Below are 115,343 nucleotides of genomic sequence, written 5' to 3'. Positions count from 1 at the left end.
AAATGATATCAACAATTCGTCTGTTTGTTTCTTCTGGCAAGCATTCATCCTTACATCTGTTTCCAGCTTCCATATGGAAGATTGGTATATGCAACCGTTTAGCACTAATAGCGCTTAAACAGCTGTTGGTATCTCCTGAGATCAATAATGCATAATTATGTATAAAATTAAAAATCTAAATTTTATTTTTTGTTAATAAACTTCCAAAAAATTTTTTAACATATTTTTTGTGATTATATGTTATCATACACTAAACATAGTTTCCTCTATCATTAATTAAATCCTCTCTATCTCCTTAATAAATTATAAATTAATATCTTAACTCTTAATATAAATGATAACTTAGTATATTTTTTAGAGAATTTATTAAAATCACTATTAAATACTCCTTCAAAGTATTCTTGCCTTTTATCTGGTATTATAACTGACTTAAATGACGATGGATTATATTTTGATGCTTCATTGATATCTACTTCTTGATATTTAATGTCTGAAATAATTTCATTAAATATTTCTTGTCCTTTTTTACTGTTAACAAAAACAAGGGATGTTCCCTTGTCATCATACATATCTGGACATATTTCTTTAATTCCCCAAAAATCAGCTAGTGTAATATCACTATTACGATGTAATGATTTACTTTGACAATCATAACATGATGGTCTTAAACAAAGGTCTTTTATAAACACTTTCATAAATTCATTATTACTAGACAACTGTGTAAATTTATTTTTTTGTTCAATAGTAAAACTATAACTATCCCACCCTGTACTTTTATCTCTAAACAATATTTTTGCATTTTTTTCTAAGTTAAATTGTTTCAAATAATGTTTCCAAACCTTAGGTGATGGTACTCCATGACATACAATATCCTGACAAATCAGATTATTATATTTTTTATTTAAAAAACATAATAATCCATCTATTTGACATGGTGTACCACTAAAATAAACTAATTTGCCTTGTTCAAGATATACTTTGATTTTTGAATATGTACTTCCTAATTTGCTTTGAACATATTTAGAGCCTTGTAATTTACTTAAATCCTGCTTATCAGTTACTTTTATATGTTCTACTTCAAAGTTTTGATTAAATGCAGCTCCATAGACAATTCCGCCATTATCAATAATATAAGATGCCAATAATGTAAATATTCCACCTGATGAACTTTCTTTTCTTATTTCTTCATCTAAATTATAACAGGCATATGCTTTAGGATTATTTTCAATACTCATATCATTTAAGATGGGACATCTTTTTTTACATATTCCACATTCAATACATTTTTCTTTATCGACTTGTGGATACCAAAAACCTTCTTCATCTACTTTCATTTTAATACAGTTTTTAGGACAGATATTCATACATGAATGACATCCTGAGCATTTTGATTTATCTTTTATTTCTATCATATTATCCCCTTTTTAAAATCTTTTTCAATGGTTCTATAATAAGATTTTTTTCATATGAATTCATACCAATAAAATACATAAAAAAAGCATAGCTAATAACATAAATAATCCCAATGATAATAAACTTAATAATCGAATTAACAAGTAATATTTTTGCAAAAAAGAATCCCAGTAAGGAACTTAAAATTACAGCCGGCATTAACATAAAAATATTTTTCCAAAAATATTTCATATCTAACTTAATTCGTACCTGGTAATACCAATTCATCAAAAATACATTACCAATGACCATTGTTATCATTGTGCCAAAAGCTGCTCCAATTTCACCGTAATTTTTTGATAGCGGTATACTTATGAGCACATTACCAATAGCTATTACAAAATATACAATCGACCTAAATTTATGCATATTTTTAGCTCTTTGAATTTCTATTCCTATATTTTGAATTAACGGTACTGTTACTGGAATAATTAATAATAAAGCCACAAAATATGCATTATTATAGTTATTACCAGCCCATATTTGAATGAAATATTTGCCTAAAATAAAAAAACCTCCTACTACTAAGGCTAAAATCATGAATTGAAATCTTCCTACCTTGGTAAAGATTTCTGTTAAAGCACTATTATTATTTTCATCTTCAGCAACTATTTTATTTACCCTAGGTATAAATACTGATGATATTGATGTTGAAAGATTCATATACATCGTATTGATTTGTCCTCCAATAGAATATACAGCAACAGCAGCAGTACCACCAAATATACCTAAAATAAACTTATCTACACTCCAATTTATTTGATCAACAATCATATTAATAAAAATAAAAAAGGAGAATACTCCAATTTCCTTTAATAAAACAAAATTCATTTTATTAAAATTAAATTCCATATTTATTTTCTTTGTACAATACCAATAATTAATAATAAATTTTGCAAATGTTAAAATAGTTGTCACAACCACTAAACTAACTGATTTATATCCCATTAATAGCAACGGTAAGGTTAAAAATGGATTTAAAATGGTTTGCAATAAAGAAATAACTCTTTGAAAAAAATAACATTCATGAGCAGTAACATAAGAATCAAATACACTTGATGGGAAAGATATAGCTAGATTAATTACCATCAATACCATTAATATTCGAGCTGTAGAAAGTTCAGCATCAGTTAAACTATTACCAAATATATTTTCAATATTACCAACTAGAATACCACCTGATAATAAAGCAATTATTCCAATAATAACAAATACGACCATAAACATACTATTCAATCCAGCAATTCCCTGTTTATCATTTTTTACTTTAAATCTAGAATAAAATCTGACATAAGCACTACCAAATCCAAAATTCAATAAACCCAAGTAACTTACAACTGAATATACTAATTGATATAAACCATATTCGCTTTGTCCTAATAAACGAAGCATTATAGGTGTATAAACAATAGCAATTATATTTTGAACTATCATAGTAACATATGAAAGTATTACTCCTACTTTTAATTGATTCTTCATATCAAATCTACACTCCTACATCAGATTACTTATAAATATTAGACATCTATTATTTTTAGTGCTAATTCTTTTCTTTATATAAGCATAAATAGTAATTATTATAATACAACTAACAGAAACAGTTATATAAAACATGACATGTATATTTACAAATATCTTATCTAAAAATAGAATACTACATATATATTTTGCAATAGGCAAAATAATTATTTGATGAAGACAATATATGATATTTGTATTCTGACCAATAAAAAGCAACGGAATATTTTTATAACAATTAAATTTACTAAATATTTTGATAATAAATATAGTAGCTGAAACACCCGAAATTAAAAACAAAATATTATTTCCAAACATGTTCCAATATATATCAATCGAAGATGTAAAAAACGTTAAATTTAAATTAATTGATACTACAAAAATTAAAAATAAAATCCATGAATTTAATTTACTAATTAATAAATTATCTTTTAAATAATTACCTAAACAAAAATAAAATAAATTTACAATTGATAAATCTAAATATAGCGGTAATGCTATCTTTGTATCATCTATAATCCACACTGTAATTAAAGATAATATTAGTGATAAAAATAATACTTTATAATCATCTTTTAGAATGCGATATAGTAATATCATTATTATTTGTATATTAAATAATCCAATTATAAACCATAAAAAGCCTGAATAATCAGTATATCTCAAACACATAAAAATACCAATAAAATTTTTTAGTATTAAAGATTTATCAACTGTATTTTGATATATAAGTATATAAAATAATAAAATATATATACTATACTTTAAATAAGGTATAATTAATGACTTAGTTCTATTTCTAAAAAATTCACTCAAATTAAATACATATTTTTCCTTATTAAATAACATACCACTTACAAAAAAAAATAATGGTAAATGAAACGAATAAATTATACTATGCAATTTTCCACTTACTCCACCAGAATGACCAAAAACTACTAAAAATATTGCAAAAGCTTTTACATAATCTAAATAAAAAATTCTTTTTTCAGACATTAAACCAAATTCCTCAATTCAAATACTCTCTTTTTATAACCTGGCATCATATTTTCTAAGTGTCTTTTTATCTTATTTTCATTTTTTAAAATATATATAAATTTATTTAATATGTCTTCCTCATTATCTAATGTTTGAACGGGACACACAAAATTATCTATTGTTCCGAAGATATCTTTTGCTAAACCATTTGCTTTTATTGAATAACCAACGACTAATGTCGGAACACAACTTGAATAGGCAGCAATTGTTGAATGTGTTCTTGCTCCTATAAAAAATCTACATCTAGATATATATCCTTTTAATTCTTCAGCTTTATGATCTCTGATCATAATAACTCTGTCATCATAATTAAAATATTTTTTAATTTCACTCAATATTTCTCTATCATCATTACCTTTTTCAACCACATGAGGAATTAGGGCAATTGACATAGTTGTTTCATCTAAAATATATGTTATAACTTTCTTATAATTTTCCATTATTAAATCTTTATTACTATATTTTCCAACTAATGGACTAAGATTTATTCCTACAGTGTCCCCCTCTTTAAAATTTTCAGGTAATTCTAGAAGTATTGAGTCTAGTTGAAATGCAACATCAGGTATTAATTTTATATTCTTTAATCCCTTATTTTTTAATGCATCATATGATAAAGATTCTCGTGTAACAACATATTTATATGATGCTAAATCTTCTATTGTTGATTCATTTAAATCTTTGGGTTCAATTGAACATCCCCATAATATTGTTTGATTGTTTTGTTTTCTAATTTCAGAATTAAGCTTTCCATATATTTGATTTGAAACAGGACCATAGCAATAATGATCACCACCAATAGATAAATAAATTGAGTCTGTACTTAAATTATTTAAAAGTGGTTTATACATTTCTTTATAATAGTGCCATTGATTATTTAATAATCGCATTTTAATTGCTAAATAATACCTCAGTATACTATTTTTATTTATAATTTTTACTTGTTTTTTTAAATTAACAATTTCATTTAATCCATATTTTTGATCACTTTCAATATTACTCGTCCATAAAACATCTATATTCCCTAATACTTTCGCAGTTCCTCTTACTATAGCCTCACACCCATGATTAACACTTCCACTGTGTCCATATAATTCTATCATTTATTATCCTCCACTAATTATTTACTAATAATTTTCAAATAGAAATCTTCTATATATTTGCTAGTTTGATTAATATCATAACCTCTTTTTACTAATTGAGAACTTATATCTTTTCTTACATAATTTTTATATTTATCTAATATAGTTCTAGCCCATACTTTTTCATCTTGATCTAATGATAAAAATTCCAAATTATTTGTTACCCTAGCCTCAGTAGGAACTTTGCTAGATGCAAAGCATAACAAGCCCGAAGCTTGAGCTTCAATCAGTACTATTCCCAGTCCCTCCCATCTTGAAGGGAATACAAATATATCCATTGCTTGCATATAATCTTCTACATTATTTTTTATTCCCGTAAAAATAACCTTATCTCCTAATTTTAATTTGTTAACTAATTCTTTAGAAATATTAAGTATACCACCTTCTCCACCAATTAAAATTAATTTTGAAGCAGGGTTAATTTTTTGTATTTCATCAAAAATAGTAATTAAAAATTCTTGATTTTTTTGATATGCGAATCTTCCTACATGCCCTATTAATAATTCATTATTATTAAATCCAAGTTCTTTTCTTACGGTCAATCGCCTACTTTTATTGTATCTAAATTTATCAATATCTATGGCATTATGAAAAATAATTGTATCTTTCATATGTTTTTCACCATGAATCCATTTTGCAGCTAGCTCAGAACAAGCGAATCTATAAATATCTTTATTTTCAAGCCATTTTCTATTACGTTTATGTAACAATTCAGCCTTAAAATTTCTTAAATCCATATCCATATGACTATGTAAAATAACCTTAACATTATATTTTAAAGCTATCTTAATAATATCAATATTAGAAACTGCTAAAGCATGAATATGAACAGCGGTATATTTTCCATTTTTCATCAATTCTTTTAGAGTTTTCTTATACAGAAAGAAATTTTTTCTACGAGTAGGTACTTTTATTATTTCCCCACCTAATGATATAATTTCATCATTAAAATATATTCCTTCATGATCAATAAAATCAAATTGAATTTTATTTCTATCAATTTTTCTATATAAAGACATTACAAAGACTTCTATTCCTCCCAAATTGCTTGTCAAACCATAATGAAGTATCCTAATAGGACTATTTTTTACATTATCTATCATAGTTACCTCTTTCTAAATAAAAATTTTCTAAAAAAAGTTTTGTATAACTAATATCATAATGACTTTTTTTAATCAGCTGTTCCATATTAGTATTTCTTTTGTAATTAATTGAATATTCTAAAATTTTATCTGCCCATTCTTTATTAGAAGAATTTAAAGAAATACTATGATAGTAGTTACTAAATTTTGCATCTATTGGAACTTTATCAGATCCAAAACACATTAAAGAATTAGCTTGTCCTTCTATAAAAATAATTCCTAACCCTTCAAATATAGAAGGCTGTACTAATGAATCCATAGCATTTATATAATTATAAACATCATCCACTACTCCAGTATAAATAACATAATCTTTTAGACCATATTCAATCAATTTAGTATTCATCTTATTATGCATGCTTCCTTCTCCAACAAGTAGTAATTTAGATGCCGGATGCTTTTTAACAATTTCTTTAAATATTTCAATCAAAAATAATGGATTTTTTTGTAACTCAAATCTTCCAATGAATCCAACAACAAAATCCTTTTCAATATCTAATTTCTTTCTCATTTCATTTCTTTTTTCTTCGTTAAATAAAAAAAACTTACTATTTATACCATTTTTAATTAAAACTCCATTTGAGTCCCATTTGCTTCCAAACATCCATTTTCCTGCATCATTTGAACAAGCAAAATAATCTGTACACAAATAATTCTTTCTCAATTTATTAAATTTTATCAAAAAACTTCTATATAAACTTTTATCCATATTGTTATTATGACTATGAGCTATTCGTACTTTTATACCCGCATTTTTAGCAGCTCTCAAAGGTTCTAAATATGTTAAAGAACTTAAATGATTATGGACTATTTTTATATCTCTGTTATCTTTACATATTTTTAATATTTCAAGATAATTATTCTTTATACCTTCGGTTCTAGGGGGAATATAATAAATATTTCCTCCTAATTTTTTTATTTCTTGATCATAATTTCCTACTTCATGTGTATTGACAATAAAATCAAACTGAATTTTAGACCGATCGATTTTCCTATATATCTCCATTAATAGTGTTTCTATACCACCTCTATGCATTTTTCCGACAACATGTAAGACTCTTATCATTATAAATCCTCCTATTAGATAAATTATGTTTTAATAAAATTAATAATTGACAATGTAATTTTTATACCTAATAATCTATATAAATAATAAACTAATTTATAGTTTATTCCTTTACAATGTTTAATTAATTCAAAATCAGATTTTATTTCTTGACACAATTTTTCTCTATCTTCTTTGTTAGCCTTTCTTGCAAATAATGAAATATAGATATATGTATTGGCAAATCGTATCATACTGATATTTTTAATTTGCGAATTTAAGCAATTGTCACTATAATTTTTATACCATTTTCTTAATACAAAAATATTACTATAAATATTTTTGTAATTATATTTTTTTGTCATAGCTGATTCATTATTTCTTCTATAAAAATAAAAGACTTTATCTAAAATAATAAATTCATTTATGTGTAACAAAATATTAAAGTAATTATCTGTATCTTCAGACCATGTCAATCCAGAAGTAAAATATAGATTATTTTCTACTATAAACTTTCTATTATAGACATTTGACCAAGCTGAGGCTGGTATTTCATGTCCCATATCCATCATATATTTTTGTAAATCATATAAATTTGACAAATTTAAAGGTACAGGATAATAGTATTCTTCTTTTGTATTAGCTTTACTGAAATAGTCTATTCTTCCACATCCAAAAGCAACATCTACATTTTTTTCTTTTAATTTATCATACAAGTAAGAAAGATACCCCAGTTTGAAAAAATCATCTCCATCTAAATGGAGTATATAATCACCTTTTGCAGCTTGAATACCTGAATTTCTTGCTGCTGGCAATCCTTCGTTTTTTTTGTTTATTACCACAATTCTATCATCTTGAATTTGATATTTTTTACATATTTCTAAAGAATTGTCCTTAGATCCATCATTAACTAATATTAATTCAAAATTAGAATAATCTTGTTCTAAAACACTAGTAATACATGTATCTAAATACTTTTCAACATTATATATTGGTACAATTACGCTAAATTTCATAAATCCTCCTATTTTTCAAATAGTTCTTTTAAAAAAACATATTAAAACTATAATTACGTATATATTCTATATTTGGTCCTAACGTATTTATAATAAACAAAAATAAAAATGAAAACATCACTAATAATTTTGTATTATTGTCTACTTTTTTTGTTTGAATAAATTTATTAGCTAGTGAAATAATTACAATTGGTAAAAAATATTCAGAAATTCTAAAATATAATACCGAAGAAAAACAGCCTAATATTACAAATATATAATAAAATGAATTATATAATTCTTGAGAAAACTATCAAACAAGATCTTAAAATTTTTATTTTTGTTATCTATAAAGTAAAAATTAATAATGAAAATAAATATTCCTAATAAAATATAAATCATACTCGCAGTATTTGCCCCATATTGTCCTATTTTGCCAAGTTGTGATATTGAAGTCAAATTCGCAATTGTAGAATCACTTGATGATGATAAAAATACTTTTTCAAGTATTGGTTTCAATAAATATATTCCTATAAGTGAGCATATAAAAAATAAAATATATTTATTTTGTATCATTTTTATTTTCTTATCAATAAATAATATGCTAAGATATATCGGTAATATAATAATTGCAGTTATATGAAATCCTATACTACAAAAATATAAAAATAATGCTTTAAAAACTTTATTTTCTTCTACTGCTAAAGCTGCTAAAAGTATTAATGATATAGCTATATATTGTCTAGTTATATTGCATATAGTATATATAGTCCCAACACTAATATAAAATAAAATACTAGCATACATATTTACTGATTTTTTTATTATGAATTTGAATATTCCATATAGCGATATGCCAACACTAATATAAAAATATGATTGGCTCCCAAATCCAAGTACAGAAATAATTTTCATCAAAATATTTTGCAAATATTCTTTATTTGAATTAAAAATAATTTCACTCCATGAGAGAGTGGCAATCACATCAAAATTTTTTCTATATTGCAAATTATCTCCAAAATTATAATTTCTACCACCTAAAATAAAAAATAATAATATAAAAAAAACAAATATTAATAATTTTTTATTTTTAATCATAGTTTTATTCATACATCCATAAAAGCAAGTAACAATAATAAAAATCAGTGTTAATAATAAAATCATTTTAGTCTCCTAAATTTCATAAAATAATAAACATATCCTAAAGGTATAGCTAATACTTTCATATAAATATATGAATCTTTGAAAATTACTTTGTAATTATCCATATAAATTGCCATTGCATCAAACAAAATTGCATGTTTGAACTTGTACATGAGTCTATTACTTGTCTCAATACTTATTCTTTTTAATAAAAGATAATTTCCTGGGCTACTCGTAATATGTTTTAATACATTTTTAGTATATCCATCTGATTGGTATTCTGTAATATAGAAAATTTTATTTCTAGGAACTAAATCATAGTCTTGCTCAAGTTTTCTGTATAAATAATCTTCACCAATAAATTTTTCATTATTAACTGTATCAAATTTATATTTTTTTAATATATCTGTTTTAAAAACTAATGCTGTATCTCCTTTAAAAGAATACTTTTCATATAATTCTGTTAATTTTTTTACATTCGTCATCATCCTTTTTGTTAATTGTGTTCCAATAGGATTTCCATCTAAATTACCACGCATAAAAATCCAACCTGCAACTTTCTCATCCTCATCATCAAGACACTTCTCAATGATTTCAGTCGCCTCTGGTAAAAGATAATCATCAGAATCTACACAAATAAATAAATCTGTATTTGCTTTTTCTACTCCGAGATTATGTGCAATCTGTTTTCCACTATTCTTTTGATAAAAATATTTTATATCTATCTTATCTTCTAATAAAAGTTCATCTATTAATTTTTTTGTACCATCTGTTGAACCATCATCTACTATTAACCACGTAAAATTATCCTTTTGTTTTTGGTTTAATAAACTACTATACAATTTTTTTAAGTTTTTTTTTCGATTATATGTTGGTGTAAAAATTGTAATTGTTTTCATTATTTTCTTCATTTCCGTCCACCTTCGTCGATTAAACACAAATATGTGATAAAAATTTTATTTATTGTCAATCTAAATAGATTTATTATAAAGATAAAAAATCTTTTTATCAAAAATAATATCCTCAATATTTGTATTTTCTTCGATTAATAACAAATTTTATTTTCACACTTATGTTCTCCTATTTAAATCACGATATAATTGATATATTCTATCAATAAAATATACAATATTATTAATTTCAATTGATTTTTTTATTGCACAATTTGATTTATATTTATAAAAATCTGTATTAGTTAATAATTTTTCGATTTCCTTAACATAATCACTTTTTTTTAAATAGCAGACTTTACCGCAATTATTATCAACAATATCTTTTAACCCACCTGCTCCACTACATACAACTGGAATTCCTAATGCTAAAGCTTCTACAGCTACTAATCCATATCCTTCCCATTTTGAAGGTAAACACATTACTTTAGATTTTTTCAAAATAGGATAAGGATTTTCAATAAAACCAAACATTTCTACATTATTAAGCAAATTATTATTTTTTAAATATTCTTTAAAAACATCATCCATATCGCCACTACCAACAATAGCTATTTTTACATTTGATTTTATATGAATTAAATCTTTAATAATATTAAGTAATAGTTTAGGATTTTTTTGTTCAGTAATTCTTCCAATAAAAATCATGTCATATATTTCTTTTTCTTCATATTCATCTGCTAGAACATTTATTTTAGCGATATCAATTGGATTACCTATACATTCTATTTTTTTATTAATATATTTACCAAAAACATATTCTTTCTCAATTGAATCAGATACTGTCAAAATTTTTTTACAAAATAATGTTGCTAAAAAAAATATATAAGAATAAACTCCTCTTTTTTTTATCCATGGTGAATTATTGTGAATATGTGAAATGATTTTAGCTTTAGAAAAACAAAGAGCAGATATTATTGTTGCTGTATAGTCATGTGCATGAATAATATCAGGCTTTATTTTTTTTATCGCTTTATGTAAATTTATAATAGATAATTTTTTTATTGGATAATATTCTATTCCTTCTTTTTCTAATTTATTTTTAATACTGCCTTCTAAAGATAAATATATATTTTTAATATCTTCTTTTTCTTTTAAGTTATTTATAATTGTTATTACAACATTTTCTGCTCCCGAATAACTACCTGTATTTAATACATGTAATACCGTTATTGGTTTTTTCATATATTCAATCCTTTCATAGTTTCTTTTACTACTTTCCTCTTATCAAATATTTTTTCTATATGCTTTCTGGAATTTAATGACATATTCACTTTCTTTTTATAATCTAACTCAATAAACTTTTTTATCTTTTTATACAAATCTTCTTTATCCATTGCATTACATAAATATCCATTATCTTTAATTGCTTCTTTACAGCCATGTATATTTGTCGTTATCAATGGTCTCCCCATTGATCCTGCTTCTAGTAGTGTGTTTGCCATGCCTTCATGATATGAAGGCATTATAAAACAATGACATTGTTTTATAAATGGCTTTACATCACTTTGATATCCATAATAATTGATAATGTTATTATTTACATATTCATCAATTATATTTTTATAATCGTCTTCCATTGGACCAACTATATCAAACTGTATATCTGAATATTCTTTCTTTATCTTTTTTGCTGCATAAAGCAGTTCATCGATTCCTTTTTCTTTCATGATCCTTCCGATAAATAAAAATCTGATATGTTTATTTTCATTTGGATATTCTGCATACTGATATTCTTCTGTATTTACTCCGGCACCGTTAAGAAGACATGTTTTATCTTTTTCTATAATCCTGTTTTCAATGAAAATATTTCTGTTTTCGATATTTTCAAAGAAAACAGTTTTTACTTTTTTTAGTGCTTTTTTGTACATAAAAATGATAATCTTTTTCAACAGATTATCATTTTGAAATGCAGTTCCTAATCCAGTGATATTTACTGCATATTTTACTTTCTTTATTCGAGCAGTAAAACCGCCATAGATATTTGGTTTGATCGTATAAGTTATGACTAAATCTGGTTCCACCTGATTGAATATCTTTCGATATTTATTCAGCAGCTTTAAATCAGTTACTGGATTGATTCCTCTCCTGTCTACTGGTGTATCAATAAAATGACATCCCATTTCAATTAAATGTTCTATCAGTTCTCCATAAGGCAGTGAAATATATACTTCATTAGTTTTCAACAATTTCTGTATCAGCTCTTTTCTAAACTTATACAGTCCTACACCATTATTAGCTAAAATTAAAATCTTTTTCATTTTTCCACCATCCTAACAGGACTTCCAACATATGTACCACAATTACTGATGTCACCAATAACTACTGATCCTGCACCAATTATACAGTTATCAGTAATACATACATTATTTATTACTGATGCTCCAGTTCCTATCCATGTATTTTCTCCTATCCTTACTGTACCTGCTATATGTACTCCCGGTGAAATATGTACAAAATCATTAATAACGCAATCATGATCTATAGATGAAGATGTATTGATGATACATCCTTTTCTAATTCTGGTATCAGCATTAATCACTGTATTAGCCATTATTACTGTTCCTTCTTCTATTAAAACAGTTTCGTCAACTGATGCACTAGGGTGAATTAGCACTGGCTGAATAATATTTTTATCCGACAGCATATCTGTTATTTTCTTACGAATTTTATTATTTCCTATAGCCACAAAAAAATCATAGTCATTTATAAATCTACAGATGTCATCACTTGTACCTATAACTCCATATTTCCCACAGCTTTTTTTACTTACATCATCATCTAAAAAAGCTATCTCTTTATAACCGTTTAATCTTGCAATACCTGCTACAACTTTACCATGTCCACTTGCCCCAATTATTAGAATCTTATCCTTCATTGATATTACCCCTAAACTCTTCCATCGTTACAGATGTTTCACTAGTTATGCCTTCTCTAAATAACACTGTTTTTACTGTCTTTAATATAATTTTTACATCCATAAAAAAAGAAATATGATTTACATAATATACATCTAAACCAAACTTCTCTTCCCAGCTGATTGTATTTCTACCATTTACCTGTGCATATCCTGTAAACCCTGGACGAACATCATGACGATGTTTCTGCTTTTCATTATATAAAGGTAAATATCTCACTAGTAATGGTCTAGGTCCTACTATTGACATATCACCTTTGATAATATTGATTAGTTCTGGTAATTCATCTAAACTTGTTGATCTAAGAAACTTTCCAAATTTTGTTAATCTCTTTTCATCTGGCAATAAATCTCCATTACTATCAGTTCCATTTGTCATTGTTCTAAATTTATACATCTTAAATATCTTTTCATTTTTTCCTGGCCTTTCCTGCTTAAAAATTACAGGTGAACCTAGTTTAATTCTTACTAGTACCGCTATAATTAGCATGACTGGTAAAAGTACTATAACAGCCATCAATGATAATATAAAATCCAGGAATCTTTTAAAAAATATTCTATACATTATTTCCACAATCCTTTTATGATGTTACAGATTCTATCTAAATCTTCATCACTCATCTTGGTATCACTTGGTAAACATACTCCATTAGTAAACAGTTTTTCTGATGTTTGATTATTATCTATATAATCATATTCTTTAAATACTGGTTGTAGGTGCATTGGTTTCCATACTGGTCTTGATTCGATATCATTTTCTTCTAGAGCTGCCATCATATCTAATGGTCTTATTTTACAGTTTTCATCTAACTGGATTGTTGACAGCCAGCAGTTTGAATATGATTCATACTTATCTCTTGGCATCATTGTTAATCCTTCAAGGTTCCCTATCTCTTTTTTATAGTATTCATAGATATATCTTTTCTTAGCTATCCTTTGATCCAGTACCTTAAGCTGTCCTCTACCAATTCCTGCAACTATGTTACTCATTCGATAGTTATATCCAATCTCTTTATGCTCATAATGTCTTGCCTGTTCTCTTGCCTGTGTTGCCCAGAACAGTACTTTCTTTGCTCTTTCACTGGCATCATCGGTATTTACAAGAAGCATCCCACCTCCTGATGATGTAATGATTTTATTTCCATTAAATGAGATGATTCCATAATCACCAAATGTTCCTGTATATTTACCTTCTACTGTTGTTCCTAATGATTCGGCTGCATCTTCAATCAAAGGTACATTATATTCACTGCATATTTCTTTAATTTCTTTAATATTTGATGCTAATCCATAAAGATGAACTACAATAACAGCTTTAGGCAGATTATCTTTATATTTTTCAAAAGCTTTTCTTAAAGCTGCAGACGACATATTCCATGATTCATCGCTGTCAATAAATACAGGTATCGCTTTTTCATAAGTAATTGGATTAGCAGAGGCGCTGAATGTTAAACTTTGACAAAATACAATATCGTCTTGTTTTATTCCTAATGATTTAATAGCCATATGAATAGCAGCCGTACCACATGATAATGCTACAGCAGCTTTAGCACCAAGCTTATTTTTCATTTCATTTTCGAATTCATTAACATTTTTACCAAGAGGAGCAATCCAGTTGGTATCAAATGCTTCTTTAATGTATTCTTTTTCATAACCTTCATCACTCATATGCGGTGATGCTAAAAAAATATGTGACATATTTGTCCCCTCCATAATAAAAAACTGCTTTATGCAGTTACATATTTTAATTTGCAAAAAAGAACATAGTCTCCCCTTACCCCAAGGAAGACGTATGTTCAAAATAATGGCTGGGGGCGGTAAACCATTCTCCCCAGCTTAATTTTTGCTTGTTATTTTTAATCCAGCTTTTATCTTTCTATTCATAAAAGATAAATTTAGGTATGCTACCTGGTTATATTTGTCAACTTTAATAATATTTTCTTCAAAGTATTTTAATGGACCTTGATAGACTTTTGCTTTTCCATCTTGTAAAAATGCTTGGGACATTTTTACAACATAAGACTCATCTAATAAATAATTAAACATTTCAATTTCTTCTTTTTTTAAAGCAGAAGTATCTAAATACACTAATTGTTTAATAAAACCGTCTTTTTCATTATCCAAATTCATTAAAAAAGTATTAAATTCAGTTTGATTCATTAATGTTTTGACAAAAATATAATTAGTAAACATAGGTTTTATATCGTAGTCTTTAGTAATCCTACGATAATATTGATATTGAGGTATAAATGCTTCGATATTATCTTTCTTATTTAAATTCTTAATAAGCTGATTAGCCCGATTTGATAAAACAAATAACACATACCAGTTCATGATTTACTAACAACTTCTAAAGGAACTGTTATTCTGTTGAAAAAATCACTCTTTAAAATTGCTAATCTTTTATGACGATCAATTTTAATAACTTTATTTTCTAAGTTTACTAATGGTCCTTTTTCAACAATAAGTTTAGAATTAACTATGTTTCCTACCGAATGCCTAATTATATTCTTATTATCAAGCAGTCTTTCCATTAAAATCTGTTCTTCTGTTTTTAAAACATAAACATCTTCCAATTCCAACAACCGAGCAAAACCATCAATTGATTTAAAAAATTCTTTAAATCTTTCATTAAATTCAAATTGATTCATTTCACTTTTAATAAAAACATAATCAGGATATAAATCTTTAATAATATAATCCTTCTTTCCTTTGATGTTATACCATCTTTCCATTTTAGGAATGAAAGCTTTTGTATTATTTTGCTGATTAAAAAAGCTAACTAACTTAGAACTTCGTTCAAGTTTTACATGGACTACATACCAGTACATCATTAACCTCATTTCTTTCTATTTCACAGAACTATCAATTCTGCGAAATTGTTGGAGCGGAAATCTTATTGATCTGATTCATTTTAAATTCTAATGACGAATGAACATACAATTGTAATGTAGTAGAAATATTAGAATGTCCCAGCATTTCACTTAATGACTTTAAATCTACTTCCTGCATCACACAGTGGGTTGCATAAGTGTGTCTTAAGGAATGAAAATTGATTTGAAAATCATAATCTTGACATAATCTTTGAAATTGATTTTGAATTGTTCGAGGATCGGGTATTTTTTCACTATTAGTTAGTAAATAATATGATTTATTAGATATTGTTAAATTATTACAATAGTTATAAAGATATTCTTTTAAAAAAGCTGGTATTGGTACAATTCTTTTAGAAGTATGGGTTTTAGGCTCTAAAATCATTAAAACAGTTTTAGATTCCATATTTTCCTTATTTTTAAGTCTTTCAACAGTTTTATTAACTGCGATAATTCCATTATTCAAATCTATATCCTGCCATGTTAAAGCACAGACTTCACCTATTCTAAGTCCCCCATATAAAGCAATTAAAATAGCTATCGATATAGGTTCATAATGAGTAAAGCAATATGTCTCTAATGATACTTTTTGATCTTCACTTAAAACTTTAAGGTTTCCTTTAGTCCGATTTAATTTAATAAAACTAAAATTAATCGTTTGAATACAATATTTCTTTTCTGCATATTCTAAAATAGATTTCATAACATAACGAATTGCATGAAGAGTACTGTTTGAATATTTTTCAATATCAATCAATTTTTTAAAAAAAGATACAATGATTTCATCATTAATTTGTTCTAATGCATAATCATCAAAAAAAGGTACTACATGTTTTAAAATAACTGTTTCATATTTAACATATGATGAATATTTTACGGACATCTTTTTTAATTCAAGCCATTCTCTAGCTACTAAAAGAAATTTTTTGTTTTGCTGCATATTTCATTTCTCCTTTATGAAAATAAATTTTGTTGTAAACTATTCAAAGAATAAAAAAGTCAAGAGTGATAGTTTACTTAATAACGATTTGTCAGATAAACAATTTTTTTGTTGATTTTGTAGGTATTTATGCTATAATAAAGTCGCAGAATTGATAGTTCTGTGAAAAAAGATAAAACTTTGTAAAAAAAAGAGCCGTAAACTCAATAAAATTAATTGAGTTTATGGCTTTTTGATTATCACTTTATTTATATGTTCCCGTTATTTCCAAAACATTACCATCAGGATCTTTAATTGTGAAATACCAATATGGCATATGAACATTTACATAACATATTTTTGAAAGTTCACCTATTTTTAACGTCTTTAATCTTTGATATTCGCTTTTTAAATCATCTACTTCAAAATTAAATACTACAAGATCATTATATCTTCTCTCCTCTTGATCTAAAAGCTCTAAATATGCTTGATTAAATTTATCACTATCTAAATTATTTTTTACAAGATCAATATCATATTGTTTATTGTAAAGCGATAAATAATTACCACAATCAAAAGTAATCCAACGATCATCATTACAATATAAAGGTTCCTGATTCAATAAACTTTTATAAAAGGCCAAAGATTTTTCGATATCCTTAACACATATATAAGTTGTACCTAGACGCATTTACTTTTTCTCCTTTTTCTTTTTATTCAACTTTAAAACAATATTTCTCTGTTTTGCCATTTCATTAAAACAATCAACACATTTAGCTGCTTTTATTTTAAGAGAATCACTCTCTAAAATCACTTCATCGATCTGTTCCATAACTATTTGTAAATCCTTTAAGTCAAGCAAATTCACAGCTAAACAATAAAACGTCTTTTTTCTTCCATCATTATAATTATCTAATAAATACTTTAAAATATTAGCTTTTTGCTTTAACCTTGCAATAAAAACAGTTTCCCCTAGTTCACTTAATTGCTCAAAATCTTTATATCGATTTCTAATTGTAATAAACGAATCATATTCATCTCTACCCTCATATTTATAACATGGAAACTCATGACACTGATTACAAAACTCTAATTTTCCATGATCAATTGCACATCTTTTTAAACGACAACTCTGATTTCCATTCCCACAGCCAGGACAATATTTACCTAGATACATTACACATAAATTACACGCTAAACCACATAAAGAAAATTCATGATTTTTTCTATGATAATCTTTCATTATTATACTCCATCATTAATTCTATCGTTTTAGTATTATCTCTTTATTATAATTTTAAATAAAAATCTATAGCTGGTTGATTTTTGATAAACAGTTAAAATAACTATCAGCATCTCTTTTCTGGTAAATAATCATCTGCTTTTCAATATCTTTAAAACGATAAACTAATCTCATAATATCTAAAATTTTAATCTCTATTATTTTCCTTAACCTTAAATAAAACCATTTCTTTAATCAAATCAACTGGCAATTCTTTATCAATTGGAAATTGAACTGTATTTTTCATATTTGTCTTATAGTCTTTCAACTGCTCTTTAAAATATTCAAGTGTTGTTAAAGAAGTATAAAAACCAATATGTTTTTTACATGCTGCATACTGCACTAAAAAACCATTTAAATTATATGTTGGTACTCCCCATGATATCTTTTCATTAGCATCAGGAGCATTTTGTTTAATGATCATTCTTAAACAATCTAATTTCTTTTTAATATCATTATTAAATTTACTATTATAGTCATCTACTGTTTTAATCAATGTTATTACCTCTTATGATCATTGATGTAAAAAATCTTTCTTGAAACTCTGTTAAAGCTCTAATCTGTTCATCACTATAAGTTGTATCATTAGGCACAACGATCAATTTATCGTCATCATCATTAGTTCGTTTTATTATTGCAATTACTTTACCCCAAAATTTCTCTACTGGTTCAAATACACCTAATAAATATGCATCTAACTCTTCACCATCACCACTAAGTGTATCTGGTATATATCCATAATTAAGTAAGTACATAAATCCATATTTTGGATGTCTTGACCCTAACTTACGATCAATTATTACTTCTACTTCCTTATTTAAATAATCTGCTGATTCAACTCTCGCCATTTTTATCCTCCTTAATCTAATTATACATATAATTCTATTATTAAAAAAGATGCTTTCGCATCTATTTAACAGGAATAACTGATCCATCACTATATGTACTAGTAATATAGTTCTTAATTTTATCAGATTGTAAAACTTCGATCAAAGCTTTGATCTTTTCATCATTTTCATGTCCTTTTTGACAAGCTACAATATTGACATATGGATTATCTTCATCTGCTGATTCTAAAAGCACCGCATCTTTAGTTGGATTTAAACCAGCATCAATAGCATAATTACCATTAATAGCAATTAAAGCACCTTCATTATTTTCATAAGCATTTGTTAAAATTTCTGGTTTAATTTCTTTAAACTCTAAATTTAATGGATTAGATTTAATATCTTCAATTGTAGCATCTTGAACCTTTACATCATCATCTAATTCAATTACACCAGCTTTATCCAAGATTGCAAGAATTCGTCCATGATCTGCAACAGAATTTGAGATAACAATAACATCATTTTCTTTTAATTCACTAATATCCTTGATTTGTTTTGAATAAAAACCAAATGGTTCAATATGAACACCACCAACATTTACCAAATCATAACCATTATCTTTAACATCTTTTTCAAAAAATGGAACATGCTGGAAAAAGTTAGCATCAACATCACCATTATTCAATGAGCGATTAAAAATATAATAATCATCTAAGATCTCGATTTTTAAATCAATATCATATTCATCTTTTAAAATTGATTTAGCTTCTTCTAAGATATCTCCATGTGGTTTTGAAGTTGCTGCCACCGTCAATGTTTTTTCATCACTTTCGCTACTATTACCACATGCTGTTAACCCAACTACTAATAATAAACAAATAATTCCTACAAATAACTTTTTCATCTTTCTTACCTACCTTTTATCTATTTTTCTAACATAGTAATCTCCAATAAACTGGATAATAAACACAATAATTAAAATTAAAATCGTTGCTGTATACATGACATAATTATTACTTCTAACCATCCCATACAAATATGCTAAATTTCCAAGTCCTCCTGCCCCAATAGCACCTGCCATTGCAGTATAACCAACTAATGAAATTCCCATGACTGTAATCGATGAAATCAAAGCTGGTTTTGCTTCAGGAATCAATACTTTAATAATAATTTGCCAATTGCTAGCACCCATGGCTTTACTTGCTTCAATAGTTCCACTATCAACTTCATTCAATGCAATCATTACCATTCTTCCATAAAATGGCGCACTTGATAAAATTAATGATGGTAATGCTGCTTTAGCTCCGATCATCGATCCCACTAATGCTGTTGTTAACGGTATTATTAAAATCAATAAAATAATATATGGTACTGCCCGTAAAACATTAACAATGAAATTTAAGATTTTATTAACGACAAGATTAGGATATAAGCCATCTTCCTGCGTTAAATATATTAAAATTCCTAAAACCATTCCAATAATTACTGCAAATATCAATGAAACAAAGGTCATAAAAAGTGTTTCCTGTAAAGCATTGATCATAACATCAAGATTGATATTTTCTAAAATAGCACTCACCTACATCACCTCCGCTTTAGCTAAATATTTTTCAAATAAGCTGATTACTTCTTGATAATCCCCGATTACTTGTAAAATCATGATTCCAAAAGAACTATCGATCGTATTACTTAAATTTGCTTCAATTACATTAAGATCAGCCTCACACTCTCTAATAACTCTTGTTAAAATTGGTAAACGACTAACATTTTCATCAAAAACAACTTTAATCAATTGCCCTTGTGGATATATCTGTTTCAAAACATTCTCATCAAATTCATTATGACTTTTTACCTCTTGAATAAAACTTTTAGTAACCGCATGTTTAGGAGCAGTAAAAATCTCTTTGACCTTTCCTTTTTCAACAATCTTTCCTTCAGACATTACAGCTACATGATTACAGATTTTTTGAACAACTTCCATTTGATGCGTAATTAAGATAATCGTAATATTTAATTTACGATTTATTTCTAATAACAAATCTAAGATCGACTTTGTAGTATCAGGATCTAAAGCACTAGTTGCCTCATCACATAAAAGTATTTTTGGATCATTAGCCAACGCTCGAGCAATTGCCACTCTTTGCTTTTGGCCACCTGATAACTCACTTGGATAAGCGTTTTCTCTGCCCGTTAATCCCACCAGTTTTACTAATTCCTGAACCTTTTTATGACGTAGCTGCTTATCTTTATTGCCTGCAATTTCTAGAGCCAATTCAATATTCTGACTAACAGTTCTTGACCATAACAAGTTGAAGTGTTGAAATATCATTCCTATTTTAGTTCGTAATTTTCTAAGTTCACTTTGAGATAAACTACCTAAATCTTGATTATCAATAAAAATCTTTCCCTTATCCTGAACTTCTAACTGATTGATCAAGCGCACTAAAGTTGATTTACCTGCACCGCTATAACCAATTATTCCATAAATATCTCCATCATTAATCTTTAATGATACATCATCGACTGCTACTACTTCATGATCTTTTAATCGATATTTCTTACTAACCTGCTTAATTTCAATCATAAAATCCTCCTTTAAAATATAAAAACCCGCCCTTACAAAGGACGAGTTATAACCCGTGTTACCACCTTAATTCATCATTATCTCACGATAATAACCTCTTCAAGTACTATCATACTCTAGTGCTTTAACGGGCACACCCGTCATAGACTAAATATCGCCTATAAGACTCCAAGACCATCTTCATCTACTCTCACCTATCCTTTTCCACCAGCCAAGGACTCTCTATCAAGCTTAAATAAACTACTCTTCTTTTCACTGTCGTTATAATCATATTAACTAACTATGTTTTAAATGTCAAGTCTATTTTTAATATGTTCGTTAATTATAGATTTTTTTAATTTTTTAAAGTAATTCTCCTTTTTAGATTGTAAAAGATAATGAGGAGGAAAAATATGATTCATGAAAAAAATATTATCGATAATAACAATAATGTTCGCTTTAATAATGACCTGTTCTTTAAATACCTGCTTTCCAGAGATACTTTAGAATCTATAAAACTGAGAAAGTTTATCGTTAAATCTGTCACCCATCTTGATTGTCAACAGATGATCGTTAAAAATCCCGAAATCAATCAAAATACGGTCCTCGCTAAAAACATCATCCTCGATATCTGTGCTGTTGATGAAAAGGGTCGAATCATTGATATCGAAATGCAGATGGCCGGCAACAGTAATAGCGAAAGTACCCGCTTTCAGTTCTATGGTGCCAGACTGTTAGTAGAACAGATCGATACCGGTGAAAAATATCATCAGCTAAGACCGGTATATCAAATCATCTTTATCAATGAAGATGATGATCGTTTGATCAAAGATTATGCGTTTCGAGATGATCAGGGAGAGCTGGAAAAAGAAAATCTCAACTACCGCTATTTTATCAAGATGAGACATATCGATAAGATCATCAAGGAAAAAGGAATCGCAGGATTAAATGATCTAGAAAGATTATGTTATTTGTTTATAAAAAATGAATACACTGCTATAATGAAGGAAAGAGAAGAAGATATAGTGGAGATGGTGATAAAGATGTATGACAAGTTTAGAAGTAATGAGCCGATATGGTCATTAGCGAATCAGTTAGCATTAGCGAAGCTTAGAACTGAATCCTTAGAGATGGAGCGTGAAGAAAAGACAGCTAAAAGAATCGAAGAGGGAATCAAACAAGGCATCGAGCAAGGTATTAAAATCGGACGAGAAGAAGGAGTTGAGCAGGGTATTGAGATTGGACGAGAAAAAGGAGTCGAAATAGGAAAAAAAGAAGCTCTTAAACAAACATGTATTAAAATGATCAAAAAGCAATATCATCAAGACTGCCAGGAATGGGTAGAAAGCTTAAGTGAAAAGCAAATAGAAGAAATAATTGAATTGATTTTTGAAGAAGATGATTTTGCAGTGTTTAAACAAAAAGTAGATGGAGAATATAATGAAAGAATTAGAAAATAAAATTATTGAATTTGTACAAAAGAGAAATTGGGATCAATTAAATTATCCTGATAGCTTAATCAAAAGTATCGTTATTGAAGCTAGTGAATTACTTGAATGTATTCAATGGGATAATAATTATGATATAAATCAAGTCAGTGAGGAACTTGCTGATGTGATGATTTATTGCTTTCAGTTAGCGCATTCATTAAATCTTGATATTGAAGAAATAATTGAACAAAAGTTAATTAAAAATTGTCAAAAATATCCAATTAAAGATTGAGATATTTTACTTTTGCAAAGTATCCTTGACAAATATTGCAAAGCTTACTATACTATAATTGTAAAGTGAACTTTGCAAAATGGAGTGATATAATGAAAACTAGAATTCCTGAACTTAGAAAAGCACGTAAAATATCCCAGGAGGAACTAGCAAGGTCTGTCGGGGTAACCCGACAGACAATTACCTCAATTGAGGTAGGCAAATATACTGCTTCTTTACTATTAGCATATAAAATTGCCAAATATTTTGATTTGACAATTGAAGATGTATTTTGTTTTGAGGAGGAACTTAAAAATGAATAATCAAATTGTCTTAGCCCGTAAAGATTTAAGGAAAAATAATTATTGGATGATTGCTCTAATAATTACATCCTTGATATTAACCGGATTATCTTTTACAGGTATCTTAACGATAAATTTAGTGAATGAACCACATATTGATTATGTGCGTGGCTATCAAACTGGTCTATCTTTTACTTTGCTTGTTTTACCATGCATCAATTTGATTTCTAATCATTTTATTGCCAAAAATGAAACAAGATTAATTAATAAATATATTAATGATCATGATGAACGAAAATTATTTATTGCTGATAAAATTGGTAGTAATTTTAGTTTTACGATTGAAATAATTATACTAGCATTACTTTCAATAGTTGCTCCTCTTTACAGTTTTGATTTATTAATTGGGATTACATTATGTATTTTTGTAATAGCAATGATACGTATGGGATTATATATCTATTACAATAAAAGATATTAAGCTTTTCTTTAATTTAAATCATTGTATTGCTTATTAAAAGGGAGGAAATAGAATGTTAAAAGTTGAGAATTTAACTAAAACATTTAAAAAAATTAACGCTGTTGAAAATGTTTCTTTTGAAGTTGATCAAGGAGAAATTATTGGTCTGCTTGGGGAAAATGGCGCTGGGAAAACAACAACTTTACGGATGATTGCTACGATGCTTAAACCTACTAGCGGAAATGCGTTTATTGATGAAGACAACATAATTGACAATCCAAATAAAATCAGAGAAAAAATTGGGATTCTATTTGGTGGTGACGTAGCTCTATATGATCGTTTAACCGGAAGAGAAAACATGACCTATTTTGCTAAATTAAATGGAATGAGTGATGAAGAAGCTGCAAATGCCGTTGATCAGATATCCCGCGATTTAGAAATGGTTGATTATATAGATCGCCCTGTTGGTAAATACAGTCGCGGCATGAAACAAAAAGTTTCATTAGCACGCAGCATTATTCATCATCCCGATGTCATGTTGTTTGATGAACCAACTACAGGACTTGATGTTATGTCTAGTAAACTTATTCATGATTTTATTTTAAAATGTAAAAAGGAAAATAAAGCTATCGTTTTTTCTAGTCATAATATGTATGAAACAGAGAAACTTTGTGATCGTATTATTATTATCCATAAAGGTAAGATCGTTGCTAGTGGTACAATCGATCAATTAAAAAAAGATTATCAAAAAGATAATCTTGAAGAACTATTTATCGAATGTATTGGAGGTGAAAGCAATGAATAATATCATGACGATCGTAAAAAAAGAGTTTAAAGATATTTTAAGGGATCGTAAAACATTATTAATGACATTTGTTATTCCTATTATTATTATGCCATTACTATTTACTTTTATCTTTTCATCAGTCAGCGACATGGCAACTCCTAGTGAAGATAATAAATATAAAATTGTTTTAGATACAAATGATCCTGAAATTACAGCAATTTTCAAAGAAGCCGGTATTTATGAATTATTAGATAGTAATGATCCTATTAATGATGCTTATGATGGTAAAATTACTGCTTATATCATAGCTAAAAATATTAATAAATCGCTAATTGAAGGTACGACTCCTGAAGTTGATCTGTATTACGATACTACTTCACAACGTGCTTTAACTGCTATTAGTACCGTTCAAAATATCTTTAGCAGTTATCAAAACAGTTATTTAGCTTCATATTTAGAAGCCAACAATCTCTCTAGTAATATTCTTCAACCCTTTACTTACAATGAACATGCTAAAGATGATGATGTTGACAGCCTATCATTAATGATGTTAGGAATGTTGATTCCCATGATGATCATCGGCTATTCTGGTTCTGGGATCGTTCCGATTGCTACAGACTTAGGTGCCGGTGAAAAGGAACGTGGTACTTTAGAACCATTACTTTCAACTAGCATCTCAAGAAGTTCTATTTTGATTGGTAAACTGCTCGTTACCGCAACATTTGGAACTATTACATCTATTTTATCTGCTGTTGGTTTACTCCTTGCATTTAAATTTGGAATGAGTGATACTATGGCTATTACGATCGATTTATCAATTCAAAGCATGCTGTTGATTATTTTATTGGCTGTTTTATACGTAGTTTTTATTTCCGCAGTAATGCTTTTAGTATCAACTTATGCTCGTTCATTAAAAGAAGCAAACACTTATTTGACTCCAGTAACTTTGATTCCCGTGCTTCTTTCAGTAGTTACAATGTACATGGAACCAAGTTCTGTTTCTACTGCGATGATGAATATTCCAATTTTAAATGTAGTTATTGTTATTAAAGAAATTATCTTTAATCAATTAAATTATACTCATCTATATATGACGATTGGCTGGTCTGTTGTTTATGTAATAGTTTCAATGATCGGTGCTAAGATGATGTATGAAAAAGAAGAAGTAATATTTAGAGCATAATTAATAAAGACTTAAAATTATTTTTATAATTTTAAGTCTTTTCTTATACATAACTATGTTCGATCTGAATTATTGTATAGTAGCTTGAATCAATAGCTTTAATTTTTCTATTTATCTGTTCTTTTAAAATCTTATGCTCTATTTGATCATTTGAAGGGATCAAGACATCAAAAATCAAATTAGTATGCGTTGTTCCTGAAACAATTCGAAAGTCATGAATACTATATTCATTATTAATTTCTTTAACTATTTTTATAACCTTTTTTCTTAATTCATTAGTTAAAGTATCATTGAAATCAACAGGATCCATATGAATCGTCGTTAGAATATGATATTTATCCAAAACTGCTCTTTCAATAATATCGATAGCATCGTGAGCTGCCATAATATCATCATTACGATCAACTTCAACATGTAATGATAAAAATCTTCTACCTGGACCATAATCATGCATCATCAAATCGTGAATTCCTAAAGCTTCAGGAAATGATAAAATATACTGTTCAATATCTTTGATCAGTTCCTTATCTGGTGCCATGCCTAATAACGGATTTACAGTATCTTTAAATATTTCAATTCCTGCTTTTAACACAATAATAGAAACAATCGTTCCCATTATTCCATCAACAGGTAAATCTGTATATAAAGATAAAATCAAGGAACATAAAGTTGCCGTAGTTGCTAATACATCATTTAAACTATCCTGACTAGCTGCTAATAATGTTGCTGAATTTATCTTTTTTGAAGCATAACGATTAAATGATGCCATCCAAAGTTTAATTAAAATCGAAACAACCAAAATAATTACTGCAACTACTGTAAAAGTTACTTTTTGAGGGGCAATTATTTTTAAAATTGAATCTTTTAAAGCCTGAAAACCAACTAATAAAATTAAAAAAGCAATAATTAAACCAGCAACATATTCCATTCGTCCATGACCATAAGGATGTTCCGAATCAGGATGCTTATTAGCTAATTTAAAGCCAAATAATGAAGCTAAATTACTACCAACATCAGATAAATTGTTCAATCCATCTGCCTGGATCGCAATACTATTTGTAATAACTCCCATTGTAAGTTTAAAGATAACTAAAACAATATTGCATCCAATCGAAATAATCGAACAAAGCGTTCCATATTGCTCTCTTACTTTGGAACTTTTATAATCTGTATAGTTCTTAATGAACTTTTTTGCTAAAATTTTAAACATTTTAATCTAAATGATATATATAAATATCTTGTTTATTAATTTCAATTAAATTAGCTTCACTTAATTCATTTAAATACTTATTAACCTTTTCCTGATCAACTTCTTTATTAGCCAAAATAGCTAATGTCTTCCCTATTACAGGATTATCAGCTTTCAATAAAGCCAAATTACTTTGATTAAAAACAGGTTTTTTTAATAAAGTATCCAACAAAGCTACATAAGCAAGCTTTGTTTCTAAACGAATATTTACATATTTATTACTATTAAATAATATTTTTGGCATATAATAACCATCATCACTAATTGTATCTTTTAACTTTTTTAATAATTCTTTACTATATAATTCCATATCTATACCTCCAAATGTATACTACCCATTATATCATAAACAACCAGATAATTATTAATTATTTAAAATATTTCTAAACAAAAAATATTATGCAAATCGACAATCAAAACCATTATTTAGAAGATAAAAGCATTAAAGCTTTTTTTACTTCATTATTTGTTAAACCGCAGTTATAATCACACTTAATTAACCGCTCTGGTAGTTCAACAATATCACTATCATCAATAATTATAATATCATCATATAAAATATTTCTTTGTTGACAATATTCCATAATTATTTTTCCTCGCGTTTTAGATTGTGCAATATCTAAACAATTAGATAATTTTAAATTATACTTATTAAATGCTTTTTTTAAGATATTTATACTATCAATAGAATAACGCCAGGTAGAAGTTAACACAATTAAATACTTATCTTCAATTTTATTTATCAGCTCAACAAATTGTAACAAGTTATCATCACAAATTATTCTCATCTCACGACCCCGATATTTCTTTCGAGCTTGATGATTATTTAAAACACCATCAACATCCAAAAAAATATAAATAGTTCTTTCCAACATTTTAATCACATTTTCTATTAGTAAAAGTAGTTACATCTTTAAACCCAATTTTTTCTAAATTTATTTTAACATCTTCAACATGTTCACCAACGCGATCACTTGTATGACTATCAGTTCCGATCGTAATAATTCGTCCACCTAAATCATAATAACGCTTAACTTGTTCAAAATTAGGAAATCCACACGTTTTTAATAAAGCATAACCTGATGTATTTACCTCGATTCCTTTATTTTTTGCTATTAACGTTTTAAATATCTCATCAATAAGATCTTGATATTTATCATGATCGATCATTTTATTTCCATAGGGACCATAACGCATAATATAATCTAAATGTCCTAAAACGTTAAAACAATCAAAATTCTTAACACACCTCAACGTTTCTTCAAAAAAATAACGATGCGCCTGTTCTTTTGATAATCCATTAAAAAAATCACCGTAATAAAATTCAGTATGATCAATAACATGAATTGAACCGATCACGAAATCAAAAGGATAACGATTGATCAACTCGTTGATCTCTTTTTGATAATTCATATCTAAACCAATTTCAATACCCCATTTTATTTTAATTTCATCTTTAAACTCTTCTTTTAAAGCCATGATCGTTTGATAATATTTTTCAACATCTAAATCAAAAGAATCAATAGGATAATCAAAATCTCGATGATCAGTAAAACAAATTTCATCTAACCCCATTAAAATAGCCTGTTTTACATGCTCTCTAGGATCTGCTTCACTATCCCCAGAAAAGCAGGTATGCATATGATAATCAATTGCTCTCATAAAATTCTCCTTTATTTTTAAATATTATAGAAAAAGAGGGATCAATAATCACCTCTAGTATGAAAATCCTTTTTGTTTCCCGTAATTTTATGACGTGCTTTTAACTTGTTTTCAATATCATCAAGACTAACACCCTGATTGTTCATTAATACAAAAACATGATAAAACAAATCACTAATTTCTCCTACTAATTCATCTTTATTTGTATTTTTGGCAGCAATGATCGTTTCACTAGCTTCCTCACCAACTTTTTTACAAATCTTATCAACACCTTGATCTAATAAATAATTAGTATAAGATTTTTCAACCGGATTTAATTTACGGTCTTCTATCAAGGTTTCTAAGCTTCTAAAAATATTAGTATTATCATACGGCATTATTTCGTTAAAAAAGCAAGAATATGCCCCAGTATGACAAGCAGCTCCAATCTGTTCAACATAGATCAATAATGTATCAAGATCACAATCTAAATACATTCCTTTAATATTTTGAAAATGTCCTGAAGTCTCCCCTTTATGCCATAACTCATTACGACTACGAGAATAGAAACAAGTCTGCTTCGTTTCCAGCATCCTTTGATATGCCTCTTCATTAACATAAGCTAACATCAATACTTCATTCGTTTTATAATCCTGAACAATCGCAGGAATTAACGCCATCTTTTTAAAATCTGGTTTCATTACATTGCTCTCCTTACGTTTATACCATGTTTTCTTAATTCAACGCGAACATCTTCGACTGTAGCTTCACCAAAATGGAACAGTGAAGCCACTAATGCTGCATCACAGTTAGTCTTTTTAAAAACATCAACAATATCTTGAATACTACCGCAACCGCCACTAGCAATAACAGGAATATCGACAGCATCACATACAGCATTGATCATATCAATATCATAACCAGCTTTAGTTCCATCAGCGTCCATTGAAGTTAAAAGAATTTCTCCAGCTCCTAACTTTTCACATTTAGTTACCCATTCAATTAAATCAATTCCCGTATTTTCACGGCCCCCTTTGACATAGACATCATAACCGCCATTATCTCGTTTTTTAGCATCAATAGCCACGACCACGCACTGAACCCCAAATTCATCAGCAGCCTCTTTAATTAAATTAGGATCAGCGATAGCCGCTGAATTAACTGATACTTTATCAGCACCACAAGCTAAAATCGTTCTAAAATCTTCAAGACTCCTGATTCCGCCACCAACTGCTAAAGGAATTGATAACTCACTTGCGCCACGTTCAATCAAGTCTTTGATAATATCGCGCTGTTCATAACTTGCTGTAATATCCAAAAACACGACTTCATCAGCACACTGTTCATCATAACGTTTAGCTAATTCGATGGGATCGCCAACATCTTTTAATCCCACAAAATTGATTCCTTTTACTACCTTACCATTTTTAATATCTAAACAAGGAATTATTCGTTTTGTAAGCATGAAATAACCTCCTTTAAATCAACTTTACCTTCGTAATAAGCTTTACCAACAATGCAGGCATAATAATTTTTACTAGCTGCATCTTTAATATTTTGAACATCTTTGATTCCGCCTGAAACAACAAAATTAATCGTTGAAGTTTTCGCAATCATTTCATACATTTCAAAATTCGGTCCTTGTAAAGTTCCATCTTTACTAATATCAGTTGCAACGATATATTTAACACCTAATTTTTCTAATTCTTTAATAAAATCTAAATATGGCACATTGCTCGTTTCTAACCAGCCTGAAGTTGAAACATAACCGCTTTTAACATCAACTCCAACAACAATTTTATCTGGTCCATATACAGCCAATGCTCTTTTAAGAAAATCAGGATCATTGATAGCTGCTGTTCCTAAAATTACGCGATCGATCCCTACCTCATCTAAATATAAAGCAACTGTTTCCATATTTCTGATTCCCCCGCCAAGTTCTACTTGCATTGAGGTATTTTGTTTTATTTTTCTAATTGTTTCAAGATTAACACATTTACCATCTTTAGCCCCATCTAGATCAACAACATGAAGCAATTTTGCACCCATCTTTTCAAATGCTTTAGCTAAATCTTCAGGTTTATTGCTGTAAACTGTTTTTTGTTGATAATCCCCTTTAAACAGTCTTACTGCTTGGCCATCTTTTAAATCTATTGCTGGAATAATTAACATTCGATCATCTCCTTAAACGCTAATAATATTTGTTTCCCTACAGTACCGCTTTTTTCCGGATGAAACTGGCAGCCAATAACATTATCTTTAGCCACCAGAGCCGTTACTTTTGTATCACCATAATCACTATATGCGATCAACTGTTCATCGGGACATTTTGCCATATATGAATGAACAAAATAAACATCATCATTTTCATGAATATTCTTTAAGATCAGGTGTTCTTGATTAAAATGTAATTGATTCCAGCCCATGTGAGGAACTTTTTCATCAATATCCATAAATTCTACTTCACCATTTAAAAAACCTAATCCTTTAGTTTCCTCTACTTCATAACCTTTTTCGAACAATATCTGCATTCCTAAACAAATTCCTAATATTGGTGTTCCTTTATCCTTACATTCATTTAACACATCAATCAAATCATATTTCTTTAAATTATTCATGGCTACAGGAAAAGTACCAACCCCAGGTAAAACGATTGCTTTTGCTTCTTTAATGATCTCTTTATCACGCGAAACGATTGCTTCAACACCAATTCTTTTTAAAGCTGAGGTAACACTGCTTAAATTACCAATATTATAATCAATGATAACTACCATTAATATTCCTCCTTACAGTACTCCTTTTGATGAGACTACTTTATTTTTATTATTTTCATCAATACTAACAGCTTGTTTTAAAGCGCGACCTAGGCTTTTAAATACAGCTTCAATAATATGATGATTATTGATACCATAATGTTCATTAATATGTAAAGTAATCAATGAATTAAAAGCAAAAGCTCTAAAAAACTCTTCTGCCATCTCTGTTTCAAAAGTACCAACTCTTTCACAAGTTAGATTTACATTAAAAACGAGAAATGGTCGACCACTAATATCCAGATTAGTTGTCACAAGTGTTTCATCCATAGGAATCGTAAAAGCCCCATAACGAGTAATTCCTAATTTATCACCTAACGCTTCTTTTAAACAGGTTCCTAAAGCAATTCCTAGATCTTCAATTGTATGATGGGTATCTACCTCAAGATCACCATCACATTTCACGATCAAGTCAAAGTTACCATGAAAAGCTAATAATGTTAACATATGATCAAAAAAGCCAATTCCGGTATTTATTTCACTTTTACCTTCACCATCTAAATCTAACTGAACTAAAATTTTTGTTTCCTTTGTTTCTCGCTCTATTTTACCAATTCGCACAACTATTCCTCCTCAAATCTTACTGCAATTGAATTAGCATGTCCGTCTAATCCCTCGCTTTTAGCAAATTCAATAACATCATCTTTAAAATCACCTAAAACATTTTTAGGATAATAGCTATAAGATGAATATTTAACAAAATCATATACCCCAAGAGCCGAATAGAATTTAGCGGTTCCTCCCGTTGGTAAAACGTGATTAGTTCCACTCATATAGTCCCCTAACGGTTCTGGTGAATATTCACCTAAAAAGATCGAACCAGCATTTTTTATCTTTGGTAGTGTATTAATCGGATCAGCAACTAAGACTTCTAAATGCTCTGGTGCTAAATAATTAGAAACTGTAAAGGCCTCATCTAGGTTATTAACGATAATAGCACCACCATAATTAGTCAATGATTCTTCAATGATCTCTTTTCTTGATAAATATGTAATTTGTCGTTTTAATTCATCATTTACCTTAGCTACTAACTCTCTGCTTGTGGTAACAAGCAAGGCACTAGCTAATTTATCATGTTCTGCCTGACTCATTAAATCGGCAGCAATATATTTAGGATTAGCGTTTTCATCAGCAATAACTAAAACTTCACTAGGTCCCGCTACCATATCAATATCAACTAAACCATAACTTAACTTCTTAGCAGTTGCGACAAAAATATTTCCTGGACCAACGATCTTATCAACTTTTTTTATTGTCTGCGTTCCATGAGCAATCGCTACGACCCCCTGAGCTCCGCCAAATTTGTAAATCGTATCAACACCACTGACTTTAGCTGCTGCAACAATTATTGGATTTACTTTGCCATCTTCTTTAACCGGTGTAATAATTACTAGATCTTTAACCCCGGCTAGTTTAGCTGGTAAGGCATTCATTAATACAGTTGAAGGATAGCTGGCTGTTCCCCCTGGCACATATAAAGCTACTCTTTCAATTGGACGAACCATCTGTCCCATAATTACTCCATTATCTTTATATAAAGACCATGATTTATCAATTTGATTTTTATGAAATTCAATGATTTGATTTTTCGTTCGCTCTAAGATCCGCATATAATTAGCGTCTATTTGTTTTAAAGCTTCTTCTTTTTCAGCCTCACTTACGATTAAATCATTTTCATCTGTAATTTTATAACCATCAAATTTTAAACAATATTCATATAATGCTTCATCACCACGCATATTAATATCTTCGATAATTTTTAATACGATATCATTTACTTCTTTATTAACACTTTCTTTACGGCTATCTAACTTAGCGGCTACTGCTTCTAAATTACCTTTATAATCAATTATCTTTAACATTTTTTATCCTCCGTAACTGTTTCTAATTTAGTAACTAAATTCATAATTTCATCCTTTTTAAATTTAAAACTTACTTTATTAACAATCAATCTCGTTGAAATATCACTGATTTTTTCAATCACTTCCAAACCGTTAGCTTTCAAAGTTGAACCCGTTTCTACAATATCAACGATCGCATCACTAATTCCCGTCACTGGTCCTAATTCAACAGAACCTTCTAATTTAATAATTTCCACATCTTCCTGCTTTTTTGCAAAGTAGCTTTTAGCAACTTTCGTATATTTACTGGCAATCTTCTTTCTACGTACAAACTTCTTATTACGATATTCAGGATATGCTGCTACGGCAAAATAACACTTACCAATATTTAGATCTAATAATTCGTAATAATCTTCAAAATCAACATCATCAAGCGTATCTTTACCAACAAAACCTACATCAACAATTCCATGTTCTAAAAAAGTAACTACATCATTAGCTTTACCAAAAATCATCTCAATACCGTCTTTAGTTGCAATCAGCAGCTCACGATCTTTATTAAAAATTGGTTCCATATCAAAGCCCGCTTTTTCCAATAATTTACAAACTTGTTTTTCAATTCTCCCTTTAGTAATCGCTATTTTAATCATTATCATCTTCCCCCTGTTTATCAAGTGCTTTTAAAATATGATTCATATGATAACAAAAACCAATCGCTCCAACATCTTTATTAAATCTTGGCAATAAATCATCATATCTTCCCCCTGAAATAATTGGCTGAGCGCTTTTATCGCTATATCCTTTTATCATTAAACCTGTATAATATTTCATCGTTGGAACCATCCCTAAATCAAAAATAATACTTTCTTGATTATCTAATGAATTATATAGCTCTTTTAACTGTTCTAATGCCTTCAACATTACTTGATCATTAATGCTTTCAATTGCTGTATCTAATAATTTAATATCCCCAAACGCTGTTGGAAGTTTTAATAATAAAGCATTTAAGTCTTGATCAAAATCATTATCAGCAACAAATCTTTTCATTCTACTAATATCTCTAAATTTTAATATTTCTGTTAATTCTGCTGCTCTATTGCCAACAAGCGTACATAAACGATTGAAAAACTGAGCCGAACCGATTTCTACTAAAATATTTTTTAATCCTAAATGTGGTAAAGATTCCTGAATCATACTTAAACATTCCTTATCTCCAGCAAGCCCCGGTTTATTGATCAATTCAACTCCACCTTGAAAAAACTCACTAGAACGTCCTTTATGCATCGTTTCTTTACGATAAACTTTTCCAAAATAACAATAACGTGCTTCTTTTTCATCATAATTATTCGTTGAATAAAAACGTGCTAGTGGAATCGTAAAATCACAGCGCATGGCCACATTTTTACCTTCATGATTAATATATTGGAACATCTTTTCTTGTTCAAAACCACAATCTAATTGAGTATATAGATCTACATATTCAAAAGATGGCATCAATACTTCGCTATAATGATTTTTAGCAAAGATATTTCGCAAACTATTTTCGATTTTTCTTAATTCCGATACATTAGTAATAATTGCATCAATACTTTCTTCTGGTATTAAATACTTAAATTCTTCCATTTTATTTCCCCCTTTAGTTATAAAAAAACGAGTCATTTACTAATGACTCGCTAAAGTAATATTGTCATTAGATACACCCAATTAATATTTAACACAAAATGGGTTGTATCATTAGTCGATAAAACCCTAGGCAATCCAATGATGGTGATGTAATTGTAAGTTTGCTTTTATATTCATATTAAACACCTCTCATTGTATACAATATACCATATCTTTTAACAAATGAAAAGATAAAATTATCACTTTTAGATATTCTTTTTACTATTGTTTAAATTTCATGTAATCCATTTTCCAAAAAAACAATTACTAATTTAAAAATACTTTGATTATAGTTCGATTCTTCTAAAATGATTGACTATTTTGTTTCTTCTATATAAAATGTTTGATGAATTTGTTGTTTTCTTCAACAAATCTTAAACTACATGGATAAAATGTTGCATTTTTGATTGAGATAATATCTTTTTTTATGCTTTCTATAAATCATTTTAATATTAATTCTTTACATAGAATTCTAATATATAAATATGGTATTTTTTAAATAAAAATAACAAATATTTTTATTTATAATATATTTTTCTTAAAAAATTTATTTATTATTAGATTAATAGTATTATATTATTTGTAACAAGGAGGAATATACAAATGGATTACATTACTAAAGTATTAAATCAAGTAAAAGAAAAAAATGCTGATCAACCTGAGTTTATTCAAGCAGTTGAAGAAGTATTAGAGAGCTTAAAACCAGTTATCGAAGCTCATCCAGAATACGAAAAACAAGCAATCTTAGAAAGATTAGTTGAACCAGAACGAACTTTAATGTTTAAAGTACCATGGATGGATGATAATGGTCAAGTACAAGTTAACCGTGGATACAGAGTTCAATTTTCAAGTGCAATCGGACCATACAAAGGTGGTTTAAGATTACACCCAAGCGTTAACTTAGGAATTATTAAATTTTTAGGATTTGAACAAATCTTTAAAAATTCATTAACTACTTTACCTATCGGTGGTGGTAAAGGAGGATCTGATTTTGATCCACAAGGGAAATCTGATAACGAAATTATGCGTTTCTGCCAAAGTTTCATGACTGAACTATATCGTCATATTGGACCTGATGTTGATGTACCTGCAGGGGATATTGGTACTGGTGCTCGTGAAATTGGTTATTTATATGGTCAATACAAACGTATTAGAGGTGCTTATGAAAATGGTGTTTTAACTGGTAAACCATTACCTTATGGGGGAAGTTTGATTAGACCAGAAGCAACTGGATTTGGAGCTGTATACTATGGTAAAGAAGTTTTAGCTCATTTTAATGACAGCTATGAAGGTAAGACTATTGCATGTTCAGGATACGGAAATGTAGCTTGGGGAGTTTGTTTAAAAGCTAGAGAATATGGAGCTAAAGTAGTATCTATTTCTGGACGTGATGGATATGTATATGATCCTGAAGGAATTACAACAGATGAAAAAATTGATTTCTTATGTAAGATTCGTGAATCTAATGATGTCAAATTAAAAGATTATGCCGAAAAATTTGGTTGTGAATTCCATCCAGGTGAAAAACCATGGGGATTAAAAGTAGATATGGCTTTCCCTTGTGCTACTCAAAATGAAATTGGTGAAGAAGAAGCTAAACAATTAATCGCTAATGGAGTTAAATATATTATTGAAGGAGCTAATATGCCAACTACTCCTGAAGGTGTTCATTATTTCTTAGCTAATGGTGGAACTTTAGGACCTGCTAAAGCTGCTAATGCTGGTGGGGTTGCCGTTTCTGCATTAGAAATGTCTCAAAACTCTATGCGTTATAACTGGACAGCTAAAGAAGTTGATGAAAAACTTCATAATATTATGATTGATATTCATAATTCTTCTGTAGCTGCAGCTGAAAAATATGGTTTAGGTTATGATTTAATTAAAGGAGCAAATATTGCAGGATTTGAAAAAGTCGTAGCAGCAATGATTTCTCAAGGAATCTATTAATCAATAAAAGCGTTGATCTTATGATTAACGCTTTTATAATTTTATATAATTGATGAAATTATAAAATGGAATATTAGCATAGGTGAAAGTGCTATAAAAGGAGAAACAAACTAAAAGAAATTTTTGAAGAATTAGATGCTTAGATTCATTTTTCTCTAATTTTCTTCAGGTTTTTGATGATATTTATTTAATTACTAAAGATATTGATTTACGTCAATTAGAACTACAAAAAAGAAATCCAAATAGTAAAATGGGCTTCTCAAAACAAAATTATTGAAATAATCAAAAATGAAGCATTTATTCCTTATTTTCTTAATCTAATAAAAACTTTTTTTGATATGCAAAATAACATATGGTTATCATAATAAACAAATATAATTTATCAAATAAACTGTTGATTTAGAATTGACAGTTTTTTTAATAAACCTAAGCTATTTAATCTTAACTCAATTAATTTATCATCATCTCTTACTCAATCATAGATAATTTAAAATTTACATTTTTATAACCCAGCTTTTATATTTATCATAAAACGAGAAAATTTTTTCTTATGTTAGAAAGAGATTTCTTAAGCGATTAATAAAAACCGTTATTTTTTGAAATCTCTTATTTTTAGTTGCCCATTTTCGAGTAAGAACCACTTTTCATCTATTATGCTCTTTTAACTAATTTTACTATTTTATATCCTGTTAATATAAACATCTAGTACTAAATTATTATCCTAATCTATCTATCTTTTGTTTAAAATTTTTAAAATCATTTTCTTCAATAATCAAATTTATTATCTCATCTAACTGCACTTCAGTTAAATTTTCTACCCACTCAATACAATCTCTACTATATACCTTCTTAATTAATTTTACACAATTATCCTTTTTTTCTCGCATTTTACCGATCTCAATACCCTGCTCAACTCCTTGAGCAATACCTTGTTTGATTCCTTCTTCAATTCTTTTGGCTGTCTTTTCTTCGCGCTCCATCTCTAATGATTCGGTTCTAAGCTTCGCTAAAGCTAACTGATTCGCTAATGACCATATCGGCTCATTACTTCTAAACTTGTCATACATCTTTATCACCATCTCCACTATATCTTCTTCTCTTTCCTTCATTATAGCAGTATATTCATTTTTTATAAACAAATAACATAACCTTTCTAGATCATTTAATCCTTTGATTCCTTTTTCTTTGATGATCTTATCGATATGTCTCATCTTGATAAAATAGCGGTAATTAAGATTTTCTTTTTCCAGCTCTCGCTGATCATCTCGAAACGCATAATCTTTGATCAAACGATCATCATCTTCATTGATAAAGATGATTTGATATACCGGTCTTAGCTGATGATATTTTTCACCAGTATCAATCTGTTCTACTAATAGTCTGGCACCATAGAACTGAAAGCGGGTACTTTCGCTATTACTGTTGCCAGCCATCTGCATTTCGATATCAATGATTCGGCCCTTTTCATCAACGGCACAGATATCAAGGATGATGTTTTTAGCGAGGACCGTATTTTGATTGATTTCGGGATTTTTAACGATCATCTGCTGGCAGTCAAGATGAGTGACGGATTTAACGATAAACTTTCTCAGTTTTTTAGATTCTAAAGTATCTCTGGAAAGCAGGTATTTAAAGAACAGGTCATTACTAAAGCTAACATTATTGTTATTATCGATAACAGTTTTTTCATGAATCATATTTTTTCCTCCTCATTATCTTTTACAATCTAAAAAGGAGAATTACTTCTTTTTAATAATAAAAAAAGAATTTTCACATAAAATATATATTATTGCCAGTATTTATTAGTTGTAATATTTAAATCTATCAACCACATCAATCTCTTATTAAGTTTTTTCCGGTTTCCTAAAAAATATAAAAAGAAGTATTAACTTCGTTAACAACAAACGATCTTAAAACTTCTTCCTTATTATTTAATCATATCTATTTTTTGCTTAAAAACTTTAAAATCTTCTTCTTTAAAAATCAATTATTCCATCTAATGTTTGCCTATTAAGCTTTCTGCCTGTTTTGGCAGTCTTGATTGATATTTTTTAATCATTTTAATACATGTTTGTATAATTCCCAGCCCAATACCTTTTTTGATTCCTTTGGTTATTTTCATACTCCAGTTTAACTGTTCTTCTCTTATCAGTGCTAATTCTCTTTCGTTTCCTAAATCCCATAGATCTTTCTTGAATTCATTGCACGTTTTTAATGATATCTTCCACTTGGTCTTTTATTTTATCATCATGACTGTTTTTTATAAACAAGCTACACAGTCTATTCAGTCCACTTAGTTCCTCTTTTTACATATTATTAATTTCTTTCATATGAACATAATATAAATTCAACGTTTCTATTCACTTTACTCATTTTTAAATATATAACATTCTGATAAACTTTGCCGATGAGAATTTTTCTCATTTATTAAAATATACTGATATACTTTTTGCCCTGTTCTAACTAATCGTCCAGCATTCTGGAAAACTGAAAACGTTTCTTTTCATAGCCATGCATTTGAATTTCGATATCAATAGGATAATCATTTTCATCTTTGATCATATATCTAAAAAGATATTTTTAACATTGACATGGCTTTGATTTCGAGAAACGATAAGTTCTTTAGAAGATGCTGGAAATCAACCAAATCAATTTTTTCTTAGCTTTAAAAATATCATTATCTTGAAAAAAAGCATATATAAATAATAAATCATTACTAAATATTTGTATTCTCGATAATACTCTCTTCATAAATCATATATTTTCTATCTCGTTATCTTTTACAATCTAAAAAGAAAAACTATATTGATTCTAATAAATTATCATAAAAAACACAAAACAGTTTATTTATTTTCTATTTAAAATCATGCTTTTTAATAATCATTCAAAAATAGATATCTATAACATAATAACATTAAAAATATAAGACTAACTGCTAATCGTATCCTTGTATTCTTTGATATTTTCCAGCAATTCTTCATAAAAGGCCTCCGCATCTAAAATATATAGTGTAGAAGTACCTCTATGCTTTATTTTAACTTTATGTTTACTAATTAAAGTTACATCCTTAATATTTTTATAATCAACTAATGCTGGCATAATTCCAATTCCCTTAAATTCATAAATCAACATAGAATCATTGAATATTTTCATATTATATTTAGTCGTTAACATCATTAATACAACAAACGATAAAATAACTCCAATAATTACTTTCGAGCGATTATGATCTAGTGCAAAATAAATACATACACCAACAATTACAAAGAAAAAAACAATTGAAAAAATCAACATTCGAAACTCTTTATACTTCATCTAAACACCTCTTTAATAGACAATAGTATAACATATTATAAAATAAAAACAACCTTTCACTATTTACATACAAAGCAATCGCATAAAAATAAGTATCAAATAGCTTACTCTATTTATTGTTGAATCCTATTACACCTTAATTTACGTACTAGCTCTATTATGTATTTCAATCTATTTTTTTGGACTTAACCCCTGGCACACTTCTATAAAAACCGCTTACTAAAATATAATCAAGATGACAACTTATACTACCTTGATTATCTGTCCGCAAATGATTAGAAAACTAGAAGAAAAAGTAGCCTGATTTGAACCGCCCCTGTCAAGTAGACAGGTGAAATAATTAAAATTGTTAGTGATGAAGTTGCCGATGAGACAACTTCATTTTCTTATGCAGTTAAAACATTTACATTCACTTCATCATCAATCAAATAATTAAGTAAAAGCCTGTTAGTATTAGCTCTTGTTAAACCTTTAAAATCTAAAAACAGTAATTCCCAAGTATCTGATCTCATTTAGCGAAAAATTCGTTTATACTTGTATCCTTATTCCCAAAAAACTTCTTTTTATCAGTAAATTTTCTTTATAAGCAAAAAAATGAGAAATACAACAATATGTATATCTCATTATTATGTATCAACTCATTAAATTTTAATGGTGGTTCCGGCCGGAATCGAACCAGCGACACGAGGATTTTCAGTCCTCTGCTCTACCGACTGAGCTACGGAACCATTTGGCGGTCTGGACGGGACTCGAACCCGCGACCTCCGCCGTGACAGGGCGGCATTCTAACCAACTGAACTACCAGACCTCTTGGTTGCGGGAGAAGGATTTGAACCAACGACCTTCGGGTTATGAGCCCGACGAGCTACCAGACTGCTCCATCCCGCGATATTCTCTTTTCTTAATTAAATGGCGAGGGATGAGGGATTCGAACCCCCGCGGGACGTTAATCCCCTGTCGGTTTTCAAGACCGATCCCTTCAGCCGGACTTGGGTAATCCCTCGCATTATTTGGTGGACCCTGTTGGACTCGAACCAACGACCGATCGGTTATGAGCCGATAGCTCTAACCAACTGAGCTAAGGGTCCTTGTTGCTTCATCTCTTACGGGTACCTTATATTAAACTGGTAGCGGGGAAGGGATTCGAACCCCCGACCCACCGGGTATGAACCGATTGCTCTAGCCAACTGAGCTACCCCGCCGTAATTAACTACAGCAATGCTATAATTTAATATCTTGGTGGAGCCTAGCGGGATCGAACCGCTGACCCCCTGCGTGCAAGGCAGGTGCTCTCCCAGCTGAGCTAAGGCCCCAATTTTTTTTAATGGTCGGGAAGACAGGATTTGAACCTGCGACCCCCTGGTCCCAAACCAGGTGCACTACCAAGCTGTGCTACTTCCCGCTCTCTCTTCCCTTAATGGCGCGCTAGGCAGGAATCGAACCCACAACCTCTTGATCCGTAGTCAAGCACTCTATCCAGTTGAGCTACTAGCGCTTTTTCTTTCTTACAATGCTTTTCTATATTACCATATCCCTCTAGCTTTTGCAAGTCGTTTTTTGACTTTTTTGATAATTCTTAGATAAATAAGAATATATCTACATTTCAAACAAAATACAGTATTACATTAACGCAAAATTTGTTTTAATAAATCTTTTTTTGCCGTGAATAGATTATAGCATAAGTAATATAGTCATTGCAATAGTTAAATCACTTTTACTATAAATTTTTCCACACTGCAATCATCTCTAAATATATTAACAATCTATCCTGCAATAAATTTAACATAATAAGTTCTATTTCGAGGACCATCAAATTCACAAAGATAAACACTTTGCCATACTCCTAAGATAATTTGTCCATGATCAATAATCAAAGTTTGACTTGGCGAAAATACTGTTGATTTCATATGGGCATGCGAATTACCCTCAAAATGATGATAATCAGGATGGTTAGTTGGAAAAACACGTTCAAATCCATTCAACATATCTCTAACTACATCTGGATCAGCATTTTCATTAATCGTAATACCGGCTGTTGTATGTGGTGTATAAACAATTACTATACCATTTTTCATTTTTGCATCTTTTAAATCCTTTTTTATCTGATTAGTAATATCGATCATTTCCATTCTTTTTGAAAACTGATATTGATGCTTATACAACATAAAACATTCTCCTTTAGCTTATTAATATCAAACACGTATATATGATTACACACAAAATTAGTCAAAAAAAAACTGTCTACACAGCTGACTAATGGTGGTTCCGGCCGGAATCGAACCAGCGACACGAGGATTTTCAGTCCTCTGCTCTACCGACTGAGCTACGGAACCATTTGGCGGTCTGGACGGGACTCGAACCCGCGACCTCCGCCGTGACAGGGCGGCATTCTAACCAACTGAACTACCAGACCTCTTGGTTGCGGGAGAAGGATTTGAACCAACGACCTTCGGGTTATGAGCCCGACGAGCTACCAGACTGCTCCATCCCGCGATATTCTCTTTTCTTAATTAAATGGCGAGGGATGAGGGATTCGAACCCCCGCGGGACGTTAATCCCCTGTCGGTTTTCAAGACCGATCCCTTCAGCCGGACTTGGGTAATCCCTCGCATTATTTGGTGGACCCTGTTGGACTCGAACCAACGACCGATCGGTTATGAGCCGATAGCTCTAACCAACTGAGCTAAGGGTCCTTGTTGCTTCATCTCTTACGGGTACCTTATATTAAACTGGTAGCGGGGAAGGGATTCGAACCCCCGACCCACCGGGTATGAACCGATTGCTCTAGCCAACTGAGCTACCCCGCCGTAATTAACTACAGCAATGCTATAATTTAATATCTTGGTGGAGCCTAGCGGGATCGAACCGCTGACCCCCTGCGTGCAAGGCAGGTGCTCTCCCAGCTGAGCTAAGGCCCCAATTTTTTTTAATGGTCGGGAAGACAGGATTTGAACCTGCGACCCCCTGGTCCCAAACCAGGTGCACTACCAAGCTGTGCTACTTCCCGCTCTCTCTTCCCTTAATGGCGCGCTAGGCAGGAATCGAACCCACAACCTCTTGATCCGTAGTCAAGCACTCTATCCAGTTGAGCTACTAGCGCTTTTTCTTTCTTACAATGCTTTTCTATATTACCATATCCCTCTAGCTTTTGCAAGTCGTTTTTTGAGAAATGGTGCCCAGGGCCGGACTCGAACCGGCACGGATTTTAAGGTCCGCAGGATTTTAAGTCCTGTGCGTCTACCAGTTTCGCCACCTGGGCACATAATGGAGGTTCCAACCGGACTCGAACCGATGATAACAGAGTTGCAGTCTGTTGCCTTACCAACTTGGCCATGGAACCATTTTTTTATTTTAATCCGTGTCTTTCACCGGACTGCTTTTATATAATATACCAGATAGCAGAATTTTGCAAGCATTTTTAATAAAAAATTTACTAATTCATAATCAACAATTAAAATTAATATGAATAAATCAATATTTTTTGCAACAAAAAAACTGTTAGAAAAACTAACAGTTTTAATATTATTTTGCTTTAACTTTAGTCCAGCGTGAATTATACATTTCTTTTACTTCATTATCCTGATAAGAAAAAACTTCATCTTTAGCATTCGTTCTAATTTGATATGCACTAATTCCCTTATATTCTTCCTCAGCTGCTTTTTTTGCAGCATTTACATTAGCTGTTAAATATCCTACTTCAACAGTATTTTTATAAGAATTCTCATTAGAAATCATAAAATTAATAAACTGATTAGCTAACTTAGTTTGCTTACATTCCTTAGAAATAACAAATCCATCAAACCAGACATTAGTCCCCTCCTCAGGTAAATAATATTCCATATTAGGATTCTCACTCATTACTGTAGTTGCATCACCCGAATACATGATTGCCATCGCTTTAACACCACTGATCATCGTATCAATCGATTCGTCACCAACATATACCGGCTCCATTTCACTACGTTGATCGATCAGCCATTGATAAGCCTCATCAATTTCTTTTTCAACTGTAGTGTTCATAGAATAACCTAATGCTTTTAATGCTACCATAAAACTATCACGTTCTGAATCATACATATAAATTTGACCTTTGTATTTTGGATTACGAAGAATGTTCCAGCCTTCTTTTAAATCATTTTTATCTACAATTGTCTTATCATACAAAATCCCTACATTACCACAAAAATATGGAATCCAATAATCATTATCAGGGTCAAAAGATTGTCCTAAAATATCTTTATTAATATTATCAAAATTAGAAATCAGTGACTTATCAATTGGTTGCAAAAGATCTTCTTTTATCATTCTTTCAATCATATATTCAGAAGGTACCATAACATCATAACTATTACCACTCATATATTTAGTATACATGATCTCATTAGAATCAAAAGTTTCATAAATAATTCGACAATCATACTCGTTTTCAAAATCACTAATAACTGTTTTATCAATATATTCTCCCCAATTATATACTCGTAAAGTCTTTTTACCAACACCTGTTGAAATCGACCAGCCAACTGACAATAATAAGCATCCGGCTAAAACTACTTTAACAACTTTGCTGCTCATTATTCTATCAGTTACTTTAGGAAAAACTTTAGGAATAGTCGTTCCTAACATCACAACAAGTAAAACCACAACCAAAATTATCGTTGCTAGAGCATAAATACTAGGATTTGTTCGTTTCGACATGTTATAGATAACAATTGAAATATTTTCAATTCCATTACCACTAACAAAATAAGAAATAATAAAATCATCAAATGACATTGTAAAAGCTAATAATGCACCAGAAATAATTCCAGGTTTGATTTGCGGAATAATAACTTTAGTCAAAGCTTGAAATGGTGTCGCCCCTAAATCCATTGCTGCATCAGCTAAATTAACATCAAGCTGCCTTACTTTAGGCAAAACGTTGGTAATTACAAACGGCGTACAGAAAGCAATATGCGCTAATAACATCGTTAAATAACCTTTTTCTACTTTCACAAAAGAAAACAACAGCATCAATGAAATCCCTGTAACAATATCAGGATTCATGATAGGCAGATTATTAACTTGTAAAACTATTTTTCTAAGAATCGGTTTAGATTTAGAAATTCCGATTGCCGTAATCGTTCCTAAAACAGTAGAAACAACTGTTGATAAAATTGCAATACTAACAGATACAATAATTGCATCGATCATTTGCTGATTTACAAATAATTCTTGATACCATCTTAACGAAAAACCGCTCCAGCTTGATAATGACTTAGAATCATTGAAAGAAAAAACAGCCATAATTACAAGGGGTAAATAAAGAAACGCTAAAGCAAATACAATCCACAGTGAACTAGGAAATCTTCTTTGTTTTTTCACGTTTAGCTTCCTCCTGATATCCTGCATATTTTTCCACACGATTAATAAGCCCCATTAGAATTATTACTAAAATTGCTAAAATCAAAGATACCGCACTACCAAAATGCCAATCTCCAACATTAATAAATTGCTGCTCAATAAAATTACCAATTAACGAATATTGTCCACCACCAAGTAATTTAGGAATTACAAATGATGAAATAGCTGGTAAAAATACCATTGTAATGCCTGTTAAAACACCACCTAATGAAAGTCTAAATGTAATTTTCCAAAATGTTGTAATTGGATTAGCTCCCAAATCATTACTTGCTTCAATTAAAGACTTATCCATTTTAGTAAGAGAAGTATGAATCGGTAAAATCATAAATGGTAAAAAATCATATACCATTCCTAAAACAACTGCAAAATCAGTATATAAAAGGCTCACTTCCCCAAAACCAAAAAACTGAAAAACATTACTGATTATCCCTTTACTACTTAAAATATTTATCCATGCATAGGTACGCATCAGCATATTGATCCAAGTTGGAAAAGTAATCAATAAAATAAGTAATGTCTGTGTGTTTTCTTTACATTTAGAAATTGCATAAGCTACTGGATAACCAATTATTAAACACAATACTGTTGTTATAATTCCTAAGACAAAAGATTTAATTAAGACTGAGACAAAAATAGGATCAAAAAACTTTGAAAAGTTATCTAGTGTAAAATTAAATGTTGTAATCGTATTTCCTTTTTGAACAAAGGCATAAATCATTATTAAAAACATTGGTAAAACCGTTAAAAAAAACAACCAGAAACAATACGGACTAACTAATTTACGAAAATGTTTCATTAATAACTACCCATTTTATCCATAACATGAATATCTTCTGGCCAAAAATCTAAATTGACTTTTTTCCCAACTTCACTTATATCAGTAGTATGGACTTTATAATCTCGATTTTTAGTTTCTACCATTATTTCATAATGAACACCTTTAAAAACAATTGAAGTCACAACACCTTCAATCTTCCCTTTATCAACTTCTACGATATCTAAATCCTCTGGTCTTAAAACAATGTCTATTTCCTGTCCTTCATCAAAACCTTTATCAACACATTCAAACTGCTGCCCATCAAATTCAACTAAATAATCTTTGATAAAAACACCTTCAATAATATTCGATTCACCAATAAACTGTGCTACAAAACGATTTTCCGGCTCATTATAAATATCTGTAGGTGTTCCTATTTGCTGAATCTGTCCTTCATTCATAACAACGATCGTATCTGACATTGTAAGAGCTTCTTCTTGATCATGCGTTACATAAACAAATGTAATTCCAACTTCCTGTTGAATGTTTTTTAATTCGATCTGCATCGCTTTACGCAACTTTAAATCCAATGCTCCAAGCGGCTCATCAAGCAGTAATACTTTTGGCTCATTAACTAATGCCCGAGCAATCGCTACACGCTGCTGTTGACCACCGGAAAGCTGATTGATGTTTCTTGATCCATATCCTGCCAAACCTACTAATTCAAGAATTCGATTTACTTTATGTTCAATTGTATCTTTATCCATTTTTTTGATTTTCAAACCAAAAGCAATATTATCAAAAACATCTATATGCGGAAACAATGCATATTTTTGAAATACAGTGTTTAATTCTCTTTTATAAGGCGGCAGTTTACTAATATCCTGACCATCAAATAAAACAGTTCCGCCATTAGCTTCTTCAAAACCACCCATAATTCTAAGTGTAGTAGTTTTTCCACAACCACTTGGACCTAATAAAGTTACAAACTCTTTTTCATTTATATCAAGATGAATTCCCTTTAAAACAACTTGTCCATTATACTCTTTTGTTAAATTATCTAATTCTATTAACTTTGCCATAATATCTCCTTTAAAATAACGGTGGTGTTGATACCCAAATCACCTTCGCTTTAGTTTCACCAAAATTAATCAAATAATGTGATACTAAACCTTTAAGATAAAATGTCTCTCCTTTTTTCAAGATAAATTCATTATCACCGTTTATCAATTTTATTTTTCCCTGAATAACATAACCAAACTCTTGACCTTCATGAGGATCGATCGTCATCGACTGTTTGCCTTTTTCAAGTTCAATCAAAATTGGTTCCATATCATTTTTTTGAGCATTTGGGATAATATATGAAATAATATAATCATCCTGCTCATTAATAAAAAAATCATCCTTTTTAAACGCAATTTGTTCAGCTGGTTTTTCACTAAAAAACTCCTGCAAATTAGTACCCAAAGCTTCTAAAATATCTTCCAATGTTGCAACTGACGGAGATGTTAGATCACGTTCCAACTGGGAAAGAAATCCTTTGGTTAGTTCACTACGATTTGCTAATTCTTCTAGTGTAAGCCCATTAGCCTGTCTAAGCCTTTTGATCTTACTTCCAATATCCATAATTACACCTCCTTTATTTTCGACATTTTAATTATAACTAATCCTAGTAATAATGCAACAATATTTAACAATTTGTTTAATATATTATACTTAAAGACTAAAAAATAACGAGTAACAACCCGTTATTTCTCTAATTTCTCTCTTCTATGAGATGATTCAATAAATAATTTTTTTAATAACTGCTCATCATTTTCCAGCAATGCTTTTTTTATTAAAGCTAACTGCGCTTCAAAAGTTACGATTGAATTCAATAAATTCTCACTATTTCTAAAAAATAATTCTGACCATAGATCCTCATTAATATTTGCAATTCTCGTTAAATCTCGGTAAGAATCACCAATATATTTTCCCGTATCATATTTTTCATTATCACTATTGATCAATGCGACTGCAATAGCATGAGGTAATTGTGATGTAAAAGAAATAATTTCATCATGAGCCTGCGGAGACATGATCTTAACGCTTTTAAACCCTAATGTCCCGACAAAATCTTCCATAAAAACTATACTCTCTTTATTATTAGCCGGATGTTCAATCAAAATATAATTAGCGTTTTTGAATACCTCCTTGCTAGCATATTCAAAACCTCTTTTTTCTCTTCCCGCCATAGGATGACCACTTACAAATTCAACATCAGGATCTATAATATTCATTGCCTCTTGAAGAAAATAAGATTTAACTCCTACAGCATCTGTAATAATACTGCCTTTTTTAAACTTGTTATTTTTGATAAAATCTAAAACCAATGATGGATACAAACAAATAATCGTTAAATCTGTCTGTAAAATAATATCTTTGCCATCCTGGTAACCCTCAATAATATAACCTTCATCTTTTGCTTTTTGTAAAGTTTTTTTATCAATATCGATTCCATAAACCTGGTGTCCCAGACCTTTTAAAGCCTTAACAAAACTACCACCGACAACACCAAGACCAACAACTGTAATAATCATGATATTTTACACCAATATTCCCGCAATAAATGAAGTTATCATCAAAACTACTGCCATAAAACAATATCTAACTAATAACTCAAAAATTGAAGGTTTCTCTTTACCAATGAAATAAAACGTCAATACTACTAAAAGACTTGTCAACAAACCATGTCCTAACACAAATGCCATTTTTGAATTATAAAACTGCATTAAAAATGGAATACAAACAATACTTACAAAAACAAAATCAATAATTAAATAAATCGTTGTTCTAAAATTTATTTTCACCCACCTAAAACTAAAATTTTCTTTAAACATATCTAATTTAGTCTTTTTTGGTGCAACTTTTTTAGAAAATTTAAATTCACTTTTCTGTCTTTCAACTTTACGATCAAATCTTGCCATCTATATATCACCAACTACTTTCTCTTTTCCTCAAGCATCTTTATCTTATAATCCAACAATTTTTTTGTTAGATCCACATAATAATCATGTGGATATTCTAAACGAAACACCTCATCCCAAATACGACTTTTTTGTTGATTTGAATACTCACGAATTTCATCAACAGTATATTCCGGATACACTTTCTTTCCATTAACAAAGACTGGTACCTGCAGCTCTTCAATACTAAAACTATTAGCTTCTAATGTTTTAAATTTCCAAATATTAGACTGGTGATAAATCGTTAGATCCTGATCAGCCGTTATTTTTTCATCATGAAAAGCAATTACATCACCAATCGCTTTGCCAGTTTCATTTTCAAATAAACGATATACTTTTTTATACCCCGGATTAGTAATTTTTTCGGTATTTTCAGATATTTTGATTTTAGGAATGATCTCATTATTTTTTTCTATTGCTACTAATTTATAAACACCACCAAAAACAGGAGCATTTTTAGAAACAATCAAATTTTCACCAACACCAAAAGAATCAAGCTGTGCTCCTTGATCCAATAACGAACGAATTAAATACTCATCTAATGAATTAGACGCAGTTATTTTCGTTTCAACTAACCCAGCTACATCTAACATCATTCGCGCTCTTTTAGATAAATAAGCAATATCGCCACTATCAAGTCTAATTCCTTTTAGTTTTTTACCTAATGGCTCTAGTACCTCTTTAGCAATCCTAATAGCATTAGGAACACCACTTTTTAAAGTATCATATGTATCTACTAATAATACACAATCATCAGGATAAGTAAGCGCATAAGCTTTAAAAGCTTCATATTCACTTTCAAATGACTGCACGAACGAATGAGCCATCGTCCCTACTACAGGAATGTTAAACATTAAACCAGCAGATACAGTAGCACTGCCTGTAACACCGCCAATATAAGCAGCTCTTGCCCCATATGTTGCACTGTCATAACCTTGTGCTCTTCTAGCCCCAAATTCAAATACTGGGCGTCCTTTAGCTTCTTTAACGATTCGATTTGCCTTTGTCGCAATCAATGACTGATGATTAACTGTTACAAGTAATAATGTTTCAATCAACTGCGCTTCAATAAATTTAGCCTTAACTGTAATCAACGGTTCATTAGGAAACACTGGCGTTCCCTCTTTTACTGCATAAATTGAACCAGTAAAATGAAAATCTCTTAAATAATCAAAAAAATCTTCATCAAATTTATTTAGTGAGCGGAGATATTCAATATCTCCCTCACTAAAATGTAAGTGGTCAATACATTCAATCAACTGTTGTAACCCCGCAAAAATAGAATATCCGCCATTATCAGGATTTTTACGATAATACATATCAAAATAAACATACTGATCCTTATTACCTTGTTTAAAATAATTATACGACATTGTTAATTCATATAAGTCCATTACCAATGTTAAATTACGTTCACTACCTGCATGTAACTTCATATTTTTCTCCTTGTACATATTTAACAATATAATAAACTCTTTTATTTAAAAAATCTAGTTATTTTAAAAATATAGTTCATATGATTGTCTTGGTTGTGGTTGTGGCTGTGGTTTAACTGGTGGTATCTTTGCAAATAATACTGGTATTAAAAGCTGCTGTCCTGGATAGATCATCATCCGATCATCTAACTCATTCATATTTTTAATATAATCTACTCGAGTATTAAACCTTCTTGCAATTGCGTATACATTATCACCTCGATTTACAGTGTATAAAAAGATATCTCCAACCTTAGGCGCCACTATTGGCATTGGGCGGCGATCAAATAAATTATCCATGTAATCTTCGTACATGTTCATCCCTCCTACTTTAACCTATTCAAATATCTTTTTCTTTTCTAGGCAAAGGACTAGTTTACAAAAAAACATCAAGAAATTCTCGATATCTAAATTAGTGTGGGGTCGACCCCTAGGTATAAAGTTTCATGGGGTCGGCTTTTTTTGTACTTTAAACTTTCGTGGGGTGCTCTTATAGTATGAAAAAATCCTTTCATGATATGATTGTTTTTGCAGATACAACCATATTTGAAAGGAGAGTGTTATCTCATGGATTATGATACTATAAATTTATTGGGTTTACAACCTGACGATATTCAAGATATCAATATTGTTAGATCTCGCGATATTATAAACATTAATGTTACTTTAACTAAAAAGATTAAATCCTGCCCCTGTTGCAGTAGTTTGAATGCTAATGTTAAAACCTATAAATCAAAGAAAATTACTCATTCTATTTTCAACACTAATAAAACCGTCATCAATTACAGATGTAGAAGATTTATATGTAAAGACTGTCACAAAAACTTTAAAAAACAGATAATAATTAAATAAAATGGTTGTTTCGGCATATTAAAAGTATCATTCTTGACCCCACGGTATTGAATGATACTTTTTCAACTATAAACAGAAGTGGGGTCACCAAAACCCCACTTTATTTTAGAGTCTCATTTTTTTAAACCCCACGGAAATTTAGAGACCCGAAATTCTTGATGTTTTAAAGCTTCTTAATAAATTCCACTACTCTTTTAGTATTATTACCATCTTGATATTTAAAAAATGTTTGTAAAAAATATTTTAAATTATATTTTTTAGCTTTTAATATCGCTAAAGCTAACTGTTCTTCATCAAAACATATTGGTCCCGGCATCGTTTTATCATAATCCACAAAACACCCTAAAGTATTTAAATATTCATCAAGATCAGGAACAAAAAAATACATCGGTTTATTTAAAAATGCATAATCAAAAATAATTGAAGAAAAATCTGAAACCAGCATATCACTAACAGTAAACAAATCATGGGTATCTTCATTACTCAAATTGATAATTCTATCATCACTAGGAATTTCTGTATTTAATAAAAGAGGATGAAATTTATATATCAAAACATATTCATCGTCTAATTGATCAAGCAGTTTTTTCCCATTAAAAGAAACACTTTTAAATCCTTGATAAATATTTCCGCGAAAAGTAGGAGCATATAAAACAATTTTTTTATTTTTTAAAATTGGATATTTTTGTAACAACTTAACTCTTGTACTTTGCAAATAATGATCATTAACTAAATGATCTACCCGGGGCATCCCTGTTACAATAACATTATCTCTTAATACATTAAAAGCTTCTTGATAAGGAATCTTCCAGTAATCGCTATTAGCAATAACATAATCGTAATTTTTGATTGGATATTCACGTTTGATAGCATTACCAAATTTTTTGATTGCCCCTGTAGCATGCCAAATCTGAATTACTTTTATGCCTTCGCGTTTAAAATTACTAATGACATAGTTATTGTCTGTAATCAAAACTATTTTTGAAGTATTAATTACATATATTTGTTTAATACAATTAAGCATGTATAAAAAATTATTAAGCAGGCTTTTTTTATTATAATTAATTAATACTGTTTTTAAATTATAATGATCATCTTTGCTTAATTCATCATAAATTAATTTTAAATCACTTTCTAATTTATTAGACTCCAAAGAAACAAAAGCTACTTGATTATTTTTAATTGGACTTAAATTTACAAATATATTTACAAATCTCAAAATAATATTAATAATTATTTTTTTCAATCCCATGATTCCACCTACTTTAACAATATTTCCAATACACGCTTACTAGCACTACCATCTTCATGATTATTAAATCTTTGATTGAAAGTTACTAATTTATCATAATCATAGTCATTTTGTTTAATTTTATTTAATAATAAATTTTCATTTTCAATTATTTCACCAGGCAGATCTTGATAAATATCAAGATAAAAACCTCTCAATTCATCACGATAACTTTGCAAATCATACATATAAAAATATATTGGTCTTTTTAAGATTGCATAATCGAAAAAAACACTGGAATAATCTGTAATCAAAATATCTGCAATCAAATAAAGACTACTGATATCCTCTTTAGGATCAACAAAATACACAAAATCTTTAACACTATCTAAATCAAAATCATTAACGATCAAATAATGCGGTTTAAAAACAACAACATACTCATCACCTAGATTTTCTTGCCATTTTTTAAAATCCACTTCTAATTTAAAAGTATACCCTTTTAAATTAAATGAATTGTCTCGCCAGGTCGGAGCATATAAAATAACTTTTTTATCTTTAGGTAAATTCAATTTGCTCTTGATTTGGTCAATATCTAAAACATTATAATTAGATAAAATATCATTACGCGGATAACCAGTTTCAATTAAGCGTTCTTTATTGATGGCAAAAGCACTTTGAAACACTTCGGTAGTAAAACTACTTGGTGAAATCATATAATTATATTTACTTACATCATTATCATAAGTTGAGCGCATTTCTTCAATTGACATCCCGCTGCGATAAAACGTTGTTCCTTCAGGTACTTCAATATCATGCGCCAATTTTTTAAGCGGGGTTCCATGCCAGGTTTGTAAATAGATCTGATCTGGTTTTTTTAATACATATTTTGGTAATTTACAATTAGAGATCCAATATTTACAACGGGCTAAATAAAAGAAATAAGGAATACTAAAATATTCAATGATCTTAGCATTTTCAATCTTTAAATTCTTTTGTTTATGGTTTTTGATTGCATAGATACAACGGTATTTTTGATATTCATGATGATTCGTTATATATTGATGTAATGCCATCGGATTATCTGAATAACCGCGACCATGAAAAGAAATAAATAATATTGTATCTTTTTGACATGGAATAAAGCGATAAACTATACGATATAAAAATCTAATTAATTTTCCTAAAAACTTCTTAATTAATTTCATCACTAGCCTCCTTATAAAAATAAGGGGTATTCCCCTTATTTAAAAACTTCTTCAACAACTCGTTTTGCTGCCTGACCATCTTCCCACGAACAAAATCTTTGATAAAACTGTTCATAACGCTCTTGATACTGCTCATTTAGTTTATCTAGATTTTTTATTTTATCAACAACTTCACTTGTTGTATAAACTAAAGGACCTGGTAATTCTGTTTCCATATCAATATAAAAACCTCTTAAAACATCACGATATTTATCTAGATCATAAGTATAAAACAACATTGGTCTTTTTAAATTAGCAAAGTCAAAAAATACACTCGAATAATCAGTAATGCAAATATCACTGATCAAATATATTTCCGTAATATCATCATATTTACTTAAATTAAAAGCAAAATCTTCTAACCCTGTGATATCTAAAGCATCGGCAATATAATGATGAGTTCTTAATAACACAACATATTCATTCCCTAATTCTTTTTTCAATAAATCAAGATCCAGTTTCAACTTAAATTTATACTTACCATTACCATAATACTCATCATCGCGCCAGGTCGGAGCATATAAAATCGTTTTTTTATCTAAAGGAATTCCTAATTTTTTCTTTAATTTTAAAGCTGTTTGCTCACGATCAGGTGATGACAACAAATCATTTCTTGGATATCCAGTTTCCAACATCTTGCCATCGTACATAAAACAGCTTTTAAAAATATCACTAGAAAATTTATTTGGAGCGATCAAATAATCCCATTCCTGCTTTTGACGATAAAACTGGGCTTTATATGTTGGTGATGCTGCTGTTACTTCTTCTTGATCAAACGCTAAACGCTTAAGCGGTGTGCCATGCCAGGTTTCTAAAAAAATCTGTTCTTCACGTTTTCTAAACCATAAAGGCTGGCGTACATTAAAAACGAAATATTTAGATTTTGCTAAATAATAGGCATATTTGCGTGTAAATCTTTTAACGATGATAGCTCCATAAGGCGGCTTTTCTTTAGGATCATTTAAAACCCAAACAAACTTATATTTACCAGGATAATTTTTAGCTAAATATTCATAAATATATTTTGGCGAATCAGCATAACTTTTCCCCATAAAAGTCTCAAACATGATCATATTTTCTTCAAGCGGTTCTTTAAGATAACGATAACGATACAAATACTTGTTCATTTCATTTTTGTTTTTAATTATCTTTTTTAATTTCAATTTAGCTAAATGCATATTAACTAATTTCTTTGCCCGCTCAATATCGTTATTAATAGCTGCATTGATCAATTTACGACTATAACGAGATGACTTATTCAATAATTCAGGACGAATATTTTTAAGTACTTCAGACATCATTTTAAAACGCTCATCACGCCAAACATCATCTTTACCACGACGAATCTTTTTCGCAAAAAACTTTGTATAGTAAGAAACCATCTTAGCATCAAGATAATAACGAATATAGCTATCTGGTTCAACTAGCATCGTACAATAATTATGAGCTTCAATAAACTCATTAAACTTATTATCAGGATCTTTGATTTGTGACAACGCTGGAGCATTGATAGGATCGTTATGTTTTCTTTTAACAAATACTGCATCATCAACTCGAGCAAAACTTGTTGCATAGTTCAATAACTGCACCACAAATGGAGCATCAGCATAATATAAAAACTTTTCATTAAATAAAATGTCATGGTTTTTTATTAATTCTGTTTTTATTAAAATATTCAAAACTGAAACATTTCTAAGTGCATGACGAGTTCTAATCAAAATATCTGTCTTATATTCAGTAATATTACTTTCATCATAAACTTTATTGATAAATTTATCATCACGATCATGATCTTTATCTTTTAAATTTAGTTCATCATTTTTTTCATCACCCATCGTTTCAAAAACTTTCTTTTTAAACCAGGTAAATTTACGGATACCCGCAACTAGATCTAAATCATCCTGCTTTGCTTTTTTTATTAATAACGATAATGTATGCGGCATTAAATAATCATCACAATCAATAAAATAAATATATTCACCAGCTGCATGTTTTATTCCTAGATTTCTTTTTTTAGCAACATTAGATTCAGCACCCGCTGCAATAATTTTCATATTTATATTGTATTTTTTTAACTCTTCATCAACATCGCTTTCATCATTAACAACTAATAAAGTCTCATAATCTGTAATTTCTTGTTGACTAATACTTTCTAAACAATCATGTAAATAATTTTTATAGCGATCATAAGGGATTATAATACTTAACTTCATTTAATTATGTAGATCGTCTTTAATTTTTGTAGTCGAGATACCTTCTGTACGAGGTAAATATACTACTTCACAATAATCTTTTAAAAAATCAAATTTCCCTTTCCAATCATCGCCCATGACAAAAATATCAACATCATGTTCTTTTACATCCTTGATCTTTTGATCCCATGATTCTTCAAAAATGACTTCATCAACATATTTGATTGCTTCAAGTATCGTTTTACGATCTTGATCACTATGATATGCTTTTTTCCCCTTTTGCGCATTAAATGCATCTGAACTTACTGCCACAATCAAATAATCTCCCAACGCTTTAGCTCGTTTAATAAGATTCAAATGTCCAACATGAAATAAATCAAATGTTCCATATGTAATAACCTTCTTCATCATCTTCACCTATCCTTTTATCCGATCAAAAACTTTTTCCCAAAAACCAATCTGTGGATTTTTAACAATTCTCTTTTCAAATTTATGCTCTCTGATTTTAGCCTTTTCTTTACCAGAAAGTCCATTATAATAATCAACATATTCACCATAATGGTCGCAGACTTCATCGACATCTCCGTATTCTTGCAACATCCCGCCTTCGATCCACATGGCTGTTTGACAAAACTTTCTTACCTGAGGTAAAGAGTGCGAGATGAAAATTATCGTTTTGCCTTCATCTTTTAATTCATCCATTTTCTTAAGACACTTTTGTGCAAAACCTTTATCACCTACAGATAATGCCTCATCAACGATTATAATATCAGGATTTAAATACAACGAAATCGAAAACCCCAATCGTGATTTCATTCCACTAGAATACTTTTTTACCGGTTGATATAAAAAATCACCAAGTTCTGCAAATTCGATGACCCCATCAATAATATTTTGAATCTGCTTTTTAGACAAGCCCAATAGTGCCCCTTTAACATTAATATTTTCCAATCCCGTTAACTGTTTATTTAAGCCAGTATTGATAGCTACTAATGACTGTTCACCATTAATATGCATTGTTCCTTCATCAATTTCACTAATTCCTGCCAAAATAAGTGAGAGCGTTGATTTACCAGAACCGTTAGTTCCCAATATCCCAACTACTTCTCCTTGGGGTATTTCAAAACTAATATCTTTTAGGGCATAAAAACGCTTTGTTTCATTACTTTTATTTTTACCATCATTTTTCTTTTTTAATTTATATATTTTTGAAACATGTTCAAATTTAATTGCATAATCTTCCATTATTACCACCTATATCATATCAATAAATTTATGCTTAAACTTATACATCATACAACATCCTATAATAAATAAAATTCCTGTAACGCCCCAAAAAACAAGCATCTGTTTCCAATAATGCATAAACCCATAATGATATAAAAAACAATCCCGATACCCACAAACAATATAATAAATCGGATTTACTTTCATGACAAATCGAATCAAACTATCCAACAATTCTGGTTTATTAAACCGTGTTATCGGCCATAAAATAGGTGTCAAATACAAAATAAGCCGCATACAAGCTAGAATAAGTTTCCGAGTATCTCTTGCAATCATATTTAAAACAGAAGTTATCATTGATAAACTTACTCCAAAGCAACATGCCGCAAAACAATAATAGATTATTCCCAACCAATGAATAGAAGGATATATTCCTTGAATCATAAAGAAAATAATCATCAATAACATAATGCACGCATGATTAAATAATTCTTTCAAAATAACTGTAGCTGGTAAAACACTTACTGGAAACTTCATTTTCGTAATTACATTTATTTTAGAAAAAATCGCATTAGCACCCTGAGTAATACAAGGACTAATAAAAAACCAAACGACCATTCCCGCTAACATCCATTGAATAAAGGGAATCCCATCTACAGCACTACGATCCATAACAACACCAAAAACAAAATAATACGTAATAATTTGTATCGCAGGATTGGCAAAGTTCCAAAACACCCCTAATCGAGAATCTCGCATATCTGATAACAACTCATATTTTGCAATCGAATATATTCTAAATAAGTTAGTAAAATTTTCTTTTAGAACATAGCTAATACTCTTTAGCATTGTACACCTCCAGAATTATTTTCATCTACTTCTATAGCATTATAATTATAGCACAACCAAATTGCAATTGAAATATCTATATTTTTCACCAAATATCGCATAAATTAGTCAATCACTATAATTATTCATTTAAACTATTGATTTTAATCTCTTTATTTTATTAACATGATTAAACTATATAATTAATTTTTACTATTAAACAATAAAAATGGAGAAGAAACATATCTTCCCCACTTATCTATGAATAAACTGACATTTTCTCTGTCATCTTTTTAGCTAAAATGACTAATAGAATTGCTGCAGCTGCTAAAATAGCCGAACCTAAATATCCCATCATATAAGAACCTGTAGCATCGTAAAAACTCGCTGATATTTTAGGTCCAATAAAGGCACCAATACCATAACCTATAAAAATCAAACCATAGTTACGATTATAATATTTTGAGCCAAAAATAATTTTCACCATTGGTGCAAAAACAACAAGTAATCCACCAAATGAGAATCCAACTAAAGCTATACAAATGATAAAATATACATAACTTTTAGCTATTGTTAACAGTAACATAGAGATACCATTAAGCAGTAAAACTAAAATCAATGAATTCCATCCTTTGAGCTTATCATAAATAAAACCAAAAGAAATACGCCCAAACATATTAAATAAAGTCATCAAACTAACACATAAAGCTGCATCCATTGCCGATAAACCTATTTGATTTTGTGCAATTGGTGATGTTGCTGAAACCATCATTGTTCCGGCCGCATTGGCAAAAATAAACATAATTAATAAGACCCAAAAAACTGGTTTTTTAATCATTTGTGGAATATTATAATTTCGACTTTGTAACTCCTGGCTTTGTGTTGGTGAAGGACGCCATCCTTCTGGCTGCCATCCTTCTGGACAAGGAACAATCATCCAGGCAACTGCCCCTACACCAATCAAGAAAATAACTCCTAGAATTTGACAAGCACTTTGTGATCCAAAGTGATCAATTAACATTTGTGCAACTGGTGACATAATAAATGGTCCACAAGCTGCTCCAGCTTGAACCAGTCCTGAAATCGAACCACTTTTATCAGGAAACCATTTCAAAGCAGTCGGCAAACAAGCAGGGTAAATCATTCCTGCACCTGCTCCAGCAATCACACCATAAGCAATGTATAAAAACGGTATCGTATTAGCAAATCCAGTTAATATCCAACCACCCGCAAAGAAAATTAATCCAATGTAAATTGCCACTCTTGGCTGTAATTTTTCTGCTAAAATACCGCCAATAAATCCTACTGCACAATAAATAAACATATAGATCGTATAGGCTATTGAAAAATCAGAAGTGCTCCAATCAAATAAATTACATAATGGCAAGCAAAATAAACTAAAGAATGCTGTTGCTGAAGTAAATAGACTTTGAATCCATACTCCAGCAAAAACACGCCATCGTGTTGCTTTTGTAATATTCATCTTTATTCCCCCTACTGTAATGTTCCTAAATCTAATGGAACTTCTCTTCCATTAAATTTTCCTGCTTCACGACTTGTTCCTAACCAATAAACCATACTGGCAATATCTTCAACTTCCAAAAATGGTACACCATTGTACATTTCTTCAACTGATTTAAAATCTTTACCAGTCAAATCATTAATAAACTGAACATATTCCATCGTTTCACACATAGGTGTTTTCACCTTGGTTGGACATAATGCATTAACAATAATACCTTTTGGTCCTACTTCTTTAGCAAGTGTCTTTGTAAGACCTAAAATTCCCCATTTTGACATACAATATGTTGCAAGCTTAGGTGTTCCATATAACCCTGATGTAGAAGAAATATTAATAATTCTACCAAATCCCTGTTTCAACATATATTTAGCAGCATATTTATTGGTACGCCATGTTCCAATTAAATTAATATCCATTACTTTTTCAACTTGTTGATCTGTAAGTTCCCAAGTATAACCAAAATTAATAATACCGGCATTAGCAATCACAACATCTAATCTTTCGAACCTTTCCCAAGCCTTTTCAAACAACACTTCCATATCTGGTGTAGATGTAATATCACAACACATCGCTAAAACATCTGCCCCTAACTTTTGACATTCTTCTATTGTTTCTTGAAACACTTCTGTCTCTGGTTCTAGCATATCTGCTAAAACAACATCAAAACCATTTTTTGCATACATATAGGCATGAGCTCGCCCTTGTCCCATTGCTCCACCTGTAATGAGCGCTACTTTTTTTTCTTTCATAACCTTCTCCTTTATACTTGATAATTTTTTAACAAGAACATTTTAAACTTTCAAATTATTTGAGAGTCAATAGTCTATTTTCATCCAACTTTTAAGATTTTTATGACAAATTATGCTAAAATAACCTCATAACTTTAAAACTATTTGAAAGTTGAGGGATAGAAATGTATACGACATATACAATTGGTGAGCTTGCAAAGATACTTGGTGTCACAGCTGAAACAATTCGTTATTATGAAAGAAAAAATATTATTCAGCCACTTCATAATGAAGAAAGCGGCTATCGCTATTATACTGCCTGGGATTTGCATGTTTTAATTCGCGCACGCTGTTATTTAGGTTTTGGCCTAAATATTGAAGAAACAGCCGCCTTGTTAAAAAAAGAAAACATTGAACAAATTGATCATGTTTTAAAAGGACAAGAAGAAATCATTCAAAAAAATATTATATATCAAATGAATTTATTAAAAAAATTAAGATTAAATCGTCAATTATTAAACGATTGTCAAAACAACCAATTTTCCATTCAAATGAGTCCTGGTATTTATCGTATTGACAGTCAAAAGTGTTATCATATAGATTTAACAAAACAAGAACAAAAAGAATTAAAAGATTTTTGTCAAAATGTTCCCTTTATATTTTCAACAGCACTTTTTACAAAAGAGCACATCAAAAATAATAATACCGATTTTTATTTTGGCATTGGTATTGAAGAAGAATATGCACATTTTTTAGATATTCACGAAACAAAATATATTCATTATTACCCTCCACAAAAATGCCTATATATGTGCATATCTTCCTGTTCAAAACAATTTCTCACTTTTCATGCTTTAAATCCTGCTTTTGAATATATGAAAAAAAATAACTTGCAATTAAATGGTGATATTATTACCCAGATCGTTGCTTACAGTAAGCCCCATGCTGATTACATCAACTGGCATAATATCTGGATTCTCATATAAAAAAGGACTGTAACGACCGATAATTCCAAAAATACAAAAATGTACGAAATAATCGTACATTTAACACGTAAAAATAAATTATAACTCATATCAGCCTACATCACTACTAGATTTTACAGTTTTTTATGACATTAATGCACTTAAAAATAACCAAGAACAATTAAGAGCATCAATCTTACAAAATATATTGATCTTTCCAACAGAAACACATATGAATATGATGTTATCATGATATTTGAATGTGTCATTGTAATAAAAACATTAAAAGAAAGAAGTATCTATTCAAAAGGAACATTTGGACTTATCATTGCTCAAGATAAGAAGCAGCGAATCTGGTGTAAATTAGAAATAGCAAGATTCAATATAAGAAAATATCATAAAATGAAGTTAAAAACGATAGAACAAAAACCAATAATTTGAGCTAAAAAACAATTTATAATAAGATGCCTTTACTGTATAAAAAGACCTTTTTTTATCCAATAATTCCTTGAAAAAATAATATAAAGTGCTCCACTAAAAATCAAAAAAGAAGCTGTAATGCTTCTAAATAATCTAAAAATCATTTATCTCGTTACAACTCCTTAATGATAACATTGCATTAATATAAATCAGGTCTCTTATTTAACCATCCAAGATTCATCACTTGGATCTTTTTTCCAAGCTTTTAACTTTTCAATATCTGCTTCTTTAATATAATCATTTTCTTTTGCTACACCAATCAATGTATCATAATCAGTCAAAGTAACAAATTTACAATTAGCAGCTTCAAAATTAACAGTTGCTTTAGGTAATCCATACGTAAAAATAGCGACTAATCCAATAACTTCACATCCTGCTTCTTTTAAAGCCTCAACACATTCCAAAGAGCTTCCACCTGTTGAAATCAAATCTTCAACAACAACGACTTTCATACCAGGTTCTACTTTACCTTCAATACGATTATTACGTCCATGGCTCTTAGCTCCACCGCGAACATAGCCCATTGGCAACTCTAAGATTTCTGCTGTTAATGCTGCATGAGCAATTCCTGCTGTTGCTGTTCCCATCAAACATTCTGCTTCAGGAAAATTTTCTTTAATTAATTTTGCTAGTCCTGTTTCAATATCTTTACGAACCTTTGGATATGATAAAGTCAAACGATTATCACAATAAATAGGGGATTTTATCCCACTAGCCCATGTAAATGGTTCATTCGGTCTCAAAAAAACCGCTTTGATATCTAATAAATCTTTGGCAATTAATTCTTTCATCATCTTTCTCCTCTACCCTTGAAAATCTTGATACACTTTTTTATAAGTTGCATATGGATCATTAGATCCCGTAATCGTTCTTCCTACTACAATATAACTTGAAGTAAGTTCTCGTGCCATAGCTGGAGTTGTAACCCGCTTTTGATCATTTACACTATCATCTACTAGACGGATCCCTGGCGTAACAGTTAGAAACTCTTCACCGAGATTATCATGGATGATTTTAGATTCTAACGGTGAACAAACTACGCCATCTAATCCTGCTTCTTTAGCGTTTTGAGCCCATTTTAAAACAACTTCTTCTAACGGTTCATGAATCAATAATTCATTATCTAGTACATCTTGATCTAATGATGTCAAACATGTAACCGCAATACATGCTGGTCTTTTATCACCCGTTTTTCCTTCTTCTAATCCTTCAAGTGCTGCTTTCATCATCGCTTTGCTACCAGAAGCATGAACATTGACCATATCAACATCTAATTTAGCCAGCTGTTTCATCGCACTTTTTACAGTATTAGGAATATCATGTAATTTTAGATCTAAGAAAATGTTATGTCCCATTTCTTTGATCATTTTAATCATTTCGATACCTTCACCATAGAACAATTCCATTCCCACTTTTACATACAATTTTTCATCATTAAATTTTTCTAAAAATTCTTTTACTTCTTCTTTATTTTGAAAATCCAAAGCTATACAAATTCTACTGTCTGTCATAATTACCTCCATATTGACTTATATTATATCAAATAATTTTCTCTAATACATTATATTTTTATTAAATCGCATAAAAAAAGGTATAGCTACCCTCTGCAAAGATAGCATATACCATAATCCTATCGGATTAACCCATACGGTTATAATATTCAACGATCAATGATTCATTGATTTCTTGATTCAATTCAGATCTTTCAGGTAAACGAGCAAATTTACCACTTAATTTAGCTTCATCAACTTCAACGAAAGCAGGTGTATGTACTCTGTTTTCTAAAGCAGATTTAATAACAGCTAAATTCTTAGATTTTTCTTTAACTTCAACAACATCTCCAACTTTAACACGATAAGATGGAATATCAGTTTTAACTCCATTTACTAAGAAATGACCATGGTTTACTAACTGTCTTGCAGCTCTTCTTGTAGGTGCAAAACCTAATCTGTAAACAACATTGTCTAATCTTCTTTCTAGTAAGCAAAGGAAGTTATAACCATGAATACCGCTCATTTTACCAGCTTGTTTAAATGTGTTGTGGAATTGTTTTTCATTAACTCCATACATATGTCTTACTTTTTGTTTTTCAGCTAATTGTAATCCATATTCTGTTTGTTTTTTTCTTTTTTGACCATGTTGACCAGGAGCATAAGCTCTTCTGCTTAATTCCTTTCCAGTTTCTAAAGTAGAAAATCCTAAACGACGAGAGATCTTCCATTGTGGTCCAGTATAACGTGACATTTGTTTTCCTCCATTTATTGTTTTATTTGCATAAAACAATAACATTGCATAGATTATTTGAATTGTGTTTATATTAAGTATTTCACTTTGCAGCCAGCTACTTTACAAACATTAGTTATAAACGCTCGTTTCAAAACTCTATGTGCTGCTATCATTTGTTGCTTAATAAGCATACACTTTTTTTTAGGCTACGTCAATATTTTTTTGTTTTTTTATGACTTAGATCGTAAGCTGTAACTATCCTAGATAATTACTTGTATTTAATAGTACAAGTAGTTATACTTATCTATAAAGAAATCAATAAAATTTAAGAGGTCAGAATATGGAAGAAAATAAGACGGGTGTCGTAAAAAAAACAGTCACATCAGGAATTACTTTTGGTAGTGCTTTAGCAATGGTAATCAGTTATACAACATGGCATAGTGTTGGCTGGGCTATTTTTCACGGCTTGCTTAGCTGGATATACGTTATATACTTTATTATTCGTTATTAGATAACGACTTGCAGCCATCAATAAAAACGTCGATTTATATATTCATTCACCAAAGACAGTCTAAAAACCAAATTTTCAAATTATGAAACAGCCAGTCTTTTAGTATTACGAAGAACTAATAATATCTAAATATCATGCATGTTAGTTGATTGATTTTTGTAATTATGATAATCTAATGAGTGAAAGTGAGGCAAATTTATGCAAGAGACTGTATTATTATATAATATTGATAAAAGTGAAGCAGGTAAAGCAATTATTGCAATTTTAGAGAAATTAAATGTAAAAGTAATTATTGTAAAAACAAGTGATCTAATGAGTCCCCTTGGTTATATCTTAGGTGGTGAAGGATTTGAAAGAGGAACCGAAGCTTTAACTGTTATTCCTCCCGATGATATGATGGTGATGGCGGGATTTGAAGATAAACAAATCGATATCTTATTACAAATCTTTAAAGAAGCTAATATTCCTTTTATTCCTTTAAAAGCTGTTGTTACTCAAACAAATGTAAATTGGACTTTTATGCAATTACTACAAAATGTTAAAAATGAATATATGGAATTAACAGGTATGAATAAAGATAAACTTAATTAGATGAGCAATATTGATATAGATATTGCTTTTTATTTTTCGTTGATATTAATATTCTGTTTAAGCTTTCTTCATTTTGTTAAAAATAAAGAAGGAGGTAATTTATATGGATGCAAAAACAAAAACAAATTTACTTCGAGCCTTTGCGGGTGAGTGTCAAGCTCGAATGCGTTATGAAATAGCAGCTAAAGTGGCAGGAAAAAGTGGTTTACCTGTACTTCAGGATATGCTTTATTTTACTGCCAACCAGGAAAAAGAACACGCTGTCATATTTTACAATTTTTTAAAAGATGTTTTTAAAGATGAAAATGTTTCAATGATGGCCAATTACCCTATTGATATAAACGAAGATCTAGCTTCTTTACTTGATGCAGCCGCTAGACATGAATATGATGAAGCTACATCGATCTATAAACAATTTGGTGAGGAAGCTAAAGAAGAAGGCTATATTGAAATTGCAACAACCTTTTTTATGATCAGTGAAATTGAAAATTATCATCATGAAAGATTTAAAAGATACCATGATTTATTAACTAGTGGTAAATTATTCAAAGAAAACAATAATATCAAATGGATGTGTTTAAACTGTGGTTTTATTTACGAAGGAAACGAAGCGGTTACCGTCTGTCCAGTATGCAAACATCCGCAAGGATATAGTTTACGTTTAAATGAGACCCAGTTCCATCTTTAGGCAATAGCTTAAGCTGTTGCTTTTTTTTCTTGATTTTTTATTCCATATCCTAAAAAAAGAGATTATAATTAACTTATATACCTCAAAAAGGAGTCATTAATATGAAAAAATTTACTTTCAAAGGCGGTATTCACCCTAACGATAATAAATTCATTTCTGCCAATCATCCAATCCGGACATTATCACCTGGAGATGAATTAATTTTCCCATTATCTCAACATATTGGAGCCCCTGCTAAAGCAACAGTTAAAAAAGGTGATCATGTTTTAGTTGGACAAATTATCGCCAATGGCAGCGGAATGATCTCTGCCAATGTTGCCAGTTCTATTTCAGGAACAGTAAAAGCTATCGATAAGCGCCTTGTGGCAAATGGTTTTTATACTGATTGTATTATTATAACTAATGATCACCAATATCAAACAGTTCCTGAATATAATACTATTAATAATTATCAAAATTATAGTAGTACTCAAATTCGCGAATTAATTGCTCATGCGGGAATTGTCGGACTAGGTGGTGCTGGTTTTCCTAGTGCAGTTAAAAATACGCCTAAAGATGATGATGCCATCAAATATGTTATTATCAATGGTGCTGAATGTGAGCCCTATTTAACTTCGGATTATCGTTTAATGCTCGAAGAAACCGAAAAACTAATTGCTGGAATCAAAATCCAATTACAGCTGTTTAAAAATGCTAAAGCAATTATTGCCATCGAAGATAATAAACCTGATGCTATAAGTCAAATCGAAAATGCTATTAAAAATGAACCTAAAATTGAAATTGCCATCTTACAAACAAAATATCCGCAAGGAAGCGAACGTGTCCTAATTAAAGTATTGACTAACCAAAATATAAAAAACGGCATGTTACCTGCTGATGTAGGCTGTATTGTCAGTAATGTAGCTTCAATTATCGCTATTTACGATGCAGTAGCTTTAAATATCCCTTTAATTGAAAAAATCGTTACCGTCACTGGTGATGTAATCAGTAAACCACAAAATTTTAGAGTTCGTTTAGGAACAAAATATCAGATTCTTGTCGATGCCTGTGATGGCTTCAAGATACATCCGCAAAAAATAATTTCAGGTGGTCCTATGATGGGAACAGCCTTATTCAATTTAGAAATTCCGGTTTCTAAAACTTCATCAGCGCTTGTTTGTTTAAGTGAAGACGAAGTATCTAAAAACACCCCTACCCCTTGTATTCATTGTAGTCGTTGTGTTTCTGTATGTCCAATTGGTTTAATTCCCCAGCTATTATATCGTTATGCTAAAAATGGTGATAAAGATAATTTTTTAAAAGTACATGGCAGTGATTGTATGGAATGTGGCTGCTGTACATATATCTGTCCCGCTAAACGAAATATGACCCAATCTTTTAAAAAAATAAAAAAGGCAATCAATGATGATCGTCAGAAAGGAGCTAAATAATGGATAATCTATTTAATGTGTCTACTGCTCCCCATATCCGCAGTTCTATTACAACTAAAAATATTATGTATGATGTTCTTATCGCTTTAATGCCAGCAACGATTTTTGGTATTTATCAATTTGGTCTTGATGCTTTTTTAGTTATAACTGTTGCTGTAATTAGCGCTGTACTAAGTGAATATTTGTATCAGCGACTGATGAAATTACCTATTACTATTAAAGATGGTTCCGCTGCAATTACAGGTCTTTTATTAGCCTTGTGTTTATCAAGTTCTCTCCCACTATGGATGGTAGTTCTTGGCAGTGTTTTTGCAATTATTGTTGTTAAACAATTATTTGGTGGTCTTGGCCAAAATTTTATGAATCCAGCTTTAGCAGCCCGCTGTTTTCTATTAATTTCATTTGCAGGAAAAATGAATTCTTTTGTCAATATCGATGCAACCAGCAGTGCTACGCCTTTAGCTTTATTAAGAGATGGACAAGATGTAAATTTGTTTAATTTATTTATTGGAAATACTAGTGGTACTATTGGTGAAACATCAGTAATTGCTTTATTGATCGGGGCGGGATATTTGATTTATAAAAAAGTTATTAGTCCTAAGATCCCACTAGCAGTTTTAATATCATTTAGTTTGATCATCTTTATTAATAAAGATTGCAATTTTGATTATTTATTGAAACAAATATGTGGTGGAGGATTTATCATTGGTGCCTTTTTTATGGCAACTGATTACGTAACTAGTCCGATTACCCCTAATGGTAAAATAGTTTTTGGCTTAATAGTAGGAATATTAGCAGCAGTATTTAGACTTTATGGTAATTCACCTGAAGGGATGTCATTTGCAATCATTATTTCTAACTTATTAGTGCCGTTGATTGAAAAAGTAACAGTACCCAAAATAAAGAGCAGTGGGGGTAAGCAAAAATGAAAAAAAGTTTTTTCAAAGATATAGTCATCTTTGTAATCATTACCATAACAGCAGGTTTTTCTTTAGCTTGTGTCAATCTTCTTACTAAAGAACCGATTGCAATCCAAAATGAAAAAGTCATCCAGGATTCATATCAAAGTGTTTTTAAAAATGGTAAAACATTTGAAAACGATCAACAAATTGATGATATAGTAAAAAAATTTCCCGAAACTATTAAAAATAAAAATTATTATTTTGGTGATAACGGCATTGTTATTGATGATGTATTGAAAGCTATAGATGACAATAAGCAATTAATTGGTCACGTCATCAAAGTTACTACTAAAGATGGCTATGGTGGCGATATTACCTTGGTTGTCGGAATTGACAGCGAAGATAAAATAACAGGTATTGAAGTTCTTTCAATTGATGAAACAGTTGGTTTAGGAATGAACGCTAGAAATGAAAGTTTTAAAAGTCAGTACTACAATAAATCGGTTAAAAACTTTATTATCACTAAAACTGGCAAACAAAACGAACAGGAAATCGATGCTCTCAGTGGTGCAACGATTACTTCATCAGCCTTTAATAATGCGATAAATGGAGCTTTAATGATCAATCAGGAAATCAAGGAGGTCGTTTATGAATAAATATATAGAACGTCTTTATAATGGAATCATCAAAGAAAATCCAACCTTGATCTTAATGCTGGGAATGTGCCCTACTTTAGCGGTAACAACTTCTTCGATCAATGGTCTAGGAATGGGCTTAACAACAACAGCTGTCTTGATGGCTTCCAACTTTGTTATTTCATTACTAAGAAAGATCATTCCTGAAAGAATGCGTATTCCCTCATATATCGTTATTGTTGCTTCAATGGTAACGATCGTACAATTACTACTTCAAGCATATTTACCATCATTATATGATACTCTAGGTATCTATATTCCCTTAATTGTCGTTAATTGTATTATTTTAGGACGCGCTGAGGCCTATGCTTCTAAAAATAACTGTATTCTTTCATTATTTGATGGAATTGGTATGGGACTAGGTTTTACTCTAGCGTTGACCTGTATCGGCTTGATTAGGGAAGTTCTAGGCAGTGGTACTTTTTTTGGAATCGAATTTGCACCATTGTTTAAAGATTTAGCTGGTTCTAATATTTATAACTTTTTTGCTCAATTAGAACCGGCCGCAATATTTGTTATGGCTCCAGGGGCTTTCTTTGTTCTAGCTGGTTTAACAGCTATCCAAAACCGCTTAAAATTACCTAGTGCAACTAATAATTTAAAAAATAATGATTGTAATCACGATTGTCTTCATTGTCATAGCCACAACGAAGAAAGTCAATGTGATTTAAGGGAGGAAAAATAGATGAAAGGAATGATTCTACTTTTAATTAGCGTTGCTTTAGTAAACAATGTTGTTCTAAGTCAGTTTTTAGGTTTATGCCCTTTTCTAGGTGTTTCTAAAAAAATTGAAACTGCAGCCGGTATGGGAGGAGCCGTGATCTTTGTAATGTCAATAGCCTCATTTGTCACCAGTTTGCTTTATAAAGTTCTAGCAGCTTTTAATCTAGAATATTTAAATACGGTTACTTTTATCCTTGTAATTGCCGCCCTGGTTCAATTAGTTGAAATGTTTTTAAAAAAATATAGCTCAGGACTATACAGTTCTTTAGGTGTCTATCTTCCTTTAATTACTACCAATTGTGCAGTTTTAGGTGTAGCTTTGACCAATGTTCAAAATAATTATGATGTTTTAACTAGTTTAGTCTGCGGGTTTTCAACAGCTTTAGGATTTACGATCGCGATTATAATCATGGCTGGAATTAGAGAAAAGATTGCTGATAATGATATACCTTTATCATTTCAAGGATCCCCGATCATTCTTATTACAGCAGGATTGATGGCAATTGCGTTTATCGGTTTTTCAGGATTGATATAGAAAGGAGACAATGACATGAACGATGTTATAATTGCAACTTTGCTTGTTGGAACTATTGGTTTACTGATTGCTATTCTCCTTACGATTGCTAGTGAAAAATTCTCAATTTCCGTTGATGAAAAAGAAATTCAGATTCGTGAAGAACTGCCTGGTAATAATTGTGGCGGTTGTGGCTATCCTGGCTGTGATGGTTTAGCTAAAGCTATCGTTACTGGCGAAGCTAAAGTCAATCAATGTCCAGTTGGTGGCAAAAATGTTGCTGATGCGATTGCAAAAATCATGGGTGTTGAAAGTGAAGCAACGATCCGTATGCGAGCTTTTGTTCGTTGTGGCGGTACTTGTAAAAATGCAACGATTCAATATTTGTATTATGGTGTAAAAGACTGTAATAACGCAGCTATCGTTCCTGGTGGTGGTGATAAACAATGCAGTCATGGCTGTATGGGTTATGGCAGCTGTGTTCAAATATGTGAATATAATGCGATTTCAATCATTGATGGTGTCGCCGTAGTTGATCCTGATTTGTGCCAAGCTTGTGGTAAATGTCTCAAAATTTGTCCCAATAATGTTATTTCTTTGATTCCTTATCAAAAACAAGCTTATGTTAAATGCAATTCTAAAGAGCCAGCTCTACGAGCTCGAAAAAATTGCAGTGTCAGCTGTATTGGTTGCGGTTTATGTGCTAGAAATTGTCCTAATAATGCTATTATCATTGAAAACTCATTAGCACGAATTGATTATACTAAGTGTACAAACTGTGGCATATGTAAGGAAAAATGTCCTCGTAAATGCATCATAACAGCTTAGATCTTATCTTTTAAAAAAATTAAAGCAAGTTTTTTTGACTTGCTTTTTATATTTATAAATCACAAATTCCTTTGCCTTTACCATAAACATCGTACCAGTCATTATTAAAATCATTTACCGCTTTTTCAATATTTGGATTTGCAAAGATTTGTTTCAATACCGCTACTGGCGCTGTTACACTCTGAGCTCCGGCATTAAAGGCATCGCGTACTTGCTGGAGGCCTTTAAAACTTGCTGCTAAGATCTTACATTCATAATTATCCATAACGATTCGATTTGATAACTCATTGATCAATTCATATGGATCACTTCCTAAATTTCCGATTCGATTTACATATGGCGCAATATAATCTGCTTTTGCCGCTAGCGCCATGTATGCCTGCATTAAATCATATACAGCTGTTGCGGTTACATTATGTCCCTCACTTTTCAAAATTTTTATCGCTTTGATACCTTCATAGGATACTGGTACTTTAATATATACCTGATCATCGATTTCTTCTAAAATACGATGACCTTCTTTGACTATTTCATCACAATCTTTAGAAATAACCTGGACATGGAGACTTCTTTCCTTACCAATGATCTTTCTTACTTCTTTCATATGTTCAAAGAAGTTTTTAGGACTTGTTGCTTTAACGATCGAAGGATTGCTGGTTACTCCAGTAATTGGCATGTGATCTATAGCATCCTTGATTTCTTCTAAATCTACTGTATCAATAATAAATTCCATCTCTTTTTTCTCCTATTCAATAATTAAATTTTTTAAACCAGTTTGATAAACAAGATCATAAAAATGCTGCATCTGTTTTTTATTAAACATTTTATAATGTTTATTAATTGGATATTCCAAATCAACAAGCTCATATTTAGATGCCGCTAAGGGATTATAATTTAATAATTCATATTTTACTTCAGGATAAATATCCACTATAAAACTAGCAATATTTATGATATTTTCATCAGTTGCCGTCATTAAAGGTATTAATGGTGTCCTGATAATAACCTTATCTTTATGTTCACTTTCTAATATATATCGAATATGTTCTTTGATTGTTTTTACAGAAACATTTGTTAATTCCTGATGCTTATTTTCATCAAAAACTTTTAAATCAACATATATCAAATCTAAGTACGGTAAAATATCTTTTATTAAATCTAATGGAGCATATAGAGTCGTTTCTATCGCTGTATGAATTCCCTCTTCTTTACATTTTTTTAATATAGTGGTTAAAAACTCACCTTGCATGAGCGGTTCTCCGCCAGAAAAAGTTACACCACCATCATCTCTAAAAAAAACTAGATCTTCTTTGATTTTTTCTATTAACTTTTCAATATCATACTCTTCACTATCGTAACGTATTGCTGCAGCTGGACAAACTTTTATCAGATTATCAAAATCCCCTTCATAACGAAGATTAAAATAGGGACGATCGTTTTTATAAATCATTTGATCTTCTTTTGAAAATTGTTCACATCTTTTACAATGAATACAACTATTTTTAAAATATAGCGGTCTTCTTTTTAATGATAATCCTTCTGGATTTTGACACCATTTACATCTTAGCGGACAGCCTTTAAAAAAAACCGTCGTCCTTAATCCCTGTCCATCATGAACGGCAAATCTTTTGATATCAAATATTAACGCATTAGATATCTTCATATGCTGTTCTTTCAATAATTTCATCTTGTAACTTTCCTGCTAACTCGACAAAATATGCCGTATATCCAGCGACACGTATCGTTAATGATCTATGTCTTTCAGGATGAACCTTAGCATCGAGCAGATCATCACGTCTTACAACGTTAAATTGAATATGAGGAATTTTTAAATCAACAAATGCTCTTAAGAAATTTTCAAACTTCATCATTCCCGTTTCGGAATTAAAAAATTCTGGTAAAAACTTCATATTCAACAATCCACCATTTGTAGTATAAGAATCATTCATCCGTGATACTGATTTTAAAACTGCTGTTGGTCCAGCCATGTCACGACCATAAACTGGTGACATTCCACCATCAGCAAGTGGTGTCAAAGCATTTCTTCCATCTGGTGAAGCCCCTACATTTTCACCCATAGGCACATGTGCAGAAACAGTATACATTCCTGTATGATATAATCCCCCACGATAATTTCGATAATCTTTCATTTTTTTTCTAAAATAGCCGGCCCACTTAGCTCCTAGATCATCAACCCATTTTACATCATTTCCATATTTAGGAACTTTATTTAACAGCATTGTTTGTGTGATTTCATGGCCTTTAAAATCAGCTTTTAATGACTCCAATAATTCATGTTTTGAAATCATCTGCTCATCATAAACCAACTTTTTAATAGCTGCAAGTGAGTCAGCTAGATTAGCAATCTGAATCATTTGGATACCTGATAAATTATATTTGGCCCCACCACACGTCACATCTAAACCATTTTCTAAACAATCATCAATAACGGTTGATAAAAAAGCTGATGGTAGACAATTCTGATGCGCTTTTTCAACTACGATTTCAGCTTTCATCATCGCCTCAATAAAATAATCAATTTGTTTTGTAAATGCCGCTTCTAGATCAGCAAATGTTTCATATGTTTCAAGATTTCCCAAATCTAAACCGATTTTTTCATTTGTCAATAAGCACTTTCCGTTATTTAAAGTTAGTTCCAATGCTTTATTTAAATTAAACATCGCGGCATCAGACCAGCCTAAATTATTTCCATGAGTCGTTAATTCAACACAACCAACGATTGCATAATTTCTAGCATCTTTTTTTTCAATTCCTAAATCTTCGATCATTGCATGAACGATTGCTTCATCATTGAAAAATTGGGGCATTCCGCTTCCTTTAGCAACGACTTTAATTGCCTCATGCATTAATTCATGAGATGAATTTTTATTTAATCGTACTGATAAATTTGGCTGTGGCAGTCCTAAATGATATTGTGCTTTTAAACACAGCAGTGATAATTCATTATAAATATCATTTCCAAATTCATCTAATCCCCCAAGAGCAATATTAAAACCAATTGGAAAACCGGCAAAATATTTAGCACTATTTTTATTTCTTAAATAAACGATTTGATTGAACTTCAACCATAAACATTCTAAGATTTCTAAAGCATCCTGCTTTGTGATTTTTCCTTCAATAAGATCTTTTTGATAATATGGATACATATATTGATCCATTCTTCCCGGTGAAAACGATGAAGCATTTGACTCCATATGCAAGATAACAAACAAAAACCATAATGCTTGAACGGCTTCATGAAAACTTTCCGGCGGTCTTTTCGAAAGATTCATACAAATCTTAGCAACATTTTTTAAAGAATCTTGATATTCATCTTCAACTTCTTCTATCATGTTCATAATATAATCATGATACCTAACCATGAAATTTACCGCTCCTTCCAAAACAAGAATCGTGCATTCATAAAATTCCTTTTGACTTTCATCACATTCCGTCAATTTCTTTTGAGCTTTTTTTATTAATCCTTTTGGTCCTAATTTTAACCATAATGCTGAATCTGGACAAATATGACCCTGAGCATGATCTTTTTGGTTTATTTTCACAACTTTAGCTATTGCATTGATTTCTTTACCATAATTGTTTTTAATTACATCTTCCATAGATTTTCCATTCCAATATGGATAGATTTCTTCTCTAAATTCCTGAATATCTTTTTCTCTTACTAAAAATTTATCTTGTGGTCTTGAAGGCAATGTTTCAAATTCTTTATTGATCCACGAACAGCCACTTTCAGGAAAAACAACACCATACCGTACCCCTTTAGTTCGATTTCCTACAATCAGCTCTTCTTTTTCTACACTGATTTCTAATTCTTCTAATGCCGTTTTTAAAGATAATGCTCTTTTTTTAGGAATCGATAATTCTTCATTTTCTTGATAGACTCGAGTAATGATTCTTGCCTGCTCAATAGATGCATATCGCGGAGCTTTGAGCATCTTATCTTTCAAAATATCAATTCTTCCTGTTTGAATTAAATTCTCCATCTTATCCCCTCCTTAATTATTGTTTTTTATTGTTTTCTAATTATATTATACTTCAAAATCACTATAATTCAAGTATAAAATAATAATTTTCGATAATTTTTCGATAAAAAACAATAAAAAAGAAATCATTATCAAATGATTTCCAAACCATAGCCTTTCATTCTATTTTCCATTTCAATTTCAAGACCCACTTCACAAATATAGCCATTAAAATCACCAATATCAGCAAATACATAATTACCATCCAATTCTAACTTAGCTGTTTCTGCGACCATATAACATTTCTTACTTGAATGAATAACTTCTTTTTTCGTTAAACCATCATTCACATCATAAGTCGTAACTTTGCCATTATACACATCTATTCCTACAACCCCTAAAAAAGATAAATCAAATTTATATTTTCTTAATTGATTTATTGTAATCGAACCAATAAAACCATCTCTAGCTCTATTTAAGCCTCCACCAATAAAAATCAACTGTGTTGCACAATCCTGAGTAAATATTTTCATAATATCGATCATATTTGTAACAACTGTAACATTTAAATTTCTTTGGTATATTAATTTTGCAATTTCTAAAGTTACTGTTGATATTCCTAAAAAAACCATCGTTCCCGGCTTTATAAGTTCTATTGCTTTTTGAGCAATAATTTTCTTTTCCGTAACTCGAATTTCTCTACGATCATTAACATTTATAGTATGTAAATTCACACGTAGCTGAGTTGCTCCACCATGGATTCTTTTCAATTTATTCGCCTTTTCTAAGATCGTCAAATCTTTTCTAATACAATCTTCTGTTACATCAAATTCTTTGCTTAAATCTTTAACTCGTACCTGTCCTTCCAAATTTAATCTAGCGAGTATTTGATTATGTCGTTCTTGCTGTAACATGGCACTCATCCTTTCTTTTTAATCATTATGCCATTTATTCCAATAAAAAACAAGAAAAATAAATATTGATATTTATGATATTTTATTACTTTTACTAAATAACAATAACTTATAAAATATTCATCATCTATTATGATGCAATATATTATAAAAATTTAGCATCATTGATATTTAGATGTTAATAGAAAAGCTACCAAGTCAAAACTCGGTAGCTTTAAATATCAAACTTAATATTAATTATATTTTTTTCTCTTAAGATAAGCAATTGCACCTAATGATGCTAATAATCCTAATGCACTAATCATACTAGTTGTATCACCAGTATTGATTGATCCTTTTGCTCCAGTAGTTCCTGTAGTTACAGTTGTATCACCTGAAGCAACTACTTCCAATCCATTGATACTAGCCATTAAGTTTTCATATGCTGCTTCTATACCTGCTTGATCAATATTTTCATTATCTAAAGCTGCTTTAGCTTCTTCTAATGCACTTTCTACTACTGACCATGTTTTTGCTGTATAGTTAGCTGCATTTAATCCATTTGCTTTATTAATTAAGTCTTGTAATAAATCCTTATTTGGAATCAATCTTAAGTCTAAGTATGCTCTTGTCAATGTTGCATAAGCGCTATCTACTTCTTCTTGAGTTGCATTTGGATTATCTAATACCGCTTTAGCATTTGCCATTGGTTCTGCTAAATTTGCAACACTAGCTTCAGTATATAAGCTCTTATCTAAGCCATCTACTTTATCATACATTTCTTGTAATCTTGTCTTATCAGCTCTTAAGACTAAGTTTCCAATTGCATTTGTTAAATTATCAAATGCTTCATTTACATCACTTTCTAAAGCATTTTCATCTGCAGCTACTTCTTTTGCTGCATCTAATGCTTCTTGTAATGCTGCCCATGAATCTGTTGTATAATCTTCTTCTGCATAACCATTTACTTTATTGATCAAGTCTTCTAAAGCAGTTGTATCACCTTTAATAAAGTCTAACATCTGAATAGCGTTAGCTAAACGATAGAATGATGTATCAACAGTTGATTGACTTGCACTAGGATTTGCTAAAATACTTTCAGCTTCAGCTAATGCTTCATTAAATTCAGTTACTACAACTGGTACAACATTTTCTAAAGCACCATTATCTTTTAATGTATTAGCTGTATCAACAGCAATTTGTAATGCTGTTTTATTTACATCAACTAAATTTACGGTAGAAGATGCCATATTCATACCATAATCTACAACTTGAACTTCTAAATTATTCTTATCATAACCTTCAGCCAAGTCACTTAAATTAATTGTTGTAGTTGTTTCAGTATTGTTTACACGAATAATATCACTAACACGAGTACCATTACTATAAACAGCTACAGCCTGGATACCAGATGCATCACTAGCATTAATAGTAAGAACATCACCATCTAAAGATGAATCAACTTTAGGTGCAGTTACGTCTACATTTACATTAAATGATTGAGTCTGAACATTATCAGAATTCATCAAAGCATCTAGACATGAATCATCATTACCATAATCTACAGAATTTAAATATTCATATTCTAACATAGCACGAACTTCAAAAGTATAAGTACCTTCTTTTACCATATTACCATCAAGATCAGTACCATCCCAGTACATTTGACGATTATATTTAGTTCCATAGCTTAAAGCAGCTTGTTGTGTTAAATTACCGTCATTAACTTTTGCTTCAAAATATTCATATTCAGGTCCAATTACATTAACAACATTTCCAGCTTCATCTTTGATTACTACACATAAAGCTTTAGCATTACGTAATAAATAAAGTGCTGCATAAGCGATATCATCCTTACCATCTCCATTTGGAGAAATAGTAGCATAAGCACCATTTAATTCTCCACCATTACGTAAATTATTTAAATAGTTACGGATCGTATTATAATAACTTGTTGAAGATTCTCCAAAATAATCTGGTAAAGATGCTCCAGTAAATTGGTTTGCACCTAAAACCACATCATAACCATCAACTAGAGAATTTAAAGTAGTTGTGTAGAATAAAGGATAATTAGCATCAGAAGTAGCTAATCCGCTAATGTCATCATAAGCAGTAGCTAAATCGAAGATTGGAGCTGCATTCCAGTCTCCTCTGAATCCCATATAAGGAATGCTAAGAGTTTCATAATCAGAATCTACATTATCAAAGAAGACAAAACCTTCTAAGAACATACCGTTAGGGTATTTTGCATCATAAGCATTCATTGTTTCTTCGTTCAAAGTTACATTAACTGTAATTTCAACTGAACTGTTAGCAGGAACAGAAATTTGTGTTGCAGAAGCATTATCACTATAACGATTGATGTTATCAGATGCACTAACAACAGTACCACCAGAAACAGCAGTTACTTTCATCACACCATCTTCGATTGCATCAATATCTGAACCATAAGTATTAACATCTGCAAGATTTGTACGTCCATTAGCTTCTGTAGTATTGTCTGTTTGAAGACATGCTAATACATCGAATGTCTTAGCTACAGAATCATAATTATCCATAGTAAATTTAATATCAAAATTTGTACCTAATTTATCACCTAGTTCTACTTTAGCACGAGGAGCTTCACCAGTAACAGCATTATAAGGTACTTCGTTGTGTAACACAACTAAGCTGTTGATCACATTATCGATATTGACCATACCAGCACCTTGACGTCTTGGAGAGAAATACAAGTTCTGACGAGTCAAATCTGAAGAGCTTACAAATGGTTGATAAGCTACAGCAGTAGAAGCTACTAATTGATTTACTAAATTAGAATATTCCTGAGTTCCAACTTTTACTCCAAAAGTATCTAGATTATCATCTACATATTGTTGTGCAAGAATAAATAGTCCTTCTGCATTTGGAGAAGCCATAGAAGTACCACTCTTTGAAGATAAAGCAGTATCAGATGATGCTCCTGCAGACCAAATATTACCACCTGGAGACATTACATCTGGTTTTAAATTCATAGATTCAGTAACACCCCAAGAAGTAAAGCTTGATGGACCAGTATCACTATAGCTACGAGCTACAGGCTGAGATTGCGCTGTAGAAGAGAAGCTTACATTTACAGTACCATCAGCAAGAGCGGTAGATAAAGTAGTATAAACACTGCTATTAGTAGCTGTTCCACCAAAAACAGGAATACTTTCACCATTTTCACCAGTCCATAAACCATTAGTACCAAAATAGCTACTGTAGTTATCGAAAGTCATATAAACTGCTACAGCACCAGCATTATAAGCATTTTGTTGTGCTGCTTTAATTCCTTCTTCATCATAAGGAACATAACCATAAGGACGTTTTACTAAGGCAACCTTACCAGTTAAATCCTGTGTAATAGAAGAACCATCACCACAATCAACTAACTCATAAGTACCAGTCAATGTATCACCCAATGCAGGGTCATAAATATCTGTGATTGTAACACTATTTACAGCATCACCATCTGCATTTACAGCAGCTGCAACAGTATCTGTCCAATTGTTAGTATAAGAATAACCAGTACCTTGAGCAGAAGCAATAGTCATAGGTGCATATAATGAACCAGAGAAACCAGCTGAGGCACTGTTAGGTAATAAAGTAGTGTATCCGCTTACTAAAGCTCCTGGATGACTATCACGAGCATCATTACCTGCAGAAACACAGATAGAAATACCGCTAGCACTAGCACGGTTATAAGCACGTTGATAACCTGCTTGAGCATAAGTATTCATAGTTGTAAATCCGTTAGGGATACCAAGAGATAAATTGAAGGCATTGACACCTAGAGTAACAGCATCATCTAAAGCGGCAAATACAGCTTCATCAGATTCTTGACCAAAGTCATCATTTTCATCAAATACCTTAAAGAACATAATTTGAGCATCATAGGCAGAACCTTTGACACCAGAAGTTTCGTCATAACCTTCTCCACCATTACCAGCAACAATACCGCTGACATGTGTACCATGGCTACTAGAATCTCCATCCCATGTATCCAAATCACCGCAAGCATAATCAACAGAGAAAGGAACTTTAGAATTGTAATAGAAATCACCATTCAAAATAGCATTTTGTATATCTGTTGAAAAACCAGTCTCATCATAACCATGGAACCAGCTTCCCCAACCAGATACAAATAGATTCAAAGTATCCTGATTAGCTTTGATAGATTCAAGCAGATTATTTTTTGTTTTATAGTTAGAAAGTAAACCATTTTCACCATCTGCTTCTATTTCTGGATCCATATAAGAAAATAACTTATGAGTATAACGAAGACTACTGTCGAAAACACCAACAACTTTGCCGGCACCAGTATAACCTGCATCCCAAGCAGCTTCAAGACCCATCTGACTAGTAGAACCAGCATCAGCTGTAGCAGACTTGCTCAAGTCGATTGCATCAGCTCCAGTAAGCTCATAATACTCTTCTAGAGACATGTATTCTGCATCCTCTTCATTTACTTCCCAATTATCATCATAGTTGTAGCTTTGAGTTAGATAAACTGACATTACTCCATCCAAAGCTTCAATCTTTTCTATGTATTTGTACTCAACCTGTACTGCAAAACCATTAAGCAGGTTAGTATAGTGATACTTAAATGTCGCATTAGGAGCAAATGCTGAAATTTGAGTTTCTATCTCCTCTTGCTGACTTACCATATCTGCACGGTAAGCTGCCACAGACGCATCAGCAGAATAACCAATACTGTTATTTTGAAACATAGTAACATATTCGTCTACATCTAGGGTAGTTTCCCCATCTAATTCCACAATTACAGTTACGACATCATCTGGCTCATACTGTTTAGTGGAAATTGCATTTCCCGCAGTGAGCTCATCTAGAAGACTCGCAGGAGTGGTTTCGCTGTTTAGTGCTGCGTCTACTGTAAATGACATGCTGAAAACTGTCGTTACAGCAAGAGCACCCACTAAAAACTTCTTGACTGAATTTTTTTTCATAAATTCATTTTTCCCCAGTATACCATTTATAGATTATTAAATAGTCATAAATGATACACCTCTTTCCTTTCTTTAAATTTCGTTTAGAACTATAAAAACGAAAGTATACTTTGATTTTCCCTTTCTGAAGCATAACCATTATAGAAAAGTTATCAGCGCTTTTTGTATCTAATTAAGCTCTTTAATCCTTTGCATGTGGCTATCATATTCGTATAAATACAAAAGAATATGTTTTATATAAATTTTATTTCTATTGATGTTGGTAAATTTAATTAGATGAAGTTTTTCAATAAAAAGATTTTGTTAAATATATTTTTAAATCCTCATCATATAATCGATCTTAAAGCAACTATTCGTTATGAAACCAATTTAATTCATAATCAAATTAATCCCATATCCTCATTTCTCTTAACACTAGATGTAAGAAAAATATGTAAAGAATGATAAAACTAATACTTTTATCATTGCTCAAGTCATCCCCAGCAGAAACTATCTGCCTGTTACCAAACATCAACTTGAAATAAAGGAAAGAACTCACTTGTCAACATCTTCCTTAATGAAAGATATCAACAGATTTAAAAATCAACTACAAAAATGTATGATATCATTTCCCCTGAATTCAATTCCTTGTTCAAATCAAAATATTCCAGGTCTTACATGAATTTATAAAAGAATTTAGCAATGCTCATTCGAATCATCTTAAAAATACCTTTTTTTGACAATATAGAAAGAACCATGAATCTTAATGTTTTTCATATAAAAGATAATTGATAAAATTAAGATGTCTATAAATCTACTTAACTTTCCTATCTTCTTTATTCCTAGTATGAAATTTATACAAATAAATACATTTTAAATAAAATTGGTGATATACAATGCTACCCAAACAAAGATCTTGTTATCTTCGTAAAGCCTTGTATCAGTGTATATTACCAATATGCAAATCAATTCTACTTTCACACCTTAAAATGCACTCAATGTAAATCACATAGATGTATACAGAATTAATCAATAAGAAAGTTATTAGGAGTTATCTATAAACTTTTATCCAAAAACACCAAGTTTAATGCCAAGCTTTTAAAATACATGAAAAATATTTATCAATGTTTAAAAACTGCAGAAATAGTTATTTTCAATGTACACTTTTATTCACTTTTCAATGTCCTAATAAATACTTGCTAACTTTAATAAAATCAATTGATTTTTATATAGTTAACTTTTTAAAGCAAGAATGGCATATCCAAAACTTGGTACTTCTGTGTGTGAAACCCATTACACAGACCCCTTTGCTTTATTGCACCATTCAATTTATAAAATTCTATTTTATCCGCCTATATAACTTCCCCCATTTTGAAACATTTTAATAAAATAAATTGTAACAGGTTACACCTGGACAAACCTGAATTTTTATTTTCTCAAAAGCCCCTGAACTGTCAAAAGCGGGTAAAACAGAATATTATAAAGTTATTATATCAAAAATACTAGAAATCAACAATGAAAATATTGATTTTATGGGGTTTTACTAGCCTAAAAATGATTTCTAGCTTCACTAGTCTAAAATAATCCCTGATTTTTGGTGTTTTATTATTCCCCTTTATTTTATAATTTTAAGTTCCTACGTTTTAAACTATGATAAAATCATATCAAAATAACAATTTATTGTCAATAATAGTATATAAAAATTATAAAATTGACTTTTTTCAATTTTCAAAACACTTAATATAAAATTTTATCAAATCATCTTATCTACTTTATTATAGCCATATTAAAAGACATTGCACAAAAGTATATTATTTGATAAACATCACTAGTTTAAATCTTCAAAAAGGAACTTATCTACATAATAAGTTCATTAATGATCTTTGACAATTGATTCATAAGAATTGAATTTTAAATAATTAACGACAAAAGATCAACCAGTACTATTAAATCATTTCTAATTTCTTTAAACTATGATAGATACCATCTCGATCAGGATCAATAAAAGTATCAACCGCAACATCTAATAATTCTTGTGGTGCCTTTTCATATACGATTGGTCTTGCTACAACTTTCATAATTTCTAGATCATTAAGACTATCACCATATGCTATACTATCTTGAAAATCAATTCCCAAATATTTCATAATATATTTTGCTCCATCTCCTTTATTCCATTTCTTTTGAATAATATCAACTGCAAAGCCATATCGCACAATTTTAAAATCATCATTTAAATACTTTATTAACATATCATACTGTATTTCATCAAGAATGATCGCGCTTAATTTTGAAACTGGATTATCAAAATCAAAGTACTGAATATCTTTATATTTTACCTGATTAAATTTATTAATAACAACATTCTTATCTTGTCCACTTTTTATTTGTCTATCAATAGTCTTATTGATCAAATCAAATCCCGTATAATAATAATCTTTACATTCTAAACCATAAGGAATCTCATATTTATATAAAACTTTTAAAGCATTTTTTAAAACTTTTAAATCTAGCGGATGCTCATAAATACACTGTCCTTGATAATAAATCGTTCCACCAGCACTAGCAATAACTCCATCAAATCCAATATCTAATATTTCGTTTTCAATATACGATAACGGTCTCCCTGTTGCTAAAAAAACAAGATAGTTATTTTTCTTCAACTGTTTAATCGCCTGCTTATTTTTTTCTGTCACAGTAAAAGAATGACCAATCAATGTGCCATCAATATCAAAAAATATAATTTTTTTCATTTCTGTTTTACCTCAATTTTATAATATAAAATACTACTATTTGTTCTTTTTACTGATTATAAGATTTATTTATTATTCTTGAATACGAATAGAAGGAACTTTTTTCTTAAAAAAATTTTTTAAATCATATTGCTTAGCAACATCTCTATTAAAAATAATATATTGTTTAGCTTTAGAAACTACTAAAACATAATTAGTCGTTTCTAGATATTGACAAAAGCAATTATAGTTAATTTCTACATGGGCATCCGTATTAGTATTTATTATCACCATATCTTGATCATTAAACTTATAATGATAAATGATTTCATCAGTAGAATTTGTTTCTTGAAATCGTTCATAAATAATATGTAAAAAGTTTTTCTTTTGTTTAAATAAGATAAATTGTAATATGATGATACCAGCTATAGCAATAACAATTAAAGCTATTCTAGTAACTAAATTACTTTGATAACATAAATATAATACATATATCAATAAAAAAATCGAAAAACCATGAACAATATAAATATTTCGTTTCGGAAACATTGCATCCGCAATTTCTTTTGACTCACCTATTTTATATATACTCATTATTTCCATCATTTTTTCTCCTCGTATAATTACCAATGATTATTTTGTACAACCTACAACTAATTTCTCAATGCATACTAAAAATAAAATTTTTAGCTATCACAATCAAACCATATTTTCATTCATCTGAATGTTTTATAATTATAACACTAAACTATTTTTTGTACCATTAATTATCGTATTAGATTTTAAATCATAAACATATCCATTTTCAAAAATTTATGTCATTATCATTTTTAAATTACGCTCAAGAACATAATGATATATCAAAAATATAAATAAAACTATCACTAACATCCCTAAACATAACATATATCTGATATAGACAAAAAATTCTATTCTATCAATAAAGCACACTACCTATGCAACAAATCATACATACTTTCCTTGTTGTTTTAATCACTGTACAACTCGCTTGTATTTTTAAACTATGATAATCTTTTTGGATATTCCAATTAAAAAACACTTTATCTTCATCGTAACGACAATTAAAATAAACTATTATAACGAAGAAATAATAAAGTTACATTTAATTCACGTTTACTAAAACTTAATTTTAATCAACTATCTTGTCACAACATTTATATCACCACTATTTCTATAATTTATTATCAAAATAAAAAAAGACTACTGATATAACCTACAGTAATCTTTGTATACTTTCTCAGCAGTCTCATTTTTCAACCTTGTCATTTATATCTTAATCTTGTATAGATTCATCAGAAATTTGGAAAACAGCTTCCCAAGCTTCATGTGTACATGCATAAATGCTTCTTGCCTTTTTGGCATCACCAATAATCCATTTATTTACATCAATTTTATCATAAATTTCTTTTTGTTTCATATCAGATGTCAACCCAACAGCCAAAACAATACTTTGAGCATCAATAACAATTTCTTTTCCATCTTGTTCACAAATCACTTGGTCTGGTTGGATTTGTTTAACTGTTGTTTGACACATTGCAGTAATATTATCTTTATTGAGTCTTGCTATCATCGTTTCATGAGCATTACCATCCATTTCTCCACCTAAATCTGCAAGCATTTCAACAACAGTAACATCACAATTCTTTTCTTCAACTAAAGTCATTGCCGTTTCGACCCCAACAAGTCCACCACCAATCACAACAACCTTATGATGAACATTTTCTGGTTTTAATAATGCTTCATCTGCATAAATAGCATATTCAACACCAGGAATTGGCGGAACTGTATATCGAGATCCTGTAGCAATGATCAATGCATCAGGATTTAAATCTTGAATTGCCTTTTCACTTGTATCGGCATTTAAAATAACAGATGTTGTTCCTTTGTAGACTTGTCTAATCATCCAGTCCATAGCATCTCTTGTTTTATCTTTGAATGGTGGAGCAACAGCTTCAATGAGATGCCCTCCTAAATGATCCTCTTTTTCCAGCAAAACTACATGATGTCCCATTAACGATGCAACACGTGCTGCTTCTAAACCAGCACATCCACCACCAACGATGACAATCTTTTTAGGATGTTGTACTTTATATAATGCGTATTTTCTTTCTTGACCTGCAGCCGGATTCAACTCGCAACGTATAGGGTATCCTTTAGCAAAACCAGAAAAACATCCTTCATTAGCACGGCAACATGGTCGTATATCCGCAACTCTTCCTTCTTTTACCTTATTACCAATATTAGGTTCACAAATCAAAGCACGTCCAAATGCAACTAAGTCGGCTTTACCCTCATTTAAAACTTGTTCAGCTAAATCAACATCCAAAGATCCAACTGCAATAACGGGAATTTGAACATGTTTTTTCATTTCTTCTGCCAGATAAACAATTTTTCCTTTATCATCATATGTTGAACTTGTTTGACAGTATGCTCCAGTTTCATAGTTCCCCGCTGAACAATTAACATAATCGATCATTTCTTCAAGTTCATGTGCTAAACGACATGTTTCATCAGGTTGTAAACCTTTTTCTCCCAGCCATTCATCAACACTTAAGCGTAAACCAATAATAAAATGTTGACCAACTGCTTCTCTTGTTTGATGAACAATTTCTTTAATCATTCTTGCGCGATTTTCATAATTTCCCCCATACTCATCAGTACGATGATTTGCATATGGTGATAAAAATTCACATAATAAATAACCATGCGCACCATGAATTTCTACACCATCAAATCCCGCTTTTTGAGCACGAATAGCAGCTTGAACAAAATCATTTTGAATACGATGAATTTCATCGATCGTTAGTTCTCTTGGCATACGTTGAGTTACTTGGCAAGGTATAGGACTTGGAGCAACACATTCTAATCCCGTAGCAGCAGGATTAGCTTGTCTTCCACCATGAGATAATTGAATAATTGCTATACAATCATATTCTTTGATTGCTTCAGCCAATTCTGCTTTACGCCATATTTGATGATCACTGTATAAACCAGATGATGCAACAGATGAACGTGATTCAAGATTATCAATAAAAGTATTTTCAACGATAATCATTCCTGTGCCACCTTGTGCTCTTTTAGCATAATAATCAATCATTTCTTGTGTTGGTGAACCATCAATAGTATTTAAACGACATTCCATTGGTGGCATAACAATACGATTTTTTAAAACTTTATCTCTTATTTTTAATGGTGATATTAAATTTTTATAATCCATCTTTTAATTCTCCTCCCTATCATTATAAATATCAGGTTTTTCAATCATATTAACCTTTTCAGGCTGACCAGTTTGCCGTGATTTTATCAGCGCATCTGCTGCTACACAAGCTGCATAACCATCCCATGTACTTGGACCAGTTAGTTTTTCTTCTAAAACAGCTAAGGCCCATTCTTTTAACTCAATATCATACGCTTCTATGAAACGATAAATCCAACTTTTCTCGAGGTTATGAGCAAATCCACGAGTAGAACGTTTGGTAACAAAAGCAGGATCTGGCAAATTCAATGTGCCATCTTCACCAACGATTTGACATTGAATATCATAGGCATAAGCACCATCACTTTGAACTTCTACATCAATTCGTTGACCATCTTTAGTTGTTAACATGACTAATTGGGGATTTAACCAATCTCCCATTGTACGACGACTTTGTTTCACTTTTAAAACTTGTACTTCTTCATATTCTTGATTTAATAACCACCTACAAATATCAATTTCATGAATAGCTACACGTGTAATAGCATAATCTGTCTGAAAACCAGGTGCTTCTGACATAACTCTATGAGCGCAGTGGACCATCAATGCTTCACCGATTTCGCCTTCATCAAACGCCTTTTTCATTTCGCGATATCCTTTATCAAAACGACGCATGAATCCAACCTGTACTAAACGTTTACCCCATTTTTGTTCTGCTTTCATCATATCTTCACATTCTTGTTGAGTTAAAGCTAATGGCTTTTCACAGAAAACATATTTCCCTACTTTTAAACATTCCATTACAAATTGAGCATGAGTATCATCAGTAGATGTAATCACAACTGCATCAACATCATCACTATTAATTAATTCAAAACTATCTGTATATGCTTTTGCTCCATATTCTTTTGCTATTTCTTTAGCAACATCTTCAAAATAATCACTTACAGCAGTAACCTTTGTTTCAGGAACAACTTCTGTTAAACGCTTAATATGTTCCTTACCAATGGCACCACATCCAACAACACCAACATTTAAAGATTTTTTCATACCATTTATACCTCTTTCATTTTATATTTTTGTACAACCAATCAAAATACATCAAATAGTAACTAAACAACCCCAATCTCAGTAAGAATAATTACAAACATACTAATGAAACAACGATACACATTTGTGATAAAGTAAATCCTACTGTAACACCATTTAATAAATTAGAATAGATCTAGGTAACATTAAAATTGACCAAATAAATCCATGATATGTTTAAAAGTTACTGCATTCAATTTCTATGCTAATAGCATCATCAAATCCTGATGCATAAAAATATGCAGTAGATTCAATAACACTACCTAAAATACCGCCGTTGAACAATAAAGAAAACAGCACGTACCAAAAACAATCTCAATTATTATTAAATTGATTTTTCTTCCTGATTATTTATTAGGATATAGAACAACTTCTAAGGCTTCTCCTTTACGCATAGCATCAAGTCCTACCCCAAACTCATCCAAAGTTAAACGATGAGTAATCATATTTCTAAAATCTACAAGACCACTACTTAATAATTGAATTGTTGGTTCAAATGTAAAATGACCAATATAACTTCCTAAAATAGAAATATTTCTTGTTGCAATATCACTTTGACAAATTGTTTGTCTTGCATTTCCATTTAATCCAAATAATAAAATTGTTCCTGATGCTCTTACACAAGCTAAAGCATCATTCAATAATGTCCCAACTGTATCGATCACAATATCAGCACCATAACCATTTGTTTCTTTTTTTATAATTTGAGCAAGATTTTCTTTGGCTGGGTTAATAACTCTTGTTGCTTTCATATCAGTTGCATACTTTGAACGATATTCAGATACTTCTGAAACAAAAACTTTTCCAGCTCCTTTTAATTGCAATAATTTTAAATAATAAAGTCCAATAGGCCCTCCTCCCAAAACAACAGCGGTTTGTCCTGGCATCATAGTTCCTAACTTTTGAATCCCTCCCATACAGCAATTTACTGGTTCTGCAAAAACAGCTAAGTCATCAGGTAATGTTGCAGGTACTTTTGTTGCTGCACTATCAGGTACGACAACATACTGTGCAAAAACACCGTCACTATCGACACCTTTAGCATTCATGTTTAAACATGTATTATAGTGACCTGTTTGACATTCTTCGCAATATCCACATGAAATATTATTGTCAATCACAATACGATCACCTGGTTTATAACCTTTCACGTCATTTCCGACTTCTTCAATCGTACCAACCATTTCATGTCCAAGAATGATTCCCTTTTTAGCATTCACTCCCGGTGGTGTTGATAAAATGTGCACATCCGTTCCACAAATAGAACATGCATCAACCCTCACTAATAAATCAGTTGCTTTTTTCACTTTTGGCATCAAAACATCTTTGACAGCAAATTTTCCAATATCTTCAAAAACAATCGCTTTCATAATCTTTCCTCTTTAATATATACTTGTGCATAATTTAACGTGCACGTGCACTCCTTAAAATATATTATACTCCTATTTTTTTTAATCTCAATAAAAAAAGAGCTTTTCTGCTCTAAATATTATATTTATTATAAATAGATATTGGTAAATACACATTCCCCTTAGGTAAAGATGTACTATGTATAAAATATTCACATATATAAGATATCGTTTGTTTCCCTTGTAAATATGCACTTTGATCTACAATGTATGAAATCTTACCTGCTTTAATATATTCTTCATTTTCTGGCAACAAATCAAATCCAAATACTAATGGTCTTTTGGGCAGATCTAAATCATCTAAAACTTGACAAATAATATGTGTTCCATATCCAATCGCCACAACCATCTCATATGAATATGTCATTAATTCATGTTTGACCATATCATAAACTCTATCCGGCTCATCTTGAGTGTAAAGAACTTTTGTATAATCAATCAACTCATCTTCATTAACTATTTCTAAAAAACCTTTGATTCTTTCGTTTTCTAATCTATTTTCTTCATGGCCACCTATCAATAAAATATGTGTCTGATCATGTCTTATATCTCTAACAAGTCCCGCCATACATTGACCACCCTGAAAATTATCAATACCAACATACCCATATCTCGATGAATCAAACAAATCAATATTCATTGTTAAAAAAGGTGTTCCATTCATAATAATTTCATTAACTTTATTAATAATATTTTGGGTATTATGACCAATGACTGCAAAAGCATCAACTTTTTCTTCAAGCTCATTCAAAGCATCAATGTATTCATTCTCATCAAGGCCTTCCAAATGTCTTATCATTAATTCGATTGAATAATCTTGATATTGAGCAATAGCATCTTCTACACCTTTTTTAATAATATCAAAGAAAGGATTATATTTTTGTATCAATATCACACCTATTTTATAAGGCTTTTTTTGAGAAAGAGCTCTTCCAAGAGCATTTGGCTGATAGTCATATTTTTCAATAATATCTTCTATTTTCTTTTTTGTTTCTTTAGAAACAGCTCCTCTATTATGTATAACTCGATCTACAGTTCCTCTAGAAACATTTGCCATTTTTGCGATTTGAGAAATCGTCAACTTCATATCTTCACTTCCTCACTTCTATAAACTCTTATAAATATAGCATATAATATTATGAAAAAAAATGAAAGTCAATTTCATCATATTTCAAGCAGCTCTAATTTTCAATAATATGAGCTCTTCTAATATCATAACCCCTATAATAACGCAAAAATTTTTAACAAATCAAAAAAATCTTCAAATATATTTTTACAGACAAAAAACGAAGAATCAAGAATATCTCTTTATCTTCGTTTTGTGATTTATTCAACCCCAATAATAAATGAATAAACCGGTTGTTTTCCATTTATCACTTCTAATTCCACTTCAAAATTATCCTCTATAAAACTTTCGATTTCTTCGATATCTTCATCATTAACATCTTCACCATATATTAAAGTAACTAATTCTGAATCATCATCAATCAAACTTTCTAGTACAACTTTTAAAGCTTTCAATTTATTATCTTTGCAAGCTACAATATCCTTTTCAACCAAAGCCATATAATCATTAGCTTTAATTTCAACACCATCAATTACAGTATCTTTGATTGCAAATGTAACTTGTCCAGTTTTTACATTTTTGATTGCTTCATTCATTTCAGCAACGTTATCATCTAAAGCAGCATCTGGATTAAACATTATACATGCTGATAATCCCTGTGGTATCGTTTTAGTTGGGATAACAATTACATTTACTTCATCTTCAAGAATTGTAGCAGTCTGTTGCGCTGTCATAACAATATTAGAATTATTTGGTAGGATGATTACATTTTTAGCATTTAAATTTTTGATTGCCTGAACCATATCTTCTGCCGATGGATTCATAGTTTGACCACCGCTAACAACATAATCACAGTGCAATTCTAAAAATGCATCCTTCAATCCATCACCTGCACATACAGATATGATTGCAGTTTCCTTAGCTTCTTGAACTGGTTTAGTATTATCATCAACACCCACGATTGACTTTGTATTATTTTGAATCGTATCAGCTTGTTCCTGCATATTTTCTATCTTTAGCTTTACAAATTCACCAAATCTTTGAGCAATATTTAAAGCGTTTCCTGGCTTTAAAGTGTGTACATGGACCTTAACTATGTCCTCATCCTGCACAACTACAATACTTTCCCCAGGAATTCTAGCTAACTCTTTTTTTAATTGATCTTCTTTAAACTTATTAACTAATGAAGGTTCTAAACGAAGAATAAATTCTGTACAATATCCATATCCTTCTTCTCCACCTTCAACTTCAGCAACAGCATCCATTGCTGAAGAAGATGATTTGATTTCTACATAATCAACTCTTTCACCAGCAAGAGCTGCCATAAAACCAGTAAATACCAATAATAAACCAGCTCCACCGCTATCTACTACTCCAACTTCCTTCAACACCGGCAACAATTCTGGTGTTTTTTCAAGTGAGATTTCTGCTTCTTTTACAAAATAAGAAAAAACGTCCTCAATTTCCATTCCTTCTTTTGCATATTTAACAACGGCATCACCCGCTTCACGAATCACTGTTAAAATAGTCCCTTCAACTGGACGCATAACTGCCTTATAAGCAACTTTAGCTCCATTTTCCAAGGCCTGTGCCCAAAGAACTGCATCTGCTTCTTCATGCCCTTGTAAAGCCATTGCAACTCCTCTAAAGATTTGTGACAAAATAACTCCTGAATTACCTCTAGCTCCCATTAGAAGCCCTTTAGATAACTTTTTAGATATTTCTCCAATATTGTTAGAATCTAGATTTTCAATTTCTTTAGCACCTGCTAAAAATGTCAAAGACATATTTGTTCCAGTATCACCATCAGGTACCGGAAAGACATTTAACGCATCAATTTCAGGATGATTATTATGCAAAGTATTAGCTCCACACAACACCATCTCTTTAAATAATTTACCAGATAATATTTTCATTTTCTATCTCCTCTACTCTATTCCACGTACACCTTGAACATATACATTAACAGCTTCAACATTAACATCTAAAGTAGATTCAACAACATATTTTACTTTCTTTTGCACTTCATGCAAAACTTCGGTCATCTTGATTCCGTATCCTAACAATACATAAAGATCTAAAATAAGTCCTGTCTCACCATCACGAGCGACTATACCTTTAGAATAATTTTCTTTACGCAAAAGATCATAATAGCCATCTTTTAACTTTTTCTTACTGGCCATCCCTACAACCCCGTAACATTCGATTGCTGCCCCACCAGCGATTGTAGCAACAACATCCAGTGATATATTGACAGTTCCCATATTATTATTTTTTTCAATCATTTATATACCTCCTTGTATCTATCTTGTCGATACTCATCAATAACTAATTATATCTTAAAAAGCAGTTCTTGACAATTACTAACACTAGAATTTATTTTAACAGAACTCATTTTTATTGCAAGAAAAAAATATTGATTTTTTTTAAAAAATAATTGATTTTCTCATCAAATAATGATAGAATATCTAAGTACGTTAAAACACTACTAATGAAGAGGAGGAGAACCATGTCAAGAAAATGTCAAATAAGTGGTAGAGGACCTATGTCTGGAAATACACGTTCTCACGCATTAAACTCAAGTAGAAGAAAATGGAATGTTAATTTACAAAAAGCTACTATTTTAGTAGATGGTAAACCTACAACAGTAAGAATTTCTGCTAGAGAATTAAGAACTTTGAGAAAATCAGCTTAATAATATAAATAGTACTACTATCAGTACTATTTTTATTTTATCCAATTATAATTATTCTATGATATAAATTAATAACAAAAAGTGTCAAAACATAAGTTTTCATTTATTCCAATCATCAAATAAAAACTATAATTTTAAACACTTTTTTACTATATAACTAATCAAACTTCGATTTATATTCTTTTGGTGTTAACCCTGTAACCTTTTTAAATACTTTAGAAAAATAATTATGACTTCTAAACCCCAATTCAACTGCTATTTCTTTAATTTGATAGTTTCCTTTCAACATTTCTTTAGCTTTTTCAATTCGATATTCAGTAACTAAATCTGTGAAATTTTTAGATGTATGAGTACTTAGTAGATTACTGATATAAAATGGTGTCACACCTAAATACGATGCAACATTATTTAAAGTAATGTTCTTTTTATAATTAAGCGATATATAAGCCAAAGCCTTCTTTACTAAAACATTAGATGATTTTTTATCACATTTATTAATAGATTTAACTAAATTATCTAAAAAAACATTTATCTTCTCCAGTAGATCACGATGAGGATTATCACTATCCAATTCTATTACATATTCCCGATCATAAAAATCAATTTTAGATTTGAATTCCTGGTTAAATAAAGTAATTAATGTCTTATTAAAATCTTGAATAATTTTTAATAACGAAACTTTATCTATATATATAATTTCCAAATAAAACAAATTAATTCTTCGTTGCATATTTAATGTATCAAACTTTAAAAAATCTTTTATTAAATTTTGACATAATTTTTCTACATCATATGAATACCCTGTCGATAAACTATTTTTAGAATCACTTTCTTTTAACTCAATTATAGAACCAATATTTTTTATTGCTGACACATAAGATTCATAAAAATTTTCATAATTAACACAAATATCCCCAACCCCCATTTGATCCAAACCATAAAAATACTTCTTTATTAAAGCCTCAAATATTTGAATATCCTGATTTGACAATCTCGCAAGACTAAAAACAAATAAAACATGCACTTCATAATAACTATCTTTCATACAGCGACAGCCAAGATCTTCTATCTCAGCAATAAACGAATGAATTTGATAAGGCTGAAAACTATTTTTTTGAAAAACTATACAAAATCCTGATTTAGGAACAATATTTAAAAGCGAAAAATATTTTCTTATTTCATCAGGTTTAGAATTTTGAACAATACTATGAATACAATCACTTTCAATGATCGGTCTAAGTTCCTCCATCTTTAAGACTAATTGTGTAGCTTGATTTTTCTCGTTTTTCTTCTTATCGATCTTATTAATTATCTGATAAATAATATTACACATATTTTCAATCGATACAGGTTTTAAAATAAAATCCTCTACATCCAGCTTGATTGCTTCTTGAGCATATTCAAAATAATTATAGGAGGTGATCACTAAGCTCACGATATCCTTATTTATTTTTTTAGCAAATCCAATCGTTTCTAAACCATTGATTCCAGGCAAATTAATATCGCTAACTATGATATCAATATCTACATCTTTTAATATTTCCAAAGCTTCCATTCCATTAGAGGCGTTATATACAATCAAAGATTGTGAAAAATGTTCTTTTAATAGTGATACAAACGCTTTACGCTCTATTTCTTCATCTTCGACAACTAATATCCGATACATAAATTTCCTCCACTTTAATTTCAATAATTACTTCAAAACCACAACCAGGATAACTATTAAATGATATTTGTGCTGTATTTCCATAAAACATTTTAATGCGCTGGATCACATTATACAAACCAAGGTTGTTTTTATTTTTGTCATGAAAATCATTTAAAATTCCTTTTTCTAAAATTTCTGTTTCTAACCCTATCCCATTGTCACTAACACTAATAACTATATGATCATCAATGTGCTGAACATTAATTAAAACTTCCCCATCTTTAATTACATCCTTTAACCCATGCTTTACTGAATTTTCTACTAATGGCTGAATCAACATACCAGGAACTTGAATATTAGGCAAATTATCTTCAACGTTCAAAACAAACTTGATTCTTTGATGAAATCTTCTTTCTTGAATATAAATATAATTTTCAATTGATTCAATCTCACTATATAAATCACTTGTTCTATTTGCTTTATCTAAAGCATATCGTAGTAACATTGATGTTTTATTGACCATCGCACTTGTATCCATCGCTTTTTCTTTATAAGCAGTTTTATAAATCATATTTAAAGTGTTAAATAAAAAGTGGGGATTAATTTGATTTTGAAGCAATTTTAATTCACTTAAAGCTAATAATTCATCTTTTTTTAAATTCTCATTTTCCTTTTCTAATAATTGATGCTTTAATGCAGCTTTTTCTTTTTCGTTTTGAATATTTCTTTGCACATGCTGTGCCATATCCTCTAAAGCAAAGCACAATCCTTCCATTTCCATCGAAGTATTAGAAATACTTGAAAGATCATACTCACCCCTTTTTATTAATTTAATATTATTCAATATTTGATATAAAGGCTGTGTAAAAGAACGTACTGTAATAACCGAAAACAAAATAAGCCAAATTATCCCTGCTACCATAATAATTGCTATTACAATAAAAAGCAGATTTTCATAATTATGAATTTCTTCTCTTTGACTCTTGATTCCGTCAGTTAAATACTCATAATAAGTTGTACTTGTTTTTTCAATCAAAGAAAATTGATTCAGTAGTTCATTATATTTTACCTGATAATCTAATCCACCAACATCTTTAGCTTCCTTTGCAGCATCCTGATAACTTTCAAGCATATTACTAAGTAAATCAAAGCGCCAGCGATATTCATCATCAATATTATCTTTAACATTTTTCAGTTTATCCTGAGCTATCGAAATACAACGATTATATGTATCAATATCTTCTAAATTTTCCGTATATAAATAACTTTTAAAACTAAAATTAGCCTGTGCTACATAATCATAAAACTCATTTATATCATCATATAAAGAAATTGCATTATTATATTTTATTGTTGTATTTTGCGATAAAATATAATTTATCACCATAAAAACTGTCATTATACAAACCAAACTAAAATTCAGTTTTATAATGCTATGTTTAAAACTTATCTTTGATTTATCCTTCATTTTAATTCCTCTTGATAATCATCTACATTTTCTTTAGTTACCAGCACTAATTTCACACTATTAACTTTTTGCGTTAACTCTTTTCCATTAACCAAATAATCATATAACCAATTTACTCCTTCATAACCATAATTATAAAATGATGTAGCTACACTGCCATCTATTTGTTTATCTTTAATTAATTTAATTGTTTCTGGCATATCATCCACACCATAGATAAGCATCGCATCTCGAATTTCTAACTCTTTAGCCGCTTCGTTACAAGAAATAGCCGATTCACCAGCAAAATTAATAGCGACATTGATCGTTGTTGAAGATAAAGTATTCAACCATTCCTTTTTAGCTCGTACTGAATCCGATTTTGATTCACTAACAGTTTTAATCACAAAACCCCCTTCATGTTTCGCAAAAACATTTTCTACTTCTTTAATTTGTTCACTAGCTATGTCAAAATCATTTTCTGCCACTTGTATTCCAATTTCCAAAAAGACATCTTTGCCTAATTTTTTTTCTATATCAGATAAAAAAAGTTCTGCCTGTTCATTAAAATTCTTTCCCAAATACGCAAAACGTTCACAATCTTTAATATCTGAATCAACCAATAAAATAGGAATTCCTTTTTCTTTAGCTCTATCTATAATATCCTTATTAATTACCCCTTGAGTAATTATTGCATCGGCTTTTTGAGCAATTGCTGTTTCGATCACTTCTTCCATCTTAGCTGTATCAATCGCTGTTGGACCCAGCCAATCACCATGAATTTTTTTCTCACTGCAGGCTTTATCGAAACCCTCTTTTGCTTTTAACCAGATTTCATGTTCTTTTAACGGTGTTGCAAATACAAAATAAAGTGATTTTTCTGTTTTTATTTTAGTTTTTTCACCGCATCCTGTAATAAATAAACTAATTAATAATATATATATAATTTTTTTCATATCCCTACATCCCTTCAATAATAATTATACATTAATTTATGATTAAAAGGATAAAAAAAGAGTCGAAACTTTAGACAAAGTCTCGACTCACATCCTATTTTTTAAATTGACGTTTAAAAGCATCAAAAATAGATTCTTTTTTTCTCGATAATTTAGAAAGTTTAGTATATAATTCACGCTCTTCAAATGATAATTTAGTTGGAATCTTAACTTCTATTCTAACCATTTCATCACCATAAGTTGAACCTCTTAAATCTTTAACACCTTTACCTTTTAACCGTAATACCGTTCCTGATTGAGTTCCTGCAGGAATCTTAACTGTAACATCACCCTGAACAGTTGGAACTTCAACTTCACACCCTAAAGTAGCATCGACATTAGATACCGGAATCGTAATGTGGATATTCCGTCCTTCTCTTTGGAAATGTTCATGTGGTCTTACTTGGATTTCTACAAATAAATCACCGTTTGGTCCACCATTGCTGCCACGGCCACCTTTCCCAGCTACTCGTAACTGTTGATTAGAATTGATACCAGCTGGTATATCTAATTCAACTGTAACTGTTTTAGTTTCATATCCTCTACCATGACAATGTGGACATTTATTACGAACTACTTTACCACTTCCGTTACAATCAGGACACGTTGTTTCTGTGACAAAAGTCCCAAATGGTGAATTTTGCTGCTGTTGGATCGTTCCTCGTCCACCGCATCGTGAACAGGTTTGAACATCATTAGGATTTTTAGCTCCTGTTCCATTACAATGACCACATGCAGCATCGTAAGTAACTTTAATATCTTTTTTTACACCATTTACCGCTTCCATAAAATCGATATTCAAGCGCATTAAACGATCTTCACCACGTCTTGGTCCATTATTTCTTTGGCGACTTCTACCTCCCCCAAAGAAAGAACCAAATATATCTCCTAAATCAACATCTTCGAAGCCAAAGCCACCGAAACCGCCTCCGCCATTTCCAGCTCCTTGTTCAAAAGCAGCATGACCAAAGCGATCATATGTGGCTTTTTTATTAGCATCGGATAAAACTTCATAAGCTTCTTGGACTTCTTTAAATTTTTCTTCTGCTCCTGGCTCTTTATTGATATCAGGATGATATTGTTTTGCTTTTTTACGATAAGCTCTTTTAATCTCATCGGCTGAAGCCTGTTTTGATACCCCTAAGACTTCATAATAATCTCTTTTATCAGCCATCTTTCCACCCTCTTTACATTATTTAAAACCAAGGCAAAGCCTTGGCTTTAATAAATTAGTTCTTTTCTTCAAAATCAGCATCAACAACATTATCATCTTGTGAATTTGTCGAACTTGTATTAGCTCCACTAGCACCATTTTGTTGTTGATAAGCATATGAAGCCATTTGTTGAGCCATTTGTTCTAATTCAGACATTTTAGCTTCTAATGTTGCCATATCATTGTTATCTAAAGCAGTTTTTAATTCATCTTTTAATTTTTGAGCAGATTCTTTTTGAGTAGCATCGATCTTATCACCTTGTTCTGCTAAAGCTTTATCAATTTCATTGATCATTTGTTCAGCTTTATTTCTTGTTTCGATATCTTTACGTTTCTTTTCATCTTCAGCTTTATTAGCTTCGGCTTCTTTAACCATTCTATCGATTTCTTCATCACTTAATCCAGTTGAATTTTGAATTACAATAGATTGTTCTTTTTGTGTTTTTAAATCTTTAGCTTTAACATTTACAATACCATTAACATCAATACTGAATGTTACTTCAATTTGAGGTACTCCTCGAGGTGCTGGTTCGATTCCATCTAATTTAAATAAACCTAATTGTTTATTATCTTTAGCCATTGATCTTTCACCTTGTAAAACATTGATATCTACAGCAGGTTGATTATCAGCAGCTGTTGAGAAAATTTGTGATTTAGTAGTTGGAATAGTTGTATTTCTTTCAATCAATACAGTCATTACACCACCCATTGTTTCGATACCTAATGATAAAGGTGTAACATCTAATAATAATACATCTTTAACATCACCTTGAATAACACCACCTTGGATAGCAGCTCCCATTGATACTACTTCATCAGGGTTAACTGATTTATTTGGTTCTTTTCCTAATAATCTTTTAACTGATTCTTGAACTGCAGGAATACGAGTAGAACCACCAACTAATAATACTTGATGAATCTCAGTTGGATCCATACCAGCATCTTTTAATGCTTGACGTACTGGAATTTCAGTTTTAGCAACTAAATCACGAGTTAATTCATCAAATTTAGCTCTTGTTAATGTTAACTCTAAGTGTAAAGGTCCAGCAGCACCAGCTGAGATAAATGGTAATGAAATTTGTGTTTGCATTGTTCCAGATAAATCTTTTTTAGCTTTTTCAGCTGCTTCTTTAATACGTTGCATTGCCATCTTATCATTTGATAAATCAATACCTTGTTCTTTCTTAAATTCATCTACGATCCAGTTCATAACTTTTTGGTCGAAATCATCTCCACCAAGTTTGTTATCACCAGCTGTAGCTAATACTTCAAAAGTACCATCAGCTAAATCTAGGATAGATACGTCAAATGTACCTCCACCTAAGTCATATACTAATACTTTTTGTTCTTGATCTAATTTATCAAGACCAAATGCTAAAGCGGCAGCAGTAGGTTCGTTGATAATACGTTCTACTTCTAATCCAGCGATTTTACCAGCATCTTTTGTTGCTTGACGTTGTGCATCATTGAAATATGCAGGAACTGTAATAACAGCTTTAGTAACTGGTTCTCCTAAATATGCTTCAGCAGTGGCTTTTAAATTTTGAAGAATCATTGCTGAAATTTCCTGTGGTGTATAATCTTTTCCATTAACATGTTCTTTATGGCTTGTACCCATATGACGTTTTACTGACATTACTGTATCGGGATTTGTTACTGCTTGACGTTTAGCAGCTTCACCAACGATAATTTCACCATTTTTAAATGATACTACTGAAGGTGTTGTTCTGTTACCTTCAGGATTAGCGATGACTTTAACTTCACCGTTTTCCATAACACTGACACATGAATTTGTTGTACCTAAATCAATACCAATAATCTTACTCATAATAAATTCCTCCTATTTATTCACTTACTTTTACTAAAGATGCACGAATAACGCGATCTTTCAACATATATCCTTTTTGTAACTCTTCAACGATCATATTTGATTTAAAGTTATCATCTTTTACAGTCATTACTGCCTGATGGAAGTTTGGATCGAATTCTTCTCCTTCGGTTTTAATCACTTCAACCCCCTGTGATTGTAAAACCTGCATCAACTGATTATAAATCATTTCATATCCTTTTAAGAAATTCTTGATTTCATCACTAGGATTTTCAACTGCTAACGATCTTTCAAAATTATCAACCACTGGCAATAATTGTTCAATGAAAGACTGCATCATAAATTTCATTGTATTTGCATGTTCATTTTGTAATCTCTTTTTAAGATTTTCCATATCCGCAAATACTTTATAATAATCAGTTTTCCAAGTATTTACCTCTTCTTCCAAAGCTTTCAGCTGTTCTTCAACAGTAACATCTTCTTTTTCTTCATCATTTTCAACTGTTTCTTCAACAGTTTCTTCATCAACAGACTCTTGATCCACCATTTTTTCTTCAGCCATTACCTTCACCTCTATTCATCGTTTGAATCATCTGATTCATCAAAGAATGCTTGTTCAATATTCTTTGAAATATACTCTACTAACGAAACTACTTTTTCATAAGGCATTCTAGTTGGCCCTATAACTGAAATAGATCCTTTGGTTGTCGCTCCGGTTTTAAACGAAGCGGATATTACTGAAACATCATCAATATCATTGATTGGCGAATCAGTTCCAATTCTTACCGTTACTCCCTCATCGTCAGATAAAGGCTGTAAGGCATTCCATACTTGAGAGTTTTCAAATGCACTAACGATTCTTCTTAATTTATTTACATCATTATATTCTGGTTGATATAACATATTCTCTTTTCCAGAAAAATAAACATTGCTAGAAGCAAATCTTACAAATGCTTCTAGAAAAGCATTAAATAATTCTTCATGTTCTTTAACCTTTGCTGATAAGACTGGTTTAACATCACGTTCAAGTCTAAATACCACCTGATCGATCGGTGTTCCAACTAATAGATCATTCATAACATTGACACAGCTTACTAAATCATCAATATTATGATGACGATTTAAATCAAAGATTTTATTTTCAACATGACCCTGATTAGTAATAATAATAGCTGTAACTCGTTTATCATTTAACGGTACGATATTGATCTGCTGCAAAGTATCAGCACTTGAATCAGGTCCTAAAACTACTGATGTCAAATGTGTTAATTCGCTCAATATCTGACAGCTTTCATGAATTATTTCATCTAGGGTACGATGGCGATCACTAAATATTTGCGCCACTTGATTTTTCAATCCCTCATCTAAATCTCTTTTAGCAAGATTATTAACATAGAATCGATATCCTTCAATCGAAGGAATTCTTCCAGAAGAAGTATGGGTCTTTTCTAAATAACCATAGTCTTCAAGAAAACTCATCTCATTACGGATGGTTGCACTTGAATAAGGCAACTGATATTTTGTCATCAAAGCTTTTGACCCAACCGGTTCAGCCGTTTCAATGAACTCATCAACTATGCATTTAAAGATTAATAATTGCCTTGCTGTAAGCATCTTTTCACCACCCTTAGCACTCTTTCTTCCTTTGTGCTAAATACATTATACATCTTTTTTTAGCACTGTCAACACCTTTGTGCTAAAAAATGAAGAAGTTTTTAAATTATTTAATTTACAAAAAACAGCACAAGCTGTGCTGTTATTATATATTAGTTTAATTATTTTGATATTTTCTTTTTTTATTTATAACTAATAACATTGAAGCTAGTGCTAAGCTTACTAATGAATATTCTAAGTCTACTGAATCTCCTGTCTTAATACCTGCTGTTGTATCTCCTGCCTTTACTATACCATTTGTTATACTTTCATCTACAGTACTATTTGTCATTTCTGAATCAGTTGTTAATCCTATGATTGCACTATTTAATGTTTCATATGCTGCATCTACTTCTTCTTGGCTGGCATATTCATTTGCTATTGCCATATTAGCTTTTTCTAATGCTTCGCTCAATACTGACCATGTACTTGCACTGTAGTTTGCTGCGTTTAATCCGTTTGCTTTATTGATCAATTCATTCAACATATCTTTATTTGGTACTAATCTTAACCCAAAGTATGCTTTTGCCAAACCATCATATGCATCATTTACTTCATCCTGCATGACATTTTCATTAACTAAAACACTGTTGGCTGTTTCCAAAGCTGATGCAAATACACTCCATGTTGCACTTATATATAATGTTTCATCTTTTACATTTTTTCCAACTAATTCTACAAGTTTGCGTAAATCTGTTTTATCTCCTTTAATAAAATCCAACATTTGAATCGCATTTGCTAGACGGTTAAATGCTGCATCTACTGCTTCTTGACTAGCTGTAGCATCTGCTAATAATGCCTTTGCTTCTTCTAGCGCAACATTAAATTCATTTGCTACTGCCGGTACTACTTTTGTTAATTCTTCTTCACTTACATTATTTGCTATTTCTACAGCAATTTGTAATGCGGTTTTATCTGCAGGATCATTTATTTTTGATTGTTGTGCTAACCACTGCCATGCTGTCAAATCACCATCACGACATTGATTTTCAAAAAATAAAGTCCATGCCCAGTGTCCATCATATTGTAAAGGAATCGTACTAGTTCCCGTCGTATCTAAAACTGTAGGATCACTTGGATCTCCAAAAAATCTTCCAGTTACATCACTTGCATTGGTAAATTCTGAATAATGAAAAGCTGTAGCACCAATTTCTTGCATTTTTCTTACAATCGGAATTGATCCACGATAACTAGAACTATCTCCTAAAGTATATGTAGACCATACTGGAAAATCCTTTAAATATTCAAGCTGCTCTTCTGTTACATTATTAATGTTATATTCATGACACATAGGAAATGCTGCTGCGAAATAACCTATATGACTTAATACTAGATCATAAACCATATTACCACCATTTGAGCATCCACCAATAATAATACGATTAGAATCAATATCTGGATGTTCATTTACATATGTATCAATTAACTCAAACAAACTCACACGCCATCTTGAAGGTGTTGCTCCGGTTGTATAATTACCATTTTCATCAATTGGCCAACCATATCCTTCTGGACATTGTGGAACCAGCACATAGGCACCGCCAAAGCTACTTTGAAATTCATCACCGATAAGAGAAGTAACTTTATTTCCTAAATAAGCAATTTCAGGATTTGTTCCCCCTTCTCCTGAACCATGCAACCAGATAACTAAAGCATTTTTCTTGTTATCTTCAGCTGGTTTATATACTGCATAAGGTAGCACTCTACCATCAGAAGCACTAAATACTCCATTTTCAAACTCATCTACTTCTGGACAAATTTTTCCATCACCTTCCAAATCAATATTTTTATCAATAGTTAATTCATTAATAATTTGTCCATCAGCTGTTTGTAATTCACCATTCAATTGAATATCCAATTGATAAGGATCACACCAATTATTATACCCACTATAAATAAAAGCTGCTCCTTCACCATCTGAGGTTGGACTTACATACATTTCAATCGTAATATAATTTGAATCTTCAGATATCTTATTTCCTATTTCATCTGATGTATAAGCATCTAAAACTGTCCTTTGACTACTGCTAGTAACAACCGTCCATGAAGGGGTAAGCGTTGGCTTGGTTTCTATCACAGTAAATTCATCACTTTCATCACCAATTGAATTGCTAGCTACTTTTTCATTTAAATTAATAACTGATTTTTTTACAACCGGTCCCCAATCTTCGGGTACAACATAAGCTTTTTGAACCCCACTAACAGCAATTGATTCTTTAGCAAAAGCTGGTAAAGATGTTGCTGATAAAAGCACCATCGTACTCAAAAAGCCATAAAATATTTTCTTCTTTTTCATTTTTCTTTTCCTCCGCTTTGATTTGATTTTTATAATACTTCTATTTATTATCCTCCTTTATGATAGAAAGTAACATTTATAGCGCTTTCATTCAAGGTAAAGATAAACAACTAGTTTTGTAAATCGTACATAATATAAATATCTTATTTTTATTTTATATATAGCCAATTTTTTATAATTTTCATAAATATTCAATTATCTATTATTTCTTTTCGATAACTTATAGCATAAAAAAATGCTAATTCATACGAATTAACATCATTTTATAAAATCAAGCAAAATAGTATTCAACAACTTTATTGAATCATTAGTACAACGCAAATAACCATCTTCTATTACCAATGTCTTTAACTTAAGATGCTTATTTATTGCCTCTTGATAAACATCAGTAACCTTCAATCCATAACGATTTTTAAATTCATCTAGATCGAGTCCTTTTATTAACCGTAATGACATCATCAAATGATTAAACATTGTCTCTTCTTTAGAATTGGTTATTTTATTAGTAATATCCTGAAATCTTAAATATGCATTTAAGTTACGACTATGTTCAATTAAACAATCATCAACTTTACCACTTGACCCCAAACCAATACCATAATAATTATCATATTGCCAATACGCTAAATTATGTAATGATTCAAAACCTGGTTTAGCGTAATTACTAATTTCATATTTAATAAAGCCCATATTTTTTAATTGATGATCGATCAATTTATTAATATCAGCTTCTGTTTCTTCATCTAACGGTTGATAATTTTGATTTTTTAAAACAGTATGATCTTCTAGAATCAATGAATAGTACGATACATGCTGAATCTTTAAAGATTCAATAATTTTCAAATCATTTTCAACATCTTCGATCGTTTGATCAGGTAAACCATACATTAAATCAATTGAAATATTATCAAAGCCTAACTGATGTCCATAGCGAATAATTCTTTTTACCTGCTCACTATTATGTTTACGATTGATTCCTTTTAAAAGTCGATCATTAAAAGTTTCTACACCAATACTTAATCGTGTAACCCCGCCTCTTTTTAAAATATCCAATTTATAATAATCAAGCGTTTCAGGATTAGCCTCGATCGTTACTTCTAAAGTTTTTTCACTTATATAAGGTTTAATAATATCCATCAGCCATTCCAGCTGTTCATCATTTAAACTAGTGGGAGTTCCACCACCTAGATAGATTGTTTTTAATGGTTCTGTAATATTTAAACTTGTCAACTCTTTTTTTAAAACTGCTAAATAATCATCTACTTGTTTTTTTTGATAAAAGACTTTACAAAAATCACAATAAGCACAAATCTCCTGGCAAAAGGGAATATGAATATATAAAGAATTAGTTTCCATCTTCAAATCCAAATTCTTTAGCTAAACCACCTAAAGACGTTTCCTTATACGCACTATTTAAATCTTTACCTGTTTGCTTCATTACCCTTACCACAGCATCAAATGAAACTTTGTTTGTTCTTAAATACCCCAATTGCTTTGCATACATCGCAGCATCGATCGCTCTTAAAGCACCAAAACCGTTGCGTTCAATACAAGGAATTTGGACATATCCACCTACTGGATCACAAGTCAATCCTAAATTATGTTCTAAGCCCATTTCCGCAGCATACTGAATTAAATTATTGTTTAATTCCAAGGTCCAGCCATAAGCTGCTGCAGCCATAGCACAAGCACTACCAATTTCCGCCTGGCAACCGCCATCTGCTCCAGAAATCGTTGCGTTAGTCTTGATCACATTACCAAAAATCCCAGCTACTGCTAAAGCTTTGATCAACTCTTTGCGAGGAATATTCAACTGTTTATAACAGTAATACATCACTGCCGGTAATACTCCGCTAGCTCCACAGGTTGGTGCTGTAACAATTTGATGACCACAAGCATTTTCTTCACTGACAGCATAAGCATAACTGCTTATCAAAAGTCGATCACGTTCTCCGCTTCGTCGGGTATTGATAGCCTGCTGATAGATCGATTTAGCGACTCTTTTTAATTGCAGTCTGCCAGGAATGATTCCTGTTGTTGAAAGACCTGACTCTACACATTTAAACATAGCATTAAGAATCTCATATAAATATGCTTTAAAATCATTGTTTTCAAACTTTAAAGTGTAGTCATAAAGATTAATTCCTTTTTTATCACAATAATCAAGTATTTCATTTAAATTATGATGGGGATAGATTTGTTTAGGCGGCTGTAATTCACTATTTTCATACATTAAAGCACCCCCACCAACTGAATAAACCGTTACTTTATCAAGCAGTTTATCTTTTTGGTAGATTTCAAAAACCATTCCATTAGGATGTTTAGGTAAAGCTTCACTAACAAAATGAACCTCAACATTTTCTTTTCCCAAAGTTTCTTCAATAATATGATCAGTTAAATGTCCCTTTCCTGTCAAAGCTAATGAACCATGTAAATATACTATAAAACGATCAGCATTTTTATATGTCTCTTTGATTTTTGAGGCAGCTCTTTGCGGTCCCATCGTATGTGATGAAGAAGGCCCAACTCCAATTTTATATAATTCTCTTAACGATTCCATATAATCTCCTATATTCTTATCATAAATAATTCTAATCCCATTTTTTTATCGATCTTACCTGTCTTTATCTCAACATCCAATTTAGATAAAGCATCTAAACACTTCAACAATTCATTTAAATCAAAGTCTTTCCCTTCTTGTCTAAGATATTTTAAACGATAAGGATTAATACCTAAAATTTTTCCAATTTCTTTATCAGTATACCCTTTTCGATCTAATAATTTCACTTGATAAATAAGTCGCATCTGCCCTGCAATCAAAACAATTAGTTTAATTGGTTCTTCATTTAAAATCATTAGATCTTTATAAATAGAAAACATTTTTTGGCGATCTCTTTGAAGAATTGCACTAGTCAAAGCAAAAACATTTTCATCCAGTGGTTTGCTTACTAATTTATCAACTGCCTCATAAGTGATATGTTTATCATACAAACATAGTTTCTCTACTTCCATAACGACATTATTTAAACTATCACCTAAACGACTTAATAATAACTCTAATGCATCATCATCGATAATGGCATTTCTACGCTTTACAGCCTGACGTGTACTATCTGATAATTTATAATGATTGACTTTATCGATTTCAAAAAACTTTGCTTCTTTACGTAATCTTTTAACGATTTTTTTACGTTCATCAAAATCTTTCCCTACATGATAAATAACAAAAATTACCTCTTTACTATCATTATCTAAACACTTTTCAAAATATTCGATCTCACTGTTATCTTTTTTTAGCTTTTTAGTAGTTAAAAAGTACAGATTTTTCAACACGATCATCTTTTTATCCGTAAAAAAAGGCGGTGTAATCAAATCTTCATATACTGACTCAATACTGTCTTCATCACCACGATAAGTAGAAAGATTCATCATTTCTTCACTACAATTATATTCTTTTTTTAATGCCTGAAGTTTTTGTTCCATTAAAAAACTTTCTTCACCATAAATTACAAATATCATCACATATCACTCCATCTGTATTATAAACTACTTTTATCATAAAGTCATGGATAAATATAATTATCATCGCCATAATACACGATTTTCACCATTCCCATTAAATCACTGCGATAAATCTTAATATCATAGTCTTCTAATCTCCTTAAAACAGCATCACTAGGATGACCATAACGATTATCTCTTCCACAACTGATCAACGCAATCTTTGGTCTAACAACTTCTAGAAACTCACTACATGTCCCCGTAGTACTACCATGATGGGAGACCTTTAAAACATCTACTTTTAAATCAGGATATTTTTTTATCAGATTCTTTTCAACTAAATTAGAAGCATCACCAGTAAATAAGTAAACAAGATCACTGATTGTCGCTTTAATGACTAATGATGTATCATTATTATCATTACTGCTAACATCACTTTTAAGCATTTCAATTTCAATATTTCCTATTTTCATTTTCTCTTGATATTTTTTTACAGTGTGCTTTATTTCTATTTGATTAGATAATGACTCATAGGCCCCACAATGATCAAAATCATCATGAGATATAAAGACATAGTCCAATTCAAAAATTCCCTGTGACCTTAAATATGGCACTAATGTAAGCGAAGCTAGATCTTTATTTCTTAATCCCCCTGTATCAATTAAAATATTTCCCTGATTAAATGGCTGTTGAATCAAAAAGCAATCACCCTGACCAACATCGATCATTACGACCTTTCCTTCAATACAATAATATGGTTTTAAATAAAACATCAGTAATAAACTAAACAGCAGCAAGACCTCTCTAGTTACATTTCGTTTAATATTAATTTTTAAAATTATTTTAAAATAAATAAAATAATAAACTAAAATAAAAAACAATGACGGTTTCGAAAAATTAAGAAATACTGAAAAATCATTACAAAAAGTAATAATATTATTCAAAAAATAAATAATTACCATTACCAAGCCCCTAACAACATCTCCAAAGATCATATATAACCAAATTATTTGATACAATAAGCTCACTAAAGGTACTAATACAATTCCTAGCAGCAATGATAATATATTGATTCGGTACTGAATCATTAAAATAATTGGTAAACTACCAAAATATACTAACAAATTAAAATATTTATTTTTATTGATCAACAAAATAACAAAATAAATGAAATAAGAAAAAATAAAAGATAAACTAAAAATAATATACGGATTAGTCCATAACATTATAATCGTTACAATTGATAAACAATCTAATTTATTTAAATATCTTTTAAACAAAACCGCTAATACCATGACCAAATAAGCTCGCACAAAAGAAATATTAAAAGGAATAAGATAAATATATATTCCAATCAAGACAATTCCAAAATAATCAATATATTTATCCGGCATAAAAAACCGCAATACCTTCTTTAACATATCTTTTAATAAATGAATATGCAAACCTGATAAAGCAAATAAATGAACTACTGATAAATCCGTTAACTGTTGATAATAATCTTCAATAACCTCATCTTTTATGCCTAAAACAAACATCGAAGCATAGCTGTCAATAAGATCATTACTAGATATTCTCTCCTGCAATTTCTGGAATAATGTTTCTTTAGTGTTTACATCTAATAAACGTTTAATCGAAGCATTATTAGTAATACCTTGACTATATAAATAATTTTTATAATTAAAAGCATTATCGTTAGTCGGCTCATTTATCTCAAAATACTCAACCTCCATCTCTAATTCATCATCAAGATGATAACCAATAAAATTCCCATATACTTTTACTTTTGTCTCATCAGTCTTAACAACGACACTTTTTTCATCAAGATCAACTATTTTACCTTTTATAACTGTATCATTAATTGGCTTAGGCCAATTAATAAAGAAAGAAAAAATAATCGTAAAAATAAAAATACTAATAAAATTAATCATTTTCAAACGATATATAACAAAAATCCCATACCCTATCATCAACACCCAAAATATTGGATGCACTAATAAACATACAATCAATAATAAACAGCTGATTCCATAAAAAACAAGATGATATCTTATAAACATAATAAACTCCTAATTCTTAAATACGTCTTTTCACCAATTCCTGATATATTAGTAATATCTTCAATTGTACAAAATGGCGTTTTTTGACGATATTCAATTATTTTATCAGCTGTTTTATCTCCAATTCCTTTAATTGTCATTAATTGTTCTTTAGTTGCATTATTTAAAGAAATTAAATTTGTTCCCTCAGGGATATAAAAAACTGTCCTTGTCATAAGTACAGTTTTTTCATCAAAGCCATAAATATTTTCTACATTAAGCTGTTTAAAAACAGCTTCAATAGTCGGTGCTTGATCAAAAGTAAGCGTTTGATTATACTTTCCTTCAATCACTATTTTAATTTTAGGATCACTTTTAATTTGTTTAACTTTGGTTTCTGGTAAAGCAAATGAATAAACTGTAGAAATGATTAACAATAGTAATAAAATAATAAGTTCATGCTTTTTCATTTCATTCCTCCAAATCAAAAAGAATCAGCACAACACTGATTCTTTATCTTATATATACTATAACAAAACTATTCCTTTATCTTTTTAAACAATAAACATTTAATAAAAAACAAAATCAATAATAGAAAAGCCCCTAAATACATAAAAATTATTGGCCAATTTCTAGATTCCTTAACAACTGCTTGTCTTACTATAAAAAATCTATCATATGATCCACCATATATTTTCTCATTTTTTTGTTTTTCTTCCAATTTACTATCAGCAATTATCATCAATGCCTGCGCTTCATCTTCTTCAAACAAATCAAATACCTGAGGAAGAGCTAAAACAGTTTCTAATACGATAAAATCAATCATAATATTAGATTCAACAGACTGTTCTTGATACTCTTCTACACTCAAAACTGGTGTATCTAAATAAATTTTCGCTAAATTAATTGCAAAATCTTTTCTTTTTAATAATTCTTTAGCAGCATCAAAATCAGCTATAAAAGTATCAAACCCCTGTTTATAATCATCATAAGAAATAACATTTGTACTCAATAAAGGATGATTTATAAATGAACGTATCAAAGCTTCCGTCGACATTGAGTCAACCAGTGAAGAAGGAATCTGACAAGCCATCATCATTTTATCCTTTGAATCCAATTGCTTCCATTCTGGGGTTCCAGGAATTATAGGATATACATACGGTTCATTTACTGCTTTTGACTTATCTGTTTTTGAATTTACACGTTCATTGATTAATTTTGCTGCTTCATCTAGACTCATCACATCAGAATCGTTTTCAAGCGTAAAAGCTGCTAGTTCCGACTTTTTTAAAAAAGCGATACATAAAACCATTATACAAAGTAAACATAATATTATTTTTCTATTCATTTTTTTGCCATCCCCACATTACTATAATTTATAATATCGTCCCTAAAATAAATGTCAAGTCAAATTCTTCATGATTTTACATAAAAAAGACTAGTTAATTAGTCTTCTTTTTCAATATTTAAATGTTTATATGCTTCATGAGTAGCAACTCTCCCTCTTGGCGTTCTTTTAATTAAACCAATTTGTAATAAATATGGTTCATATACATCTTCAAGCGTTTGCGGTTCTTCACCAATTGAAGCTGCCAACGATTCTAAACCAACTGGTCCACCTTTAAAACGATGAATAATTCCTAATAAATATTTATGATCAACATCATCTAAACCTAACTGATCAACCTTTAAACGATCAAGAGCTTCAATCGTTCTTTCTTTAGTAATCACACTTTCACCATTAAATTGAGCAAAATCTCGTACTCGTCTAAATAATCTATTTGCAATTCGCGGCGTTCCCCTAGAACGCATCGCTAAAGCGGTTTTAGCATCATCATCCATTGGCATTTGATAAACCCGACTAGTTCGATCAATAATCGTTTTTAAATCAGCTTCATCATAATATTCTAATTTAGAGACAATTCCAAAGCGGTCTCTTAACGGAGCAGATAAATCACCAGCTCTAGTTGTTGCCCCTACTAATGTAAAAGGTGGTAAATCAATTCGTACTGATCTTGTTGAAGCTTCCTTACCAATTACAACATCGACACAAAAATCTTCCATGGCGGGATAGAGAATCTCTTCAACCACTTTATTCAAACGATGAATTTCATCGATAAATAAAACATCACCCGGCTCAAGTGCTGTTAAAATAGCTACTAGATCACCAGTTTTTTCAATACTCGGTCCCGTCGTAATTTTAATGTTTGTTCCCATTTCATTGGCAATGATCATCGACATTGTCGTTTTCCCTAAACCTGGTGGTCCATATAATAATACATGATCAAGGGACTCATCACGCAATTTAGCGGCACCTACAAATACTTTTAAATTTTCTTTTAGATTTGTTTGTCCAACATATTCATCAAAAGACGAAGGTCTAAGACTACTTTCTTCATCCTCACATATATTGACATCAAGAATCTCATTTCTTGCCATATGCTCCTCCTTATTTTACCAATAAGCTAAGTGCTCTTTTTACATATCCATTCGTGTCTAATTTTTCATTTAATAATACAGCTAAAGCTTTATCAACTTCAGCTTTTTTATAACCTAACGCTACTAATACTTCAGCAGCTTCATCTAAATCATTATTATTAATAATTGTTGTCGTCGTATTTTTAAATTTACCTTGCAAATCTAAAATAATCTGTTGCGCTGCTTTTGGTCCGATCCCTGGTATCTTCTTTAAATAAGCAACATTACCAGTTTCAATTGCACTAATAATACTTGTAACATCACCAGTAGCTAGAATCCCAATTGCCGTTTTACAACCAATTCCTTTAACAAGAATCAATTTTAAAAACATTTCTTTTTCTTCACTAGTTTTAAAACCAAATAAAAGCAAATCATCTTCTTTAACATGCTGGTATAAATATATTTTAACTTCTTTACCTTTAGTAAACTCATAAGGATTACTTACATAAATCAAATAACCAATCCCATTATTCTCTACAACAAGATGATCTATATTTATTTCTACAACAGTCCCAATTAAATAACTATACATGGTAGACTCCTTTACATTATTATTATACTACAGATTAATCACTTTTTCGTCTCAAATTTGTATCAAAAGTTTCTCAACAATTATATCACTGAATATAAAAAAAACCAACCAAAATAAAGCTGTCCAATAATAAATTTATTATCTTTTATTTTTAGTTGATTTTATATATAAAATTTTAACTCTATAAAATACATGAAAGATCAGATCAACACACATATTTTTCTATCTTACATATATGTTTTTTACTATTTTTATCATAAGTAATACCAATCAACAGTAAATTATCTAAATACTTTTCTAATCCAAAATAATATTTCTTCTCTTTGATTTGATCTATTGCTGTCTCTACCTCCTGATCCCATTTTAATTCAACGATCAACGCCGGTTTATCCTCTTTGGGGATAAAGACCATATCCGCATACCCTTTTCCTCCAGGCATTTCTCTTATTATCGTATAATGATTCCTTGCTGCCATATATGCTATCGATATCGTATATGACAGCGCATTTTCATTATTATATGTTAATATCGCTGTATCTAAATGGGCTTCTTCTAGATACTTGGCTACCGCTTCTTCATCTTTTTGCCATGTTGCTTCTAATAATTCCTGACTGTTCAATAAGGCTCTTGTCGTCTCTTTCCAGTTGGAATCTTCGATTGAATTAATAAAAGCACTCGTTACTTCTTTATTGGGAATATAACATTTTTGATTCTCTCTATTATATCCTAGATATCCTAAATGGATCAGTAATGTCAAAACATCATCTTTTGATTTGAACGTCGTCATATCATTTTGAAATTTATCAGTATTGATCCTTACATCCTCTCCTGCTAAAAGTTTTACTACTTCATCTTTCAAGCCATCATAATTCATATCGATATATACCTGCAAGGCTTCGTATGTTTCGGTACTTGTCCAGTAATTTTCATATTTTTTGTCCATGATTGCATATACTACTGATCGATGATTATATATCGATATCCTTGGACTCATTCGATAACCATCATACCATTCTTTCATTTTTTCATATTCCATTTTATACTGGCAGCATAGATTTTCCACTTCTTTTTCTGTAAAGCCCATGAATTCTTCCAGTGGGGTTGGGTTGACCATCGAAATTTCTTTAAACATATTTAAGGCGCTATGGGTTCCATATTTCTTGATTGGCAGGATTCCCGTCATATATACCAGTTCGACATATGGCTGTTCTTTGAATAACAGTCTTAAATAATCCAGATATTTTTCCTGGGCTTCTTTATCCTCTTTATATTCTCTAAAGATACAGTCCCATTCATCAATGATAAAAATAAAACTTTCATTAGTGTAAGCAAATATTTGTGATAATACCCTTGATAAGACATCTTTTCTTATAAATTTAATATCTCCATATTCTTCAATTAGTTCAAATAAAATTGATTCATTTATATCTTTGATCATTTCCTGAATAGAATCATTAACACTTAAAAACTTTTGAATATCGAGATGAATCACATTATGTTTATTCAAATGCTTTTGATATAATTCTGTTTGACTTATTTTTAAACCGTTGAATATATCCAATGAATCACAGCCTTTAGAATAATAAGCCACTAACATATTAGCATCGGTGCTCTTTCCAAACCTTCTTGGTCTTGAAACACAGATATTTTTTTGTGGTGTTTTTATAACCTGATTTGTGTAATCTATCAACAAAGACTTATCAACAAAGACTTTGCCGTTTTTTGTTTCTGAATATCCATTATTAGCTGGATTTAAATATATTCCCATCCTGTCACCTCCTTTGATCACTGTCTATATTTTTCAATTTTACAACTGTGCTTCTTTGTCTCTTTATTATAACTGATCCCAATCAACAGTAAATTATCTAAATACTTTTCTAATCCAAAATAATATTTCTTCTCTTTGATTTGATCTATTGCTGTCTCTACCTCCTGATCCCATTT

The 115,343-nt window shown here is 30.4% G+C and carries 108 protein-coding genes, 20 tRNA genes, 1 pseudogene and 1 other annotated feature (1 of these 130 running past the window's edge); of the genes and pseudogenes, 20 read left to right on the top strand and 109 right to left on the bottom strand.

Annotated features, from left to right (window positions below; all coding sequences use genetic code 11):
- The 25 genes and pseudogenes from OC535_RS03255 to OC535_RS03135 form a co-directional block, all read right to left on the bottom strand.
- Window positions 1-151, bottom strand: a pseudogene (locus tag OC535_RS03255) (UDP-N-acetyl glucosamine 2-epimerase); its annotated part reaches 722 nt to the left of the window's first position; the annotation flags it as partial.
- Between the two features lie 136 nt (window positions 152-287).
- The gene (locus tag OC535_RS03250; RefSeq protein ID WP_498823132.1) at window positions 288-1,412 is read right to left on the bottom strand and encodes a Coenzyme F420 hydrogenase/dehydrogenase, beta subunit C-terminal domain; all 1,125 of its coding nucleotides are present in this window, start codon (window positions 1,410-1,412) and stop codon (window positions 288-290) included.
- Between the two features lies 1 nt (window position 1,413).
- Window positions 1,414-2,931 carry a lipopolysaccharide biosynthesis protein gene (locus OC535_RS03245; RefSeq protein WP_498823131.1) on the bottom strand — a complete coding sequence of 506 codons (1,518 nt, stop codon included), beginning with the start codon at window positions 2,929-2,931 and terminating at the stop codon, window positions 1,414-1,416.
- Between the two features lie 15 nt (window positions 2,932-2,946).
- The gene (locus tag OC535_RS03240) at window positions 2,947-3,966 is read right to left on the bottom strand and encodes an acyltransferase family protein (RefSeq protein WP_498823130.1); all 1,020 of its coding nucleotides are present in this window, start codon (window positions 3,964-3,966) and stop codon (window positions 2,947-2,949) included.
- Entirely contained in the window at window positions 3,966-5,108 is a 1,143-nt protein-coding gene (locus tag OC535_RS03235) for a polysaccharide pyruvyl transferase family protein (RefSeq protein ID WP_498823129.1), read from the bottom strand. The genes OC535_RS03240 and OC535_RS03235 overlap by 1 nt, the downstream gene beginning before the upstream one ends.
- A gap of 17 nt (window positions 5,109-5,125) precedes the next feature.
- The gene (locus tag OC535_RS03230; protein ID WP_498823128.1) at window positions 5,126-6,250 is read right to left on the bottom strand and encodes a glycosyltransferase family 1 protein; all 1,125 of its coding nucleotides are present in this window, start codon (window positions 6,248-6,250) and stop codon (window positions 5,126-5,128) included.
- The gene (locus OC535_RS03225; protein ID WP_498823127.1) at window positions 6,240-7,355 is read right to left on the bottom strand and encodes a glycosyltransferase; all 1,116 of its coding nucleotides are present in this window, start codon (window positions 7,353-7,355) and stop codon (window positions 6,240-6,242) included. Before OC535_RS03225 ends, OC535_RS03230 begins: the two co-directional genes overlap by 11 nt.
- 23 nt (window positions 7,356-7,378) lie before the next feature.
- A complete protein-coding gene (locus OC535_RS03220; RefSeq protein WP_498823126.1) occupies window positions 7,379-8,350 on the bottom strand; it encodes a glycosyltransferase family 2 protein in 972 nt (323 codons plus the stop codon).
- A gap of 246 nt (window positions 8,351-8,596) precedes the next feature.
- Window positions 8,597-9,493 carry an EpsG family protein gene (locus OC535_RS03215; RefSeq protein WP_498823125.1) on the bottom strand — a complete coding sequence of 299 codons (897 nt, stop codon included), beginning with the start codon at window positions 9,491-9,493 and terminating at the stop codon, window positions 8,597-8,599.
- Window positions 9,490-10,383 carry a glycosyltransferase family 2 protein gene (locus OC535_RS03210; RefSeq protein WP_498823124.1) on the bottom strand — a complete coding sequence of 298 codons (894 nt, stop codon included), beginning with the start codon at window positions 10,381-10,383 and terminating at the stop codon, window positions 9,490-9,492. Before OC535_RS03210 ends, OC535_RS03215 begins: the two co-directional genes overlap by 4 nt.
- Window positions 10,384-10,542: 159 nt before the next feature.
- A complete protein-coding gene (locus OC535_RS03205; RefSeq protein WP_498823123.1) occupies window positions 10,543-11,607 on the bottom strand; it encodes a glycosyltransferase in 1,065 nt (354 codons plus the stop codon).
- Entirely contained in the window at window positions 11,604-12,683 is a 1,080-nt protein-coding gene (locus OC535_RS03200; RefSeq protein ID WP_498823122.1) for a glycosyltransferase family 4 protein, read from the bottom strand. Before OC535_RS03200 ends, OC535_RS03205 begins: the two co-directional genes overlap by 4 nt.
- On the bottom strand, window positions 12,680-13,300 hold the full coding sequence (locus tag OC535_RS03195) for an acetyltransferase (protein WP_498823121.1): 621 nt from the start codon (window positions 13,298-13,300) through the stop codon (window positions 12,680-12,682). Before OC535_RS03195 ends, OC535_RS03200 begins: the two co-directional genes overlap by 4 nt.
- Window positions 13,290-13,904, bottom strand: coding sequence for a sugar transferase (locus OC535_RS03190; protein WP_498823120.1), 615 nt, complete (start codon window positions 13,902-13,904; stop codon window positions 13,290-13,292). The genes OC535_RS03195 and OC535_RS03190 overlap by 11 nt, the downstream gene beginning before the upstream one ends.
- Entirely contained in the window at window positions 13,904-15,037 is a 1,134-nt protein-coding gene (locus tag OC535_RS03185; protein WP_498823119.1) for a DegT/DnrJ/EryC1/StrS family aminotransferase, read from the bottom strand. Before OC535_RS03185 ends, OC535_RS03190 begins: the two co-directional genes overlap by 1 nt.
- 138 nt (window positions 15,038-15,175) lie before the next feature.
- Window positions 15,176-15,673, bottom strand: coding sequence for a transcription termination/antitermination NusG family protein (locus OC535_RS03180; protein ID WP_498823118.1), 498 nt, complete (start codon window positions 15,671-15,673; stop codon window positions 15,176-15,178).
- A complete protein-coding gene (locus tag OC535_RS03175) occupies window positions 15,670-16,170 on the bottom strand; it encodes a transcription termination/antitermination NusG family protein (protein WP_498823117.1) in 501 nt (166 codons plus the stop codon). Before OC535_RS03175 ends, OC535_RS03180 begins: the two co-directional genes overlap by 4 nt.
- Window positions 16,171-16,204: 34 nt before the next feature.
- Window positions 16,205-17,152, bottom strand: a complete 948-nt coding sequence (locus tag OC535_RS03170) for a tyrosine-type recombinase/integrase (protein ID WP_498823116.1) — start codon at window positions 17,150-17,152, stop codon at window positions 16,205-16,207.
- Window positions 17,153-17,396: 244 nt separating this feature from the next.
- Window positions 17,397-17,822, bottom strand: coding sequence for a VOC family protein (locus tag OC535_RS03165; RefSeq protein WP_024722398.1), 426 nt, complete (start codon window positions 17,820-17,822; stop codon window positions 17,397-17,399).
- Window positions 17,823-18,374 (bottom strand): DUF3795 domain-containing protein, encoded by a 552-nt coding sequence (locus OC535_RS03160; RefSeq protein WP_227052634.1) that lies wholly within the window; start codon window positions 18,372-18,374, stop codon window positions 17,823-17,825.
- 187 nt (window positions 18,375-18,561) lie between these two features.
- Entirely contained in the window at window positions 18,562-18,909 is a 348-nt protein-coding gene (locus OC535_RS03155; protein WP_155855640.1) for an iron chaperone, read from the bottom strand.
- Window positions 18,902-19,261, bottom strand: coding sequence for an inorganic diphosphatase (locus OC535_RS03150; RefSeq protein ID WP_024722395.1), 360 nt, complete (start codon window positions 19,259-19,261; stop codon window positions 18,902-18,904). Before OC535_RS03150 ends, OC535_RS03155 begins: the two co-directional genes overlap by 8 nt.
- A gap of 61 nt (window positions 19,262-19,322) precedes the next feature.
- Window positions 19,323-20,144, bottom strand: coding sequence for a MetQ/NlpA family ABC transporter substrate-binding protein (locus tag OC535_RS03145; protein WP_024722394.1), 822 nt, complete (start codon window positions 20,142-20,144; stop codon window positions 19,323-19,325).
- Window positions 20,145-20,153: 9 nt separating this feature from the next.
- Entirely contained in the window at window positions 20,154-20,819 is a 666-nt protein-coding gene (locus OC535_RS03140) for an ABC transporter permease subunit (protein ID WP_024722393.1), read from the bottom strand.
- Window positions 20,820-21,824 carry a methionine ABC transporter ATP-binding protein gene (locus OC535_RS03135; protein WP_227052635.1) on the bottom strand — a complete coding sequence of 335 codons (1,005 nt, stop codon included), beginning with the start codon at window positions 21,822-21,824 and terminating at the stop codon, window positions 20,820-20,822.
- A gap of 34 nt (window positions 21,825-21,858) precedes the next feature.
- Window positions 21,859-22,089 (bottom strand) — a binding site (T-box leader).
- A gap of 127 nt (window positions 22,090-22,216) precedes the next feature.
- On the opposite strand from OC535_RS03135, the gene OC535_RS03130 reads away from it, so the two are divergent.
- The 6 genes from OC535_RS03130 (at window position 22,217) to OC535_RS03105 (ending at window position 26,236) form a co-directional block, all read left to right on the top strand.
- The gene (locus tag OC535_RS03130; RefSeq protein WP_498823115.1) at window positions 22,217-23,263 is read left to right on the top strand and encodes a PD-(D/E)XK nuclease family transposase; all 1,047 of its coding nucleotides are present in this window, start codon (window positions 22,217-22,219) and stop codon (window positions 23,261-23,263) included.
- Window positions 23,244-23,525, top strand: coding sequence for a nucleotide pyrophosphohydrolase (locus tag OC535_RS03125; RefSeq protein ID WP_024722062.1), 282 nt, complete (start codon window positions 23,244-23,246; stop codon window positions 23,523-23,525). The genes OC535_RS03130 and OC535_RS03125 overlap by 20 nt, the downstream gene beginning before the upstream one ends.
- Window positions 23,526-23,617: 92 nt before the next feature.
- Window positions 23,618-23,827, top strand: a complete 210-nt coding sequence (locus OC535_RS03120; RefSeq protein ID WP_024722063.1) for a helix-turn-helix transcriptional regulator — start codon at window positions 23,618-23,620, stop codon at window positions 23,825-23,827.
- Entirely contained in the window at window positions 23,820-24,287 is a 468-nt protein-coding gene (locus OC535_RS03115) for a hypothetical protein (RefSeq protein WP_227053430.1), read from the top strand. Before OC535_RS03120 ends, OC535_RS03115 begins: the two co-directional genes overlap by 8 nt.
- A 52-nt stretch (window positions 24,288-24,339) precedes the next feature.
- Complete coding sequence (locus tag OC535_RS03110) at window positions 24,340-25,071, top strand: ABC transporter ATP-binding protein (RefSeq protein ID WP_227053431.1); 732 nt, start codon at window positions 24,340-24,342, stop codon at window positions 25,069-25,071.
- On the top strand, window positions 25,064-26,236 hold the full coding sequence (locus tag OC535_RS03105) for an ABC transporter permease (RefSeq protein ID WP_227053432.1): 1,173 nt from the start codon (window positions 25,064-25,066) through the stop codon (window positions 26,234-26,236). Before OC535_RS03110 ends, OC535_RS03105 begins: the two co-directional genes overlap by 8 nt.
- 43 nt (window positions 26,237-26,279) lie before the next feature.
- Here the strand turns inward: OC535_RS03105 and OC535_RS03100 are convergent, their stop codons facing one another.
- The 12 genes from OC535_RS03100 to OC535_RS03045 all read right to left on the bottom strand — a co-directional run bounded on the left by OC535_RS03100 (window position 26,280) and on the right by OC535_RS03045 (window position 35,403).
- Complete coding sequence (locus OC535_RS03100) at window positions 26,280-27,446, bottom strand: cation diffusion facilitator family transporter (protein ID WP_227053433.1); 1,167 nt, start codon at window positions 27,444-27,446, stop codon at window positions 26,280-26,282.
- Between the two features lies 1 nt (window position 27,447).
- On the bottom strand, window positions 27,448-27,795 hold the full coding sequence (locus tag OC535_RS03095) for a hypothetical protein (RefSeq protein ID WP_024722068.1): 348 nt from the start codon (window positions 27,793-27,795) through the stop codon (window positions 27,448-27,450).
- 112 nt (window positions 27,796-27,907) lie between these two features.
- Window positions 27,908-28,360 (bottom strand): HAD domain-containing protein, encoded by a 453-nt coding sequence (locus OC535_RS03090; RefSeq protein ID WP_498823114.1) that lies wholly within the window; start codon window positions 28,358-28,360, stop codon window positions 27,908-27,910.
- 1 nt (window position 28,361) lies between these two features.
- Entirely contained in the window at window positions 28,362-29,147 is a 786-nt protein-coding gene (locus tag OC535_RS03085) for a histidinol-phosphatase HisJ family protein (RefSeq protein WP_227053436.1), read from the bottom strand.
- Window positions 29,148-29,188: 41 nt separating this feature from the next.
- Window positions 29,189-29,827, bottom strand: a complete 639-nt coding sequence (gene hisIE, locus OC535_RS03080; RefSeq protein ID WP_498823113.1) for a bifunctional phosphoribosyl-AMP cyclohydrolase/phosphoribosyl-ATP diphosphatase HisIE — start codon at window positions 29,825-29,827, stop codon at window positions 29,189-29,191.
- Entirely contained in the window at window positions 29,827-30,591 is a 765-nt protein-coding gene (hisF, locus tag OC535_RS03075) for an imidazole glycerol phosphate synthase subunit HisF (protein ID WP_227053438.1), read from the bottom strand. Before hisF ends, hisIE begins: the two co-directional genes overlap by 1 nt.
- Window positions 30,573-31,298: a 1-(5-phosphoribosyl)-5-[(5-phosphoribosylamino)methylideneamino]imidazole-4-carboxamide isomerase gene (hisA, locus tag OC535_RS03070; protein WP_024722075.1), complete on the bottom strand. Its 726-nt coding sequence runs from the start codon at window positions 31,296-31,298 to the stop codon at window positions 30,573-30,575. Before hisA ends, hisF begins: the two co-directional genes overlap by 19 nt.
- Window positions 31,292-31,900 (bottom strand): imidazole glycerol phosphate synthase subunit HisH, encoded by a 609-nt coding sequence (gene hisH, locus OC535_RS03065; RefSeq protein WP_024722076.1) that lies wholly within the window; start codon window positions 31,898-31,900, stop codon window positions 31,292-31,294. The genes hisA and hisH overlap by 7 nt, the downstream gene beginning before the upstream one ends.
- A 12-nt stretch (window positions 31,901-31,912) precedes the next feature.
- On the bottom strand, window positions 31,913-32,506 hold the full coding sequence (hisB, locus tag OC535_RS03060) for an imidazoleglycerol-phosphate dehydratase HisB (RefSeq protein ID WP_498823374.1): 594 nt from the start codon (window positions 32,504-32,506) through the stop codon (window positions 31,913-31,915).
- Window positions 32,503-33,801 (bottom strand): histidinol dehydrogenase, encoded by a 1,299-nt coding sequence (gene hisD, locus OC535_RS03055; protein ID WP_027089303.1) that lies wholly within the window; start codon window positions 33,799-33,801, stop codon window positions 32,503-32,505. Before hisD ends, hisB begins: the two co-directional genes overlap by 4 nt.
- The gene (gene hisG, locus OC535_RS03050; RefSeq protein ID WP_227053439.1) at window positions 33,795-34,436 is read right to left on the bottom strand and encodes an ATP phosphoribosyltransferase; all 642 of its coding nucleotides are present in this window, start codon (window positions 34,434-34,436) and stop codon (window positions 33,795-33,797) included. Before hisG ends, hisD begins: the two co-directional genes overlap by 7 nt.
- Window positions 34,423-35,403 carry an ATP phosphoribosyltransferase regulatory subunit gene (locus OC535_RS03045; RefSeq protein WP_498823112.1) on the bottom strand — a complete coding sequence of 327 codons (981 nt, stop codon included), beginning with the start codon at window positions 35,401-35,403 and terminating at the stop codon, window positions 34,423-34,425. The genes hisG and OC535_RS03045 overlap by 14 nt, the downstream gene beginning before the upstream one ends.
- Window positions 35,404-36,045: 642 nt before the next feature.
- Between OC535_RS03045 and gdhA the strand changes: the two genes are divergently transcribed.
- Window positions 36,046-37,389 carry an NADP-specific glutamate dehydrogenase gene (gdhA, locus tag OC535_RS03040; RefSeq protein WP_024722078.1) on the top strand — a complete coding sequence of 448 codons (1,344 nt, stop codon included), beginning with the start codon at window positions 36,046-36,048 and terminating at the stop codon, window positions 37,387-37,389.
- A gap of 716 nt (window positions 37,390-38,105) precedes the next feature.
- Here gdhA and OC535_RS03035 read toward each other — a convergent pair.
- From OC535_RS03035 to OC535_RS02885, 31 genes are all read right to left on the bottom strand, one after another.
- Window positions 38,106-39,086: a PD-(D/E)XK nuclease family transposase gene (locus tag OC535_RS03035; protein ID WP_498823111.1), complete on the bottom strand. Its 981-nt coding sequence runs from the start codon at window positions 39,084-39,086 to the stop codon at window positions 38,106-38,108.
- Between the two features lie 1,231 nt (window positions 39,087-40,317).
- Window positions 40,318-40,704, bottom strand: a complete 387-nt coding sequence (locus OC535_RS03030) for a hypothetical protein (protein ID WP_024722841.1) — start codon at window positions 40,702-40,704, stop codon at window positions 40,318-40,320.
- Window positions 40,705-41,356: 652 nt separating this feature from the next.
- Window positions 41,357-41,432 (bottom strand) — tRNA-Phe (locus OC535_RS03025).
- 3 nt (window positions 41,433-41,435) lie between these two features.
- Window positions 41,436-41,512: transfer RNA gene (locus OC535_RS03020), tRNA-Asp, on the bottom strand.
- A gap of 3 nt (window positions 41,513-41,515) precedes the next feature.
- Window positions 41,516-41,592 (bottom strand) — tRNA-Met (locus OC535_RS03015).
- Window positions 41,593-41,614: 22 nt separating this feature from the next.
- Window positions 41,615-41,707 (bottom strand) — tRNA-Ser (locus OC535_RS03010).
- A gap of 8 nt (window positions 41,708-41,715) precedes the next feature.
- Window positions 41,716-41,792 (bottom strand) — tRNA-Ile (locus tag OC535_RS03005).
- Between the two features lie 37 nt (window positions 41,793-41,829).
- Window positions 41,830-41,906: transfer RNA gene (locus tag OC535_RS03000), tRNA-Met, on the bottom strand.
- Window positions 41,907-41,941: 35 nt separating this feature from the next.
- Window positions 41,942-42,017: transfer RNA gene (locus OC535_RS02995), tRNA-Ala, on the bottom strand.
- A 12-nt stretch (window positions 42,018-42,029) separates the two neighbouring features.
- Window positions 42,030-42,106, bottom strand: a tRNA-Pro gene (locus tag OC535_RS02990).
- Window positions 42,107-42,122: 16 nt separating this feature from the next.
- Window positions 42,123-42,199 (bottom strand) — tRNA-Arg (locus tag OC535_RS02985).
- A 268-nt stretch (window positions 42,200-42,467) separates the two neighbouring features.
- A complete protein-coding gene (locus OC535_RS02980) occupies window positions 42,468-42,869 on the bottom strand; it encodes a secondary thiamine-phosphate synthase enzyme YjbQ (protein ID WP_024722079.1) in 402 nt (133 codons plus the stop codon).
- 92 nt (window positions 42,870-42,961) lie between these two features.
- Window positions 42,962-43,037: transfer RNA gene (locus OC535_RS02975), tRNA-Phe, on the bottom strand.
- A gap of 3 nt (window positions 43,038-43,040) precedes the next feature.
- A tRNA-Asp gene (locus OC535_RS02970) sits at window positions 43,041-43,117 on the bottom strand.
- Between the two features lie 3 nt (window positions 43,118-43,120).
- A tRNA-Met gene (locus tag OC535_RS02965) sits at window positions 43,121-43,197 on the bottom strand.
- A 22-nt stretch (window positions 43,198-43,219) separates the two neighbouring features.
- A tRNA-Ser gene (locus tag OC535_RS02960) sits at window positions 43,220-43,312 on the bottom strand.
- Between the two features lie 8 nt (window positions 43,313-43,320).
- Window positions 43,321-43,397, bottom strand: a tRNA-Ile gene (locus OC535_RS02955).
- Window positions 43,398-43,434: 37 nt separating this feature from the next.
- Window positions 43,435-43,511 (bottom strand) — tRNA-Met (locus OC535_RS02950).
- 35 nt (window positions 43,512-43,546) lie between these two features.
- Window positions 43,547-43,622, bottom strand: a tRNA-Ala gene (locus tag OC535_RS02945).
- 12 nt (window positions 43,623-43,634) lie between these two features.
- Window positions 43,635-43,711: transfer RNA gene (locus OC535_RS02940), tRNA-Pro, on the bottom strand.
- 16 nt (window positions 43,712-43,727) lie between these two features.
- Window positions 43,728-43,804 (bottom strand) — tRNA-Arg (locus OC535_RS02935).
- A gap of 70 nt (window positions 43,805-43,874) precedes the next feature.
- A tRNA-Leu gene (locus tag OC535_RS02930) sits at window positions 43,875-43,963 on the bottom strand.
- A 6-nt stretch (window positions 43,964-43,969) separates the two neighbouring features.
- Window positions 43,970-44,044 (bottom strand) — tRNA-Cys (locus tag OC535_RS02925).
- 182 nt (window positions 44,045-44,226) lie between these two features.
- On the bottom strand, window positions 44,227-46,065 hold the full coding sequence (locus tag OC535_RS02920) for an extracellular solute-binding protein (protein ID WP_024722080.1): 1,839 nt from the start codon (window positions 46,063-46,065) through the stop codon (window positions 44,227-44,229).
- The gene (locus OC535_RS02915; RefSeq protein WP_227053631.1) at window positions 46,040-46,900 is read right to left on the bottom strand and encodes an ABC transporter permease; all 861 of its coding nucleotides are present in this window, start codon (window positions 46,898-46,900) and stop codon (window positions 46,040-46,042) included. Before OC535_RS02915 ends, OC535_RS02920 begins: the two co-directional genes overlap by 26 nt.
- Window positions 46,900-47,946: a spermidine/putrescine ABC transporter ATP-binding protein gene (gene potA, locus OC535_RS02910; protein WP_498823373.1), complete on the bottom strand. Its 1,047-nt coding sequence runs from the start codon at window positions 47,944-47,946 to the stop codon at window positions 46,900-46,902. Before potA ends, OC535_RS02915 begins: the two co-directional genes overlap by 1 nt.
- A gap of 7 nt (window positions 47,947-47,953) precedes the next feature.
- The gene (locus OC535_RS02905) at window positions 47,954-48,487 is read right to left on the bottom strand and encodes a helix-turn-helix domain-containing protein (RefSeq protein WP_024722082.1); all 534 of its coding nucleotides are present in this window, start codon (window positions 48,485-48,487) and stop codon (window positions 47,954-47,956) included.
- Between the two features lie 122 nt (window positions 48,488-48,609).
- A complete protein-coding gene (locus tag OC535_RS02900) occupies window positions 48,610-49,440 on the bottom strand; it encodes a prephenate dehydrogenase (protein ID WP_498823110.1) in 831 nt (276 codons plus the stop codon).
- A gap of 6 nt (window positions 49,441-49,446) precedes the next feature.
- Window positions 49,447-49,827 carry a hypothetical protein gene (locus tag OC535_RS02895; protein ID WP_024722084.1) on the bottom strand — a complete coding sequence of 127 codons (381 nt, stop codon included), beginning with the start codon at window positions 49,825-49,827 and terminating at the stop codon, window positions 49,447-49,449.
- A gap of 14 nt (window positions 49,828-49,841) precedes the next feature.
- Entirely contained in the window at window positions 49,842-51,302 is a 1,461-nt protein-coding gene (locus OC535_RS02890) for a nicotinate phosphoribosyltransferase (protein WP_498823109.1), read from the bottom strand.
- Window positions 51,303-51,365: 63 nt separating this feature from the next.
- Window positions 51,366-51,656, bottom strand: a complete 291-nt coding sequence (locus OC535_RS02885; protein WP_227053633.1) for a LysM peptidoglycan-binding domain-containing protein — start codon at window positions 51,654-51,656, stop codon at window positions 51,366-51,368.
- Window positions 51,657-51,908: 252 nt separating this feature from the next.
- On the opposite strand from OC535_RS02885, the gene OC535_RS02880 reads away from it, so the two are divergent.
- Entirely contained in the window at window positions 51,909-52,193 is a 285-nt protein-coding gene (locus OC535_RS02880; RefSeq protein ID WP_498823070.1) for a transposase family protein, read from the top strand.
- 163 nt (window positions 52,194-52,356) lie between these two features.
- Here OC535_RS02880 and OC535_RS02875 read toward each other — a convergent pair whose 3' ends face one another.
- The 8 genes from OC535_RS02875 to OC535_RS02840 all read right to left on the bottom strand — a co-directional run bounded on the left by OC535_RS02875 (window position 52,357) and on the right by OC535_RS02840 (window position 61,189).
- Entirely contained in the window at window positions 52,357-53,445 is a 1,089-nt protein-coding gene (locus OC535_RS02875; RefSeq protein ID WP_227053634.1) for a CDP-glycerol glycerophosphotransferase family protein, read from the bottom strand.
- Between the two features lie 8 nt (window positions 53,446-53,453).
- Entirely contained in the window at window positions 53,454-54,632 is a 1,179-nt protein-coding gene (locus OC535_RS02870) for a CDP-glycerol glycerophosphotransferase family protein (protein ID WP_227053635.1), read from the bottom strand.
- Window positions 54,633-54,667: 35 nt separating this feature from the next.
- Window positions 54,668-56,884 (bottom strand): bifunctional glycosyltransferase/CDP-glycerol:glycerophosphate glycerophosphotransferase, encoded by a 2,217-nt coding sequence (locus tag OC535_RS02865; RefSeq protein WP_498823108.1) that lies wholly within the window; start codon window positions 56,882-56,884, stop codon window positions 54,668-54,670.
- A complete protein-coding gene (gene tagD / locus OC535_RS02860) occupies window positions 56,885-57,271 on the bottom strand; it encodes a glycerol-3-phosphate cytidylyltransferase (RefSeq protein ID WP_024722088.1) in 387 nt (128 codons plus the stop codon). It lies immediately after the preceding gene.
- Window positions 57,272-57,280: 9 nt separating this feature from the next.
- Entirely contained in the window at window positions 57,281-58,108 is an 828-nt protein-coding gene (locus OC535_RS02855; protein ID WP_034595686.1) for an ABC transporter ATP-binding protein, read from the bottom strand.
- Between the two features lie 9 nt (window positions 58,109-58,117).
- Window positions 58,118-58,939 carry an ABC transporter permease gene (locus OC535_RS02850; RefSeq protein ID WP_024722090.1) on the bottom strand — a complete coding sequence of 274 codons (822 nt, stop codon included), beginning with the start codon at window positions 58,937-58,939 and terminating at the stop codon, window positions 58,118-58,120.
- Window positions 58,940-59,177: 238 nt separating this feature from the next.
- Window positions 59,178-60,401, bottom strand: a complete 1,224-nt coding sequence (locus tag OC535_RS02845) for an L-lactate MFS transporter (protein WP_498823107.1) — start codon at window positions 60,399-60,401, stop codon at window positions 59,178-59,180.
- An 11-nt stretch (window positions 60,402-60,412) separates the two neighbouring features.
- Entirely contained in the window at window positions 60,413-61,189 is a 777-nt protein-coding gene (locus tag OC535_RS02840; RefSeq protein ID WP_498823106.1) for an SDR family NAD(P)-dependent oxidoreductase, read from the bottom strand.
- A 164-nt stretch (window positions 61,190-61,353) separates the two neighbouring features.
- On the opposite strand from OC535_RS02840, the gene OC535_RS02835 reads away from it, so the two are divergent.
- Window positions 61,354-62,154 (top strand): helix-turn-helix domain-containing protein, encoded by an 801-nt coding sequence (locus OC535_RS02835; protein WP_498823105.1) that lies wholly within the window; start codon window positions 61,354-61,356, stop codon window positions 62,152-62,154.
- A gap of 228 nt (window positions 62,155-62,382) precedes the next feature.
- Window positions 62,383-62,574 carry a hypothetical protein gene (locus OC535_RS02830; protein WP_498823104.1) on the top strand — a complete coding sequence of 64 codons (192 nt, stop codon included), beginning with the start codon at window positions 62,383-62,385 and terminating at the stop codon, window positions 62,572-62,574.
- 197 nt (window positions 62,575-62,771) lie between these two features.
- Here OC535_RS02830 and pyrE read toward each other — a convergent pair whose 3' ends face one another.
- The 3 genes from pyrE to rpsD form a co-directional block, all read right to left on the bottom strand.
- Window positions 62,772-63,404 (bottom strand): orotate phosphoribosyltransferase, encoded by a 633-nt coding sequence (gene pyrE, locus OC535_RS02825; protein WP_498823103.1) that lies wholly within the window; start codon window positions 63,402-63,404, stop codon window positions 62,772-62,774.
- Window positions 63,405-63,416: 12 nt separating this feature from the next.
- Entirely contained in the window at window positions 63,417-64,124 is a 708-nt protein-coding gene (pyrF, locus tag OC535_RS02820) for an orotidine-5'-phosphate decarboxylase (protein ID WP_027090655.1), read from the bottom strand.
- Window positions 64,125-64,251: 127 nt separating this feature from the next.
- Window positions 64,252-64,857 carry a 30S ribosomal protein S4 gene (rpsD, locus tag OC535_RS02815; RefSeq protein WP_024722095.1) on the bottom strand — a complete coding sequence of 202 codons (606 nt, stop codon included), beginning with the start codon at window positions 64,855-64,857 and terminating at the stop codon, window positions 64,252-64,254.
- A gap of 322 nt (window positions 64,858-65,179) precedes the next feature.
- On the opposite strand from rpsD, the gene OC535_RS02810 reads away from it, so the two are divergent.
- The 9 genes from OC535_RS02810 to OC535_RS02770 all read left to right on the top strand — a co-directional run bounded on the left by OC535_RS02810 (window position 65,180) and on the right by OC535_RS02770 (window position 71,721).
- Window positions 65,180-65,350 carry a hypothetical protein gene (locus tag OC535_RS02810; protein WP_164468311.1) on the top strand — a complete coding sequence of 57 codons (171 nt, stop codon included), beginning with the start codon at window positions 65,180-65,182 and terminating at the stop codon, window positions 65,348-65,350.
- Between the two features lie 198 nt (window positions 65,351-65,548).
- Window positions 65,549-65,941 carry a DUF3783 domain-containing protein gene (locus OC535_RS02805; RefSeq protein ID WP_024722096.1) on the top strand — a complete coding sequence of 131 codons (393 nt, stop codon included), beginning with the start codon at window positions 65,549-65,551 and terminating at the stop codon, window positions 65,939-65,941.
- A gap of 103 nt (window positions 65,942-66,044) precedes the next feature.
- Window positions 66,045-66,629 carry a rubrerythrin gene (gene rbr, locus OC535_RS02800; protein WP_227053607.1) on the top strand — a complete coding sequence of 195 codons (585 nt, stop codon included), beginning with the start codon at window positions 66,045-66,047 and terminating at the stop codon, window positions 66,627-66,629.
- Between the two features lie 101 nt (window positions 66,630-66,730).
- On the top strand, window positions 66,731-68,059 hold the full coding sequence (rsxC, locus tag OC535_RS02795) for an electron transport complex subunit RsxC (RefSeq protein WP_498823102.1): 1,329 nt from the start codon (window positions 66,731-66,733) through the stop codon (window positions 68,057-68,059).
- Window positions 68,059-68,988: an RnfABCDGE type electron transport complex subunit D gene (locus OC535_RS02790; RefSeq protein WP_227053605.1), complete on the top strand. Its 930-nt coding sequence runs from the start codon at window positions 68,059-68,061 to the stop codon at window positions 68,986-68,988. The genes rsxC and OC535_RS02790 overlap by 1 nt, the downstream gene beginning before the upstream one ends.
- A complete protein-coding gene (locus OC535_RS02785) occupies window positions 68,985-69,617 on the top strand; it encodes an RnfABCDGE type electron transport complex subunit G (RefSeq protein WP_024722099.1) in 633 nt (210 codons plus the stop codon). Before OC535_RS02790 ends, OC535_RS02785 begins: the two co-directional genes overlap by 4 nt.
- Window positions 69,610-70,341 carry an electron transport complex subunit RsxE gene (rsxE, locus tag OC535_RS02780; RefSeq protein ID WP_027090101.1) on the top strand — a complete coding sequence of 244 codons (732 nt, stop codon included), beginning with the start codon at window positions 69,610-69,612 and terminating at the stop codon, window positions 70,339-70,341. The genes OC535_RS02785 and rsxE overlap by 8 nt, the downstream gene beginning before the upstream one ends.
- The gene (locus OC535_RS02775; protein WP_227053604.1) at window positions 70,342-70,914 is read left to right on the top strand and encodes an electron transport complex protein RnfA; all 573 of its coding nucleotides are present in this window, start codon (window positions 70,342-70,344) and stop codon (window positions 70,912-70,914) included. It abuts the gene before it with no gap.
- Window positions 70,915-70,929: 15 nt separating this feature from the next.
- Window positions 70,930-71,721, top strand: coding sequence for an RnfABCDGE type electron transport complex subunit B (locus OC535_RS02770; protein ID WP_498823101.1), 792 nt, complete (start codon window positions 70,930-70,932; stop codon window positions 71,719-71,721).
- A 52-nt stretch (window positions 71,722-71,773) separates the two neighbouring features.
- On the opposite strand, the gene OC535_RS02765 is transcribed toward OC535_RS02770, so the two are convergent.
- The 13 genes from OC535_RS02765 to OC535_RS02705 all read right to left on the bottom strand — a co-directional run bounded on the left by OC535_RS02765 (window position 71,774) and on the right by OC535_RS02705 (window position 93,359).
- Window positions 71,774-72,454 carry a fructose-6-phosphate aldolase gene (locus OC535_RS02765; protein ID WP_498823100.1) on the bottom strand — a complete coding sequence of 227 codons (681 nt, stop codon included), beginning with the start codon at window positions 72,452-72,454 and terminating at the stop codon, window positions 71,774-71,776.
- Between the two features lie 12 nt (window positions 72,455-72,466).
- Window positions 72,467-73,408, bottom strand: a complete 942-nt coding sequence (locus OC535_RS02760) for a glycyl-radical enzyme activating protein (protein WP_498823099.1) — start codon at window positions 73,406-73,408, stop codon at window positions 72,467-72,469.
- Window positions 73,371-75,725 carry a glycyl radical protein gene (locus OC535_RS02755; RefSeq protein ID WP_498823098.1) on the bottom strand — a complete coding sequence of 785 codons (2,355 nt, stop codon included), beginning with the start codon at window positions 75,723-75,725 and terminating at the stop codon, window positions 73,371-73,373. Before OC535_RS02755 ends, OC535_RS02760 begins: the two co-directional genes overlap by 38 nt.
- Before the next feature lie 131 nt (window positions 75,726-75,856).
- Window positions 75,857-76,618, bottom strand: a complete 762-nt coding sequence (locus OC535_RS02750; RefSeq protein WP_024722103.1) for a DeoR/GlpR family DNA-binding transcription regulator — start codon at window positions 76,616-76,618, stop codon at window positions 75,857-75,859.
- Between the two features lie 233 nt (window positions 76,619-76,851).
- Window positions 76,852-81,582, bottom strand: coding sequence for an Fn3-like domain-containing protein (locus OC535_RS02745; protein WP_498823097.1), 4,731 nt, complete (start codon window positions 81,580-81,582; stop codon window positions 76,852-76,854).
- A 1,925-nt stretch (window positions 81,583-83,507) separates the two neighbouring features.
- On the bottom strand, window positions 83,508-84,314 hold the full coding sequence (locus tag OC535_RS02740) for a Cof-type HAD-IIB family hydrolase (RefSeq protein WP_227053579.1): 807 nt from the start codon (window positions 84,312-84,314) through the stop codon (window positions 83,508-83,510).
- 72 nt (window positions 84,315-84,386) lie between these two features.
- Window positions 84,387-84,896: a hypothetical protein gene (locus OC535_RS02735; RefSeq protein WP_024722106.1), complete on the bottom strand. Its 510-nt coding sequence runs from the start codon at window positions 84,894-84,896 to the stop codon at window positions 84,387-84,389.
- A 691-nt stretch (window positions 84,897-85,587) separates the two neighbouring features.
- Window positions 85,588-87,531, bottom strand: coding sequence for an oxidoreductase (locus OC535_RS02730; protein ID WP_498823095.1), 1,944 nt, complete (start codon window positions 87,529-87,531; stop codon window positions 85,588-85,590).
- 3 nt (window positions 87,532-87,534) lie between these two features.
- Window positions 87,535-88,560: a Gfo/Idh/MocA family protein gene (locus tag OC535_RS02725; RefSeq protein WP_498823094.1), complete on the bottom strand. Its 1,026-nt coding sequence runs from the start codon at window positions 88,558-88,560 to the stop codon at window positions 87,535-87,537.
- Window positions 88,561-88,946: 386 nt separating this feature from the next.
- Window positions 88,947-89,969 (bottom strand): alcohol dehydrogenase catalytic domain-containing protein, encoded by a 1,023-nt coding sequence (locus OC535_RS02720; RefSeq protein ID WP_498823093.1) that lies wholly within the window; start codon window positions 89,967-89,969, stop codon window positions 88,947-88,949.
- Window positions 89,970-90,081: 112 nt separating this feature from the next.
- Window positions 90,082-91,095, bottom strand: a complete 1,014-nt coding sequence (locus tag OC535_RS02715) for a LacI family DNA-binding transcriptional regulator (RefSeq protein WP_498823092.1) — start codon at window positions 91,093-91,095, stop codon at window positions 90,082-90,084.
- A 239-nt stretch (window positions 91,096-91,334) separates the two neighbouring features.
- Window positions 91,335-92,990 carry a DAK2 domain-containing protein gene (locus OC535_RS02710; RefSeq protein ID WP_024720864.1) on the bottom strand — a complete coding sequence of 552 codons (1,656 nt, stop codon included), beginning with the start codon at window positions 92,988-92,990 and terminating at the stop codon, window positions 91,335-91,337.
- 12 nt (window positions 92,991-93,002) lie between these two features.
- Window positions 93,003-93,359 (bottom strand): Asp23/Gls24 family envelope stress response protein, encoded by a 357-nt coding sequence (locus OC535_RS02705; RefSeq protein WP_027090235.1) that lies wholly within the window; start codon window positions 93,357-93,359, stop codon window positions 93,003-93,005.
- A gap of 224 nt (window positions 93,360-93,583) precedes the next feature.
- Between OC535_RS02705 and rpmB the strand changes: the two genes are divergently transcribed.
- Window positions 93,584-93,769: a 50S ribosomal protein L28 gene (gene rpmB, locus OC535_RS02700; protein WP_024720865.1), complete on the top strand. Its 186-nt coding sequence runs from the start codon at window positions 93,584-93,586 to the stop codon at window positions 93,767-93,769.
- Between the two features lie 157 nt (window positions 93,770-93,926).
- On the opposite strand, the gene OC535_RS02695 is transcribed toward rpmB, so the two are convergent.
- From OC535_RS02695 to OC535_RS02615, 17 genes are all read right to left on the bottom strand, one after another.
- Entirely contained in the window at window positions 93,927-95,435 is a 1,509-nt protein-coding gene (locus tag OC535_RS02695; protein ID WP_498823091.1) for a response regulator transcription factor, read from the bottom strand.
- Window positions 95,407-96,885 (bottom strand): sensor histidine kinase, encoded by a 1,479-nt coding sequence (locus tag OC535_RS02690; protein ID WP_024720867.1) that lies wholly within the window; start codon window positions 96,883-96,885, stop codon window positions 95,407-95,409. The genes OC535_RS02695 and OC535_RS02690 overlap by 29 nt, the downstream gene beginning before the upstream one ends.
- Window positions 96,882-97,820 carry a substrate-binding domain-containing protein gene (locus OC535_RS02685; RefSeq protein ID WP_498823090.1) on the bottom strand — a complete coding sequence of 313 codons (939 nt, stop codon included), beginning with the start codon at window positions 97,818-97,820 and terminating at the stop codon, window positions 96,882-96,884. Before OC535_RS02685 ends, OC535_RS02690 begins: the two co-directional genes overlap by 4 nt.
- 94 nt (window positions 97,821-97,914) lie before the next feature.
- Complete coding sequence (gene dnaJ / locus OC535_RS02680) at window positions 97,915-99,033, bottom strand: molecular chaperone DnaJ (protein WP_024720869.1); 1,119 nt, start codon at window positions 99,031-99,033, stop codon at window positions 97,915-97,917.
- A 55-nt stretch (window positions 99,034-99,088) separates the two neighbouring features.
- Window positions 99,089-100,900: a molecular chaperone DnaK gene (dnaK, locus tag OC535_RS02675; RefSeq protein WP_024720870.1), complete on the bottom strand. Its 1,812-nt coding sequence runs from the start codon at window positions 100,898-100,900 to the stop codon at window positions 99,089-99,091.
- A 16-nt stretch (window positions 100,901-100,916) separates the two neighbouring features.
- Entirely contained in the window at window positions 100,917-101,462 is a 546-nt protein-coding gene (grpE, locus tag OC535_RS02670) for a nucleotide exchange factor GrpE (protein WP_498823089.1), read from the bottom strand.
- 11 nt (window positions 101,463-101,473) lie between these two features.
- The gene (gene hrcA, locus OC535_RS02665) at window positions 101,474-102,514 is read right to left on the bottom strand and encodes a heat-inducible transcriptional repressor HrcA (protein WP_227053125.1); all 1,041 of its coding nucleotides are present in this window, start codon (window positions 102,512-102,514) and stop codon (window positions 101,474-101,476) included.
- A 157-nt stretch (window positions 102,515-102,671) separates the two neighbouring features.
- Window positions 102,672-104,849 (bottom strand): hypothetical protein, encoded by a 2,178-nt coding sequence (locus OC535_RS02660; RefSeq protein WP_498823088.1) that lies wholly within the window; start codon window positions 104,847-104,849, stop codon window positions 102,672-102,674.
- 258 nt (window positions 104,850-105,107) lie between these two features.
- Window positions 105,108-106,205, bottom strand: a complete 1,098-nt coding sequence (gene hemW / locus OC535_RS02655) for a radical SAM family heme chaperone HemW (protein ID WP_498823087.1) — start codon at window positions 106,203-106,205, stop codon at window positions 105,108-105,110.
- Window positions 106,195-107,409: an L-serine ammonia-lyase, iron-sulfur-dependent, subunit alpha gene (locus tag OC535_RS02650; RefSeq protein ID WP_024720874.1), complete on the bottom strand. Its 1,215-nt coding sequence runs from the start codon at window positions 107,407-107,409 to the stop codon at window positions 106,195-106,197. Before OC535_RS02650 ends, hemW begins: the two co-directional genes overlap by 11 nt.
- A gap of 8 nt (window positions 107,410-107,417) precedes the next feature.
- Window positions 107,418-108,368 carry a DNA polymerase III subunit delta gene (holA, locus tag OC535_RS02645; RefSeq protein WP_024720875.1) on the bottom strand — a complete coding sequence of 317 codons (951 nt, stop codon included), beginning with the start codon at window positions 108,366-108,368 and terminating at the stop codon, window positions 107,418-107,420.
- 44 nt (window positions 108,369-108,412) lie between these two features.
- Window positions 108,413-110,410 (bottom strand): DNA internalization-related competence protein ComEC/Rec2, encoded by a 1,998-nt coding sequence (locus OC535_RS02640; RefSeq protein WP_498823086.1) that lies wholly within the window; start codon window positions 110,408-110,410, stop codon window positions 108,413-108,415.
- The gene (locus tag OC535_RS02635) at window positions 110,401-110,859 is read right to left on the bottom strand and encodes a ComEA family DNA-binding protein (protein ID WP_227053129.1); all 459 of its coding nucleotides are present in this window, start codon (window positions 110,857-110,859) and stop codon (window positions 110,401-110,403) included. The genes OC535_RS02640 and OC535_RS02635 overlap by 10 nt, the downstream gene beginning before the upstream one ends.
- A 68-nt stretch (window positions 110,860-110,927) precedes the next feature.
- Window positions 110,928-111,737: a hypothetical protein gene (locus tag OC535_RS02630; protein ID WP_498823085.1), complete on the bottom strand. Its 810-nt coding sequence runs from the start codon at window positions 111,735-111,737 to the stop codon at window positions 110,928-110,930.
- 98 nt (window positions 111,738-111,835) lie between these two features.
- Window positions 111,836-112,828, bottom strand: a complete 993-nt coding sequence (gene ruvB, locus OC535_RS02625; RefSeq protein WP_227053131.1) for a Holliday junction branch migration DNA helicase RuvB — start codon at window positions 112,826-112,828, stop codon at window positions 111,836-111,838.
- Window positions 112,829-112,838: 10 nt separating this feature from the next.
- Window positions 112,839-113,399, bottom strand: a complete 561-nt coding sequence (gene ruvA / locus OC535_RS02620; RefSeq protein ID WP_024720879.1) for a Holliday junction branch migration protein RuvA — start codon at window positions 113,397-113,399, stop codon at window positions 112,839-112,841.
- 205 nt (window positions 113,400-113,604) lie between these two features.
- A complete protein-coding gene (locus OC535_RS02615) occupies window positions 113,605-115,167 on the bottom strand; it encodes an AAA family ATPase (protein ID WP_498823084.1) in 1,563 nt (520 codons plus the stop codon).
- Between the last annotated feature and the right edge of the window lie 176 nt (window positions 115,168-115,343).

The sequence above is a fragment of the Clostridium sp. Marseille-Q5894 genome, from assembly GCF_946902305.1.
Classification (GTDB): domain Bacteria; phylum Bacillota_I; class Bacilli_A; order Erysipelotrichales; family Coprobacillaceae; genus Thomasclavelia.
Note: the sequence above shows the minus strand (reverse complement) of the source record. Positions and strands in the feature narration are given on the sequence as shown.

Bases quoted from the DNA above. Each gene is read 5' to 3' on its own strand.
- OC535_RS02770 (WP_498823101.1), top strand. From the start codon at position 70,930: ATGAACGATGTTATAATTGCAACTTTGCTTGTTGGAACTATTGGTTTA.
- OC535_RS02895 (WP_024722084.1), bottom strand. From the start codon at position 49,827: ATGGCAAGATTTGATCGTAAAGTTGAAAGACAGAAAAGTGAATTTAAA.
- OC535_RS02775 (WP_227053604.1), top strand. From the start codon at position 70,342: ATGAAAGGAATGATTCTACTTTTAATTAGCGTTGCTTTAGTAAACAAT.
- hisA (WP_024722075.1), bottom strand. From the start codon at position 31,298: ATGTTAATTATTCCAGCAATAGATTTAAAAGATGGCCAAGCAGTAAGA.
- OC535_RS02755 (WP_498823098.1), bottom strand. From the start codon at position 75,725: ATGGAGAATTTAATTCAAACAGGAAGAATTGATATTTTGAAAGATAAG.
- ruvB (WP_227053131.1), bottom strand. From the start codon at position 112,828: ATGGCAAGAAATGAGATTCTTGATGTCAATATATGTGAGGATGAAGAA.
- OC535_RS02835 (WP_498823105.1), top strand. From the start codon at position 61,354: ATGTATACGACATATACAATTGGTGAGCTTGCAAAGATACTTGGTGTC.
- OC535_RS02740 (WP_227053579.1), bottom strand. From the start codon at position 84,314: ATGAAAAAAATTATATTTTTTGATATTGATGGCACATTGATTGGTCAT.
- OC535_RS02720 (WP_498823093.1), bottom strand. From the start codon at position 89,969: ATGAAAGCGATTGTTTTTGAAGATATTGGAAAATTTGCTGTCAAAGAT.
- rbr (WP_227053607.1), top strand. From the start codon at position 66,045: ATGGATGCAAAAACAAAAACAAATTTACTTCGAGCCTTTGCGGGTGAG.
- OC535_RS02885 (WP_227053633.1), bottom strand. From the start codon at position 51,656: ATGTACGAAGATTACATGGATAATTTATTTGATCGCCGCCCAATGCCA.
- OC535_RS02760 (WP_498823099.1), bottom strand. From the start codon at position 73,408: ATGAAATTATTGAAAGAACAGCATATGAAGATATCTAATGCGTTAATA.
- OC535_RS02850 (WP_024722090.1), bottom strand. From the start codon at position 58,939: ATGCTAAAGAGTATTAGCTATGTTCTAAAAGAAAATTTTACTAACTTA.
- OC535_RS02810 (WP_164468311.1), top strand. From the start codon at position 65,180: ATGGAAGAAAATAAGACGGGTGTCGTAAAAAAAACAGTCACATCAGGA.
- OC535_RS02790 (WP_227053605.1), top strand. From the start codon at position 68,059: ATGGATAATCTATTTAATGTGTCTACTGCTCCCCATATCCGCAGTTCT.
- gdhA (WP_024722078.1), top strand. From the start codon at position 36,046: ATGGATTACATTACTAAAGTATTAAATCAAGTAAAAGAAAAAAATGCT.
- OC535_RS03215 (WP_498823125.1), bottom strand. From the start codon at position 9,493: ATGATTTTATTATTAACACTGATTTTTATTATTGTTACTTGCTTTTAT.
- OC535_RS02880 (WP_498823070.1), top strand. From the start codon at position 51,909: ATGGATTATGATACTATAAATTTATTGGGTTTACAACCTGACGATATT.
- hisD (WP_027089303.1), bottom strand. From the start codon at position 33,801: ATGTTAAAGATAATTGATTATAAAGGTAATTTAGAAGCAGTAGCCGCT.
- OC535_RS03130 (WP_498823115.1), top strand. From the start codon at position 22,217: ATGATTCATGAAAAAAATATTATCGATAATAACAATAATGTTCGCTTT.
- OC535_RS02630 (WP_498823085.1), bottom strand. From the start codon at position 111,737: ATGAATAGAAAAATAATATTATGTTTACTTTGTATAATGGTTTTATGT.
- OC535_RS02865 (WP_498823108.1), bottom strand. From the start codon at position 56,884: ATGAAGTTAAGTATTATAATCCCTTATGATCGCTATAAAAATTATTTA.
- OC535_RS03090 (WP_498823114.1), bottom strand. From the start codon at position 28,360: ATGTTGGAAAGAACTATTTATATTTTTTTGGATGTTGATGGTGTTTTA.
- OC535_RS03150 (WP_024722395.1), bottom strand. From the start codon at position 19,261: ATGGCGAGAGTTGAATCAGCAGATTATTTAAATAAGGAAGTAGAAGTA.
- OC535_RS03175 (WP_498823117.1), bottom strand. From the start codon at position 16,170: ATGTACTGGTATGTAGTCCATGTAAAACTTGAACGAAGTTCTAAGTTA.
- OC535_RS03115 (WP_227053430.1), top strand. From the start codon at position 23,820: ATGAATAATCAAATTGTCTTAGCCCGTAAAGATTTAAGGAAAAATAAT.
- OC535_RS03250 (WP_498823132.1), bottom strand. From the start codon at position 1,412: ATGATAGAAATAAAAGATAAATCAAAATGCTCAGGATGTCATTCATGT.
- OC535_RS02660 (WP_498823088.1), bottom strand. From the start codon at position 104,849: ATGAAAAAGAAGAAAATATTTTATGGCTTTTTGAGTACGATGGTGCTT.
- OC535_RS03100 (WP_227053433.1), bottom strand. From the start codon at position 27,446: ATGTTTAAAATTTTAGCAAAAAAGTTCATTAAGAACTATACAGATTAT.
- OC535_RS03195 (WP_498823121.1), bottom strand. From the start codon at position 13,300: ATGAAGGATAAGATTCTAATAATTGGGGCAAGTGGACATGGTAAAGTT.
- OC535_RS03045 (WP_498823112.1), bottom strand. From the start codon at position 35,403: ATGGAAGAATTTAAGTATTTAATACCAGAAGAAAGTATTGATGCAATT.
- hemW (WP_498823087.1), bottom strand. From the start codon at position 106,205: ATGGAAACTAATTCTTTATATATTCATATTCCCTTTTGCCAGGAGATT.
- OC535_RS03205 (WP_498823123.1), bottom strand. From the start codon at position 11,607: ATGAAAAAACCAATAACGGTATTACATGTATTAAATACAGGTAGTTAT.
- OC535_RS02900 (WP_498823110.1), bottom strand. From the start codon at position 49,440: ATGATTATTACAGTTGTTGGTCTTGGTGTTGTCGGTGGTAGTTTTGTT.
- OC535_RS02765 (WP_498823100.1), bottom strand. From the start codon at position 72,454: ATGGAATTTATTATTGATACAGTAGATTTAGAAGAAATCAAGGATGCT.
- OC535_RS02870 (WP_227053635.1), bottom strand. From the start codon at position 54,632: ATGAAATTAATTAAGAAGTTTTTAGGAAAATTAATTAGATTTTTATAT.
- OC535_RS03145 (WP_024722394.1), bottom strand. From the start codon at position 20,144: ATGAAAAAGTTATTTGTAGGAATTATTTGTTTATTATTAGTAGTTGGG.
- OC535_RS03230 (WP_498823128.1), bottom strand. From the start codon at position 6,250: ATGATAGATAATGTAAAAAATAGTCCTATTAGGATACTTCATTATGGT.
- hisH (WP_024722076.1), bottom strand. From the start codon at position 31,900: ATGGTAGTTATCATTGATTATAATATTGGTAATTTAAGCAGTGTTACC.
- OC535_RS02840 (WP_498823106.1), bottom strand. From the start codon at position 61,189: ATGAAAGAAAAAAAAGTAGCGCTCATTACAGGTGGAGCAATGGGACAA.
- pyrF (WP_027090655.1), bottom strand. From the start codon at position 64,124: ATGACAGACAGTAGAATTTGTATAGCTTTGGATTTTCAAAATAAAGAA.
- OC535_RS02615 (WP_498823084.1), bottom strand. From the start codon at position 115,167: ATGGGAATATATTTAAATCCAGCTAATAATGGATATTCAGAAACAAAA.
- OC535_RS03180 (WP_498823118.1), bottom strand. From the start codon at position 15,673: ATGAACTGGTATGTGTTATTTGTTTTATCAAATCGGGCTAATCAGCTT.
- OC535_RS02715 (WP_498823092.1), bottom strand. From the start codon at position 91,095: ATGAAGTTGACGATTTCTCAAATCGCAAAAATGGCAAATGTTTCTAGA.
- OC535_RS03125 (WP_024722062.1), top strand. From the start codon at position 23,244: ATGAAAGAATTAGAAAATAAAATTATTGAATTTGTACAAAAGAGAAAT.
- OC535_RS02695 (WP_498823091.1), bottom strand. From the start codon at position 95,435: ATGTATCGGATATTAGTTGTCGAAGATGAAGAAATAGAGCGTAAAGCG.
- OC535_RS02750 (WP_024722103.1), bottom strand. From the start codon at position 76,618: ATGTTACAGCAAGAACGACATAATCAAATACTCGCTAGATTAAATTTG.
- OC535_RS03225 (WP_498823127.1), bottom strand. From the start codon at position 7,355: ATGATAAGAGTCTTACATGTTGTCGGAAAAATGCATAGAGGTGGTATA.
- OC535_RS03245 (WP_498823131.1), bottom strand. From the start codon at position 2,931: ATGAAGAATCAATTAAAAGTAGGAGTAATACTTTCATATGTTACTATG.
- OC535_RS02710 (WP_024720864.1), bottom strand. From the start codon at position 92,990: ATGAAAATATTATCTGGTAAATTATTTAAAGAGATGGTGTTGTGTGGA.
- OC535_RS03185 (WP_498823119.1), bottom strand. From the start codon at position 15,037: ATGTCACATATTTTTTTAGCATCACCGCATATGAGTGATGAAGGTTAT.
- grpE (WP_498823089.1), bottom strand. From the start codon at position 101,462: ATGGCTGAAGAAAAAATGGTGGATCAAGAGTCTGTTGATGAAGAAACT.
- OC535_RS03030 (WP_024722841.1), bottom strand. From the start codon at position 40,704: ATGAAGTATAAAGAGTTTCGAATGTTGATTTTTTCAATTGTTTTTTTC.
- OC535_RS03160 (WP_227052634.1), bottom strand. From the start codon at position 18,374: ATGAAAGATTATCATAGAAAAAATCATGAATTTTCTTTATGTGGTTTA.
- rpsD (WP_024722095.1), bottom strand. From the start codon at position 64,857: ATGTCACGTTATACTGGACCACAATGGAAGATCTCTCGTCGTTTAGGA.
- OC535_RS02685 (WP_498823090.1), bottom strand. From the start codon at position 97,820: ATGAAAAAAATTATATATATATTATTAATTAGTTTATTTATTACAGGA.
- OC535_RS02915 (WP_227053631.1), bottom strand. From the start codon at position 46,900: ATGAAACATTTTCGTAAATTAGTTAGTCCGTATTGTTTCTGGTTGTTT.
- OC535_RS02745 (WP_498823097.1), bottom strand. From the start codon at position 81,582: ATGAAAAAAAATTCAGTCAAGAAGTTTTTAGTGGGTGCTCTTGCTGTA.
- dnaK (WP_024720870.1), bottom strand. From the start codon at position 100,900: ATGAGTAAGATTATTGGTATTGATTTAGGTACAACAAATTCATGTGTC.
- OC535_RS02980 (WP_024722079.1), bottom strand. From the start codon at position 42,869: ATGTTGTATAAGCATCAATATCAGTTTTCAAAAAGAATGGAAATGATC.
- hisIE (WP_498823113.1), bottom strand. From the start codon at position 29,827: ATGAAACCAGATTTTAAAAAGATGGCGTTAATTCCTGCGATTGTTCAG.
- OC535_RS03200 (WP_498823122.1), bottom strand. From the start codon at position 12,683: ATGAAAAAGATTTTAATTTTAGCTAATAATGGTGTAGGACTGTATAAG.
- rsxE (WP_027090101.1), top strand. From the start codon at position 69,610: ATGAATAAATATATAGAACGTCTTTATAATGGAATCATCAAAGAAAAT.
- hisG (WP_227053439.1), bottom strand. From the start codon at position 34,436: ATGATAATGATTAAAATAGCGATTACTAAAGGGAGAATTGAAAAACAA.
- OC535_RS03110 (WP_227053431.1), top strand. From the start codon at position 24,340: ATGTTAAAAGTTGAGAATTTAACTAAAACATTTAAAAAAATTAACGCT.
- dnaJ (WP_024720869.1), bottom strand. From the start codon at position 99,033: ATGGCTGATAAAAGAGATTATTATGAAGTCTTAGGGGTATCAAAACAG.
- OC535_RS03095 (WP_024722068.1), bottom strand. From the start codon at position 27,795: ATGGAATTATATAGTAAAGAATTATTAAAAAAGTTAAAAGATACAATT.
- OC535_RS03220 (WP_498823126.1), bottom strand. From the start codon at position 8,350: ATGAAATTTAGCGTAATTGTACCAATATATAATGTTGAAAAGTATTTA.
- OC535_RS02855 (WP_034595686.1), bottom strand. From the start codon at position 58,108: ATGGAAGATTATGCAATTAAATTTGAACATGTTTCAAAAATATATAAA.
- OC535_RS02735 (WP_024722106.1), bottom strand. From the start codon at position 84,896: ATGGAAATAATGAGTATATATAAAATAGGTGAGTCAAAAGAAATTGCG.
- OC535_RS03170 (WP_498823116.1), bottom strand. From the start codon at position 17,152: ATGCAGCAAAACAAAAAATTTCTTTTAGTAGCTAGAGAATGGCTTGAA.
- OC535_RS02785 (WP_024722099.1), top strand. From the start codon at position 68,985: ATGAAAAAAAGTTTTTTCAAAGATATAGTCATCTTTGTAATCATTACC.
- OC535_RS03235 (WP_498823129.1), bottom strand. From the start codon at position 5,108: ATGATAGAATTATATGGACACAGTGGAAGTGTTAATCATGGGTGTGAG.
- OC535_RS02730 (WP_498823095.1), bottom strand. From the start codon at position 87,531: ATGGATTATAAAAATTTAATATCACCATTAAAAATAAGAGATAAAGTT.
- OC535_RS02845 (WP_498823107.1), bottom strand. From the start codon at position 60,401: ATGAATATTACAAAAGCAACACGATGGCGTGTTTTTGCTGGAGTATGG.
- OC535_RS03120 (WP_024722063.1), top strand. From the start codon at position 23,618: ATGAAAACTAGAATTCCTGAACTTAGAAAAGCACGTAAAATATCCCAG.
- OC535_RS02705 (WP_027090235.1), bottom strand. From the start codon at position 93,359: ATGATTGAAAAAAATAATAATATGGGAACTGTCAATATATCACTGGAT.
- OC535_RS02640 (WP_498823086.1), bottom strand. From the start codon at position 110,410: ATGTTTATAAGATATCATCTTGTTTTTTATGGAATCAGCTGTTTATTA.
- holA (WP_024720875.1), bottom strand. From the start codon at position 108,368: ATGATATTTGTAATTTATGGTGAAGAAAGTTTTTTAATGGAACAAAAA.
- OC535_RS02725 (WP_498823094.1), bottom strand. From the start codon at position 88,560: ATGAAAAAATCTTTAAATGTTGGTGTTGTTGGATGTGGTGCCATTGGT.
- OC535_RS02890 (WP_498823109.1), bottom strand. From the start codon at position 51,302: ATGAAGTTACATGCAGGTAGTGAACGTAATTTAACATTGGTAATGGAC.
- hrcA (WP_227053125.1), bottom strand. From the start codon at position 102,514: ATGCTTACAGCAAGGCAATTATTAATCTTTAAATGCATAGTTGATGAG.
- OC535_RS03190 (WP_498823120.1), bottom strand. From the start codon at position 13,904: ATGTATAGAATATTTTTTAAAAGATTCCTGGATTTTATATTATCATTG.
- OC535_RS02635 (WP_227053129.1), bottom strand. From the start codon at position 110,859: ATGAAAAAGCATGAACTTATTATTTTATTACTATTGTTAATCATTTCT.
- pyrE (WP_498823103.1), bottom strand. From the start codon at position 63,404: ATGAAAGAATTAATTGCCAAAGATTTATTAGATATCAAAGCGGTTTTT.
- rsxC (WP_498823102.1), top strand. From the start codon at position 66,731: ATGAAAAAATTTACTTTCAAAGGCGGTATTCACCCTAACGATAATAAA.
- OC535_RS03135 (WP_227052635.1), bottom strand. From the start codon at position 21,824: ATGATTGAAATTAAGCAGGTTAGTAAGAAATATCGATTAAAAGATCAT.
- OC535_RS03105 (WP_227053432.1), top strand. From the start codon at position 25,064: ATGAATAATATCATGACGATCGTAAAAAAAGAGTTTAAAGATATTTTA.
- OC535_RS03210 (WP_498823124.1), bottom strand. From the start codon at position 10,383: ATGAAGAAAATAATGAAAACAATTACAATTTTTACACCAACATATAAT.
- OC535_RS03240 (WP_498823130.1), bottom strand. From the start codon at position 3,966: ATGTCTGAAAAAAGAATTTTTTATTTAGATTATGTAAAAGCTTTTGCA.
- rpmB (WP_024720865.1), top strand. From the start codon at position 93,584: ATGTCAAGAAAATGTCAAATAAGTGGTAGAGGACCTATGTCTGGAAAT.
- OC535_RS02805 (WP_024722096.1), top strand. From the start codon at position 65,549: ATGCAAGAGACTGTATTATTATATAATATTGATAAAAGTGAAGCAGGT.
- tagD (WP_024722088.1), bottom strand. From the start codon at position 57,271: ATGAAGAAGGTTATTACATATGGAACATTTGATTTATTTCATGTTGGA.
- hisF (WP_227053438.1), bottom strand. From the start codon at position 30,591: ATGCTTACAAAACGAATAATTCCTTGTTTAGATATTAAAAATGGTAAG.
- OC535_RS03035 (WP_498823111.1), bottom strand. From the start codon at position 39,086: ATGATTCATGAAAAAACTGTTATCGATAATAACAATAATGTTAGCTTT.
- OC535_RS02830 (WP_498823104.1), top strand. From the start codon at position 62,383: ATGATATTTGAATGTGTCATTGTAATAAAAACATTAAAAGAAAGAAGT.
- OC535_RS03165 (WP_024722398.1), bottom strand. From the start codon at position 17,822: ATGCGTCTAGGTACAACTTATATATGTGTTAAGGATATCGAAAAATCT.
- OC535_RS02650 (WP_024720874.1), bottom strand. From the start codon at position 107,409: ATGGAATCGTTAAGAGAATTATATAAAATTGGAGTTGGGCCTTCTTCA.
- OC535_RS02905 (WP_024722082.1), bottom strand. From the start codon at position 48,487: ATGGATATTGGAAGTAAGATCAAAAGGCTTAGACAGGCTAATGGGCTT.
- OC535_RS03085 (WP_227053436.1), bottom strand. From the start codon at position 29,147: ATGAGAGCAATTGATTATCATATGCATACCTGCTTTTCTGGGGATAGT.
- OC535_RS02690 (WP_024720867.1), bottom strand. From the start codon at position 96,885: ATGAAGGATAAATCAAAGATAAGTTTTAAACATAGCATTATAAAACTG.
- OC535_RS02875 (WP_227053634.1), bottom strand. From the start codon at position 53,445: ATGGGATTGAAAAAAATAATTATTAATATTATTTTGAGATTTGTAAAT.
- ruvA (WP_024720879.1), bottom strand. From the start codon at position 113,399: ATGTATAGTTATTTAATTGGGACTGTTGTAGAAATAAATATAGATCAT.